General features: G+C 33.4%; 97 protein-coding genes and 5 pseudogenes. 39 read left to right on the top strand and 63 right to left on the bottom strand.

The window, feature by feature from the left end; genetic code table 11:
• Positions 1-151: 151 nt before the first annotated feature.
• The 4 genes from ACFX4G_RS25860 to ACFX4G_RS25845 form a co-directional block, all read right to left on the bottom strand.
• Positions 152-664, bottom strand: coding sequence for a DUF3231 family protein (locus tag ACFX4G_RS25860; protein ID WP_034651738.1), 513 nt, complete (start codon positions 662-664; stop codon positions 152-154).
• A gap of 298 nt (positions 665-962) precedes the next feature.
• Entirely contained in the window at positions 963-1,232 is a 270-nt protein-coding gene (locus ACFX4G_RS25855; protein ID WP_045291470.1) for a WGxxGxxG family protein, read from the bottom strand.
• A gap of 292 nt (positions 1,233-1,524) precedes the next feature.
• Positions 1,525-2,148, bottom strand: coding sequence for a histidine phosphatase family protein (locus ACFX4G_RS25850; protein WP_377577870.1), 624 nt, complete (start codon positions 2,146-2,148; stop codon positions 1,525-1,527).
• A 26-nt stretch (positions 2,149-2,174) separates the two neighbouring features.
• Entirely contained in the window at positions 2,175-2,594 is a 420-nt protein-coding gene (locus tag ACFX4G_RS25845) for an NUDIX hydrolase (RefSeq protein ID WP_377577867.1), read from the bottom strand.
• 937 nt (positions 2,595-3,531) lie between these two features.
• Here ACFX4G_RS25845 and ACFX4G_RS25840 point away from each other — a divergent pair.
• A complete protein-coding gene (locus ACFX4G_RS25840; RefSeq protein ID WP_098548504.1) occupies positions 3,532-4,059 on the top strand; it encodes an RNA polymerase sigma factor in 528 nt (175 codons plus the stop codon).
• Entirely contained in the window at positions 4,049-5,380 is a 1,332-nt protein-coding gene (locus tag ACFX4G_RS25835; RefSeq protein WP_377577864.1) for a DUF4179 domain-containing protein, read from the top strand. Before ACFX4G_RS25840 ends, ACFX4G_RS25835 begins: the two co-directional genes overlap by 11 nt.
• Before the next feature lie 494 nt (positions 5,381-5,874).
• On the opposite strand, the gene ACFX4G_RS25830 is transcribed toward ACFX4G_RS25835, so the two are convergent.
• Both ACFX4G_RS25830 and ACFX4G_RS25825 read right to left on the bottom strand, forming a co-directional pair.
• On the bottom strand, positions 5,875-6,339 hold the full coding sequence (locus ACFX4G_RS25830) for an Lrp/AsnC family transcriptional regulator (protein ID WP_377577861.1): 465 nt from the start codon (positions 6,337-6,339) through the stop codon (positions 5,875-5,877).
• A gap of 280 nt (positions 6,340-6,619) precedes the next feature.
• Positions 6,620-6,931: a DUF1450 domain-containing protein gene (locus tag ACFX4G_RS25825; RefSeq protein ID WP_230185525.1), complete on the bottom strand. Its 312-nt coding sequence runs from the start codon at positions 6,929-6,931 to the stop codon at positions 6,620-6,622.
• Positions 6,932-7,190: 259 nt separating this feature from the next.
• On the opposite strand from ACFX4G_RS25825, the gene hppD reads away from it, so the two are divergent.
• The 6 genes from hppD (at position 7,191) to bcaP (ending at position 14,863) form a co-directional block, all read left to right on the top strand.
• Complete coding sequence (hppD, locus tag ACFX4G_RS25820) at positions 7,191-8,312, top strand: 4-hydroxyphenylpyruvate dioxygenase (protein WP_230185526.1); 1,122 nt, start codon at positions 7,191-7,193, stop codon at positions 8,310-8,312.
• Positions 8,313-8,378: 66 nt separating this feature from the next.
• Positions 8,379-9,395 (top strand): hypothetical protein, encoded by a 1,017-nt coding sequence (locus tag ACFX4G_RS25815; RefSeq protein WP_230185527.1) that lies wholly within the window; start codon positions 8,379-8,381, stop codon positions 9,393-9,395.
• Positions 9,395-10,678, top strand: coding sequence for a fumarylacetoacetase (gene fahA / locus ACFX4G_RS25810; RefSeq protein ID WP_377577856.1), 1,284 nt, complete (start codon positions 9,395-9,397; stop codon positions 10,676-10,678). Before ACFX4G_RS25815 ends, fahA begins: the two co-directional genes overlap by 1 nt.
• 171 nt (positions 10,679-10,849) lie before the next feature.
• Positions 10,850-11,953 (top strand): histidinol-phosphate transaminase, encoded by a 1,104-nt coding sequence (gene hisC, locus ACFX4G_RS25805; protein WP_230185529.1) that lies wholly within the window; start codon positions 10,850-10,852, stop codon positions 11,951-11,953.
• Between the two features lie 16 nt (positions 11,954-11,969).
• Positions 11,970-13,124 carry a homogentisate 1,2-dioxygenase gene (locus ACFX4G_RS25800; protein WP_055991965.1) on the top strand — a complete coding sequence of 385 codons (1,155 nt, stop codon included), beginning with the start codon at positions 11,970-11,972 and terminating at the stop codon, positions 13,122-13,124.
• A 299-nt stretch (positions 13,125-13,423) separates the two neighbouring features.
• A complete protein-coding gene (bcaP, locus tag ACFX4G_RS25795; RefSeq protein WP_230185530.1) occupies positions 13,424-14,863 on the top strand; it encodes a branched-chain amino acid transporter BcaP in 1,440 nt (479 codons plus the stop codon).
• A gap of 377 nt (positions 14,864-15,240) precedes the next feature.
• Here the strand turns inward: bcaP and ACFX4G_RS25790 are convergent, their stop codons facing one another.
• The 3 genes from ACFX4G_RS25790 to ACFX4G_RS25780 form a co-directional block, all read right to left on the bottom strand.
• Positions 15,241-15,396 carry a hypothetical protein gene (locus tag ACFX4G_RS25790; RefSeq protein WP_377577851.1) on the bottom strand — a complete coding sequence of 52 codons (156 nt, stop codon included), beginning with the start codon at positions 15,394-15,396 and terminating at the stop codon, positions 15,241-15,243.
• Between the two features lie 239 nt (positions 15,397-15,635).
• Positions 15,636-15,779: an RNA polymerase sigma factor gene (locus ACFX4G_RS25785; RefSeq protein ID WP_377577888.1), complete on the bottom strand. Its 144-nt coding sequence runs from the start codon at positions 15,777-15,779 to the stop codon at positions 15,636-15,638.
• Between the two features lie 32 nt (positions 15,780-15,811).
• Positions 15,812-15,967, bottom strand: a complete 156-nt coding sequence (locus tag ACFX4G_RS25780; RefSeq protein WP_230185532.1) for an RNA polymerase sigma factor — start codon at positions 15,965-15,967, stop codon at positions 15,812-15,814.
• A 349-nt stretch (positions 15,968-16,316) separates the two neighbouring features.
• On the opposite strand from ACFX4G_RS25780, the gene ACFX4G_RS25775 reads away from it, so the two are divergent.
• Both ACFX4G_RS25775 and ACFX4G_RS25770 read left to right on the top strand, forming a co-directional pair.
• Positions 16,317-16,529: a hypothetical protein gene (locus ACFX4G_RS25775; RefSeq protein WP_230185533.1), complete on the top strand. Its 213-nt coding sequence runs from the start codon at positions 16,317-16,319 to the stop codon at positions 16,527-16,529.
• 105 nt (positions 16,530-16,634) lie between these two features.
• Positions 16,635-16,919, top strand: coding sequence for an AbrB/MazE/SpoVT family DNA-binding domain-containing protein (locus ACFX4G_RS25770; protein WP_230185534.1), 285 nt, complete (start codon positions 16,635-16,637; stop codon positions 16,917-16,919).
• Positions 16,920-16,942: 23 nt separating this feature from the next.
• Here ACFX4G_RS25770 and ACFX4G_RS25765 read toward each other — a convergent pair whose 3' ends face one another.
• The 4 genes from ACFX4G_RS25765 to ACFX4G_RS25750 all read right to left on the bottom strand — a co-directional run bounded on the left by ACFX4G_RS25765 (position 16,943) and on the right by ACFX4G_RS25750 (position 20,840).
• Positions 16,943-17,587 (bottom strand): hypothetical protein, encoded by a 645-nt coding sequence (locus tag ACFX4G_RS25765; RefSeq protein WP_230185535.1) that lies wholly within the window; start codon positions 17,585-17,587, stop codon positions 16,943-16,945.
• Positions 17,588-18,055: 468 nt separating this feature from the next.
• On the bottom strand, positions 18,056-18,958 hold the full coding sequence (locus ACFX4G_RS25760) for an Rpn family recombination-promoting nuclease/putative transposase (RefSeq protein WP_025751495.1): 903 nt from the start codon (positions 18,956-18,958) through the stop codon (positions 18,056-18,058).
• A gap of 308 nt (positions 18,959-19,266) precedes the next feature.
• A complete protein-coding gene (locus tag ACFX4G_RS25755; RefSeq protein WP_230185536.1) occupies positions 19,267-19,641 on the bottom strand; it encodes a hypothetical protein in 375 nt (124 codons plus the stop codon).
• Between the two features lie 17 nt (positions 19,642-19,658).
• Entirely contained in the window at positions 19,659-20,840 is a 1,182-nt protein-coding gene (locus ACFX4G_RS25750; protein ID WP_377577845.1) for an Alp7A family actin-like protein, read from the bottom strand.
• A gap of 406 nt (positions 20,841-21,246) precedes the next feature.
• On the opposite strand from ACFX4G_RS25750, the gene ACFX4G_RS25745 reads away from it, so the two are divergent.
• From ACFX4G_RS25745 to desA, 3 genes are all read left to right on the top strand, one after another.
• A complete protein-coding gene (locus ACFX4G_RS25745) occupies positions 21,247-21,381 on the top strand; it encodes a HepT-like ribonuclease domain-containing protein (RefSeq protein WP_230185538.1) in 135 nt (44 codons plus the stop codon).
• Positions 21,382-21,740: 359 nt separating this feature from the next.
• Positions 21,741-21,923, top strand: a complete 183-nt coding sequence (locus ACFX4G_RS25740; protein ID WP_230185539.1) for an aspartyl-phosphate phosphatase Spo0E family protein — start codon at positions 21,741-21,743, stop codon at positions 21,921-21,923.
• 1,499 nt (positions 21,924-23,422) lie between these two features.
• Positions 23,423-24,475, top strand: coding sequence for a Delta(5) desaturase DesA (desA, locus tag ACFX4G_RS25735; protein ID WP_377577840.1), 1,053 nt, complete (start codon positions 23,423-23,425; stop codon positions 24,473-24,475).
• A gap of 1,198 nt (positions 24,476-25,673) precedes the next feature.
• On the opposite strand, the gene ACFX4G_RS25730 is transcribed toward desA, so the two are convergent.
• The 3 genes and pseudogenes from ACFX4G_RS25730 to ACFX4G_RS25720 form a co-directional block, all read right to left on the bottom strand.
• Positions 25,674-25,823 carry a phosphoesterase gene (locus tag ACFX4G_RS25730; RefSeq protein WP_097825524.1) on the bottom strand — a complete coding sequence of 50 codons (150 nt, stop codon included), beginning with the start codon at positions 25,821-25,823 and terminating at the stop codon, positions 25,674-25,676.
• Between the two features lie 129 nt (positions 25,824-25,952).
• Positions 25,953-26,132, bottom strand: coding sequence for a hypothetical protein (locus ACFX4G_RS25725; protein WP_043978786.1), 180 nt, complete (start codon positions 26,130-26,132; stop codon positions 25,953-25,955).
• 315 nt (positions 26,133-26,447) lie between these two features.
• Positions 26,448-26,648: pseudogene (locus tag ACFX4G_RS25720) on the bottom strand (hypothetical protein).
• 598 nt (positions 26,649-27,246) lie between these two features.
• Between ACFX4G_RS25720 and ACFX4G_RS25715 the strand changes: the two are divergent.
• On the top strand, positions 27,247-28,140 hold the full coding sequence (locus ACFX4G_RS25715) for a hypothetical protein (RefSeq protein ID WP_097825523.1): 894 nt from the start codon (positions 27,247-27,249) through the stop codon (positions 28,138-28,140).
• An 851-nt stretch (positions 28,141-28,991) separates the two neighbouring features.
• Positions 28,992-29,126 carry a DNA-binding anti-repressor SinI gene (gene sinI / locus ACFX4G_RS25710; protein ID WP_377577836.1) on the top strand — a complete coding sequence of 45 codons (135 nt, stop codon included), beginning with the start codon at positions 28,992-28,994 and terminating at the stop codon, positions 29,124-29,126.
• Positions 29,127-29,181: 55 nt separating this feature from the next.
• On the opposite strand, the gene ACFX4G_RS25705 is transcribed toward sinI, so the two are convergent.
• Positions 29,182-29,421: a hypothetical protein gene (locus tag ACFX4G_RS25705; protein WP_043978780.1), complete on the bottom strand. Its 240-nt coding sequence runs from the start codon at positions 29,419-29,421 to the stop codon at positions 29,182-29,184.
• A 364-nt stretch (positions 29,422-29,785) separates the two neighbouring features.
• On the opposite strand from ACFX4G_RS25705, the gene ACFX4G_RS25700 reads away from it, so the two are divergent.
• Positions 29,786-30,622, top strand: coding sequence for an STAS domain-containing protein (locus ACFX4G_RS25700; protein WP_377577832.1), 837 nt, complete (start codon positions 29,786-29,788; stop codon positions 30,620-30,622).
• A 498-nt stretch (positions 30,623-31,120) separates the two neighbouring features.
• Here the strand turns inward: ACFX4G_RS25700 and ACFX4G_RS25695 are convergent, their stop codons facing one another.
• A complete protein-coding gene (locus ACFX4G_RS25695) occupies positions 31,121-32,092 on the bottom strand; it encodes a helix-turn-helix domain-containing protein (RefSeq protein WP_377577829.1) in 972 nt (323 codons plus the stop codon).
• 479 nt (positions 32,093-32,571) lie between these two features.
• Between ACFX4G_RS25695 and ACFX4G_RS25690 the strand changes: the two genes are divergently transcribed.
• Positions 32,572-33,720: a tyrosine-type recombinase/integrase gene (locus ACFX4G_RS25690; protein WP_377577826.1), complete on the top strand. Its 1,149-nt coding sequence runs from the start codon at positions 32,572-32,574 to the stop codon at positions 33,718-33,720.
• A 342-nt stretch (positions 33,721-34,062) separates the two neighbouring features.
• On the opposite strand, the gene ACFX4G_RS25685 is transcribed toward ACFX4G_RS25690, so the two are convergent.
• From ACFX4G_RS25685 to ACFX4G_RS25660, 6 genes are all read right to left on the bottom strand, one after another.
• Entirely contained in the window at positions 34,063-34,347 is a 285-nt protein-coding gene (locus ACFX4G_RS25685; protein WP_377577885.1) for an FtsW/RodA/SpoVE family cell cycle protein, read from the bottom strand.
• Positions 34,348-34,475: 128 nt separating this feature from the next.
• On the bottom strand, positions 34,476-38,027 hold the full coding sequence (locus tag ACFX4G_RS25680; protein WP_377577823.1) for an SIR2 family protein: 3,552 nt from the start codon (positions 38,025-38,027) through the stop codon (positions 34,476-34,478).
• A gap of 274 nt (positions 38,028-38,301) precedes the next feature.
• Positions 38,302-39,402 (bottom strand): hypothetical protein, encoded by a 1,101-nt coding sequence (locus ACFX4G_RS25675; protein WP_377577820.1) that lies wholly within the window; start codon positions 39,400-39,402, stop codon positions 38,302-38,304.
• Between the two features lie 11 nt (positions 39,403-39,413).
• On the bottom strand, positions 39,414-40,184 hold the full coding sequence (locus ACFX4G_RS25670; RefSeq protein WP_377577817.1) for an SIR2 family NAD-dependent protein deacylase: 771 nt from the start codon (positions 40,182-40,184) through the stop codon (positions 39,414-39,416).
• An 859-nt stretch (positions 40,185-41,043) separates the two neighbouring features.
• Positions 41,044-41,214, bottom strand: a complete 171-nt coding sequence (locus ACFX4G_RS25665) for a hypothetical protein (RefSeq protein WP_165574757.1) — start codon at positions 41,212-41,214, stop codon at positions 41,044-41,046.
• A gap of 331 nt (positions 41,215-41,545) precedes the next feature.
• Positions 41,546-42,637: a YsnF/AvaK domain-containing protein gene (locus ACFX4G_RS25660; RefSeq protein ID WP_377577814.1), complete on the bottom strand. Its 1,092-nt coding sequence runs from the start codon at positions 42,635-42,637 to the stop codon at positions 41,546-41,548.
• A 326-nt stretch (positions 42,638-42,963) separates the two neighbouring features.
• On the opposite strand from ACFX4G_RS25660, the gene ACFX4G_RS25655 reads away from it, so the two are divergent.
• Positions 42,964-43,275, top strand: coding sequence for a hypothetical protein (locus ACFX4G_RS25655; RefSeq protein WP_028408938.1), 312 nt, complete (start codon positions 42,964-42,966; stop codon positions 43,273-43,275).
• 695 nt (positions 43,276-43,970) lie between these two features.
• On the opposite strand, the gene ACFX4G_RS25650 is transcribed toward ACFX4G_RS25655, so the two are convergent.
• From ACFX4G_RS25650 to hutP, 6 genes are all read right to left on the bottom strand, one after another.
• Complete coding sequence (locus ACFX4G_RS25650; RefSeq protein WP_377577811.1) at positions 43,971-45,305, bottom strand: MFS transporter; 1,335 nt, start codon at positions 45,303-45,305, stop codon at positions 43,971-43,973.
• A 106-nt stretch (positions 45,306-45,411) separates the two neighbouring features.
• A complete protein-coding gene (locus tag ACFX4G_RS25645; RefSeq protein WP_377577808.1) occupies positions 45,412-46,395 on the bottom strand; it encodes an agmatinase family protein in 984 nt (327 codons plus the stop codon).
• Positions 46,370-47,665, bottom strand: a complete 1,296-nt coding sequence (gene hutI, locus ACFX4G_RS25640) for an imidazolonepropionase (RefSeq protein ID WP_377577805.1) — start codon at positions 47,663-47,665, stop codon at positions 46,370-46,372. Before hutI ends, ACFX4G_RS25645 begins: the two co-directional genes overlap by 26 nt.
• 19 nt (positions 47,666-47,684) lie before the next feature.
• On the bottom strand, positions 47,685-49,343 hold the full coding sequence (gene hutU, locus ACFX4G_RS25635; RefSeq protein ID WP_013082675.1) for a urocanate hydratase: 1,659 nt from the start codon (positions 49,341-49,343) through the stop codon (positions 47,685-47,687).
• A 217-nt stretch (positions 49,344-49,560) separates the two neighbouring features.
• Positions 49,561-51,072: a histidine ammonia-lyase gene (hutH, locus tag ACFX4G_RS25630; RefSeq protein WP_377577801.1), complete on the bottom strand. Its 1,512-nt coding sequence runs from the start codon at positions 51,070-51,072 to the stop codon at positions 49,561-49,563.
• 309 nt (positions 51,073-51,381) lie between these two features.
• Positions 51,382-51,846: a histidine utilization transcription antiterminator HutP gene (gene hutP / locus ACFX4G_RS25625; RefSeq protein WP_028408945.1), complete on the bottom strand. Its 465-nt coding sequence runs from the start codon at positions 51,844-51,846 to the stop codon at positions 51,382-51,384.
• 636 nt (positions 51,847-52,482) lie between these two features.
• Here hutP and ACFX4G_RS25620 point away from each other — a divergent pair.
• The 3 genes from ACFX4G_RS25620 to ACFX4G_RS25610 all read left to right on the top strand — a co-directional run bounded on the left by ACFX4G_RS25620 (position 52,483) and on the right by ACFX4G_RS25610 (position 55,201).
• Positions 52,483-53,916 (top strand): amino acid permease, encoded by a 1,434-nt coding sequence (locus tag ACFX4G_RS25620; RefSeq protein ID WP_377577798.1) that lies wholly within the window; start codon positions 52,483-52,485, stop codon positions 53,914-53,916.
• A gap of 519 nt (positions 53,917-54,435) precedes the next feature.
• Positions 54,436-54,888 carry a hypothetical protein gene (locus tag ACFX4G_RS25615; RefSeq protein ID WP_377577795.1) on the top strand — a complete coding sequence of 151 codons (453 nt, stop codon included), beginning with the start codon at positions 54,436-54,438 and terminating at the stop codon, positions 54,886-54,888.
• 13 nt (positions 54,889-54,901) lie between these two features.
• Positions 54,902-55,201 (top strand): DUF2653 family protein, encoded by a 300-nt coding sequence (locus ACFX4G_RS25610; RefSeq protein WP_028409937.1) that lies wholly within the window; start codon positions 54,902-54,904, stop codon positions 55,199-55,201.
• Positions 55,202-55,391: 190 nt separating this feature from the next.
• Here ACFX4G_RS25610 and ACFX4G_RS25605 read toward each other — a convergent pair whose 3' ends face one another.
• Positions 55,392-55,580 (bottom strand): IDEAL domain-containing protein, encoded by a 189-nt coding sequence (locus tag ACFX4G_RS25605; protein WP_098250210.1) that lies wholly within the window; start codon positions 55,578-55,580, stop codon positions 55,392-55,394.
• 746 nt (positions 55,581-56,326) lie between these two features.
• Here ACFX4G_RS25605 and ACFX4G_RS25600 point away from each other — a divergent pair.
• Positions 56,327-56,467, top strand: coding sequence for a hypothetical protein (locus ACFX4G_RS25600; protein ID WP_179866295.1), 141 nt, complete (start codon positions 56,327-56,329; stop codon positions 56,465-56,467).
• 267 nt (positions 56,468-56,734) lie between these two features.
• Here the strand turns inward: ACFX4G_RS25600 and ACFX4G_RS25595 are convergent, their stop codons facing one another.
• A complete protein-coding gene (locus tag ACFX4G_RS25595) occupies positions 56,735-57,175 on the bottom strand; it encodes a YaiI/YqxD family protein (protein ID WP_377577792.1) in 441 nt (146 codons plus the stop codon).
• Positions 57,176-58,053: 878 nt separating this feature from the next.
• On the opposite strand from ACFX4G_RS25595, the gene ACFX4G_RS25590 reads away from it, so the two are divergent.
• A complete protein-coding gene (locus tag ACFX4G_RS25590) occupies positions 58,054-58,548 on the top strand; it encodes a DUF2716 domain-containing protein (protein WP_377577789.1) in 495 nt (164 codons plus the stop codon).
• Between the two features lie 333 nt (positions 58,549-58,881).
• On the opposite strand, the gene psiE is transcribed toward ACFX4G_RS25590, so the two are convergent.
• The 3 genes from psiE to ACFX4G_RS25575 all read right to left on the bottom strand — a co-directional run bounded on the left by psiE (position 58,882) and on the right by ACFX4G_RS25575 (position 62,275).
• Positions 58,882-59,310: a phosphate-starvation-inducible protein PsiE gene (psiE, locus tag ACFX4G_RS25585; protein ID WP_307598504.1), complete on the bottom strand. Its 429-nt coding sequence runs from the start codon at positions 59,308-59,310 to the stop codon at positions 58,882-58,884.
• A gap of 506 nt (positions 59,311-59,816) precedes the next feature.
• Positions 59,817-60,302, bottom strand: coding sequence for a DedA family protein (locus ACFX4G_RS25580; protein ID WP_377577785.1), 486 nt, complete (start codon positions 60,300-60,302; stop codon positions 59,817-59,819).
• A 1,157-nt stretch (positions 60,303-61,459) separates the two neighbouring features.
• Positions 61,460-62,275 (bottom strand): MerR family transcriptional regulator, encoded by an 816-nt coding sequence (locus ACFX4G_RS25575; RefSeq protein ID WP_377577782.1) that lies wholly within the window; start codon positions 62,273-62,275, stop codon positions 61,460-61,462.
• A gap of 192 nt (positions 62,276-62,467) precedes the next feature.
• Here ACFX4G_RS25575 and ACFX4G_RS25570 point away from each other — a divergent pair, with 192 nt between their 5' ends.
• Together ACFX4G_RS25570 and ACFX4G_RS25565 are read left to right on the top strand one after the other, a co-directional pair.
• A complete protein-coding gene (locus ACFX4G_RS25570; protein ID WP_377577780.1) occupies positions 62,468-63,349 on the top strand; it encodes an ABC transporter six-transmembrane domain-containing protein in 882 nt (293 codons plus the stop codon).
• A 105-nt stretch (positions 63,350-63,454) separates the two neighbouring features.
• Positions 63,455-64,006: a GNAT family N-acetyltransferase gene (locus tag ACFX4G_RS25565; RefSeq protein ID WP_377577777.1), complete on the top strand. Its 552-nt coding sequence runs from the start codon at positions 63,455-63,457 to the stop codon at positions 64,004-64,006.
• 258 nt (positions 64,007-64,264) lie between these two features.
• Here the strand turns inward: ACFX4G_RS25565 and ACFX4G_RS25560 are convergent, their stop codons facing one another.
• Both ACFX4G_RS25560 and ACFX4G_RS25555 read right to left on the bottom strand, forming a co-directional pair.
• Positions 64,265-64,471 carry a DUF6007 family protein gene (locus ACFX4G_RS25560; protein WP_371400302.1) on the bottom strand — a complete coding sequence of 69 codons (207 nt, stop codon included), beginning with the start codon at positions 64,469-64,471 and terminating at the stop codon, positions 64,265-64,267.
• A 48-nt stretch (positions 64,472-64,519) separates the two neighbouring features.
• Positions 64,520-64,738: a hypothetical protein gene (locus tag ACFX4G_RS25555; RefSeq protein WP_098366527.1), complete on the bottom strand. Its 219-nt coding sequence runs from the start codon at positions 64,736-64,738 to the stop codon at positions 64,520-64,522.
• 149 nt (positions 64,739-64,887) lie between these two features.
• On the opposite strand from ACFX4G_RS25555, the gene ACFX4G_RS25550 reads away from it, so the two are divergent.
• Entirely contained in the window at positions 64,888-65,157 is a 270-nt protein-coding gene (locus tag ACFX4G_RS25550; protein WP_098366591.1) for a hypothetical protein, read from the top strand.
• A gap of 37 nt (positions 65,158-65,194) precedes the next feature.
• Here ACFX4G_RS25550 and ACFX4G_RS25545 read toward each other — a convergent pair whose 3' ends face one another.
• Complete coding sequence (locus ACFX4G_RS25545; protein WP_377577774.1) at positions 65,195-65,698, bottom strand: hypothetical protein; 504 nt, start codon at positions 65,696-65,698, stop codon at positions 65,195-65,197.
• A 151-nt stretch (positions 65,699-65,849) separates the two neighbouring features.
• Between ACFX4G_RS25545 and ACFX4G_RS25540 the strand changes: the two genes are divergently transcribed.
• Complete coding sequence (locus ACFX4G_RS25540; RefSeq protein WP_377577771.1) at positions 65,850-66,302, top strand: YoqH family protein; 453 nt, start codon at positions 65,850-65,852, stop codon at positions 66,300-66,302.
• 707 nt (positions 66,303-67,009) lie between these two features.
• Here ACFX4G_RS25540 and ACFX4G_RS25535 read toward each other — a convergent pair.
• The 4 genes from ACFX4G_RS25535 to ACFX4G_RS25520 form a co-directional block, all read right to left on the bottom strand.
• Positions 67,010-68,110 carry a GerAB/ArcD/ProY family transporter gene (locus ACFX4G_RS25535; protein ID WP_230185126.1) on the bottom strand — a complete coding sequence of 367 codons (1,101 nt, stop codon included), beginning with the start codon at positions 68,108-68,110 and terminating at the stop codon, positions 67,010-67,012.
• Between the two features lie 212 nt (positions 68,111-68,322).
• The gene (locus tag ACFX4G_RS25530) at positions 68,323-69,435 is read right to left on the bottom strand and encodes a GerAB/ArcD/ProY family transporter (RefSeq protein WP_340448754.1); all 1,113 of its coding nucleotides are present in this window, start codon (positions 69,433-69,435) and stop codon (positions 68,323-68,325) included.
• Positions 69,436-69,454: 19 nt separating this feature from the next.
• On the bottom strand, positions 69,455-70,681 hold the full coding sequence (locus ACFX4G_RS25525) for a Ger(x)C family spore germination protein (RefSeq protein ID WP_377577767.1): 1,227 nt from the start codon (positions 70,679-70,681) through the stop codon (positions 69,455-69,457).
• A complete protein-coding gene (locus ACFX4G_RS25520) occupies positions 70,671-72,293 on the bottom strand; it encodes a spore germination protein (protein WP_377570806.1) in 1,623 nt (540 codons plus the stop codon). Before ACFX4G_RS25520 ends, ACFX4G_RS25525 begins: the two co-directional genes overlap by 11 nt.
• A gap of 132 nt (positions 72,294-72,425) precedes the next feature.
• Here ACFX4G_RS25520 and ACFX4G_RS25515 point away from each other — a divergent pair, with 132 nt between their 5' ends.
• Positions 72,426-72,650 carry a YczF family membrane protein gene (locus tag ACFX4G_RS25515; RefSeq protein WP_029325680.1) on the top strand — a complete coding sequence of 75 codons (225 nt, stop codon included), beginning with the start codon at positions 72,426-72,428 and terminating at the stop codon, positions 72,648-72,650.
• An 87-nt stretch (positions 72,651-72,737) separates the two neighbouring features.
• On the opposite strand, the gene ACFX4G_RS25510 is transcribed toward ACFX4G_RS25515, so the two are convergent.
• The gene (locus tag ACFX4G_RS25510; RefSeq protein WP_377577764.1) at positions 72,738-73,514 is read right to left on the bottom strand and encodes a DUF4046 domain-containing protein; all 777 of its coding nucleotides are present in this window, start codon (positions 73,512-73,514) and stop codon (positions 72,738-72,740) included.
• Positions 73,515-74,127: 613 nt separating this feature from the next.
• Positions 74,128-74,543 (bottom strand): annotated as a pseudogene (locus ACFX4G_RS25505) (IS6 family transposase); the annotation flags it as partial.
• A gap of 148 nt (positions 74,544-74,691) precedes the next feature.
• Between ACFX4G_RS25505 and ACFX4G_RS25500 the strand changes: the two are divergent.
• From ACFX4G_RS25500 to ACFX4G_RS25485, 4 genes and pseudogenes are all read left to right on the top strand, one after another.
• Positions 74,692-76,158, top strand: a complete 1,467-nt coding sequence (locus tag ACFX4G_RS25500; protein ID WP_377577761.1) for a spore germination protein — start codon at positions 74,692-74,694, stop codon at positions 76,156-76,158.
• A 4-nt stretch (positions 76,159-76,162) separates the two neighbouring features.
• Positions 76,163-77,263 carry a GerAB/ArcD/ProY family transporter gene (locus tag ACFX4G_RS25495; RefSeq protein ID WP_377577758.1) on the top strand — a complete coding sequence of 367 codons (1,101 nt, stop codon included), beginning with the start codon at positions 76,163-76,165 and terminating at the stop codon, positions 77,261-77,263.
• Positions 77,260-78,387 (top strand): Ger(x)C family spore germination protein, encoded by a 1,128-nt coding sequence (locus ACFX4G_RS25490; RefSeq protein ID WP_377577881.1) that lies wholly within the window; start codon positions 77,260-77,262, stop codon positions 78,385-78,387. Before ACFX4G_RS25495 ends, ACFX4G_RS25490 begins: the two co-directional genes overlap by 4 nt.
• A 233-nt stretch (positions 78,388-78,620) precedes the next feature.
• Positions 78,621-78,746, top strand: a pseudogene (locus tag ACFX4G_RS25485) (IS256 family transposase); the annotation flags it as partial.
• A gap of 252 nt (positions 78,747-78,998) precedes the next feature.
• Here ACFX4G_RS25485 and ACFX4G_RS25480 read toward each other — a convergent pair.
• From ACFX4G_RS25480 to ACFX4G_RS25430, 11 genes are all read right to left on the bottom strand, one after another.
• Positions 78,999-79,832: a hypothetical protein gene (locus tag ACFX4G_RS25480; protein WP_144633052.1), complete on the bottom strand. Its 834-nt coding sequence runs from the start codon at positions 79,830-79,832 to the stop codon at positions 78,999-79,001.
• Positions 79,833-80,299: 467 nt separating this feature from the next.
• Positions 80,300-80,629, bottom strand: coding sequence for a nucleoside triphosphate pyrophosphohydrolase (locus tag ACFX4G_RS25475; RefSeq protein WP_144633050.1), 330 nt, complete (start codon positions 80,627-80,629; stop codon positions 80,300-80,302).
• 154 nt (positions 80,630-80,783) lie between these two features.
• Entirely contained in the window at positions 80,784-81,254 is a 471-nt protein-coding gene (locus ACFX4G_RS25470; RefSeq protein WP_377570521.1) for a DinB family protein, read from the bottom strand.
• A gap of 44 nt (positions 81,255-81,298) precedes the next feature.
• Complete coding sequence (locus ACFX4G_RS25465; protein ID WP_322552702.1) at positions 81,299-82,468, bottom strand: cysteine desulfurase family protein; 1,170 nt, start codon at positions 82,466-82,468, stop codon at positions 81,299-81,301.
• A gap of 2 nt (positions 82,469-82,470) precedes the next feature.
• Positions 82,471-82,875, bottom strand: coding sequence for an iron-sulfur cluster assembly scaffold protein (locus tag ACFX4G_RS25460; protein WP_322552703.1), 405 nt, complete (start codon positions 82,873-82,875; stop codon positions 82,471-82,473).
• A gap of 1 nt (position 82,876) precedes the next feature.
• Positions 82,877-84,046 (bottom strand): LuxE/PaaK family acyltransferase, encoded by a 1,170-nt coding sequence (locus ACFX4G_RS25455; protein WP_322552704.1) that lies wholly within the window; start codon positions 84,044-84,046, stop codon positions 82,877-82,879.
• A complete protein-coding gene (locus ACFX4G_RS25450) occupies positions 84,043-84,309 on the bottom strand; it encodes an acyl carrier protein (RefSeq protein ID WP_274862770.1) in 267 nt (88 codons plus the stop codon). Before ACFX4G_RS25450 ends, ACFX4G_RS25455 begins: the two co-directional genes overlap by 4 nt.
• Positions 84,310-84,342: 33 nt before the next feature.
• Complete coding sequence (locus tag ACFX4G_RS25445; RefSeq protein WP_377577755.1) at positions 84,343-85,380, bottom strand: flavin-containing monooxygenase; 1,038 nt, start codon at positions 85,378-85,380, stop codon at positions 84,343-84,345.
• Positions 85,381-85,461: 81 nt separating this feature from the next.
• Positions 85,462-87,231, bottom strand: a complete 1,770-nt coding sequence (locus ACFX4G_RS25440; protein ID WP_377570515.1) for a fatty acyl-AMP ligase — start codon at positions 87,229-87,231, stop codon at positions 85,462-85,464.
• A 48-nt stretch (positions 87,232-87,279) separates the two neighbouring features.
• The gene (locus ACFX4G_RS25435) at positions 87,280-87,612 is read right to left on the bottom strand and encodes a carboxymuconolactone decarboxylase family protein (RefSeq protein ID WP_043980830.1); all 333 of its coding nucleotides are present in this window, start codon (positions 87,610-87,612) and stop codon (positions 87,280-87,282) included.
• A 783-nt stretch (positions 87,613-88,395) separates the two neighbouring features.
• Positions 88,396-89,004: a TetR/AcrR family transcriptional regulator gene (locus ACFX4G_RS25430; RefSeq protein WP_043980832.1), complete on the bottom strand. Its 609-nt coding sequence runs from the start codon at positions 89,002-89,004 to the stop codon at positions 88,396-88,398.
• A 189-nt stretch (positions 89,005-89,193) separates the two neighbouring features.
• Here ACFX4G_RS25430 and ACFX4G_RS25425 point away from each other — a divergent pair, with 189 nt between their 5' ends.
• Complete coding sequence (locus ACFX4G_RS25425) at positions 89,194-90,375, top strand: YhgE/Pip domain-containing protein (protein ID WP_043980834.1); 1,182 nt, start codon at positions 89,194-89,196, stop codon at positions 90,373-90,375.
• A 308-nt stretch (positions 90,376-90,683) separates the two neighbouring features.
• Here the strand turns inward: ACFX4G_RS25425 and ACFX4G_RS25420 are convergent, their stop codons facing one another.
• Positions 90,684-90,968 carry an AbrB/MazE/SpoVT family DNA-binding domain-containing protein gene (locus ACFX4G_RS25420; RefSeq protein ID WP_043980836.1) on the bottom strand — a complete coding sequence of 95 codons (285 nt, stop codon included), beginning with the start codon at positions 90,966-90,968 and terminating at the stop codon, positions 90,684-90,686.
• Between the two features lie 743 nt (positions 90,969-91,711).
• Between ACFX4G_RS25420 and ACFX4G_RS25415 the strand changes: the two genes are divergently transcribed.
• From ACFX4G_RS25415 to ACFX4G_RS25400, 4 genes are all read left to right on the top strand, one after another.
• Complete coding sequence (locus ACFX4G_RS25415; protein WP_043980838.1) at positions 91,712-93,346, top strand: glutamate/serine transporter AimA; 1,635 nt, start codon at positions 91,712-91,714, stop codon at positions 93,344-93,346.
• A gap of 49 nt (positions 93,347-93,395) precedes the next feature.
• Positions 93,396-93,623, top strand: coding sequence for a hypothetical protein (locus ACFX4G_RS25410; RefSeq protein ID WP_043980840.1), 228 nt, complete (start codon positions 93,396-93,398; stop codon positions 93,621-93,623).
• A gap of 282 nt (positions 93,624-93,905) precedes the next feature.
• A complete protein-coding gene (gene brnQ, locus ACFX4G_RS25405; RefSeq protein WP_043980842.1) occupies positions 93,906-95,252 on the top strand; it encodes a branched-chain amino acid transport system II carrier protein in 1,347 nt (448 codons plus the stop codon).
• A 272-nt stretch (positions 95,253-95,524) separates the two neighbouring features.
• Complete coding sequence (locus ACFX4G_RS25400) at positions 95,525-95,797, top strand: HU family DNA-binding protein (protein ID WP_377577878.1); 273 nt, start codon at positions 95,525-95,527, stop codon at positions 95,795-95,797.
• 95 nt (positions 95,798-95,892) lie between these two features.
• On the opposite strand, the gene ACFX4G_RS25395 is transcribed toward ACFX4G_RS25400, so the two are convergent.
• From ACFX4G_RS25395 to ACFX4G_RS25380, 4 genes are read right to left on the bottom strand one after another with little or no spacing between them, the layout of a single operon-like run.
• Entirely contained in the window at positions 95,893-97,104 is a 1,212-nt protein-coding gene (locus ACFX4G_RS25395; RefSeq protein ID WP_377577751.1) for a Ger(x)C family spore germination protein, read from the bottom strand.
• A complete protein-coding gene (locus ACFX4G_RS25390; RefSeq protein WP_377577875.1) occupies positions 97,104-98,192 on the bottom strand; it encodes a spore germination protein in 1,089 nt (362 codons plus the stop codon). The genes ACFX4G_RS25395 and ACFX4G_RS25390 overlap by 1 nt, the downstream gene beginning before the upstream one ends.
• A gap of 24 nt (positions 98,193-98,216) precedes the next feature.
• Positions 98,217-99,782 carry a spore germination protein gene (locus tag ACFX4G_RS25385; RefSeq protein ID WP_377577748.1) on the bottom strand — a complete coding sequence of 522 codons (1,566 nt, stop codon included), beginning with the start codon at positions 99,780-99,782 and terminating at the stop codon, positions 98,217-98,219.
• On the bottom strand, positions 99,779-99,907 hold the full coding sequence (locus tag ACFX4G_RS25380; protein WP_277813726.1) for a hypothetical protein: 129 nt from the start codon (positions 99,905-99,907) through the stop codon (positions 99,779-99,781). The genes ACFX4G_RS25385 and ACFX4G_RS25380 overlap by 4 nt, the downstream gene beginning before the upstream one ends.
• A 318-nt stretch (positions 99,908-100,225) precedes the next feature.
• Here ACFX4G_RS25380 and ACFX4G_RS28210 point away from each other — a divergent pair, with 318 nt between their 5' ends.
• Positions 100,226-100,363 carry a hypothetical protein gene (locus ACFX4G_RS28210; RefSeq protein ID WP_479692218.1) on the top strand — a complete coding sequence of 46 codons (138 nt, stop codon included), beginning with the start codon at positions 100,226-100,228 and terminating at the stop codon, positions 100,361-100,363.
• A 727-nt stretch (positions 100,364-101,090) separates the two neighbouring features.
• Here the strand turns inward: ACFX4G_RS28210 and nhaC are convergent.
• Positions 101,091-102,496 (bottom strand): annotated as a pseudogene (gene nhaC / locus ACFX4G_RS25375) (Na+/H+ antiporter NhaC).
• A gap of 1,002 nt (positions 102,497-103,498) precedes the next feature.
• Positions 103,499-104,407, bottom strand: coding sequence for a DMT family transporter (locus tag ACFX4G_RS25370; protein WP_043980854.1), 909 nt, complete (start codon positions 104,405-104,407; stop codon positions 103,499-103,501).
• 493 nt (positions 104,408-104,900) lie between these two features.
• Here ACFX4G_RS25370 and hemA point away from each other — a divergent pair.
• Positions 104,901-106,133, top strand: a pseudogene (gene hemA, locus ACFX4G_RS25365) (5-aminolevulinate synthase).
• A gap of 26 nt (positions 106,134-106,159) precedes the next feature.
• Here the strand turns inward: hemA and ACFX4G_RS25360 are convergent.
• Positions 106,160-106,376: hypothetical protein (locus ACFX4G_RS25360; protein WP_377577745.1), on the bottom strand; the 217-nt coding region annotated here is incomplete at its 5' end.

Raw genomic sequence — 106,376 nt, 5'->3', positions numbered from 1 at the left:
GATGGAGATCATCTTGGCGTCTAGATGAGTAGCGTTAGCTACACTGTAAGAAAGCGACTTCTTGTCGCACCATAATCCAGATTATCGGAAATAAAAAAGGTATCCCTATTTACTAAGAGACACCTTGTTCTATTCTATAGAAAGCTAATCATCAACAATCAGTTTTTTTAGACTTATGAAGAGGAGGTGGAATTAACCAACCTTTTTCTTTATTAAGTCTTAAGAACTTTCCACCAAGAGCTACTTTTTGCATATGAATTTGTGCAAACATGGCTGCAATATCTTCCCGAATAGATTGTCCAATCAATTGACTACACGTAACTAGACCAGCAGCTATATTCATTGAAATTGCTGCAGCTACTTCTGGATCTTGAACACGTGCACCCACTGGAATATCATCTAAACAAGCTTCAGGTCGTTCAGGTGGGGTTGGCGGTAAACCTACTCCATTTTCTTTTAATAATGTTTCAATGCTTTTTATTTCTTGCTGGCACTGTTCGATTGTCTCTTGTACCAATTTATGTAGATCCTTGTCTCCTACATGATTTAGAAATGTTTGATAGCCAGATACTAACCCTTTTGAGGTAGAAACATACGACCATGTTCCAAATACCTCACCATAATGCATCGGTTCATCTGTAGGATTTCCACTTAAAATACCCATTGTTATCCTCCTTACAAAATTCATGATAGTGTGCCACCTTTCTTGCTATGCACATGTTTAACGTCTCCAAATTTTGTTTTATTATTCTTCTACTTCTATCAAAAAATTAATTCATCAAAGAATATAATTCCATATTTCAAGCAAACTAACCAAGATGTTTAAAAGAGCATCGTCCACTATACCCTTGTTATTAAACCCAAAAAAACTACCCTATAGGTAGTTTTTTTGGAATTGTTGGAGAGATTATAAATTGTGGCTCTCATCACAGCTATTTATCTCTACTCATACAAAATAGATATTAACGAACTTTTTCTTCACGATCATCTCTTCTTTTAAGACCAAAAAGACCAACTAGTCCTAATAATCCAAGCAATTCCCAAGGTGAATCATTGTTATCATCTGTATCAGTTGCTGTAGTGACATTTCGAGTGTTTACGTCATTATTATAATTTAAGTCATCATTATAATTTGCTCTATCTACGTTATTATTTTCAGCATTAACAGGTAAGCCGAAAGTCATCATAGTTAAAGCTAACGTACATAATAAAACAGAACATTTCTTTTTCATTGTATTCCCTCCTTTCTTTATTAAATAAAGTCCCCCCATCACGAAATCCTATTCTGTAATGACATAAAGCTTACAGACTGTATCTAAAAATTTCATGCTACAAGAGTACAGTAATGAGTAAAATTTCATATTTTAAGCAAACTACTCAAGATGCAATGAGGCATCACTCATGAAACCCAATTACGTAACAGAAAAAACTACTGATTGCACACCAGTAGTTTTTTTCTGTTTTTACGCTGTATATGGCATACAACGTTAGTTAACATAATGGATTTTCTAGGTAGTAGTAACACTAAGTAGACTTTATAGCATTTAGATGTGTCACGTCCCCTTCAACTACTACCCTGTACGTATTATCCTTTAGCTCTAATATCGTAAGACTAGTATCATGCACATAAGGTGGTGTCCATAAATCTTTAACTTCTTTGCCTTTGACACACATCATTAAAGACTTTAAAAATACTGAATGACTTACAATTAAGACAGTTCCTTTCTTATGATTAGAAACAATATTTTGTAATACAAGACTGACCCTGTTATTGAATTCCTCAAAGGTTTCGCCGTTAAATGGCTTATAATTTGCTGGGTGTTCCCAAAAATTATTATACTGCTCAGGATATAAAGCCTTTAGCTCTTCATGTGTTTTTCCTTCCCACTCGCCAAGAAATATTTCTCTTAAATTTTCATCTGATTCAATAAGTAAATTCTGATTCCCCATGATAAGTTCTGCTGTTTCAATGGCTCTTTCACTTGTACTAGTATAAACAGCATCAAATGTTACAGATTTTAATTTTTCTCCCAAAGCTATCGCATTTCTTTTGCCTAGTTCGGTTAAATTAGAATTCTTCCATCCCTGCATCCTTTTTTGAATGTTCCATTCTGTTTGACCATGTCTAACTAAATATAAATTTAACAACTTTTATTCCCCCCCTAAAAATCATATTATATTTGTAGTCCTTTTCTATTCTGTATGTAATCTATCAGTATTTGACGTTCATCCTCAAATAACATTTTTAAATTACTAATCTCTGATAAAGGCTTCCAGCAAATATCTAATATCAGCTCATCTGGATCTTGAAATTTCTTTTCTCCACCTAACAATTTCACTTCGAAATACTCAATATAGACATTTACATCATATGTGACCGTATCACGTTCACATATTTTATCAATAACTGAAATCTTGTATCCCGTTTCTTCCCAAACCTCTCTTATACAGCATTCTTCATATGTCTCAGATCCTTCTATACCACCTGAAGGTACTGACCATAGTTCTGGCTGATTGGGCTTCTCCTGAGCTACCATTAATAGTTCGTTTTTATCGTTTATACAAATTGCAGCAGCGCCTCTCCACTTAGTCATTTGATTCCACCTCATTTTACAAAAATATACAATTTTTATTTTAACACAAGAAGATAGGCATGCCTTCACTATTTAAACACCACATAGATGTCTAGTTACCATAATGTACTTTATAGGAGCTTTTCCAATTTAATGGAAATGTGATATTGTTAAATTATAGATAAAGATTGCTTGTCTTTTTAAAATTTAACGAAATGATTTGAGGTGTAATTTTGGGCCAGCTTATTATTTTAATTATTTGCGCTATCTGCCTAGTACTAGGGATATTTATAAAAAAGAAGAACGCTTAAAACTACAAATCTTTATGTATACCATATACATCGCTAGTTTACATAAACACTCTTTCCGGAACACACCACAAAAAGGAACCCTTATGGGAGTAAGGGTTCGAAAGAGGTCTCATTTATGAGTTATGCAGCTTTTTATACATCGTTGATTTGTTAGGCTTTTAATTAGGAGGACCAACATATTCGATGAATAAAAAGCGCACCTTTTATTCATATGCTCGTACGGTAAAATGTAGTCTATAGGGTAGAGATATGATATTGTTTACTTGCGGTTATATTTTGGTACTTTATAATAGCATTTCTATTAGAAAGCTATCTCGCTTGCCAATGGCGGGGTAGCTTTTTATATTTTCTACAACCTTTATTGTGACTCCTAGTCGGAAAAACCTTTGGTTAGAAGGTAATTAGAAACTTCTTATATTGTTAGTCCGTAAAGAGAGACACTTAAAGCAATCACCCTCTATTGTGAGTATACGATAATTACTTCCTAGTAATTTACTTTTGAGCAGTGTTGTAAGTTGAATAAAGTCAGTAAAAACAAGGAATATATATTTCTTGTTTTTTATCTTCTTATTTTTTTCATAAAATTTTAAGCCAAATGCCAAGTAAGATTGTCTAATAGGTATAAAAGGAAAAAGTAGAGAGGATGAATTTCAATTATTAGGATCGTTAAAAAAGCTCAAAAAGGTAATGATAAAGCTTTTTTGAAACTTTTTCAGACATATGAACAAGATATTTATCGGATGGCTTATGTATATGTCAAAAATAAAGACGATGCCTTGGACGTGGTTCAAGAAGTAGCATACCGTTCTTTTAAAAACATAGATACTTTAAAAAAGCCAGAATACTTTAAGACATGGTTAATCAAAATTACTATTAGGTGTGCAATCGATCATCTAAGAAAGAATAGCAAGGTCGTTCAATTACATCCAGAACATGAGGAAATTATCGGTTCAGATATTGAAGATATTCCCCTTACATTATCCCTTCATCAATTAGTGGAAGAATTAAATGAAGATGAAAAAAGTGTTGTTATTTTACGATTTTATGAAGGCTATTCTTTTAGGGAAATAGCTGAGACGTTGACTATTCCTTTAGGCACGGCCAAATCTATTTTATATCGTGCTTTAGCTAAACTTCGTAAACAAGTGAAAGGCGTTGGTATTTATGAAGAATAAACTAAAACAAGAACTTGAACAAATTGAAATTCCAAAAGAATTACATATGAGAGCCAAACTTGGTGTAGAAAAGGCTAAATCAGAGCAACCAAGAAGAACGTTTAAAAAAGCAATTGTATTTCCGGCTGCCGCAGCTTTATTCCTTATAGGTTCCGCAGGTGTAGGAGCAGCGACATTTCCAAGCTTCAACCACTTACTATCTCTTGTTAGTCCCGACATTGCCTTGTTTCTTCAACCTATTGAAACCACTAGTGAAGATAAAGGAATAAAAATGAAGGTTGTAGGTGCCATGAACGATGACGAAATGGCTGTTATTTACGTTACGATGCAAGATTTAACAGGTAATCGCCTTGATAAAACGTTGGATCTTTATGATTACACATTAACTGACGGGCATATGTTTAATAGCCAAATTGTTAACTATGATAAAGATACAAATACAGCCACATTACGAATTCAAGCAAATGGAGGCACAAACTTTAATAATAAAAAAATCAAATTGCGAATAAGCTCTTTCCTTAGCCAAAAGCATAAGCATGAAGGAATCAAGATAGATACTGATCTGTCGGAGCTAAAGAATAAAAATGTAGATACAATCTCTCTTAGCACAGATAGTACATCCGGAGGAGGTGGGGAAATTACTGACCAACTCGACACGGGAGAAAGTATAGAAATCTTAAAGCCTAACGAAACCATTCTTTCTCTGCCCAAAATAAAATTTATGCATGTATCAAATATTGGATTTGTGAATGGTCAACTTCACGTTCAAACAAAGTGGTCCGATGAAGATATAGATAGCCATGGAGATTTGTATTTAGTTGATCCTTCCGGAAAAAAGATAAATGCTGCTTCTAACATCTATTATGGCGTAGATAAATCAGGAAAAACCGTTTACGGAAATAACTATGTGGAGTATATTTTTAATGCAAATAATGAAGATTTTAGTAAGTTAAAATTAATGGGAGACCTTGTATCTAACGGTAATTTTACAAAAGGTGATTGGAGCACTACATTTAAGCTGCATTCTGTAGAAAATGAAAAGAGTCTGAGCTTTAATGAGGACTTTGGCAGTTGGAAAGCAACTAAAATGACTCTTTCATCACTAGGTGTAACGCTATACGGAAAAGGGCATTTTAAAGACACTGATAACATAAAAGTGAGTGTTAAAATGAATAATGGCAGCAGTCAATCACTCGATTCGTTACAAAACTTTAGTGATAATAAAAGCGTTAAAGCTAAATTTCTATCTTCTTCTCCTTTAGATTTATCAAAAATCAAAGCAATCAATGTAAATGGTACAGTTATTAAAGTACCTAAATAAAAGATAAAGCAAAGTTTCTTAATCCTATGAATAAGAAACTTTGCTTTTTTATTGTTCACTGTTTTAACGGCTACCTTAATATTAGTCCATTAAGATCACAACACACAAAGTCCGTAAAAGTATACCTTTACGGACTTTTATATTATATAAGAAATCCATCATTTTTATCGTTCGTTTAAATTTGAAAATGAATTACGAACGTCTTATGAAATGCATAAAATTTTACGAACGTTTTTAATGTAATAAGAGGAAGAGAACCACAAAAGGAGTATAAAATAGAAAACAGAAGATTTGGATACATACATGGGAGCAGTCGAGAGTAAAATGAAGGTCGTCAACTTCAATCAATGCAAGAAGTTGGTATTTATCTCTGTGATATTTTTTAGAAAGAAACTCGTTAATAAAAAAAGGCTTCCTAAATAGAGAAGTAGTTCACAGGTGTAACTACTTCCTTATGGTTTTATACTAGTCTTTTATAATGATACTACTGTATGTTATTCATTCTTTATTGGCTGAAGATACTCAGTTTTGGGTAGTGAAATTTGATGAGATACGGGAGAAGCAATAATCAAAGATGTATCGACTTTACCATAAAGGCTTAAACGGTTTGTAAAGTCTTCTAACTGTTTTATGGATGAGAATGCAGTTTTCATAAAATAACTGTTTATTCCGGTTATCCGGTGACATTCTAAAATATCTTTTTCTCCTTTGATAATTTCTTCAAATTGTTGAGTTTTTATTTTTAAATTTGCTATTTGAATAATTGCTTTTATACTTTTTCCAATTGCGTTAGGCGAGAGAATTACAGTAAAACCTTGTATTGTACCATTTTTTTCTAAACGTTGTAGTCTTTTTTTTATACTTAATGGACTTAGAAGTAATTTTTTAGACAATTCATGGACAGTAATTCTACTATCTTCTTGTATAAATTGCAGTAAGCTACGATCAATCAAATCCATTTTTCATTACCCCATCTTCAAATAAAATTATTCTTATATTCCTTTATCAAGACACTATTAGCATGAATCTAAAAAGGATAATCGACTATAGATAGTTATTATATTAATAAATCAATCATTAATTCCATTTTTAATCTTGATGCTTAGAAATAAACCGAATTTAAGATAATAAGTTAAAAGATTAAATAGATGACTTGTAATATCTAAACAGAACATCCTTCAACGCAAGACGATACTATACTATAAGTCCAACATCATATACCTAACATGTATCAAAGATTCAACGAAGCACTTGTTTCTTATTGTAATCACAACTCCCACAATCTCCACACTTCACCTGTAGATTTGTTTTATTGCAATTTATCTTTGTGCTTTCGAGATGCTGTAAAATATCTGCAAGAAGATCATTGACACTATCACTAACAATGTTTTTACCGTTGACTAATGCAAATGGCTGTACTAAACATTGGCCACAATAAAGCAAACATTTTTCTTCTATAATTTCTACATCTGAAATTTGTTGTAATTTCTCTTTTACGTCATAGAGCTCTTCTTCAAAATTACAAGGGCAAAACTTAACAATATATTCCATTCGGCTCTCTCCTTTAGACTAATAATTTGTTGATAAGATTTAGAATGATTTTACAAATATTTTTAAAAAAGATGCAAGAATATACAGCGACGCATTCTTGCTTTAGCACGTTAAGGAGGAAACCTTTCACAGAATAAACGCTTCAATGTAAGCGCTTGCTTAACAAGAAAACTAGTTATAATATTTAGATTGTTGGAAATATTATCCCCTTATTTGGGAATAAAACTATTCATCTATTAAAAAATAGGAGGTTGTTTCAATGTCTGAAAAAGTATTAGAAACGAAAAAAACAAAAAAAGAAGAAATCTTTCCGGTGCAAAGCATCCACCACTTAGAACTATATGTAGGGAATGCGAAGCAAGCTGCTTATTATTATTCAAATGCCTTTGGTTTCAAAATTAAGGCTTACCGTGGATTAGAGACAGGTTGTCGGGATCGTGTTTCTTATGTACTTGAACAAGGTGCAATTCGTCTAGTGGTTACAGGAAGTCTTGAGGAGACTACAGATATTGCTGCATTTGTAAAACTACATGGTGAGGGAACAAAGGACATTGCATTAAAAGTTTCTGATATTGAAAAGACATATAAGGGAGCAATTGAGCGAGGAGCAATTGCCATTCGAGAGCCATGGTCTGAAGAAGATGAGAATGGAATTGTTAAGAAAGCGATTATTGGTACGTATGGGGACACTGTTCATACATTAGTCGAGACAGTAAATTACAAAGGCAGTTTTTTACCAGGGTATCAATCTTATGAATTAGAGACTGGTACATCTTCTACGGGAATTGTTGGCATTGACCATATCGTAGGAAACGTAGAGGTTATGGATGAGTGGACAACTTATTACGAAAAAGTATTTGGTTTCAATGTACTTAAACACTTTGATGATGAAAACATCTCAACAGAGTATTCAGCTCTTATGTCTAAAGTCATGATGAATGGAACAGGGCGTATTAAGTTTCCGATTAATGAGCCGGCAGAAGGAAAAAGAAAATCACAAATTCAAGAATACCTAGACTTTTACAAAGGCCCAGGTGTTCAGCATCTAGCGCTACTTACAAACGATATTATTAAGACAGTTAAAGCGTTGAAAGACAATGGTGTAGAGTTTCTTGACACACCAGCTACTTATTATGAAGAACTAAGTGAACGGGTAGGGGAAATTGATGAAGATCTACAAAAGCTTCAAGAACTTAGTATTTTAGTTGATCGTGATGATGAAGGATATTTACTTCAAATTTTCACAAAACCTATTGTAGATCGTCCGACTTTGTTTATTGAAATTATTCAACGTAAAGGTGCTCTAGGATTTGGAGATGGAAATTTTAAAGCATTATTTGAATCCATTGAACGTGAGCAAGAACGTCGAGGGAATATTTAAGCTGCAGTTAAAGCTAAACTAATATTTGTTGTTTGGTAAATATGAAAAAGAAAGGAGGAATGCGACATGAATATAAAGAGTATAGCTGGAAGTGGTGTTGAGATGAGCGAGAGCTCAAAATTACAAACTAGTATCCATGCTTTTTTATCAGATCTAATTGATTATGCTGGGTTGTTTCCACCAGCTAATTTATCTCTGGAAACCTCAATAAAAAATTACAAGGAATTTCAAACTTGTAAAGATTCATGGATGCTCGGACGGTTTATTATTCCTATCTCACAACTAAATCAACTTATTCCGTATGTATCGATGTTTTCAAAAGAACGTCCATTAATCATCTCAGCTTTAGGGTCTAGGAGTAATAATAAGATTGAATTCCTAAATAGCTTACATGCGGATCTTGAAATAGTTAGGTCTTTTCGTAATGAGTATAAGAGGAATATCAAAATTAACATATGCGAGATTCCTCTCCCGCCTCATATACCGGATCGTGCTTTATTACAAACTATTACAAAAGCGACAGATAAGAGTAGGCTACAAACCTTTTGTGAAGCGACAATACCTTTAGATAGGGACTGGGAATCTAAGATACTTAAAACTCTGGATATTATTGCTGCGCATAATAATGAAAGCGATCTCTTACTAGGGTTTAAATTGCGGACTGGTGGAGTTACAGCAAAAGCATTTCCAACTTCTCAGCAAATAGCAACCGTACTTGTCGGATGTCGTGATCGAGATATTCCTGTGAAGTTCACAGCCGGACTACATCATCCAATTCGTATGTATCGTGAAGAAGTGAATACACGAATGCATGGTTTCCTCAATGTTTTTACAGCTGGGATGCTAGCTCATATCAAAAAACTAGATATAGTATCAACAGTAAAAATTCTTGATGATGAGAAATCAAAGAATTTCAAGTTCACTGATAAAGGATTACAATGGCACGATTTAACCGTCCCAACTTCTGAAATTATAAGATTACGAGAAAAATTACTTTGTTCATATGGCAGCTGTAGTTTCGATGAGCCCCGTGAAGACTTACGTGCATTAGGAATTTATAGTATAGAAGAGGAGTGGAGATGATGAAATCATTTATAGAGGTAGATCCTAAATCTCATTTTCCCATTCAAAACCTTCCTTACGGTGTATTTCGCCCCCTTACGATGGGGGTTCCCCGTATTGGAGTTGCGATTGGTGATTATGTATTGGATCTTTCTGTGCTAGACGCTGAGGGATATTTTGATGGTACGGATGTAGAGGGAAAAGGAGTTTTTGAACAAGCTTCTCTTAATAAATTTATGGCTCTTGGAACTAAAGCATGGCGGGATGTAAGAGGACGTATCCAACAATTACTACATGAAGATGAGTCAATTTTAAGGGATAACTATGCCCTTCGTGATATTGCATTAATCCCTCAAAAAAATGTCAAAATGCTTTTGCCTGCACAAATTGGGGATTATACAGACTTTTATGCTTCAAAAGAGCATGCAACTAATGTAGGGATTATGTTTAGGGGAAAGGAAAATGCCCTAATGCCGAATTGGACTCACTTGCCAGTTGGTTATCATGGGCGAGCTAGTTCAGTAGTTCTTAGTGGGACTGATGTAAGACGTCCACAAGGACAAATGAAACCAGCGAATTCAAATGTACCTTTATTTGGTCCGAGTTGTCAACTTGATTTGGAATTAGAGATGGGATGGTTTATTGGACCAGGTAATGAAAGAGGGAAAAACATTGCCTTAGAAAATGCAGAGGAACAAATCTTCGGTCTTGTACTAGTCAATGACTGGAGCGCTCGAGATATCCAATCATGGGAATATCAACCACTTGGCCCGTTCTTAGCTAAAAGCTTTGCTACTTCAATTTCTCCTTGGGTGGTGCCACTTGAAGCTCTCGAGCCTTTTAGAGTAGCTGGACCAGAGCAGGAGCCAGAGCCATTACCTTATTTACGTACAAATAAACCTGGTTCATTTGATATTCATTTAGAGGTGAATCTTAAGGGGGAAGGAATGAAAAATTCCAAAACCATCTCCACAAGTAACTTTCGTTATCTTTACTGGTCCATGGCTCAACAGATTGCTCATCATACAGTAGGAGGATGTAATTTGCGTCCTGGTGATTTGCTTGCTTCAGGAACAATTAGTGGGCCTGAAAAAGAGATGCGAGGAAGTTTATTGGAGCTAACATGGCGTGGAACTGAGCCCATAGAAATGGAAAATGGAGAACAGAGGGTTTGGTTAGAAGACGGAGATCAGCTAACGATTACAGGTTGGTGTCAAGGAGAGGGATATAGAATTGGATTTGGGGAAGTGACAGGCCGAGTTCTGCCAGCTCTTAAACAATCTTATACTTTATCTCACATTTAACTAGTAAAGCTCGTTCAGTATGCTCCAAGACAGATGTGTGTGGGAATGGTATTAGAGTCAACTGATGGGCTTTACAACTGTAGAACTTATGGATGAAAGTGGAGAAAAAAGGTTGGAGAAATCACTGTATCAGTCTGTAGCAAAATTACATAGAACAGGATAGGTGAAAGCATGGAAGTACTTGAACATAAAATCATCTCACGGAAAGAATTAGAAGGTCTTGATGTTTATAAACCAGGTAAGCCTATCGAAGAAGTGAAGCGAGAGTTAGGTCTTAATCGCATTATTAAACTTGCTTCGAATGAAAATCCATTAGGTTATTCATCAATGGCAAAAGAGGCCATGATAAAAGAAATGGAAAAGTTAATGTTTTACCCGGAAGGAATGGCTCCTGTTCTGGTAAAAGAAATAGCGAAACATTTAAAAGTTGAGGAAGAGCAAGTTATAACAGGGAATGGGTCGGATGAAATTCTTCGCTTGCTCACACGTAGCTATATCCGTTCTGGAGACGAGGCTATCATGGCAGACGTCACATTCCCTCGTTATGAAACGAACGTCATCATCGAAGGGGGGAGGGCGATTAAAGTACCACTTGTAAACGGGGTGCACGATCTTGGAGGTATGCTCGCTGCTATTACGGACAAAACGCGCATGATTTTTGTGTGTAACCCAAACAATCCTACTGGAACAATTGTTGGAAAGAGAGAATTAACATCATTTATTGATCAAGTTCCTAATCATATACTGCTTGTTGTGGATGAAGCTTATTTTGAATATGTGACAGCAGAAGACCACTTGGATACGGTGCCCCTTATTCATGCCCATGCAAACTTGATTGTCTTACGTACTTTTTCAAAAATTTACGGATTGGCTGCTCTACGTATTGGTTATGGAGTAATGCATTCAAATTTTGTCAAGGAACTTACTAAGGTAAAGGAACCCTTTAACACTAATCGTATGGCACAAGTTGCAGCCACTACCTCTTTGGCAGATTTAGAGTTTGTTAGCAAGTGTAAAAAAGAGAATGAGAAAGGAAGGTTATATATTTCAGTAGAGGTCGAAAAAATGGGTCTCAGCTATTTTCCATCCCAAGGTAATTTTATAATGATAAGGCTAAATTCATCTGGTGATAATGTGTTTCAATCATTACTGCATAAAGGAATTATCGTTCGTTCTGGGGAGGTATTGGGACTCCCAAACACAATTCGTGTATCAATCGGAACAAAAGAAGAAAATGAAGCGTTTATCCAAGCACTTCGTGAAGTAATAGAATAAGAGAGGAGCAGTATTTATGCCACATTATGTAAAGATGGGGAAGGTTCCTGCAAAACGCCATACACAATTCCGGAAAGAAGACGGGAGCTTACACTATGAGCAAGTTATGGGAACGAAAGGTTTTTCGGGTATTCAATCACTCATTTATCATATCAATCCCCCAACACAAGTAAGAGAGGCTAAAAAAATCACAGAAATCCATTATGAGATTGAAGAAAAAGAGGCACTTAAACATCGCCACTTTCACACTTGGGAAACCGAAGCAGGAGGAGATTTCCTTGAAGCAAGAAAAATCTTTATGGTTAATGATGATGTAGCCATTGGAGTTGCCCGACCAACACAACAAATGTCATATTTTTATCGTAATGGGGAAGGCGATGAAATGCTGTACGTGCATGAAGGAAAAGGAAAAATAGAGAGTATCTTTGGTGAATTGTCTTTTCTTCCAGGTGATTACCTAGTTATTCCTATTGGTACTACATATAGAGTAGTTCTAGAAACAGAACAGGCACGATTTCTCATTGTGGAATCAAACTCAGCAATCATGCCTCCAAAACGCTATCGTAATGAGCATGGTCAACTTCTAGAGCACTCTCCCTATTGTGAGCGTGATTTAAGAACACCAGAAAAACTAGAGCCAAAAGATGAACGAGGAGAATTCGAGGTTCGTGTGCGAGCTCAAGGTATGTTGACTTCTTATTTATTTGATTTTCATCCATTAGACGCTGTAGGTTGGGATGGGTATTTGTTTCCTTATGCTTTTAGTATTCATGATTTCGAACCAATTACAGGTAGAATTCATCAGCCACCTCCAGTTCACCAAACATTTGAAGCTCATAACTATGTAATTTGTTCATTTGTGCCACGATTATATGATTATCATCCAGAGGCCGTTCCGGCTCCTTATGTGCACAGCAATGTAGAAAGTGATGAAGTACTATACTATGTGGATGGAGAGTTTATGAGTAGGCGTGGAATTGAAGAGGGATCTATTACTCTTCATCCAAGTGGGCTGCCACATGGTCCACACCCAGGGAAAATGGAAGAAAGCATCGGGAAAAAAGAAACACGAGAACTAGCTGTTATGATTGATACATTTCGACCGCTTCATGTCGTTAAGCAAGCACATCGTTACGAAGACTCTTCTTACATGCAGAGCTGGTATAAATAGAAAAATATATTTGGTTAAGTTTTATGGCGGATATTATAGCTTTTATGCTTTTTGTACCGGGCGTTATTTAAACGCCCAGCTCCCTTTTATTTAATCATTATTGAAGATAAATTGAAACATGCTATTAAAATTTTTAAAGATGAGTATTTATGAAAAAAGAAAAGTGGTATGGGAATAATTTGTTGATAGATAGAATAATAAAGTTTTTCTTTTTTACACTATTAAGGTCATTAATACGCTTATTCTAGAAGAAGTACAAATCATAAAACAAATATTCCATTTTTGAGGGGAGAACCTACATGGATTTATTTCGAAAAAAGTCAATTTCTCATATGTTGGCCAGTGTTCAAGCAACGGATAAATCTTTGAACAAAGTACTTGGAGCTAAAGATCTAACAATGATGGGGATTGGCTGCATTATTGGAACAGGAATTTTTGTTTTGACAGGAGTAGCCGCCGCAGAACACGCAGGCCCCGCTCTTGTGCTTTCGTTTATCTTTTCAGGACTTGCCTGTATATTTGCTGCGCTATGTTATTCAGAATTCGCTTCTTCTATCCCTATTTCTGGTAGCGCTTACACTTACAGTTATGTTACTTTTGGTGAAATGATGGCTTGGATTCTTGGTTGGGCATTACTGTTGGAATACGGACTTGCAGCTTCAGCAGTTGCTAGTGGCTGGTCAGGTTATTTTCAAGGCTTATTAAGTGGGTTCGGGTTGAAATTACCACTTGCTATAACAAGTGCTTACGATCCTGGAAAAGGAACCTTTATTGACGTTCCAGCTATTACTGCTGTTTTAGTTATTACCTTTCTGCTCTCTCGTGGTTTACGTGAATCTACACGTGCAAATAATATCATGGTTGTGATTAAGATTGCTGTTGTTCTTTTATTCATCGTCATCGGAATATGGTATGTAAAACCAGGAAACTGGACACCATTTATGCCATTTGGTTTCTCTGGGGTAACAGCAGGTGCTGCATCTGTCTTTTTTGCTTACCTTGGCTTTGATTCTATAGCTTCTGCAGCCGAAGAAGTAAAAAATCCTCAGCGCAATATGCCTATCGGGATTATTTCTTCCCTTACTATATGTACGATTTTATATATTATTGTTTCCTTCATTCTAACAGGCATTGTTCCCTTTACTGAATTAAATGTGAAAAACCCTGTAGCGTTTGCTTTAAGCTATATTCACCAAGACTGGGTAGCAGGCTTTATTTCGGTAGGAGCTTTGACAGGAATGACTACAGTGTTACTTGTACTTTTATACGCACAAACACGTTTGTTTTTTGCCATGAGTCGGGATGGCTTGTTACCTAAAACAATGTCCAAAGTCGATTCAGTTAAGAAAGCCCCTATTATAAATACGTGGATTACAGGAATTTTAGTTGCAATTTTTGTTGGATTCATTCCTTTACATAGATTAGCTGAACTAGTTAATATCGGAACACTCTTTGCGTACTTGGTTGTTTCGGTAGGTGTATTGGTTTTGCGTAAAACACAACCTGAACTACCACGCGCTTTCAAAGTCCCATTTGTTCCGTTTATCCCTATTATCTCTATGTTATTTTGTGGCTACCTTATGTTTAATTTACCGATGACCACTTGGATTGGATTCGGAATCTGGTTGGTTATTGGTCTTATTGTTTACTTTACATTTGGTTACAGTAACAGTGAATTAGGAAAGAGGGAGAAAAATTTAAAAGCTGATAAAGAAATAGATAAGAGAGAGATTCTATAAGCCTTCTGCATGCACTTATCTAATGAATATATTCAAGCTAATTAAAAAAGTCTATCTTAATACATGTAATCTTCTATTCATTAAATATCTTAGGACAAACAATTTTGTATAATAGAATCTGTTTAATCAAACATTTTATTATAACTAAGGCTAAAAAGGGTGCCTATTGGCATCCTTTTTTAGATAAAAATTTTTCATTTACCAATTCTGTAATCTATTTTTTCCTTTTATTACCTTATCTTAATGTAAAGATCCTCATTTGATACATTTTATTACTTCTCCTTAAATAATAAATAGGATTTTTAAATTCAATTCCTCAATTAACCAATAATACCATCAAAGCTTCCTATTGCAACCGAAATGGGAATAGAAGCTATTCACCCATAAGCAACCGCAAACCCTAATCCGTCTGCAACTGATGGATCATCAGTTATGTGATTTACTTGTATAGCAACCCAAATTAGTAAGCCACCAACCATTACAACAAAAGAAATAATAGTAGTCAGTAAAAATGCGGTAAAAGCTTTAACCATAGATTCCCCTTCATTCTCATACATCTAGAGTATTCGTTCTGCTCATTATAGTAACAATAGTGGGGAAAAAATGAATTTTCGACATAGATAAGCCAAGTTCTTTACATCCAAGAGTGAATAATTCTACTGTACATAATATATAAAAACGTAAAGAGAATTTGTAGGGTAACCGTATCTTTTAAACAAGAGGGTTATATGTGGTTAAATAAAGAATTAAAAAATGAGGATATTTAACTGTCTCACAAATTCGTATACATTCTTTGTTTATGGATCTTTCGCATTAATGTTTTCGCTTGATGGATTCTAGATTTAACTGTGGATAGAGGAATATGTAATCGAGTAGCTATTTCATTGTATGATAAATCATCAAAATAAAAATACATGATTACTTTACTATATTTAGGAGGTAAAGAGTCTACCCATTGATATATGTCTTCTTTATCCATACTTGCTGAACAATATCTTCTGCTGCGTAAATATCTTTTACATAGAGTAAGGCAATTTTAATAAGTTGCCCATCATATTTTAGTATTACATTATTCAGTAATTCTTCATGTTCAAAATCTTTCATTTCCAATCATCCAACCTTATTAAAGTAACCATTTGTTGTTCATTGTTTATTTAATCTTTCAGCTAAATAAAGCCACTATATGTAGCATGTAAATTTTAGATATTCGTAGTAAAAAAACCTATTACTATTATAGTTTGAAAATGGTAATTCGTCTTCTTATCAGCTTATGTATAAAAGCTAGTACGTCAGATATAACGCATATGTAACTAGATCTGTATGTCTATGGATAATTGGCATAAAAATGCTGTTTTTTTCCTTAATAGGTATCTATCTATACATTTTCTTTTACAATTTACACTACTAACCCTTATTATGGAATTAAACTCAAAATAAGGTGGGAGATGCTTGTATGAGAGCTAAGATTGAGAAAGCGAACCATGTAGTGATGTTTGAAACAGCCGGTGAGTTTTATGCACACGAAGTGACTCAAGGTCCTAAAGTGGGTTTCTTTGCTTGCCCCTCTTGCGGAGTGAAAGTTTATCATAAACAAGATCATTTCTTTTCACGTGAACATGAGCGTACGTGTACTTATGTACAAGAACAATCTAAGAGAAAGCTCTAATCCTTGTCTTCAAAAGCTTAGTTTATAAGATTTTAATTGGTTATTTTATACATTTATAGTATAATATCGAAGTTGCATTTGTGAACATATAAAAGGAGAGTTAGGATGAAGGGACTAAGTACATTAAGAAAGATAGATGCCTTGGGACGTATAGTGCTTCCCATTGAACTAAGAAAAGGAATGGATATAGGTAAAGACGATTCAGTAGAAATCTTATTGGAAGATGATCATATAGAAATAAAAAAATACGAAGAATATAACAAATGTATGATTACAGGTGAAATAACGCCTCAAAACCGTAGATATGCAAATAACATAGTTTTAAGTCTGGTAGGCGCAAAAATTTTATTTAATGAAATAAAAGATAAGCAAAAAACCTTTGAATCGTAAATTCAAAGGTTTTTTAGTTCCAACTATTTTTTATGCTGTATACTTTCTAACCAGTTTTGCACAGAAGACCCTAAGCTAGTTGCTCCTACCTTTAATTCATCCATAATGTAAGAAATTAAATTGTGTAAACTATACTCTTCCTTATAAGGGTTATTTTTATTAATGAATTTTAGCACCTCTTTTAGCTCCTTTATTCTTCCCTGATCCAATTCTTCTTCTAAATGCCGAGTCATGTAGTCATCAACAAAATCAGAATTCCTTATGCTCGCTTCAATTAAAAAGGACGCAGCTAATGCAGGAGAGCAATCTAAAGCATAAGCTAAGCGTTTCAGGATATCATACGTTTCTCCATGTCCATCTTTTAAGCGTGTAGAGACACGCTCTTTCTCAATATTTTTGTATAGGTGTCTAATTGGCTCATTGGACATATCCCCCATATACACAGTGCTGCCAAAGCTAAATCCTCTTCTAAAATAATTTGATAGGTAGTCCATTACTTTTGAAGAAGCAAGGCCTGATATACAAATTGACTCAACTACACTTTTCACGGGTGTATTTGTAATGTAAGACAATCGATAAACACATTCTTTAAGATCAACTGGAAGTGATGGTTTTACATCTCGTTTTTTGTCACTTCGAATTTTTCTTTTCTTCTCTTCTACTCTCACATAATCACTCCTAAAATCTAAAATTACCTCTAGGACAATGACTTTTTGTACATACCTAAAACATGTATATGGCAGGGGAGGGAGGAGCATGTATATTTTTTTGTGATAGTGGAAAAAACTTATAATAGTAGAACATGAGAGGAGTCTTTTGTATGAAAATGACGAAAGAAGAAGCACAAGAAATCGCAAAAAAAATAAAAGAAAACTCTAATAAGTACGGATTGCCTGTAAAAAAAAAGAAAAATGCTAGTGCAACCTAAAAGGGAATATATCAGAAAAGGTCTTCAATTTAACAAAAAATATAAGACTTATATTTTCCTACTATAGTACGCTGTGTAATAAAGATAAAATAAATATAAGCTAACTTACTTACAATAAACTTCAAATTAGATGAGTTAATAATGAAGAAGTTAAAAAGAGACTGCCTAATAAAATTAATTTATTAGGCAGTCTCTTTTTAAAATATGATTATTGGTGACGTAGTTTATCAATTTCTTCTGGTGTAAGGTTTGTAAATTCAGCGATTGTTTGGTTATCTAAACCCTTTTGGATCATACTTAAAGCCACCTTTATGATACCTTTCTTTTCGCCTATTTCTTCACCAATTTGTTTTCCTTTTTCTTCTCCAAGTTTTTCAGCTCTTCTTAAAGCTGACTTTTCATCTAATAATGCTTTTCTTCGTGCTTCATATGCTAATAGCACTTCCGGATCTTGGCTAACCCGTTCCCACTCGTCCATCGCTTTCTTTAATACTTGATCTTCTTGCATCGCAATCTCCTCCAATACCTGAGTGATTTCTTCATCTTCGGATGCTTCAAGTAATAATAACCATCGCACAAGTTGATCTTCCCGTGGATCTACCTCTCTGTTACGCCATTTTATTAATAACTTAGGTAGCTCCATAAAGTGAATTTCCAGCATATCCGTTAAGAGTAATTTCTGCTCTCGCTCATATAACTGAAAGGTAGAGTGATAATCATGAATATGAGATAAATAACGGAAGTTCACAATGTTAATGGTAATCGTTTTACAAAGCTCTCCGTAGTCCATGCCTTCTTTCATTTGACTACTGTACATTTTAGACCAGTAATAGAGTGTTCGTTTTTCCATGTCATGTTTGTTATTAAGCTGAATTTCAATATTAACGCGGCTTCCATCCTCTAACTGTGCATGTACGTCTAAAATAGAGCGTTTATCTTCTTGGTTTTCTTTATTGAAATGCGGATCTAATAACTGCACCGTCTGAATTTTTTTATCATCTGGAAAACGGAGTGCTGCGTTCAAAAAAGCAGCTAAAATAGATTCATTTCCATGTGTGCCAAATAGTGATTTAAATGCAAAGTCGACACGCAAATCTAATCGTTTTGTCATAATATCCTCCATCATTTCCATGTTTGTTATTAGTATACCATGACTATACCGATTCCTTCTATCTAACCCTTTAGGAACAAATTGAGTATCAATATGGTACTTGTCACACCAATTATTAATGTTCTTGATACAAAGAAGTATGAAGGGGGGCTTAAAACAAATAGAAGTACTGAGTCTGATTGCTATTACCAATAAATAAACTCCTTTAGTCTGAACACGTTCTCTGTAAATATGAAAATGGAAATACCTTAAAAATTAATAAACCACCGAAAGCAAAAAACCACTAGGATACCTAGTGGCTTAGTGTTTTAAAAATCACTATATTCTTCGAGATCATCGTCGTCTAAAGAACCAGATACTTGCTCTAAATCTGCAATCTTACCTTCTTTTAAGGTTTGATTTTCTGAAGGCTTGTCTTCTAACTCTTCTTGCTTACCTACAAAACCATTAGCTTTAGCTAATTGCTTTAATTCCTGCAGTTCTAAGTTGATATGTTCGAGAAGCTCTTCTGTTCTATGTGCTGATTCTACTTGGTTGGTAGATGCACGATGAAGGTCACGAACAATTAAAGATGAAATGTAGTCCCCTAATTTTCGAGACTTTGCATATTTTGCGAGTATGTCATAGACTTCATCACTTAACTGATTGGTTTTAATCGTAAAGGCGTTTTGACGCTCTGTCATGGTTATCACCTACGCTGTTAGGATTTAACGGCTTTCTTCTCAGCTTGTTTCTTTTGAAGGTAACCGATGCTTCGAATTTCTAAGCCGAATAAGTTCAAGTGACGGCTATCTTCTGGTACTTTATGATATTTCTCTGTACGTTCTTCGCCGATCTTTTCACTCATACTTGTCATGATGGCTACTTCTAGTGTCGGAGCAACACCACCACTATATACGTATTTACGAATTTTATTTGCTGGTGGTGGCGCTACGTCGTTTAACTTCGCTAGTAAAATCTCTACATATTCTTTTAGGGAAGATGTAATTTGAGCTGTTAAATCAATAGATTCACCCGTATTTTCATTCTTTAACTCAAATTTTTGTTTGCTGTAGTTATCTAAAATAAACTGATCAAATGCACGTAAATCGGTAAACAGCTCTGGGAATTTCTCTTTTCGTAACTTATCAATGTGCGCTAAGTATGGAATACCTTCAATACTTTGGAATGATTCGCGACTGTTTGCAGCTTTTAATCCTTCTGGTAGAATAACAACATCAATGGATCCTCCACCAATATCGACCATCACGGTTTCACATTCTACATACTCATTGGCATCTTCACGGTCTTGAAGCGTTAGGTCTTTCTTTAATGCAAAGCGTGCAATTTCACCTTCTTTTAAGCATGCACTTTCTTCTACAGAAATTTTTATTTCTTTTTCGAACCCTGGTGTATGAATACGGAAAGCATGGTCACCTAAGAAGCGAGTGGCCATTGCTTTTTGCGCTTCACCAAATGTGCTTTCTTTTTTTAGCAACCAGATTGGTAACATCGTAGAGAAATAGTCAATCTCGATGCTATTATCCTTTTGATCTTTCGCATGCAACGCATGGTAGTATGCAATAGCAGCTAGAAATGTCACATAAGGAATATGACTTGTAATTTTGTTATGTAAACGATTGATATGGTTATTCGCAAGTTGTTGGCTTGCAGCGATGTCACCGACTAAGAAATAACGTTCTTTTTCTTCATCACCGATTGTTGTAGATAGTAAGATACGCTTCTTAAACTCTTCTGGTGCTGTTACTGCATCTGTAAAAAATGAATCAGCAACATCTTTTTGTAGTTCTACAACGTTGGTTGGGAAATCAAATAGGTATCCATCAATGATATTCATATCAACGGAGTTTCCACAGTCTTTATTAAAACGTGAAATTTTCATGTTTATACACCTCGTTTTTAAGTTGAACTTCTGTTGAACTCATTATACAAGAAGAAGGGCAGAATTTCAATCCTTTAGTTCAACTTATTTATCTTCAAAAACTTACATATATCAACAAATATTTTTATCTAGTTGAACTTATTAAGGGGTGAAAAATAGTATTATGAAAGTTCTGGTTAGAGAATGTGAAGGTCACAAGTAGATTATAATAAGAAAGTATGTGTGAGAAACATAACACTCTTCTCAATATAAAATAAATATATAGTTTCCATAAGTTTGAAAAGAAAATAAAAGAACGAACAGAACCTATCCTTATAGCTGAAGAACGATTAGGCCTTCCTCAAACCAACAGAGAAGCTTTTGGTATGTTAGATTTACAATCATTACAAGTGAGATTGCGTATAGAATGAAAGCCATGGTAGGGTTTCAGAACATTGCTGTTCACGATTATCAAGCGATTAATCAGGGTATTTTGCAGCAAATCTTAGATAAGCATTTAAGTGATTTTACTACGTATACTAAGCAAATTCTTGATTATTAATTGAGAGGGTTATTCTATATAAAAAGGACAAACAAGTCATCATGTTTGTCCTTTTTGTCATTTTACAGGTAGTTACTCAATTTTTAATTTAAAAATTGAATAACTCTATGTCAAATACAAGAAAAGTCCTCGAGTTACGAGGACTTTTCTTGACTATGAAATTAGAAATGGAATTTTTATTTGCATCTACAAGACGTATTGTAACACGCATTAGGTATAAAAAATAAGCTATTCAAACCCTAAAAAAGGGATTCCGAGCTTTTAATTGGATTTTACAGGAAAAAATATTGTTAGAAAGCCAAAATATAGTTAGTGTTAAAGAAAAATGTAACAATTTAGAGAAATAGGTGGTTAGATAATTGCAAATATATAGGAATAACAATGGTTTAGTAAAAGCTTTACTTGTAGATATAGAGGCAGGAAGAGAACTTATGATTCGAGTTGGTTTAGAAGAAGGATTCACCAGTAAGAGTACCATTGTAATCAGTCAATTCATTGATCAATTGCTAAACCAGTTAGAAGAGGTTTCTGCGACTGATTAGCTTTTATTTTTTTGAGGAGAGTAAAAAGCAACCTCGATATTGGCAAGCGAGGTTGCTTTCTTGTAAGGGTTTGTTCATACGTATCCGAAGTATGAAACATATATAGATTACTACGTTCTGTAAGTAGAGACTGTTTTTAATGTGCTGTCGCATATGTATAGAAAGATGCAGAATACAAATGGACATGCTATCTAATATCCTGTGTTCACTGATAGAGTCTTTTGGGTATGTGTACTGCAAGGAGTTATTATATTAACTAGGAACATCGGGAATCTATAGTTTAAAAACAGAAAACTTCTAAACAAGAAGCAGGAGTTTTTCTACATGAATGGTGCTACTATGTTCAGGTGATTCTTGGAACATCTCAAATAGTTTGCGTATTTATTGTAAACTTTATTCATCTTAAGGTCATTCATTTGTTTGATAAATCCTATCAAATCAAGGATGTATAAAAAGTTGCACAAAGTAAGTAATCATCCGTTCTTAAACCCCTTGTGCCGCAGTTTAGCCATAAGGGGTTCTTTTTTGATGTATACCAGAAAAAATATTATGGTAATAAGACTGGATGTAAGATTCATCTTAAAAAGCAAAAAACCTACCTCTTCCCAGTTAGAAAAGATAGGTTTTTTCTGCTCTATTGCTAAAGGATTTTCGTAGATGCCTCACGGCGTCTTGAGTAGTTAGTTTGTTCCGGATGTGAAAATTTATTCGTTGTTGGCTAATTTACATTTTAATTTTATAAATAGACATACTAATTGCATCCAATTTATTTAGTAATCGAAGGTGGAAGTCTAATAATGATGTATGTCTTTGTGTGCTTTTTAGTTTTTAATTTACTAGCATTTTTCACACCTAAAAGATTAGTCCCTATTGAAATATATGCTACATGTATTTTTGTCTACGCTTATGGGGTAACTTTCCCTCTATCAGTTTTTAGTTTTTAAATTTTTACCCATTTAACAAAGCTTTAGGAAGAAAAGTACTTTATATTTTAAGTTGGACACTTTTTCTGTTGTATTCGAATGGTTCGTAGTTAACACGGACTTTTTTTATTATAATGGCTGGAAATTACTATATTCGGCTCTAGTATACCCAATTATTTTTCTTATTCTTGTAAGTAACTTGAAATTGGTGAGAAAAGTAATTTCTAGTAAACGATAATTATCCTTCTGAAAACTCGACAAAAATTCAAAAAAAATTACCTGTTAAGTTATTTTATTAGGTTCTTTTTGTTGGGTTCCCTATAGTAACTAAAAATATATATGATATACATTAAAAAATCAGAAGCAGCTACCTCTTCATGAGATAGTTACTTCTGATTCTGAATAGCAGTTAATTCATCTTATTCCTTGCATTAAGAAAATACATCCATACATGTATGACAGTTGTCATACTAGTTACTTGACGTTTGTATGTTTTATTACCAGCTACTATGCGCTACTATAAATTAATAAAGAAAAGCTGAATATTAAACACGGTAAAGATTTAAGGAGGTCAACATGAGCAAACAAAAAACGACTGAACTAAGAAAAAATGTAGCACCTTTTGAAAAACCCAATACGAAATCGAGTATAAAGCAATTGATAAACACATTCCTTCCGTTTTTCCTACTTTGGTTTCTAGCTTATCAAAGTTTGTCCGTTTCTTATTGGCTAACATTTCCATTAGCTATTGTTACAGCCGGGTTCGTCGTCCGAATCTTTATTATTTTCCATGATTGTTGTCATCAATCATTTTTCAAAAGTCGAAAAGTAAATAATATCCTTGGTACAATTAGTGGGGTTATCACCATGTTTCCATATGAACAGTGGAAACGAAGCCACTCGATTCATCATGCCACGAGTAGCAACTTAGATAAACGGGGAACTGGTGATGTGTGGGTCATGACAGTTGATGAGTATATTGCAGCTTCCTACTGGGGCCGGTTAGCTTACCGAGTGTACCGCAATCCACTTGTTATGTTTGGATTAGGCCCCATCTATCTTTTCTTAGTTTCTAACCGATTGAATCGAAAAGATGCGAAACGAAAGGAACGTTTGAACACATATTTAACAAATTTCTCAATTGTTGCAGTGTATGCACTTTTATGTTGGGGTATTGGTTGGCAAGCTTTTCTGCTCGTTCAAGCTCCCATCCTTTTTGTAGCAGGATCACTTGGAGTTTGGCTATTTTACGTACAGCATCAATTTGAGGATTCCTACTTTGAAAACGAAAAGGAGTGGGATTATGTGAAGGCTGCGGTTGATGGTAGCTCCTATTACAAGCTTCCTAAAGTTTTACAATGGGTAACAGGTAATATTGGTTTCCATCATGTACATCACTTGGCTCCAAGAGTTCCAAACTATAATTTAGAAAAGGCGCATGAGTCTACGCCACCATTACAGAAAGCAACAACAATTACACTAAGCACAAGCTTGAAGTCCCTTCGTTTTCGACTTTTAGATCAACAAAATAAAAGTTTTGTAAGCTTCAAAGAAATTAAGCATCTAATAGACAATAAAAAATCTCGTATGAATTTGAATAACAAAAGGCCAAATCTAGATAAAAATTGAATATTCACACGATAAAACTATTCATTTCCTAATAAAAAATACCTGGAAGAGTTGAATTATAATCCGAATAAGGGTCACTACATAAAAAGTGTCCCTTATTCGCTATTTGTCTACATTGTGTATAAATCTTAAAACCTTTTATTTAATATACTTTCACTTAAACTATCCTCTTGACGACAGTTAACAACCCATTCGTGAAAATGTATCTTTTCTAACCCTTAAAACTAAATTTATAAGTACTTAAAAAACATGGGATTAGAAAAAAACGATGTTTTTAGCACTTTAAACTCAGAAACTGATACTAATTTAACTTTTCCTAATGAATCTTGTTCCTTAATTTCACAAGTACCATTGTTATATAACCACAAAGCAGTATAATTTTTGCTTTAAATATGACATTACAATCAACCTTCACTAATTATCCTTAACCCTCCTTAATACTTGCTAATTTTCGACATAAAAAGAGGGATCCCTTTAGAATAACTCCCAGAGAGTATTGCACATGAATATCTCCTATCGATCGTTTGATCACTAATTATCTCTTTACATTGAAGAATATTTTTATTTACCCAGGATATTTTACGCTCTTAAAATCTACGTATATTTCAAAAAGTCCATAAAAATAATATAATCACTTTTTATAATTACAGATATAACTATTTATAATGTAAACGTTTTCTGTTATGGTGAAATCAGGTGGATAGCATGCGTGGCTATCGTTGTATTTGGCGCAGGTGGAGCCCATACAAAAAGAAAGAATGAACTTTTTTTAACTTTGTGTTGTGTTACATACAACTTCTTACATACAAGTTAATACAATCAATAAGTACATTATTAATTTGGATGTATAAGAGATTACTAGATAGGTAATGATAGAAGTAAGAAACATAAATAAAGGAGGAAAAGATGTTGAAAGAATATAAACAGGTGTTTTCTAATTTTATTGATGAAGACCGATTCGAACTACATTCATACCTTACTTATTTATTCAATCAATCTCAGGATAACGATGTAATTCAGTTAGAAGATGAACATATAACATGATAAATGTACACATATTGTAAAGTGGAAGGGTAAATATATGAATGAAAAATAGGATAAGCGACCTTACTGTTCGAATTAGGATAGATAAGTCGCTTTTTATTGTTCTCATGTAAAGTCTTCCTGTTAGTGGGTTAATTCTGTTACAGAGGGTATTCTATGAGATACTTCGAAGCTGTTTAGTTAATCGTAAGAGGGTTTCTTTATCTTTATTTTTTGAAGCTTGTTCCATTTGCACTAAAATTTCTGTTTTTTTAACGTCACGTAGATTTTTCATTGATAAAAGTTGATTAAATGTAGCATTCATGTCTTTTATCTCTCCTATCTTTGTGCAACCGTTTTTCTTTGTATTCCACACCCATCATTCTTTTTCCTTTAAAAGCTTTCTATATATAATAAGCAGAAACTCAGTCAAAAAAGACTGAGTTTCTGCTTATTATATGCCATTTACACCACTTTCTACCATAGCATGTTCCCAGCTAGGGAAAAAATAAAGTGCATTTTTCATTAGTTTTGGATGTGTTTGCTTTACTTTTTTCTTTTTTAGAGATTGTCCATTTGTTCCTAAGTACTGGATTTGGGCTTTGACTTCTTCGACCGTCATATCGGCTTGCATAAGATCACTCCCTTTATCAAGTTGACCCTATTATTCCCTTCTTTTAGATAAGTAAAACATATACTTCTAGAATTAGCTTATATTTATTTATATTTAATACAAATTATGAAGAATAACTACAACAAAGACTGCCGATTATGTATAAGCCTTCTACCAAGGATTCTTTCTCCGGAGTATGCAGCTTTTTATACATATGCTTGTCTCAGAAAATAGTCTTTATGAAGAAAAAATATATGTTATTATTTAACTCCATTTATAGACTCCTTTAAAAAGTTACCATTTCAAATGCTTTTAGAATAAGGGTGTTTTTTTTATTTAACTACTAAAGAAACTTCCACTCTTTCTTTTTCTCTTATAATGATGATGTCCATAACTTCCATGATGATCACGGCCTTTTCTATAATCGTCACTACTGCTATAACTCTTAAAAGGTTTTGATTTTCCTCTCTTGTAATCACTACTACTGTAATGCTTATGTTAATTATTCATTAGTGAATCAAACAGTTTCTTGAACATGATTTAACCACTCCTCATAATTAGTTTAAATCTATAAAAAACAAAAAGCGCTTTTATCTTTTTAGTAGATAAAAGCGCTTGATGTATAAACACAGACTTCACCTAACTAAAAATGTAGGCAAAGGTCTTGCTAACAATTAAGATTGCCAACAAAGCCGGAAACAAAATGTTTCGTAGTGACGACTTTTGTTGTACAGCTACTCCCCTTTGGAGTATTAAGTTTGTTCAATGTTAGCGTAAATCGATTCTACCAGTCAATTAATAACTAATAGCGTCCAAAAAGGAACATCCTTTTAGACAAATGTACGTCGAAGTATAGGCTAAATTATAATGGACTTTCTGTAGTTTAGAAAAGTAATACCTAAGTACTTTATAGCTTTATAAAGAGAAATTTATATTTATTTCTCCATGTGAAAATATGATATATTATATACATACCGATAATACGCCATACTATAACTAATTTAGGTAATCATAAATAAAAGCACTACTAATCCATAAATATAAATATCATCAAAGGCGTTAGTACAGACTACTAACGTCCTTTTTACTGTCTTCTTCACTTTAAGATTTCTACACGCACTGGAGGGAGATAACATTGAGTAAAAATCAAAAGCTATGGACAACGGAGGAAGATTTATTCCTTAAAAAACAATATGGACAGATGACGTTCCAAAGAATGGGTGAACACTTAAATCGTAGCAAAGAATCTGTTAATAAACGGATTGTACGATTAAACCTTCGAAATGAAGAGAATTGCTTACATAAAAAATGGACAACGGAACAAGATACTTTCTTAAAAGAAAACATTAATATCATGAATAACCGGGAAATAGGAAATCATTTAGGTAAGACACCTTCTTCTATTGCTACTCGTATTAAAATATTAAAACTAACACGACGAGAAACACTGCGGAGATGGACGAACCAAGAGGATGAATACCTATTAAAGTATTATGGATCCAAATCTCTTAAACACATATCTAAACGACTGCAGCGAAGTATACCAGCATTAGAGTCTAGATTAAATCGCTTAGGCGTATATGGAGTAAGAGCTTATACAGGAAGTATTACAGTATATGAACTAGCAAGTTTTCTTCAAATTGATGTTCATACTATCTATAAATGGATTCAAAAAAAGAAATTGCCTCATAAAATCACGAGGGCAAAAACACGAAAATTTGTAGGAATTGAAGTATCAGCCTTTTGGAAATGGGCTGAGCAAAATAAAAAGCTCCTTAATTTTTCTAAAATACCTACAAATACTCTTTTGCCAGAGCCGGATTGGGTAAGGAAACAACGGAAATATGATTATTATAATCGTCCAAAATATGAAAAGAAACAGTGGACTGAAGAAGAAGATGCCCGTCTATGGTATATGTTCTACGAGGAAGGTCGTACTCAACAAGAAATCGGTCAACTTATAGGACGATCAAGGTATGGGGTTCAACGAAGGTTAAACCGATTGCGAAAAAAGAAATTGACCACTTAATGGCTGTATCCTGTACTTATTTTAAGCAATAGATCTATTCACTCGATATTAAAATAAATCTTTTAAAAAAAAAGCACAGACCACTATATATGGTTTGTACTTTGGGCTAAGGAATAACACTAAAAGAAAGATTGTCTAATAACAGATTAACAATTTAACGCTTTAAAGTAAAACGTTAAATTGTTCCATATTATATCCCTCGTTATTTAAGTAAATAGTAAATTATTTCATAAAAAATATAAGTGTTAATACCTGCTCTTACTGATGAATACAGAGCATGAGATCGTATACCTTGCTTTAAACAGATTAATGAGTGAGTTAATCTCCAGACATTAAATATCTTTATTTGAAAACGTATTCAAAAAACAAAAAAACCTATCTCTTCCCAGTCAAAAGAGGTAGGTTTTTTCTGTTGCAGAATTTAGTTGTATACGTCAATGTTTGGCGACATCTTGTGTAGTTTGCTCAATTTACTGTTTATTATTTATTCTATAATTACCAAAAAAAAAGAAACAAACTTAAAAAAGAATGTTTCTTGAAAATTCAATCCAGCTTAATACTTTACCCTTATCATAGAAATCAAAACATATTTTATAAAAAATGTTTTGGTGCTTATAATGAACAGGATCACAACTAAAGATTTATATGAAATAAATCTTTAAAATAGAAAGAATTCATGTGAGGAAAAAATTTGCTTTTTTCTACATTAAATCTTAATTAATTATATAAAAAGACTTATGTTGCAGGACATTAAAAGAAATATGTTGAATAAATAGTATCGATTTCTAATATATTGTTGTTGAATGTTAGAATTTAATTAATTCCGATTAGGAAGGTTGGAGGAATTGTGGGTGTTAAAAGAAGAAGATGGTGAGCTTGATCAGGAGTGGATAAGTCTTATGAAGGAAGCTTATCAATTAGGTCTCTCTTTTGTGGAAGTAAAAGAATTTATATATTCAAACCAAAAGGAAGTTCTTTCTAAATAATTCAGGCTCTTTTTGCTTCTTATAATCTGATTATGTAAACTTTAAAAATGATTTATTACTCAGTGACTTCTTTTTCCACAGTACTTATTATTCTATACAAAGCTAAAGAGGTAGCCTCCACATCTGGAAAATATTCAATATGACCCGTTTCAATATTCTTTACTTGAAAATTCTTTAGTTCCTTAGAATAACTGAGAGAAAAGGTATTATTTTTACTACAAATGGTATGAGTAATTTCACTGTCTTCATACTGTAATAAAGTTTCTAACATTTCTTTAATTTTAATTATTGTCATTTATCATCAACCCATTTCTCGCAATTTAAAGTTTAATCTATTTTACCATAGGGTATATATATAAGTTATTAGCTCCAAATAATTGAAATAAATATTTTAAAAATGAAATAAATTTGTAAAAAAGTGTAATTTCACCTTAAGGTTAGAAACTATATAACAAATGTATCATGGTTGGGAACCACGGATATATATGATATAAAAGATGTACTTTAAATATATATTTAAATGTGGGAAATAAAGGATATTATTTAAAAACATATTTAGTATGGGTAGTATAGGGCATAAAAATAAATAATAATTCATTTGGCGATATTTATTAATTAAGGATAATAATAATCAATAAACAATAATGGGTGTATTCAAAATGGAGATTATTTATAATCCGAGGGAGAAAATGACGGATTTTATTAAAGATAACAAACAAAATTTCCAAGACAAACTCTTATCAGAGGCGGTTAACGTAGCCTCTAATATTAATGATATTTTAGAAACAGGAAATATTGATCTTTTAAAAAATGCTCAAAAGTTATCTCTATATGTCGTAGAACAAAAAGAAGACCAACTCATTGCTTTTGCTCAGCAAGAAGGCGTAGCATGGGCGGAGCACGCCTTAACTCTTGCCTTCAAACTAGAATGGGTACAGGCCATTAGGCGAACATTATGGCATTTTCTCTATCAATATGATCGAATAAATAACCATTTTAATGACCTTGAAGAATTCTATGCCTTAGAAAAGCGAATTAATGATAGAATTGATCAATTTCTTAACACTTTTGTTATTAGTTACTCAAAGTATAAAGATGAATTAATTGCCTCCCAAAGGGACTTGGTTGAAAATTTATCGGTACCCATTATACCACTTAGCCAATCTGTAGCTGTACTACCGTTGATCGGAATGATTGACATTAATCGTATCCAAACGATTGAGGAGAAAGTACTGATGGGTATCTCAGATTTAAAGATTCAAACATTAATTATAGACCTGTCTGGAATTGCTAACATGGAGATGTATGTCATTGATCATTTCCAAAAAATATTAACTGGAATTTCAATGATGGGATGTAAGGCTGTTCTTATAGGTTTACGTGCGGACCTGGTGCGGACAATGATTCACTCAGGAATCTCCTTTGAAGAAAAAGCAGAAACAAAAGGGACGTTACAGCAAACATTAAAAGAATATTTAGAACTCCACCAAATGTAGGAGGAATAAGGAAGTTTACTCTACACACAGAAATGAATTTATGAAATTAGAATCATTTTGATGCTTAGAAAATCCATTATTATATAATCTTCTCATGGTTCCTTTAATTCGTTTTATGTTAACTAAGGATGTATACCATATACATCTAAAAAAGAAAAACCCACCTGATTTGTCAGAGGTGGGCTTTTCTTTTAGCTAAATATTAAGGGTGTAATTGCTTGTTACTTACATATCATTTAATATTTTTGTAGATATTTATTATAACCTATCAAATCATTTTGAGAAAGCAGAAAATGAAAACGGTTACTTAATATTAAAACTAAAAGGTATCTTTTCTATTTCATACCGATAAAATCCATTACGTTAAGTAAATAGTAAAGTATTTCGTAAAAATAATTAGTTTCACTATTTACTGTAACTGATGACAAATAGATCATTCATTATAATAGATAAAGACAACAAACTGGTGAGTTTGTTGTCTTTAGATTTCAGTCTATCCTATAATTTTTGTACAGCGTACAATAGCAATTCTTCTACATTCCTTTTGCCTAATTCCTTGGCTTTTTGCTGCAATTCTTGCTTTAAATCACTTGATATCTTTACGCGTACAACTTCCAGATCGCTATCAATATAAATCCCACGGCTGCGTTTATTAATCTTCCCTGAGACAAGAACCGACTCTAATAACTCAACGATTTCTTGTGCTGATTCCGTCAATAATACAGGTTTGATTTCAACGATAAATTGCTCTTTCTCTTCTTGTGGAGTAATTCTCATGTTGGTTGGGCTTAGGTACTGATAAAATAAATCTATGAGCTTGTAAAGTTGTGATTTTGCATAGGCTGTTTGCTTAAAGGCAAATGTAGCATAGCCTTCTTTGGTAACAGTTTTTTTTGATTCAATCTCGTAGGCTGCTTCAAAGCCTCGGTGAAGTAACTCCTCTAATGTTATCTCTTCATGTTGTTCTGTAACAGCCATAATTGGATCTTCTACAGAGATGATACGGGCAAACTGCTCTTTTTCTTCATTTTTCTTCACAAAAAGCTGAAATAGCGCAATATTTTGTTCGGCATGATAAAAATGACGCTTACTCGGTTTGCGCCCTACTTCATGCGTGAGCTTAAACGCTTCTAGATCTTCTTCATTCACAAAATAACAATTAATGCCCCGGTATTCTTCTTGGAACGCAGGTAACAGTTCTTGCTTAATATACTTATTCACCGTTGTGACCGAGATATCCAGTTGATGCGCGACTTCTTTTGTCGTAAGTCCTGGCTTTTTTAACTCTTCTTGTAAACGAACAACATCCTCGATATCAAATTCATAACGTCCTTCGATATGCCAGTCATCTTTATTAATAGGGTTTAATTTCCCTTGTTGAATATATGTATAAATGGTTTTCTTTGATGAAATAGTTAACATCTCCATTACATCTTCAATCTTAATAATTTTAACAGGATTATCAATCATGACATACACTCCTATTCTTTTTCTTATATTCAATAATTAATTATATCATATTTATGTATAGTTATAAGTTGAAAGTTTTTTTAACTTATATGTAAATAGTGAAACTAACTTATATAATATTATGTTTTATCATTTACTTCAACCGATGACAAATAGGGGATTTTTCTACAAACAATACAAATGATAAATTATTTTTACAAAAAATAAGTTTTCACTTTTACTTTTAAATACATTACAATTAATAAGTAATAAATATAATAAGTAATTTTAAATAAGTATCTAATTATAAAAGTATTAGATATTTATTTAAGGTAATTAGTAATTTAAATTTTGTTAGTAACACTATTGTTATATTTTAAAAGTACTTAATTAGATACATACATATAAATACAAACTTAATCCTTAGATAGAGAGGAGAATAATTCAATATAAGGAAGACTTATAAATAAGAAGAGATGTTTTACGGAAGGAGAGGCTTTATGCAAGATTTCTCGTTAGTACACATAGGGACAGAACTAAGGGTAAAAAAAGAGGAGTTCAATAAAATCTTTTCATTGATGCTAGATAGTACGTATTATGATGCCTTAGTAGAAAGAAATGAGCATCATCAGCGAAAAAACGAAGATATGTTCAGTGATTTTACGGATGAAGAAATGATTTACTACTATGTCCACCAACGAAAGCATATTCGAAAGGACCGAGAACGAAAGGAAAATACAAAAACTGAATACCTACGGATTTTATTGCAGTTTTATCAGTATGCGGCCGAGAGTGAGTCGTTTCTGCGCCAAGATGTTGACTATTATATAGAAGAAACTATTTTTAAAAACCTACGACCTTGGCATATACGGAACTACCAGGATTATTTAAGCACCGCATTGTTAGGAAAGGGAGGGAAACCTTATTCACCTGCAACTTTAGACGCTAAAATGACGATTTTAAAAAGTTTTATGAAATGGCTACATGAAACGAAGTATATTCAGCATCCATTACACAAAGAAATCTTGAGCACGTCACTATCTGAGCTAGAAATTCCAAATCGAGATTTGTATTATCATGAAGTCAAACAGCTTCTAGACTACTACAAAGACCATCCTATTAATCATGGATTGTTAACGATGTTGGCGATGACAGGATTGCGTGTACAGGAGATAGCTAAAGCTTCGTGGGGAGATGTATATTTAGACAGTTTAAGTGGCCATTATCGGTTAAGAGGAGTAGGTAAGGGTGGAAAGAAATTTGATAAGTTACTTCATCCATCGCTATATGAGCGCATTCTTGCCTTTCGAGAACGACGTCATGTCAGTACAGCATTAAATTCAAGTGATCAAGGTCCATTATTTCCAACTAAAGATGGAGTATATTATCAATATAAAAACTTAAGTAATTATATTGTGCGTATCATTGAACGAACTGAGTTACCATTTGTAAAAGAACGGACTGATAGAATTACGCCTCATTACTTTCGTCATTTTTATGCCATCTATAGTAGACAGCAGGGAGCCGATATTTTCTTAATTCAAAAGGAGCTTGGCCATAGTGACCGCAAAACAACCGAGCGCTATCTGGAGAAAGTTTTGCAGCGTGAACGAGAAATTGGATTGTTGTGGAAGGAACAAGATTTTTAATGGTAGGTGTTAAAATAGAATGCTAACAGAAATGTTTCCTTTCATTTATGGTTCACGGATTTTAGATATTATTATATTAATTCTTGTGTTTAATTGTATAGTCTTAAAAAAGAAATATAAATTAGAAAAGGTATTTATGTTAGTATTATCGATCTTTTATTTAATAGGTTTAATATCTGTAACATTATTTCCTATGCCTGTAGATGACCTACTATTAAACACCATTGGTTCTGGAATAGGTTTTCTATTCTACAAATACATATATGTAAAAGTTCTAAGAGATGAAATATTTGTCTCTCAAGCTTTTAGTCTTGAATGTTATATTTATTTCGTAAGACTAATTTACTGAGTATAAAAGGTGATGTTAGTATTTAATATCTTGTCGAAAATATACATATTTGATCTAAAACTAATATTTAAAACGAGCCCCATCAAACACATGCTACTCATAAGAGAACTGCCCTCATAGCTTATAAAAGGTAAAGGGATGCCTGTAATAGGTAGAAGACCTATATACACTCCTACGTTCTCAAGAACATGGAAGAAAATAACGGATATAATTCTTGTACAAACGTTCGTAGAATATTTATCTTTTGTATGAAGGGCTACAGTTATAATTTGATAAATTACAGATATAGTACATCACTGATAAGTAAATTTTATCTTTAAAAAACAAAAAGACAGTAGAATAAGAATGATTAATCCACTGTCTTTAACAATAAAATCCACGTTTATTAAGAAACTATGAATTACATTTACATGTATTTTTTTATATATTTTTCATGGCTCGTTAACGTTTTGTTTGCAAGTTTCTCAACTTTTTCAATAAACAGGTCAGGAATTTCAAAAGGTATAGGGTAATCTTCCTCATTATAGAGTGCTGACGAATTATTCTCCAAACATTTGAATTGATGTATTAAAAACCTATACCAATGGTGTTCAGCAAGCTTAATTCCTCTTTCATACCAGTAATAATAGTTTTTTGATTCTATTTCTTTTAAATATTTGCAATAAAGATAAATAGCTTCTATATAATAATATTTAATATGAGATAAATATTCTATAGCAGATTCATACAATTGAATAGCATCTCGTTGTTCAACTGTAACGAAAGCAACCATCAAATTTTTCAATCCTAAAGTATAGGGGTTGGTTACTACAAGGTCTCGTAATTCTTTTAGAGAATAAGGTTCTATTTTTGCTCTAATATAGGTACTTTGCATTATTTCTAGTCGGAGTTTTTTATATAATTTTTCAATATATTTCTCAATTTCTTCTACACCTAACTCTTTTTTATTGGCCTTTGCCTCTAATAAGAAAAATTGGTCTTGCTTCATTATAAAGGGTGATGTGAATTTGTTTAAAGCATTATAATAACCTAGTTTGAATAAGATGTTAGGGACATCGTCAAAATTACTACTACTCAATTTAGAATCTAAAAACTTTTGTAAAACCTCAAAATCTTTTCCTTGAATAGTATAAAGTGTTATAGCATAAGATTGAATACCTCCCAAAAATCTATCACCTTCAAAAGTATGTAAATCTTCAAAGGGAACTAATTCACACAATCGATTATAGGCATCGCTAAAGTTGCCTTTAAAATATTTGATTTTGCATAATACTACTTTAAAATAGGTACTCCAACTTTCATTTTCATCAAAATGACCCTCTAAGGCTTCACAAGAGGTTAAGAAATCATCTGGTATATCTAAACCTAAAGTTATGGCTGTCAATGTAGAAATATATTCAAGTTTCTCTACCTTATCTACCTCAACTTTGGAGAGGTAGTTAATGGCTTTTATGATATTTTCTTTGTTTTTATCGTATATTTTTTGAGATAAATTCTCGTCGAAAGTTTGCATATAATAAATCATGTCTGCTAAGTAACTATTATATTTGTAAGCTCTTTTATAATAGAAAGCTTTCTCCTGTTCATTTCTTTTTTCGAAATGAACTTCTGCAAATCTGCCAATTATAGATTGTAATTTAACAAATTCTCCTGATGATTCAACTAAAGATTTATTTTCTAAAGACTTAAGTTCTCTATAACTAATTTTATGCGAATTAACGTTAAGCTCTTTGAAATTAAAAAAAGCTTTAAAGTTTCCCAAAGATATTCCATTCGGAAACAAGCTCAGCATTTCAAGAGCAAGTTGCTCGTTGCGCTTTAATCTTTTATATGAATAGTTAATTGAATGAAATAAAGATTCTGAGCGTTCTATATTCTTATCTACAGCTTCATTATAAATGTCCTCATAATCTAAAGAAGTTACGCTAAAGAAATCATCTTTTAATTCATTTTTAAGACTAACCATAGACATGTTATTTAAGCTAGTTTGAGTAATTAATTTTATAGCCAAAGGATTATTATTTAATAATTTTTCTAGTATTTCTTCTTTTAGTATTTTAATTTCTACTTCAGTTCTTTTAACTCGATATAACTTACAAAATAGTTCAGAAGCTTCTTCCGTACTGAGTGTCCTTAGTTCATGACGATTCTCAAAATTAAATCCTACCCATTCTCTAGAAGTTATTACAATTTGAGAATAGTCACATATAAAATTAATTAAACTTTTAATTTGACTAATTTCCTTAACATATAACAAAGATTCAAGATTATCTAAAATTATAAGCTTATCTGTTTTGAAATAATTTTGCTTTAAATGTTCTTTAAAGTTTAACGTCTTGTCTAAATTGAAACATGTGGCTAATTTCTGTTCAAATACTGTATAGGTGGTGATATGTTCACAATCTATAAAATAAAAACCTTCTGAGAAATAATTTCTTTTAGCTAACTCTAATGCTACTTTACTAATGATTGTAGTTTTGCCAATTCCTCCAGACCCTTTAATAGTCAATATTTGCTGTTTTTGATCTAAAATTTTTCTTATAATGTCTTCTATATCAGTTTGTCTTCCTACAAAGTTTACTAAGTTTTTCGGATGAATTTCCTCAGCAATAAACGGTGTACTTTTCATATTCTGAACGCTGTTATTTGTTTTATTGCCTACCGGTATTAAATCAATGTTTTCCTCATTAAAAATTATAGAATTAGGTATTTTGTCAATAGAATTTTTTCTGAAAATCCTAAAAAGAATATTACTTAATTCGCTTTCTTTCCCCAACTTACTAATTAGCATTGGTAAACTTGTAGTACCTATCTCACTTGCATTAAAATCATCCATAGTAAAAAGGAAAATACCTTCTATTGAAGAGTGATCTGTCATATCTTCTAATTTGAATAAAGGTACAGGAGTGGCTTTTAAATAAGAATCTTCTATAATAATTTGACCTTCTATTATAGAGGAAAATATAAACACATACTTAGAACCTGTTAAACTGTTTAAACTATCTTCTGTTAAGTAATAAAAGTTTACATGTAAATCGAACTTATTAAAGTGTTTAAGAATTTTCTCTACATCATAATCAATATTTGTATCTAGAGGATTAGAAATTAAAATTGAAATTTCCATCAACTGTTTAATTGCAGATTTCTCAGAATTCACATCAGTTTTTGCAGCATCTAGGGAGTTATTTTCTCTCTCTTTTATTTCTGTATGGATTGTTTCGACTAATTCTTCTCCAGTCATTGGAATATACTCAACTTTTTTTTGTAATAATTTACTAACTTTATGTTTTGGTAAGTCTGGAGTAACTAGAAATGACTCATTTATATTATTTCCAAGATTAGCAACAACATTATCCAATAAGTAATCAATATTTTGGTCAGATAGGCTATACCCCACGAATAATATAGTTTTTTCTGATAAAAGTGATTTAATCTTATTCCAGATAGGTTCATCGGATTTTCTGAAGAAATTAGTATAGTCATCTTTTGTAATTACAATGGTATCTAATTGCTTTATGTCTCCATGAATTTTATATAATTTTATTTTTTTATCACCAGTATATGGTATATTTGAATTTTGAATGATAGGACTTAAATCTCTTCCATAAGCCTCTTCAAACAACGTGTCGTAATTAGTGGTCACAATTGTATCAATTTGAGGTATTTCAGTCAGTAATTTATGGATTTTTATAGAATTTGGGTCTATATCTATGAGTTTAGTTAAAATGCGATTAAGGTCGTTTCTTGAATTATTTCTCATTTCAACAAAATTCCCACTTATATCTGATAGGTCACTTATGCCTTGAAGGTATTCTTTTTCTTCCTCGTTACATAAATTTAATATTTCCTCCTTTATTTCTTTCACACTAGGCATTCCTGCGTACGAGGAAAAGCCAGATCCTGCCCAAAGTATTACTTCATTGTTTTTTATTCTATTTATGAGCCTTTCTAATGACATGATTATGCCTCGCTCTCTTAAAATTTATAAAATATGAATTAGTGAGATAATAGTTTTATTGATTTCTGAAAAATTTCAAGTTAGTAACTTTTTTTGGAATATATTCCTTTATTAACACATGCACATAGTACTTTAATAAGTTTTACTAATTTAAAAATGGATTGAGATTAGATAAGTTAATCTGTGTTAAATTTATCTAATTTTAAAGGGGGATTGAACAAATTGAAATAGAGCAACCTAATTACTTAGATTGCTTTCTTAATTTATTCATTAATTAGTTGAAGTAGCGTACTAACTGTCTAGTTTTGCTTACTAAACGTAAAGTTAAAGATTCTTTAGTACTTTTCTTTAACTCTCTAGATACTTCAGTTTTATTTGTCAAAACAACATCAGGCCCAGATATTATAAGTTTTTTATCTGTAATATGAATTTCCTCACCAAATAATGGAACAACGAATCCTCGATTATAAACAAAAGATATTGGATTGATGTCACTATTTAAAACGTTATCTTTAAAATCCTTTATATTTGATTGTAATTCTGATATTTTAACACTGAAATTTATGGCTTCTATTCTTTCCTTTTCATTATTCATATGTAGAAGCAATAATTGGATTGCATCATATTCATCGGCATTTATATTGAAGTAAAAGTTTTTAAACGTTACACGATAAAATTTTTCTATAGAATTTAGGCTTTTTACTAAATTAAAGATGTAGTCAATATCTTTTTTCAGATCCGTCTCATTATTTTCATCAATGCCAAAAGAGAAAGGAAATTCTTCTTCTATCACGTTACTGTTCATTTTATCAGTAGGAGCTATAATTAATTCACTCCCTTGTACAACCAAACTATGAAGAAGACCCAAAATTTGAAATGCCTGCTTTAATGATTTAACTTCTTTGAGATTAAATTTAAAAGTGTTTTTAATAAAATCAAATTCAAATGTGAATTTTTGGTGTGTGAATTTAAGTAATTGAACTGCACCTTTTCCATAACCTTCACATAATACATCATTTAAGTAAAAATCTTCGTAAGGTATACTTAAATCAGCTTTAAATCTTGTATTAGGTACAGGGATTAATTTTATTAATACATCACTTAAGTCTTGAGTAAAAGGAATTTCAATATTTTTATAGCTAGTTTTAATTGATCTAATATCCTGACTAGTTACTTCAATAATTTGAAACGGGTTTTGCATTAATTGTTCCTTAATATTAAAGTTTTTAAAGGAAAAATTAATGTTTATTTCTGCATTATCTAAGGGTTTAAAAGATCTATAGCTAATTTTCCCATTAGATATAGAAAAATCAGCACCAAGTCCCCATTTATTTAATAATACCGTCCCCTTTTTGCTATCAACTTTACTACACAATATATCCTTAACTATTTTTTTTTTATTTCTGTGTGAATCGTTTTGACTAATTCCTCTCCAGTCATTGGTATATACTCAACTTTTTTTTGTGATAATGCATTAACTTTATGTCTTGGCAAATTCGGGGTAACTAGGAATGACTCTTTCATATTATCACCAAGATTAGCAATAACGTTATCCAATAAGTAATCGATATTCTGATCAGATAGACTGTAACCTACAAATAATATAGTTTTTTCTGCTATAAGTGATTTGATTTTATTCCAAATAGGCTCATTTTCTCTTCTGAAAAAATTAGTATAGTCATTTTTTGTAATTATAATAGTATCTGGTTGTTTTATGTCTCCATGTATTTTATATAATTTTACCTGTCTATCATCAACATACGGTATATTTGAATTTTGTATAATTGTGCTTAAACTTCTCCCATAAGCTTCTTCAAATAATGTGTCATAATTGGTTGTTACAATTGTATTGATTTGAGGTATTTCAGTTAGCAAATTATGAGTGCTTAAGGAAATAGGATCTATATTTATAATCTTATTTAAAACACGATTTAGATCGTTTCTTGAGCCATTTCTCATTTCAACAAAATTTCCAGTCATGTCTGATAAATCGTTTATTTTTTGAAGATATTCTCTTTCTTCCTCAGTACATAAATTTAGAATTTCTTCTTGTATCTTATTCACGTTAGGCATTCCTGCATATAAAGAAAAACCTGCTCCTGTCCATAGTATTACTTCGTTGTTTCTTATCTTATCTATTAACCTCTGTAATGGCATAATCGTTCCCCGCCCTCTTAAAATTTATAAAACATGACTTGATAAAATTATAATATTATTTACTATTTAATAAAATAATAGCATATATTTCTAATTAATATACTTTTTTTGAGAAAAATACATTACTTTAGTAACTTCGTAATTTGCAACTAAAGACGTATTAAATTCCCTTATGAGCTGAAGGTAAAACCTATTCTATTTGAGTCATTTCATTTGTTATCTCCTACAATTGCACAATGTACTCAAGAAATAGAAAATTTATTATCTAAGTGAAAAAATTGGAAGATACAAAGGGAGGAAAAACAGATTATGCTTACTCAAAATACAAAAAAATAATAAGTGAGATTACAAGTGAGCTAGATCAATTCAGGAAGAGACATGAAATTAAATGAGATTATTATAAAAAATATTCACACCCCTAATATAGAAGAAAGGCTCTGTTATATAGTGCACTTTTATCTAAAGATTTTCTGATAACCTTCTAGGAATATTGCTTGAATATCTACCAAACAAAAGCAATCTTAAGGGGCTCAAAATGTTCTTTTTTCCGTTAATGTAATGCTATGTGGGAATAGTTCGTTAACCCCTTCCTTAATCATTGCTACTAAAATGCTTATAACGACGTCTTTATAGCTCTTCGTCTGACTTGCTAGGATTTAAATTGCGTTAGTGCTTTAATTTCATAAATATATAATAAATACGGTCAAGATTTTTAATGTACGCTCTTTTTGAATATGAAATAAGTAAAATCATAAGTATTAAGTCTTAGAGTAATGGTTCCTAGAATATATCTTATGTAAACTAGAAAAAGAAATAAGGCAAACCCTACTCATTTCTGAGTTAGGTTTGTAATTTTTATTTATACATGTAACTGCTGATTAACCAATCTCTTTACTCTCTCATAAGCTTTGACCTCACCTTGGTAAAAACAAGCACTGTTCCAGTCTTCTCTTTTCTCCGCATCCTTTCTCCACGCATCAGATTGTTCTAGTAACTTATCAATGTATTCAATAAATTTCTTTCGCTCCATTCAATCACCTTCTTTTATCAAATTTGGAAATATTTTTAAGTTGTTTTGATAAGTAATATTTCTAGAATTTAGTGAGAATACCTGTTGAAATTTGATATAATCTCCAGGACTTTTAGGAATAAAAGAAATGACCTCCAGTAATGAAAGTCATTTCTTTTATTCTATTACCTGTTTATGCTCATTTTGATGGGTTATTTTAATTCTTTTTGATTTTAAAAACATTACTTATGTTAATTTAAAAAAAATAAAAAAAGCTGCCAATACAGCTAGGCAGCCCTTCCTTAAATATCCCTAATTATTCTCTTTGCTATAAACCATAAAGGAGATATACTTATTTCTTTTGCTTGTTTGTTGATTTCTCATTATTCTTCCCTTTTTCAAAAGTAGTAATATCCGTATCTTCAACATGACTTTCTGGTTTCTGATTGTTTACTGAGGCTGTGACCTCTTCAATCTCTTTGATAACAGGAGAAGTTGTCACTTTAAGTTGAGCTTCTTGTTTCTTATCGGCTGAAAGTTTAACTTTTTCCTCTTTTGAAGCATCAGAAGCAATTGCAGCTGCAACTTCTTGGTAACTTTGATCTACGTGATTATCCATGTTTTGATAGATTTCAGAGTCAGCAAGTTCAGGAATCGCGGGGAGTTCTGACTGTTCAATTTTTGCTTCTTCCTTTAGAACAGTATCCTTCATCTCTTTAATCTCTTGAATTTTACGCTTACCAATGATGACTTCTTCCACAACTACAGGCCTCTTGGTTACTTCAACTCGCTCCTCCATAATAGGAATACGAATGATCTCGTTCTCTGTCAATGGGCTACCATCATACTGACCGTCTATGACCGGGCGCCGTTCTACGTAGACTTCCTCACGCATAACTGGAACCTGGATAGTTCGTAGTTCTTCTACAATTTCCTTACGAAGTTGTATTTCCCCAGTCTGAACTCGCTCTTTCCTTACATTAAGTTGCTCTTCACGAAGTAGCACTGACCTATGCCCCTCTGTCTCGTATGGAGACTCCCTAACCGTAGTATATGAAGGAATTGTTTGAGTTTCATCCACATCAATTAGGACAAGGATTTTCCCTTCCTTTACATCCATTTCACACTGTTTTGCAGTAAAGTTTTGAATCCCCATTCTAACAAGTTTTGAAGTTAGGCCACCAGCTTGGGTAGTAGAAATCATTCCACCTGTCATCATGGTAAGAAAGCTGTCCATCATCACACCTGCCAACGAACTTACAGCTGATGTTCCAGCTTCTATCATTACATTCGTCTCAGTCCCCAACTGTAAAGTATTATTGCTATCCTTTGCTACTACTAATATGTCTGTTTCACGATACCCCTGATGTTTTAACCCCTTAATTGCATGTATCGCTTCTTGCTCCGAATGAAAAGTCCCTGCAACTCGTTTTCTCGTTCCCATTTTCCCATCCCCTTAAATTTTAATTAAACGAAAACTTCTTTTCACATTTAATTCCATCCTTATTGTGTATATCATGTACCCAGTGGGTTCCTATTTAAAACTTAATACGGATGACTATGTAAATGACCCCTAAATTATAAAATGTAGAAAGATGAAGTAGAGGCAATATCCATATTCGGGAAAACTTTAGAGTTTTTATTGAAAAAGAACATTTGTTCGTATATAATATGAAAAAGGAAAAACCTCATATTTTTCCTTAATTGAAACATATAGGATATTTAATACAGAGATAATTTACAATTAGTTTTCATGGGGGAGAAAAAGCGATGAATTCTACATACCATCATTTAAAAGATACAAAAAAAGAAGAAGGGCAAAAAGAATTACTTGAGAGAAACCTAGAAGCTCATAGAAGTAGAAGATGGGTAACCAACTCTATTTACGCTATGTCACTACTTGGAGTCGTACTTTGTTTCTATTTTCATGTACCAAAGGCTGCAATTATTACTCTAATCTTATTTTTAATATGTGCAACTAGCGAAATACTGTATAGAGCGTTAGATAAAAAGATAGAATTACGGCTAAAACGGATTAAACAGGAGAAAAGAAAGATCATATTTAAAGGAAATAAATCCTAACAGCTTTTCTATAAATTCCTTTCTGCTATACAGATTTGAAATTATTTTTCACATGAGAACGAAGAAGAAAGAGGTAGCTTGCTCTATCCAAGAAAAAATTACATACGTTAATTGGGTTAAAACAATTCAAGTATTTTAACATGATAAAAATATAAATAAAACGCTTTCATCTTTGTTCTATTCACTTATTTTCTTTGTTACAATGAAATTATAGGGATTAGGGTAGATGGGAGAGATATGAGTACAAATCTATTGATAACTTTAGGGGTTATATTCCTTACAACAGTAGCCATCACTATTTTAATTAAAATTCCGGAAGAAGATTAAACGACACTATAAAATAAAAAGCACCTCATTCTATTGGCATTGGAGAGTGAGGTGACTTTTTTTGATTTTGAGTTATACTTTGCGAAAGTATAAGAAAGGTTAGGTCTACTAGTAATTATAACATATCAATTGAAAGGTTGTCATACAAATTTTATTATAGAAGAGCACCCTTGTATTTTAATAACAGGGGTTCTCTTTAGCATGATCATAAGTATTTTTATCATTTTGTAACTTAACAAAATATCTCTTTTAAGAAAGCATATAAACTGTTAACACCTATAAATTTTTTTAGTTTTATCTTTTTGAATTCTTAGATTAACCATCTTTTTTCTTTAGAAGCTTTTTATCCTATAGAAGAATAATAGTTCTTACAATATAATGTTTTCCTCATTATGCATATCCGATATATGACTTCGTTGTCCTGGTTTCACAAATATCATAGATACCATTCCAATTATTACAGCAATGGCAGCAGCAGTAAACATAGCATCATACCCATGTGTCGCAACAAGACTTCCTGTTAGCGTAGGTGCAATAATAGTAGCCAGGTTTGCAATAAAATGAGTTGCTCCCCCAAAAGTTCCTGCTTTATTGGGCTCTGTATCAAGAACAACTGTCCAATAGATCGAATTGGGCAGGTAATTAAAGGCATTACCTATACACATTAATAAAAGCACTGAGGTCGCGCTTCCAACCGTTGGGATTAGCATAAAACAAATAGCTGTAAAAAATAAGCAGACTACTGTGAACCAAGATCTAGCTATACGCAAATTTCCTGTTTTCTCACGTAATTTATCCGAAATTTTCCCTCCTACTAATCCTGTAACAATAGCACCTACCCATGGAATCATACCTATATACGAAAGAGATGCTAAAGAATAATTAAATTCATCTTGCAGATATTTTGGAGTCCAAGTTAGTAATAGGATATTGACATACAAAAATGAAAAGTAACCAATAGCGTTCATTACTAATGTAGGGTTTTTAAAAAAATAATACCAAGGAACATTTTGAGGGTTTGTATTATCTAATTGTAATTCACCTTTTATTAAATTATCTGTGCTTCGAATTTTTTGAAGTTCAATTTTTGAAACTCTCGGATGATCTTCAGGTAAATTTGTAAATATTTTTCTCCATATTAATACCCAAATAAAACCTAATAGGCCAAGAATAATAAATGTTATCTTCCAATTAGTGACTGTGAGAAGACCCACTACGATAGGTGCCGTGACCAATGCTCCAATTGGAGTTCCAACTAAGCCAAGTGCTACAGAAAAACCTTTTTCTTTTGGAGACACCCAATTTGCCATTGTTCGGTTCATTGTAGATAAAGTAGGCCCTTCAGCCAGACCAAATAAAACACGAAATACCGCAAAACCTGCTAATGCAGAACCCCCAAAAAACGCTGCACCTATGTGACCAGCAAATATAGTGCCAATTTCAAATATTGACCATGTAGTTCCAGCAAGAATCCACATAAACTTAGGACCTTTCTTATCTGCTAATGCTCCTCCAAATAGTGCTCCGAAAATATAACCATAGCCAAAATAACCCAAAATTGCTCCCCAGCTTACTGGATTTAAGTTGAATTCTTGAATAATTTCAGCCTGAGCGTATGAAAGTGCTCCTCTATCTATGTAATTTATGATGGTTATAATAACAATCATAAAAATAATAAAGTAGCGATAATTATTTTTCACCAATTATTTCTCTCCTCTCTCATTTGGTCACTCTTCTTACTGAGATAGAAAGCTTCATAATAAATGTCTAGAAATTTGGCACTTTCAAAAGAATAAGGAGGTCAATATTTTATTTCCTACTTGCAAAGCCTGTTAAAAAATTCAAGAATACATGAACTCCTGCTTTAACAGTAATTCCTGATTTATCCCGTAAGGGATCTAAACATACAATATCCATTGCTTGGACTAATGGATATGAACCCGCAATGTATATCGCTTCGAACAATTCATCCGTTCTCATTCCTCCTGTTGTTCCTGCTGGTACACCAGGGGCATAAGCGATATCAAGAACATCCATATCTACTGTAAGATAAATGGCATCCACTTTCTTAGCTAAATCGTCTAAGGCTTTTTCAACTGTATTAGAGATTCCTGTTTTTCTAGCTTGAAGTAAGGTCACGTAATTAACCTTGTGGGTATCTGCATACTCTTTGAGAGATTTAGAGTTATAAAACCCATGCAGGCCAATATTCCAAACGTTTTTGCCTTCAACGTTACCACTCTCAATTAGGTTTCGAATGGGCGTTCCATTTGATGGTCCGTTATCTTCTAAACTGCGTAAATCGAAATGTGTATCGAATTGAAGAATGCCTATACGTTGTTCTGGATGCGACTCTTTCCAGCCTTTTACTAACATAGCCGTAATCGAATGATCTCCCCCTAACATGATAGGCAGTGTATGGGGGTGATATTTCCGCATTGAAATCATTGCTTCTTTAATATACTGATGAGAAAGTGAAATATCTGTTACATGCTGTTTGACATCGCCTAAATCTAAAACCGATAAGGAGGTCAAATCCGTATCATATTCAATGTGATACGGATTAAACGATTTCCATAGTTGCCTCATGGCAAGGGGTGTTTCACTTGCCCCTGAGGCACTAATAGAAGATCTCGAAAGAGGGACTCCCAAAACGGTTACATCTACAGCTTGAAAATCTATTTCATCTTGCACTTCAAAAGTCTCGATCCAATCACTTACCTTAGGTTCAGTTGAACGCTGTCTTTCCCAATGAAAAGAGGGACGATTAAGTTGTGGGTACGGGTACGTCACGTAAAACCCCACCTTCCACAATCACTTGTCCTTTTTTAATCACAGTATCTACAAGGTTCACTGCATAGTTATATTGCAACGTTTGATAATTTGGTGCATCAAATAAAACAAGGTCCCCTTTCTTTCCTACTTCGATACTCCCAACTTCATCGGCTCTTCCAATGGCATGAGCTGCATTAATTGTACATGCTGTTAGGACTTCGGCTGGCGTCATCTTCATCGTAAGACATGCTAGATTCATAATAAAAGGTAATGATTCAGTAGGTGATGACCCTGGGTTACGATCAGTTGAAAGGGCAACCGGAACTCCAGCTTCAATCATCTTTCTTGCATTCGCAGGCTTCTCCATTAAAAAGAACGCTGTACCTGGCAACAAGACTGCAATAACCCCACTTTTAGCCATTTGTTTAATACCTTCATCGGATGCCTGTAATAAATGGTCGGCTGAAACAGCCCCTACTTTTGCTGCAAGTTCTGCACCGCCAAATTGAACAATTTCATCTGCATGTATTTTTGGCTTTAATCCGTAGACTTTTCCTGCCTCAAGAATTTGCTCCGACTGTTCAACTGTAAAGACTCCTTCTTCACAAAAAACATCGCAAAACTCAGCTAAATTTTCTTCTGCAACTCTTGGAATCATTTCCTCTATCACTAAACGAACAAATTCGTCTGGGTTTTCTTTATATTCAACTGGAACAGCATGAGCTCCCATGAAGGTAGAAATTAAATCAACAGGGTGTTTTTCGTGTAGCTTTTTTGCTGCTCGTAGCTGTTTCAATTCATCTTCCAGTGTCAAACCATATCCACTTTTCGCTTCAACCGTCGTAACTCCATATTGTAGAAAACGATTCAGGCGTTTAGAGGTTTCTTGGATCAGTTGTTCTTCTGTAGCTTCTCTTGTACTTGTTGTTGTTTGAAGAATTCCTCCGCCTGCTTTTAGGATATCAATATATTTAGCTCCGTTTAATCGCATCTCTAGTTCCTTTTCACGACTGCCCCCAAACACAATGTGAGTATGAGCATCAATTAGACCTGGAGTAACAATCTTTCCTGAAGCATCAATCGTATTTATATGTCCATTCAACGTATGAATATAGCGTTCTGCTTCAACATCTGATCCAACAAATGTAATCAACCCATTTTCCACTACAACACTACCATGTTCGATAATACCGATATCGGACATATCTTGAGCGCGTTTTGGTTCTTTAGTTCCGCCCCTAACTGTAATCAGTTGTGAAGCACATTTAATATACGTAATACATGACATAATGCTCACTCCTTTTCTTTTAGTCTAATGTTGGAATGTTCATGCCCTTTTCTTTGGCAGTTTGAATGGCTAATTCATAGCCTGCATCTAAATGACGAACTACGCCCATACCAGGATCTGTTGTTAATACGCGTTCAAGACGTTTAGCCGCATCTTCCGTACCATCTGCTACTACGACCATACCTGCGTGAAGAGAATATCCCATGCCTACGCCACCACCATGGTGAACAGATACCCAACTTGCCCCTGCGGCTGTGTTAACTAGTGCATTTAAAATAGGCCAATCTGCTACAGCATCACTGCCGTCTCTCATCGCTTCTGTTTCGCGGTTTGGTGAAGCAACAGATCCCGCGTCTAAATGATCTCTACCAATAACAATAGGTGCTGAAAGTTCTCCAGATGCAACCATTTCATTAATGATTTTTCCAAATCGTGCACGTTCTCCATATCCTAACCAACAGATACGTGCCGGTAATCCTTGAAATTCAATTTTTTCTCTCGCCATTTTAATCCAGTTACAAAGATGGGTATTATATGAGAATTCACGTAAAATAACTTCGTCTGTTTTATAAATATCTTCTGGATCACCTGATAAAGCTACCCAACGGAAAGGTCCTTTTCCTTCACAGAATTGAGGACGGATATAAGCAGGTACAAAACCTGGAAAGTTGAACGCGTCTTTTACGCCTTCATCTAACGCTACTTGACGAATATTATTTCCGTAGTCGAAAGCAATGGCTCCTTCTTTCTGCATATCTAACATAGCCTGAACATGAACAGCCATACTCGCCTTAGACTTCCTTACATATTCTTCAGGGTTTTCAGTACGTAATACTTCCCCTTGCTCTAAGGTAAAGCCTACTGGAAGATATCCATTTAATGGATCATGTGCGGATGTCTGATCCGTTACAATATCTGGAATAAATCCGCGTTTAATCATTTGAGGAAGTACTTCAGCTGCGTTTCCAACCAAACCAATTGAGAGCGCTTTTCCTGAGTCCTTTGCTTCTTGTGCTAGAGCAATGGCATCATCTAGGCTTTCTAACACAACGTCACAATAGCGTGTTTCAATTCGTTTTTCAATACGTGTTCGGTCAACATCAATTCCAATGACTACGCCCCCTGCCATTGTAACGGCTAATGGCTGAGCGCCTCCCATGCCTCCTAATCCAGCTGTTACGGTAATGGTACCTTCGAGACTACCATTAAAATGTTGTTTCGCACATTCAGCAAATGTTTCATACGTACCTTGTACAATTCCTTGACTTCCAATATAAATCCAGCTACCGGCTGTCATTTGCCCATACATCATTAATCCTTTTTTATCGAGTTCATGGAATTTTTCCCAATTTGCAAAGGCCGGAACAATATTGGAGTTAGCTAAGAGTACACGTGGTGCATCTTTATGAGTTTTAAAAACAGCTACTGGTTTTCCAGACTGTACTAATAATGTTTCATCCTCTTCTAGATCTTTCAAAGTGGCTACGATACGATCGAATGCATCCCAATTTCGAGCTGCCTTCCCTATTCCCCCATATACAACTAGTTTCTCCGGATGTTCTGCTACTTCTGGATCTAAATTGTTCATTAACATACGAAGAACTGCCTCTTGTACCCAACCTTTTGTATTTAATTCCTTTCCATGAGGCGCCTTAATTACTTTTTGTTCAGTAGTCATATTTCTTCCCCCTATAAATAAATTCAAATAATTTTAAACTGTTTTTTAAAATTTATTCTCATAGATAATTACTTGTAATCTGGCCATATTTCATACGGGTTTACTTTACACAGGAAATCTCGTAAATCTTTATAATTGAGAAAAAGAAAGATTGATACCCTAATATTTTAATAAGTTTATGCTAGAGTTTTATAATAAAAACGACTTTACATGTTCATTAACGTACCATTTCGTAATTAACTTCTTTTACACCCCCTTTTAAATCAGCAGCCAATTTTTCAATATCACGTGAGAAGATTCGATCTTTTGTAATTGTTGGAACAGATTTTCTAATTCTTGAATAAAGTTTCGTTGTTTCTGGAGCTAACTTACTTACACCTCTAATATCAGCAGCCTGAGCAGCACAGATAGCTTCGATGGCAAGTACCCTTCTACTATTTTGAATAATTTGATAAGCATGGCGAGCAGCAGTTGTTCCCATACTCACATGATCTTCTTGATTAGCAGAAGATGGAATAGAGTCTACACTAGAAGGATGAGCTAATGTTTTATTTTCCGAAACTAATGAAGCAGCAGCATATTGAGTAATCATTAAGCCTGATTGAAGACCAGGGTCAGGACTTAAAAATGCCGGTAAATCACTTAGTTGGGGATTCACCAATCGTTCGATACGTCTTTCAGAAATATTTCCTACTTCAGACATTGCAATTCCAAGAAAGTCCATCGCAAAAGCGATAGGTTGTCCATGAAAGTTTCCACCGGAAATAACATTTCCACTGTCCGAGAAGATTAGTGGATTATCTGTTGCTGAGTTTATCTCAATCGATAGTTTCTCTTTTACATAATTTAAAACTTGTTGAATAGCACCATGGACTTGTGGGATGCATCGTAATGAATACGCATCTTGAACTCGAATTTGTCCTTGAGTAGTGGTTAGTTGACTACCGTCAAGGTAAGAAAGAATTCGTTCAGCCACTTGTTTCTGTTCAGGGTAAGGCCTTACAGAATGAGATTCTGGCGTGAAAGCGTCAACAATTCCTTGTAAACCTTCTAACGTTAGGGAAGCAATTCCATCTGAAAGGTCAGCTAACTTTTGAGCCTCCATATAAGCAACCACACCTACAGCAGTCATGGCTTGGGTTCCATTGATTAAAGCAAGCCCTTCCTTAGCTTGCAATTTGATTGGTTGAAGACCTGCTAATTTCAATGCTTCTGCACCTGACATTTTTTCACCATTAAAGACGGCTTCTCCTTCTCCAACTAATAATAGGGCTAAGTGCGATAGAGGAGCTAGGTCACCACTTGCTCCTAGCGATCCTTGACTAGGAATAACTGGAACGATATTTTGATTTAAACAATCTATTAATAACTGCAGTGTTTCTAGACGAATTCCTGAATAGCCTTTCGCTAATGCATTAGCTCTTAGAAGTAACATAACCTGGCTTACTTCTATAGGAAATGGCTCTCCAAGCCCACAAGCATGACTTCGAATTAAATTGATTTGTAAGTCAGCTAAATCGTCCTTCGAAATTACTGTGTCACTGAATTTTCCAAATCCTGTGTTCACACCGTAAATTACCTTGTTATTGGTAATGCTATCCTCCACTAAAGCTCTACTTCTTTTGATATTTTCTAGAGCGTGGTCACTAATTTTAACAGAATAACCTTCATAAATAACTTGATGAATTTGTTCATACGTTAATGAGTTACCGTCTATTTGAACGAACATTCTAATCACTCCTCTTTAAATTAAAAAATCTTATTTTTTTGAACATAAAAAGGGGCTATACCAAAAAAGAAACAAATCTTTTTTGATATAGCCCCCTATAAACTAAACTGAATAAACTATGGGCTTTAAATACAATTTTAAATATCTAAAACAAACATAACTAACAATTCTAAATGAATCTATACTTTAAGGTCTAAAACTTAAAGCAACTAATGTATCTGAAACTAGTATCTCTTTATCTGAATAATTTGTCAATTATTTTTTGAAAAATTTAAAATTATTTATTTAAATTACCTTGAATAGAGTTTTTTAGATATGGTTGAACCCAAAACCTAATGCATCATGTTCAAACCCTTTTTTGGGAGCCCCTATAGTTCCATAGACACATACACTAATCCATTCTCCACCATAACCAGAGGAATCAATATTTCCTCTAACAATTGAAAAAGTTAAACCAACTGTACGTAAAATATCTCCTAACTGTAAAGTCCCTCTACTTACTCCCTGAATTGCTTCCAATATGGCATGATAAAGAGCATGGACTTCCCTATACGAATTAGCATTTATAATATGGTTATTTTTAGCACTTGTTTCAACAGCAGCAACTACTTTTGATAGCTCCATAGCCCCAACTTTTCCAACTGTATAGTTATAACCCCTTGAGTCCAGTTCTTGTTCAACTTCTTTCACCAGTTCAGTATTATGCAAGAGAACCAATAAAGAAGTTAACTTACCCATTGAAAAATTATTCTTTTGTTTAACCTGATTGCTCATAAGATGTTCCCCCTTTGTGCTTCCCTTACTACTAGATTAGTATATACTGAAGAGTATATTAGGTGTCAACCCAGCCTTTGGTAGCGCATACATTCTTGCGTTGACAACTATTTATTCGGTAGATATACTAAATATAATTCTGAAAATTCTAGATAATATAGCCTTTAGTGGATGAATTAAATTTTAGTTAATGGAGGATCTTAACAAAAAGATGGAAATATAAAAATTAGGTATGATGTTATTTTTTAGAATAGGGTTTTCTCCAAGAGAGTAGATCAGATACTTATCAAACTTAAAAAAATTACTTATATAAGTTTATTTAGGCGTAGTTAAGTAAATAAGACAAGACTCCAATTTAGTTATTAGTTTATAGAATGGAACTTGGCAAAAAGGAAATTAGTATTTTTGCGAAGTTTTTTTGTGTTGGAAAGACTTATAGTAACTTGGAAAGGAAAGCTAAATTATATTTTGTGAGGTTTTAATAGCTATTTTAAAAATCATAAAGAAACTATCTTCATTCAAAACATATTTTAAATTATCTCCAACCAATCTGCTCATTTAAATTTTTAGTTTAAAGGAGAACCCTGCTTATAACATAAAAATAATTAAATCATACTATTAGGAAGAGGGTTATACATGCATAGTAAAAAAATAGAAATACCCAATGAGCTTCAAAGAAATATGAAAAGCAGACATTTATTTATGATTTCAATTGGTGGAGTAATTGGAACAGGCCTTTTTCTAAATTCGGGTCATATTATCAATGAAGCAGGTCCTGGTGGGGCTATATTAGCTTACCTTGTTGTGGGTTTCTTAATGTACTTAGTTATGCTTTGTCTTGGTGAATTGACCGTATCTATGCCGGTGACAGGATCATTTCAAGCCTACGCAACAAAATATATAGGACCTGGAACAGGTTTTACTGTGGGATGGATGTACTGGTTGAATTGGGCAGTTACAGTAAGTGTCGAATTCACAGCATCTGGATTATTAATGCAGCGCTGGTTTCCTGATATTCCTGTTTGGGTTTGGTGTGCTATTTTTGGAACTTCTTTGTTTATCATTAACTCTCTGTCTACTCGCAGTTTTGCAGAAACAGAATTTTGGTTTTCAAGTATTAAAATCGTAACCATTTTATTATTTATAATAATTGGGGCAGGTATAATTTTTGGATTTCTTGATACTCATGGGGCAAAAAATCCAGTTCAAAGTGTTTCTACCATAATGAATAATGGAGGACTTTTTCCAAATGGATTTAGTAGTGTTTTCTTTGCCATGATTGGAGTTGTTTTTTCTTTTCAGGGAACCGAATTGATTGGTATTGCAGCTGGAGAATCTGAAAATCCACATAGGGAAATCCCTAGAGCTATTAAAAATACGGTTTGGCGAACAGTATTTTTTTATGTCATTTCCATGCTTATCCTCGTTAGTTTAGTCTCCTGGAAAAAAGCAGGATCAGTAGATAGCCCATTTGTCTATGTTTTCGACAATGTCGGGATACCGTATGCAGCAGATGTAATGAATTTTGTTATTCTTACTGCGGTTTTATCGGTTGCAAATTCAGGATTATATGCTTCTACACGAATGCTATGGGCTATGAGCTGCGAAGGATTTGCTGGGAAATCTTTTTCAAAATTAAGCCAAAAAGGGGTACCATTACGGGCATTAAGTGTAACTTTTTTAGTAGCATGTCTATCCCTCTTAACAAGCTTCATTGCTGCTAATACTGTTTTTCTAATTTTAGTATCGATTGCTGGTCTAGCTGGTATCACTGTTTGGATGTTAACTGCCTTATCTCAATTAAATTTCCGGAAAGCTTATATTGCGGAGGGAAATGATATTAATCAATTAAACTTCCGTACACCCCTGTATCCTATTGTTCCAATTACCTGCTTTGTACTCTGTTTAGTAGTCATTGTTAGTATGGCTTTTGTTGATTCTCTCAGGGCTGCTTTATATTGCGGTATCCCATTTGCAATTGGGTGCTATGCCTACTATTACTTACGTATTCATAAGAAGATAGATAAGGAAAAAGATACAGTAATATTGAAGAGAAGTTCTGGGGAATAGACCAAGTGGGAATTACATTCTTCCTTTAATTAATGAATCATTGAGTAAATCACGATATTTTCATTACCTTTTTTGATTTTTTAGCAGATTTTATCCCTGGATAAGATCTGCTTTTTAATTACACTAACAAACATTATACACGAATTAATCCTTCAACCCTTTTTATAAAACATGTGATTAGACTCTGCCATCTGAATATGGGTTACCTCTATATTTTTGAAAAAGACCTTTATTATACTCTACATTTATTTTTCGTCTTTTTCTTTCTTTTATAATTCTTATAAATTATATCACCTTCTTTTATGTTAATTTCACATATCAATTAGATATTGAAACCTCTTACACTTTTTCTAATCATGATAATCACTCTAAAATTCATCTTAAAATCACATTAAAAATAGATGAAAATAGTAGAAAATTATAAATTTAGTGGTATAGTAACAGCTACATAAGCTCTCTAAGAAAGAAACTTTATTATAAATTAGCTATATTAGATTAATAAAGACAGGAGTAATTGTAATGAAAAAATTGACCTTAATATTTGTATTAATATTTGCAATAGCTTTACCAAATGTTGCTCAGGCAAAAGGATTTAGTGGTCATAGTTCTTTCAGTCACAGTTCTTCGTTCAGTTCTCATTCAGGTAGGGAGACATATTCAAGTGGCACTTATCATTCTGGATATAAGTCTCCGTCAAGCAACGTTACAAGAACACCATCATATACTAGGTCTCACACGACATATAACCAGACCCCGCCTTCACGAGCAAAAAGTATACTGACTCATGTTGCAGCTTTTGGAACAGGTGCGTTTTTAGGGCATATGCTTCATCCATTTGGTGGGAATTATAACGGTGCATATGGAAATAATCCTTCACATGGATTTTCTTTTTTAGGAATTCTTGTAGATATACTTGTGATTTTAGTCATCATTTGGGTAGTTAAAAACATCTTTACAAGAAGAAGATATTAAGGAGAAATTTAGAATGGAAGTACTATTTAACGAACAAGATATTGTGGATAGCGTTTGTATTTATATTGCTCTAAAAGAAAGAATTGAACCTGAACAGGTAGAAGTAGATTTGGAGCTTCATCCTTCCCTTGGGATTACTGCTTCCACCTTAGCATTAGGACGTACAGCGCGATTGCATGAACAAGACATCATTGATGCTGTTGCAGTATATTTACAGGACTATCACCAGTTAGTCGCGAATCATCTACAAGTTAATTTATCTTTTTCGGAAAAGAATAGATTTACTGCATCTATTCAAGTATTAAGTAATTAGTAATTAGTAATTACTAATTACTTTTGACATGAGACTTCCGAGCATTTTCGTACTGGAACCAATAAGTTCTCTCATTATAAGTTTAGTTTATTATAAAAAGATATATATAAATGTGAAATAAAAAGAAGCCTCAGTCTTTAAAAAAGAAGGCTTCTTTTTAATGAATTTCTTCTATATTACATCGTTTTTATTAAGATACAGATTTAAGTTCCTCTGTTAAACGTAAAAAAGCTTGTTTATCTTTATTCTTTAAAGACTGATCTATTTCCTTAAGGATCTTACTTCTTTTGAAATCGTTCATCGTTTGATCCAAAAACAATTCAGTCAGCATTTCATCACATAAACTTGGATAATTTTCGTTAAGTACATTATTTTCCATTAAAAATCAGCCCCTTTATCTTTTCTCCTCTTTAAACATTATTCTCCTTTTTAACGTTGTTTATACGAGATTGATAGATAAAATAAAATAATGAATATATTTACTCCATGTATTGATAATCCTCTTGTTATTCTAATTGTTATTTCATACTTATAAACTCTAAAGCGAGCATAAAAACTGTTTTATTTATTTGTTGAAGGAGATCTACAAACTAACTTTTAAGAATATAGGTTCTAACAGTCATGTTTAACAACAGCAAACCATTAGCTTAATCTATTTTCCTATCAGAAACGTTCGTAAAAGTGCATAGTTTTTAAAAGACTTTCGTCATTTATTTTTTAAACTTAATTAAACGATGAAAATGGCAGGTTCTCCATATACGAGAAAAGTTCGTAAACATATACTTTTGCGGACTGTTCTTTGATTTTAGTCCAACATTTTAACATATACAGTCTCTTTCTAATTATTTAATTTTTTAGCTACCTATAAGAATTTTCCATGATGTCCCTAATATTGCTTAAAAAGCAGAATATTCAATTATTTTAATTTATTTCGTAAGCGATTACATATATAATGAAATAAGGTTGGATAGCAAGCTTGGCTATCATTGTATATGGCGTAGGCGGGGCCAAAGTACAAGATGAAAATAGCTTATCATATAAAATATTTTGTTAATTTGTATGTATAAGAGATTGCTAGTTAGACAATAATAAAAAATAGGAACTTGCATAAAGGAGGTCAAACTATTGAGCGAATATAAACAGGTTTTCTCTACATTTATTAATGAAGAACGATTTGATTTACATTCATACCTTACTTATTTATTTATCAATGAATGTCAGGAAGATGTAGTAAATCAGTTAGAACAGAAACATGTAAACCAATAAATTTATAAATAGGAAAAAGGAAGGGGTAAATAATAATGAATGGAAAAATCGTGTAGGTGACTTTATCTTTCTGAGCAGAAGGAATAGGTCGCCTATTGGTACTTCTACTTAAGTATTTAATACACTAAATTCAATGTTAAATCTTTTGGAAGATTAAAGGGCTTATAACGGAAGTACTTTATTATTTACTTAAGCTAACGAGGCAGGTTAGTTTAATATTTGGCAATTTATTTTTCTAGGGTTTTCTTGAAAATGGATGGTTCTTTTTTAACGTGAAATTGCTCTTTTAAAAAGCCCCTTAAATCTCTCTCTATCTTCGGGTGTAAATGGTTTTGGCCCCTTTGTACGCTTTCCGCTTTTTCGCGCCATTGCACTCAGATAACGTGTTTGTAATAAGTGGTCAATGTTTTCATTTGTATAGCTAGACCCATTATGGTGAAGTACCGCACACCCTTTTGCTAAACCTAGCGAAGCAAGGCCATAATCTTGCGTAACGATTATATCCCCTTTTTCTACTAACCCCATAATCCGATAATCCGCAGCATCTGCTCCAGAATCAACATAAATGGTTTCCACTCCTGATGGTTGTTCCACATTAGAAAAATGAGAAAAGCTAGTAACAAGGAAAACAGGAATTTCAGCATTCGTACCTTCAGAGATAATAATATCTTTTACTGGACAAGCATCTGCATCAACATAAATTTTCATCTTTAACTCTCCCCGTAAATAAGTTTGAGTTGATGATAATGGAAGACTTATCCTTTGTCAAACGATAAAGATATTTTACCTAAAATTATTAAAAAACAATTGTTGTATTAAAGCGCGCGTTTGATGCTCTCTCTTTTAAAAGGAGAAGCTAATTTGATCTCACGTAACCTTCTAAAGTATGAAAAAGATGTTATTATCACATATGAAACCCATAATAATAATGATGTGTTTTCTATTTATTGGGAGTGTGGTGATATTTGTTTTTAATTCATTTATGTGAACCTTGTAATGTTGAGGAAATAACAACTCAAATAGATCCGAAATATAAATGCCCTAAGTGTGGACTATTGACTGAAGATAGATGGATTGATGAAGAAAAGGAGTATGAATCGTGAGTTTTAAGAGGGAGAATTAAATACCTTATACATATAAAATATACGTAACTAAGCGTCCTGAAAGGTAAGCAAAATAAAAAGCAACCTCGCTATTGGCAAGCGAGGTTGTTTTCATATAAGGGGTCGTTCAAACGTATCCGAGAATGAACAACCTGACTGTAACATATTTTTAATATTCATACTATTTTTGATGTGCTCTACATATGTATAAAAGGTGGTTCTTTTATACATCAACATCTCTTTGGTTGTGCTCCTAAACGTTAGTGTGTCAAGGATGTATAAAAAAACTGCATAAAGCAAAAAGAGAACCCTTGGCTACCAAGGGTTCTCTTTTTGCTTGTGTACCGGAAGAGGTATTATGTAAACTGATTTTGTATATGATATACAGGTTTAGCTAGTACTTTTATATTTCTCAGATTATCTATTTTCAAATTATAATGTAATTAGCTGCTTAGGTGATCAAATAGGAAAGGTGGCTAGTTAATGAAAAATTGGGTGTCGTTTACCGACAAAGAGTATAAACAAATTTGGAAGCAGGTATATAAAGATTTTAAATTTAATCCAAGTATTTCTAAATTCCCATCATTTAAGGTGCCTTACCCTTTTATAACTTATGATATTTCCGATTATTTCGGTGAATCGGTACCAGGTGTAGATACTTATGATGACCTTGAAGAAAAAGCATTACTTGCGTTTAAAGAGAACACATTAGCTGAAGAATGCATCCTAGCACTGAATTGGCAACACGACTGTTATTGGGTAAATCCACGTTTGAAATTCGAAAGAGATGAATTTGGAGAATGGACAATACCAATTTTTCCAGATGGTGATTATTATTTTTTTATCCAGAAAGATTTTAAGTGGGGCTTTTTGGGACACCCTTGGGAACGAAGTATAACGATATTTGGAAAAGATTTAATAAGTACTTTTGATAAACACAAACCTATAATGTTTCGTGAAATTTTAAGAGAGGGCTAACTCATTAGAGTTAACCTTTTTTCTGCTACCGAGAATGTGTTTTATGTTAACCGGCTTTATATATTTTACACAATCAAAAAAGAAAAGCTCCCTATTTCCGTAGGGAGCTTTCTGCTACATGAATTATCACATAGGTTAATGCGTTGGGGCATATTTAATAGTTTACTTTCTATTATAAATATTATTCAACGTAGGGGACGTAAACGTGATACGATAAGAGGCATTTTCACAATATTTACATCAAAACTCATAACAAACCATTTAAGAGTAATCCCTTTTTGTTTTATAAAGCTTACTTAGATGAGCTAATGGTCTTTACTCTTACATAAGTAATCAATACTCTCTTTTTAAAAACTTTAAATTTGTTAATAGCAATGAAGTAATTAATATAAAGATAGCCATAGCCCACCAGAATGCATTAACTGGGTTGTCATGATCAACAATAATCAGCCTTATAATGGCTGTAATGCCAATATAAATTAAATAGCGTAATGGAAAGTGAAAATGAGACTTAAAGTATTTGATAATTAAAGCTATAAACTCAAAATATAAAAAGAAAGTTAATAACTCTTCAGTAAATGAATAATAATCTTTATTTTCAGCTGTCACGAATGCTACATAAGAAAAAATGTATCCTGTTTCTTTTATAAGTAGAAAACTTAAAGTAAGTCCTATAAAAAACAAGCAGGTATTTAACAGTATTTGTAACATGTCAGGTAATTGAACAATAATCTTTTTTAAATCAAGTGCTCTCTTTTGCATTTTAAATAAATAACTCCTTATTTTATTACAGTGATTTCCCCTGAAGTCAGGGTTATTTTAAAGGTTCGATATGTTTTTTATGTGTAGTGTACTGTGGTTGGCTATTTATCTTACAAATAATCAAAATTGAATTATCTATTGATTGATGCCATTAAATATGTGTTTTTTACATTTCTTATATATGGATACTAATAGCTTGCCTTGTTTGTAAAGAACAGTGTGTTTTATAGATACAAAAGGAAATCACATGATAAAAAATTTACAAAATAATTAATTCAATAACATGAATTGTAAGGCTTTTAGATAGGAAACGGTAGTCCGTATACAAGGATTTTTAAATTTTAATAAGCTAACGTGAATTGCTGCTAGAGAATGTAACGAGAGGTGGACCAGAAGTTAATTTGAACAAATACATAACTTTATTAAAGTGTAAACTTAAAATCTTGCTTTCAATTTTTAAACACAATTAGTCTTCTATCTAAACCTGTAATCAAAGATTTTCCCTGCTACGAAATGACTCCAATAACTTTTCCAATCGTAATGAAGGTGATGCACCATAAAAGAGCACCAATTGCAACAAATAAAAGATATGTTTTAAATTTCATCTGTGAAATTCCTGAAAAATAGCATGTTAGATGGCGTAAGCCAGGGATGAAATATCCAAAGATAAGCGAATAGGCACCATATTTGTCCATCCATTTTTCTACTCTTAACATTCTCTGCTCTTTTAGCCCCACCCATTTCCCATATTTCTTCACTAAGGGACGGCCAAATTTACGCCCGATTAAATAACTAATTAACATGCCTACCAGGGCACCTGTAAAACTAATGACGATGGCAAATTCATAGTTTAATACTCCAACATGCGTAAAATAACCAACTAACGTCATTAACGCCTCATCAGGTATTGGTAAACCTACAATTCCAAGTGTAAGCATTAAGAAAATAGCAATATAACCATAATTAGTGATTAAATGCTCAATTGTCTCCATATTTATGTCCCCATTTCTTTTGGGTATTCAGATTTTAAATGAAAGGAAATTTTTACGTATTACAAAAATATTGCTCAAAACAGGATGTGTAAGGAATAAGAAAGGTGGCAGCAAATGAACAGTTATACACTTGAATAATCTCAAATAGTTTAATTGCTAATCTTTTCTTTTTAATTACATACATTTAGATAATTAAATGATTTAGGATTGCTAAACCTACTCATGTAAATGTTTAGAACTTTTATAAAGCCTATCTAATATAAAAATAAATCAACTATTGTGTTTATACCACTCCCTATTAAAGCAAGTTGCCAGGTTAACTTAATTTTGTTTTTTGTTGTTATGCGTTGGTTTTTAAACATGTCTATTACAAATAAACAAATCCAAATTATAATAAATGCTTCAAAAAAATTTCCGAAAAAATTAAATATAATCTCCACAATTATCACTTCCATTAAATTATTCTTTTACATTTACAAGTAAGCTTTAATCCGTTTTCAACGTCTTAATTGCTCAATTTATTCCTCTCCCATGCAGAGATGAAAAAGAAAATGTATTTTAGATTTCAATGAACTCATGCTTTTTCCATACACATTAGCAATTACCAAACTATCTAGAAAGATATGTTTTAAATACGATCTAAAGTAATATCTATCAGTAAAGTAGTGAATTCCACATTCTACATACGTTTCTCTTGTGAAGATTTGCGCTTTTTTGGCTCTTCTTTTTCTTTAATTAAACAGACCTTAGTTCGATTGATTAATTTACCGTCGACTTAGTTAGCTGGTTTGTTTACCTTCTTTAAACGTATAAAGACCTATTGTTGTTGTTTATATGCCTAGCACAATGAATATCATAAAGTATATGGTTACCATATAGTCAAGCGCGGTTTTATAAGTAAAATCCGTTTTATTACTGTGAGCTAGGGCTGATTTGCTTTGACTTGAAATAAAAAGAGAAGAACTTTTGGTACTATCTGTATTACTAATAGAAAAACAATTGAATCTCTTTACATTCTTAAATTACTATAGCTAAAATTAAATCTTTACATGCAAAAAGCACTAATGGCCTACATACCAACTGCCAATTAATGCTTCATACAATTCTTTATTATATTTTTCTTTTTAGAGGATTTATTAATAAATGATTTAGTTTCTTTATCGAACTTGAAGTTGGATTCGGGTAACTGAATTTTCTATCCCATCTGCCATTACTTCATCGATCATATACTCCTCATACGCATACTTCCCTATTTTCAGCCCCTGTTCTTCCACAAATCGAATAATTCGATTATAGGTATGATCGGATTCGTCACCTCTTTGATATCCAACAACATATAGTCCTTGGGGACGTATGTGACAATGTACTTTGCCTCTCGCTTCTGGAATTTTGACATATAAGTGTTTGTAATTATTAAACTCATGTTTTTGGATTTGTTCTCTCGCGAGCATTGCTCCGATAGGATAACCCCTATCCAATTTATGAAGTTGAGTATAATGAATGAGTTCCGGAATAACCGTAGTATATTTTTGGTCGGCTTCTTCTAGAATATTTTCACTAATCATAAAGGTTTCTTCCTCTAAATGTTGCACTGAAATAGACGAAAAATCGGTTCTCAAGGCATGTTCTGTTAACTGTAAACGCGTCTGAATAATTGCCTGCAAGTGATTAAGATGTTTAATTTTTTCTTCAATTTCAAACGCTTTTTCCTTTAAAAGTGTAATCATATTTCTTGGGTTTTTATCTGTTAAGAGAGTTTTTATCTCTTTTAGTGGGACACCAAATTCTTTAAATAAGGCAATCACTTGAAAGACTTCAAATTGTTCATACAAATAGTACCTATATCCATTTTCTTTTTTTATTTGAGGTGAAAGTAACCCTATCTCGTCATAATGAAACAGAGTTTGTTTTTTTACACGACAGAGATTTGCGAATTCACCAGTAGTAAAATACCTTTCTAACTCTTCACTCATAAAATCCTCCTTGACTATACGGTAACCATATACTTTATGATGTTCATTGTACTGGAAAGGAGATATAAATAGCAATGTTAAGTCCTTTACTCTTTTTATGTAGGTGGAAAGAGTAATTAATAATGAATTTAAAGATAAAGTGATAAATAAAATTAAAATTTGTTTAATTAAAGAAAAGGAAGAGTTGAAAAGATGCAAGAGATAAAAAAGAAAAAATCCTCCGTAGGTGAACTTCTTCAAGGTATATGGTCCAAAAACCGTAAGGGTATTAGTTTTACCTATATGCTCACTATTGTTGAGAATATATGTGATCTCCTGTACGCTGCAACCACTGGTTTTGCAATCGATGGCTTGCTTAAAGGGAATCCTTCTAGTCTTATACCACTTGCTTTACTATGGGTCCTTCATCTAGGAGTCGGGTTGTTCAGACACGTTTACGATACAAAAGTATTTGTTGGAATTTATTCTAATGTTGCTGGAGATATGGTGGAGCGTCAGCGTGCGGATGGAGTAAAAGGAACTCGAATTGTAGGACGCGTCTCACTGTCTCGGGAGGTAGTAGATTTCTTTCAAATGGAGCTACCGGCAGTTGCAACAACGGTTATTAGGTTTTTAGGAGCTATTATCATGCTATTTTTTTATGATTCGTTCATTGGACTTTTAAGTCTATTGGCAATGATTCCAATACTGGTCATAAATCATTGGTTTGGTAGACGCTCTTATCGTCTGAATCATGCACTTAACAATCAGATTGAAGAAGAAGCAGATATTGTTGTTCATGGTCCACTTACCATTGTTCAAAAACATTTTGCACGATTACGCTTATGGCGTATTGCCATTTCTAATGCTGAGGCTAAAACGTGGGGGATGATGGAAGTCGTTGTTATTCTCTTAACCCTAACTGCACTCCTCAGACTTACAGGGGTTGAGGGTATTACGGCTGGTGCTATTTATGCAGTCCTGGCTTATATTTGGATGTTCCAAGAGGCCGTAATCGCTCTTCCTGAAATTGTACAAAATATCTCGCGTGTATTTGATATTGGTGAACGCGTTGCTGAAGACGTTAACAGCTAAAACCACAAAATCTTAGCCAACCATTATTGTTATGTTATTTCCTAAATTATTGTTGTTGTCTTTTCAGAGAAATAAGTCCGTAAATATAGGTTAGGAGGATTTTTAATGAAAAAAATTGAAACTAATCGACTAATAATAAGAAATTTTTATAAAGCAGACTCTCGAGGTCTCTTAGAATACTTGGCTAATCCAAGGGTAAGTTGCTTTCTTGAAGATAAAGTTCAGACAATAGAAGAAGCTGCCTTGAAAATTCAAAAAAGAGGAGAAGACGATTCTATTATTGCGGTCTGCTTAAAAGAGAGTGATTATCTAATAGGAGAAATATTCTATTTAAAAGAAGAGCAAGACACTTATTCCATTGGTTGGCATTTTAATGCTCAATATGAAGGAAAAGGATATGCAAGTGAGAGCGTAAAGGCCTTCCTTAAGTATTTATTTACTCAAAAGGATGCAAGAAGAGTTTATGCATACGTTGAGGAGGATAACTACAAATCACAAAAACTATGTAAGAAATTAGGAATGCGTAAAGAAGGATGTTTTGTTGAGTTTATTTCATTTACTACCTACGAAGATGGAACACCTAAGTATGAAAACACTCTTCAATATGCATTATTAAAAAATGAATGGATAAAAAATAGCTCTATTAATGAACTCTAAGGAAAAAATAACTTCGTAATTTAGATGAATAACGAAATAAGTATTAAATTCGTGGATACCCGTTTATCTAAGGGCGGACAATTTGTAAAATAAGAGTCTGTTTGTTGTTAATAAAGAAAACGATACATGACTTGGTAAAATTACCTCTAACAATTTGGGCCCTGTTCGGCCTTAAGGAGTTCCTTTTGTGATGTCTTCCGGAAATCCGTTTTATGGTAACTGAATTTAAAAAAGAGCACCCGTTCAAAGGTGCTCTTTTTACTTGTCGATACAATTTGTTCTTTGATCTTTTATGTACGTACGTATAGCAAATATTCCTATTACACTTAAAATAAGGATAATAACGTTAATAAACATGTCTAGTAAATTATTTAAAGGTAAGTATGACATGAGTAAAAGTGAAGGTATAAATAATACACATTCCCAAATCATCATGTCTTTAAATAGTTTTTTTGTATGTAACATATCGTTCAACTTTCTTTATTCCTCCGTTTCATAGCTTACAAAGTTCTTTTATTTAATAACTTCATTTAGGTTATCTTCTGCTTGCTTCATAGGTTTATATACGAATACGTGTAAGGATAGCCCTACAACTGCAGTAGCATTAAAAATAATACTTATTATTGGTAAAGTCCATTCAAGAAACATAGGCAAATGCTCATTAGTACTCATTGTAGAAGTACTAACTCCAATTATTAAAATGAAAATTAGCAAAGGTAAATTTTTAATCAATATGAATCCCCCTATACATTATCATTTTTATTTTACCATAAAAAGAAATAAATGTATTTTTAGTAAACGTGCTTATAATACATTTTATGTTAACTGATAGATAAATAAATGTTATTATTAACCATATGTTTAGTTCATGGAGGATCCAATTGAAGAAACGTTTTAGTCAATACTCTTTGTGGTTATCGTTGCTTGGAATTGTTATTGGAGTCGGTCAATATTTCACGTCAGTGTACAACTCAAATATTCTTTATATAGGAGTCGTTGTTTATCTTGCCGGCTTTACATGTGGAGTAATAGCTTTTGGAAAACATGAAAGAGGGCTAATGAAATACTTTAGTTTGACCTCATTTGTAGTAATCCCATTACTTATCATGTTAGGTATGCTATTTTTCGCAATGAATTTTGGTGAAAGTTAAAAGAAGCGAGCACAGAACGCTTGCTTCTTTGGTCTACTTAATCAGCACATTTGTCCCAATTAAAAGGCTTCTGCTCAAGTTTTTCTGCTTTTTTTTCATCGACTGTCATAACAACCCAAATGTTCCCCATTTTATTTAATACTTTCAATACGTTATTTCCATCAACTCTCTTATAAAGGAAATATCCTCTTGTTCCTTCTAATCCATTTTCCAAAAACAATCTCATTGACCCAATGCTACCTCCCACAAACAAGTGTTGCAATGAGATCTGATCAGAGTGGTCATTCATGCTATCTCCTACTTTTAAATCTAATTCTCTGTTTGTGAATTCCTGAAACCCAGATAAATCTAAGCTATAACTTTTAACAATATCTTTTAGCACCCTATCATCAAGTTTTTTACGATACTTTTCAAATTTCTCGCTACAAGCTTTCTCAGGTCGATTTCTTTCTTCTATTGAATTGGCAAATGCAGTTCCGTAATTTATTCCATAAGCGAAGATACCAAGTATCAGCAGTGAAAGCGCTACCCTTTTATTCATATATCTCATCCTATATTCATATTTTGTTGTATTTTTGCCCAGTTACGTTGATACTATCCTTCTGTTTTCCTAAAATGACTGCTGCTTTGATTTCATCATAATAAATGTGTATTCAATAGGGGATAGTAACTAAAAAATGTGAGGAAATAACATGAAAAAACTTACTTTAGTTATAGTCTTGTCGTTTGTAGTACTTGCTTATCCAAATCAAACCAATGCCAGTAAAATGCCTTGTAGTTTGATATTAGAACCTGTAGACAAACATTTAAAAAATGCAAAAGGAACAGCTCTAATTTACAAAGTACAATTGAACCAACCCAGTTTTGCTCGAACAAACATTAGTATTATGGCTGTCCACCTCCCTCACCCTTCTACTTATGGTAGGTATGATCAATATGAAGGATTTGCAACCATTCCAGGTTACATTAGTTGGCGTTTTAAACTATATTCTACACCTGAAGAAGATGGCGTTACGTGGGCTGGAAAGTTCGATTGGATTACGGAAGAGATGAAAAACGTCAAGATACAGGTGCGCCCTTCAAATTCTAAAACAGAAAAATTAGGATCACCACTCTTACAAGGTACCCTTTCATCTTGTAATTGAGCTAAATAGCTTACTACTTGAAACGGTTCGTTTAGTTTAATACATGCTCATTCAATATTTCTAAACTTTATGTAGGTGATTAAAAAAGAAACCTTTGTCCATATAGACAAAGGTTTTTCAAATTTATTGGAATAGGGGAAATATGTTATTAGTCTGGCCAGATTTATAGATTCATATACATATAACTTTAAAACTAAATGTTGTAATAGACTCTGTTTTAAAAAAATAACCTGATTTAAGTTCTGTTGTCAGTTAAGTAAATACTAAATTATTTTATTTATTATTAAGGTTTTACTATTTACAGTTAGTGGCGACAAATATATTGTTTGTCTACATGGAGTAAAATCAGTAACACTACTTTTAATAAAATACGTTTAGTTTTACTTAATAATATGACGAAAAGTAAACTAAACATAATCAGCTTTTTTAAAGGGGGAAGAAAGTCGATATTAAAAATCAACAATTCCTAGAGACTATTGATTATTTTCTTTCCTCAATTTTAAGTACGCATACGCACTCAACATGATAGCTACCATCCCTATACAAGTAAGAGGAAATAGAATTGTGTTGATGAAATGATCATAAAACCAAGTATACAAAAAAACACCTCCCATAGTTTAAAATCACATTAATAAACATTAGCTTAGAAGGATTCAACGGATTGTAAGAGTTATTTCATCATAAGAAAAATCAGGAAAATGAACCTTTTATCCTCTCTGTTTCTTTCTATTTTTCAAAAAAGCAACAAGAAGTAGCAGAAGAGGAATAATCGCAGAGAGGGGAATATACAAAACAAACATCTCTATCCCCAATCCTTCATGGAGGTGTTCTTGAAAATTGCTAGAAATCGTCATTGACATAAATAGAATCATAAGCCCTATAGGATATGAAAGTCGTGAAGGTGATTTAATCTTAAATAAGTTGGCCATTCCTATGACAGCCGCATAAAGCAACACACTTATCTTAAAGAAGCCACCGGTAACTAAAGCAATCATAAAAAACACATCAAGACGTTCTAAAAAGTCAGCTACTTGGATGCTTTGTATGGTGCTAAGAAGAGGAAATTGGGAACGTTCAGTCAAATCAACCCCAAGTACACTAATGTTAATCAGCATGGCAATAGTCAAGTTGATGCCAGCTAATCCTGATGCACATAACATGGTCACTTTGGCTTTCTTTGGGTTTTTTAAATACGGTAAAATCATTGTAAACACAATTGCTTCACTAAAAGGAAAATACAAGATTTGAGTAAAAACAACTTTCAAGGGTGGGAATATCCCTTCTTCAAGTACTGGTTGTAAGTTCGTAATATCGATTAACCCCGAACATACAATCAGAATAAAGCCAGTAATGGCTAGGATATACATGATTATAAAAAAGATTTCTCCTGATCGGGCTATTACTTCGATACCTTTGCGAACTGTATAAATAATAACAAGAATCAATAAAGCATTCGCAATGAACAAAGGGGTATCAGGATAGGCAAAGGTTAACAGCATCTCGCCGATATCACGTAGAACCCTTGCTACATTATAAATAAAATAAAAGATATAAAGAAAGGCCAGTACGCTTCCTATGGATTTACCTAAAATTTTTTGCATGTACTCTGTAGGTAAAATATCTGGATAGTACGAGTAAAGTTTATTATAGACTAGAAACAGAACAAAACTAAATACTGTTCCGAGCAGAATTGCAAACCAAGCATCCTGTTTTGCGTCCATGGCAATAGGTAACAATAGAGTAGTACCCAGCTCAAACAAAACCATTAAGATAAAAAGCTGACTGGCACTAATTTTAGCTTTCTCCATTCAATCCGCCTTCCTTTTCAACTGTATTTAAGGAAATATTTTAATTTTTTGGATTAGCCTTTACTGTTTTCACCACTTCCGATTTTTCGAACGTTATGTAATAGATACTAGATTTACTTTAAGGTTAACTCTAGGGTAAAAGTATTCTTTCCACGGGTAAGAACTTTACTGGGGAATTTAACAGAGATGACAATATTCCATATGAAAATTAGCTAGTTAAAGGTATTTTTCCCATGCTTCTTCCTATTTTTAAAGAAAGCTACAAGAAGAAGTAAAGGAGGAACAATTCCAATTAGAGGAATGTGGATAGTAAGCATTGCCACCTTCAGTCCTTCATGGTTATGTTCTTGAACATTACTCGCAATGGTAATGGACAAAAAGAGAATGATGAGCCCTAAAGGATACGATAACCGTGAAGGTGATTTAACCTTGAACAGACTAGCAGTTCCTACGACAGCTGCATAAAATAGTACACAGATTTTAAAGAAGATAGTGATGATTAAGGCAAGCATAAAAAATACATCAAGCCGTTCTAAAAAATTAGCTACTTGGATGCTCTCCACTGTGCTAAGAAGTGGATACTGTGAACGTGCAGTTAAATCAACTCCCAATACACAAACATTAATGAGCATTGTAATAATTAAATTGATTCCACTTAATCCACTTGCACATAGCATGGTCACCTTTGCTTTCTTAGGATTATTTAAATACGGTAAAATCATGGTAAATACAATGACTTCTGTAAATGGAAAATACAAAGTTTGAGTAAATACCACTTTTAGGACAGGAAATAAACCTTCTTCCAAAATAGGTTGTAAATTTTTAATCTCGATTAATCCAGAAGATACAATTAAAATAAAACCAGCAACCGCAAGGACATACATAAAAATAAAAAGCAGTTCTCCGGATCGAGCTATGACCTCAATTCCTTTTCTAATGGTATAAATAATGACAAGCATTAACAATGCATTCGCGATGAATAAAGGGGTATCAGCATAGGCAAAAGTTAACAACATCTCACCAAAATCCCGTAGAACCCTTGAGGCATCGTACATAAAGTAAAGAATGTAAACAAAGGCTAGTACGGTTCCAAGTACTTTTCCTAGAATCCTTTGCATATATTCTGTAGGCAAAAGGTTGGGATAATAGGTATAAAGCTTATGATAGACTAATAAGAGAATGAAACTGCATACCATTCCAAGCAGAATCGCAAGCCACGCATCTTGTTTGGCATCTATTGCAAGTGGTACCAGCAAAGCACTCCCCAGTTCAAACAGGACCATTAAAATAAAGAGCTGACTAGCACTAATTTTAGCTTTCTCCATTCACTGGCACCCCCTTTTTTTACTTTTGATTCTCTTTTACCCCTGAAAGAAACGATTTATTTCGTAAGCCAGCTCGACGTATATAGGCTTCCACTGTAATATCTACATCTAACTTCGGAAAGTACACATCATTCCATTCCATTTTCATTTTCTTAAATTGATTTGGTCTAGTACGGTGAACTACTTCTCCAAATCCCAAAATATCCGTTTTGTTTTTTTGGGCACGTTCAATAGCTGTCTTTAGCTCTTTTTTAATTTCTTTCCTCACGGATTGTTCGATTTTTGTAATGACCTTTGGATTGGTGATATCAACAGGTACCTCCATGTCACCGATATCTCCTTCAACACGTGTATGAACAGAAATATGAGGTTTGCCATTCTTCACTTGAGCAGACACACTTGTTTTTTGTCGTACAGTTTGATAAGCAATAGCTTCTTTCTTTCCTGCCCAATCAATATTAATATCCGTTCCTTGGATTTTATCAAGAATCCATACCGTTCCTCTTGCTGGTTTTCCATACAACCAATCTACTAGCTTTCCCTGTTTTAAGACAGCAATTCCAGAAGCACGAAGCGTTGCTTCGGGTGCACTTTCCTGAAGGTTATCCAGCTTTTGTGCTTGCTGGGGATTTCCATCTAGACGAAATCCTGATACGACAGTTCCACTTCCGGGAGATTCAAGGCTCTTCATCACCTCTTGAAGCGATGTTTTTACATTCTCTCCCCATTTTCTTTCCGTAAATTCTAAGGTTTTCAGCACTTTATTCGCTGGAATCTTATCAACCGGCGTTAACGTTTTCACTAGATCAGCTGCAGACGAATGGTTGGCAATCACGAGGGTGGAAGTATTTCGAAATTCTGGATCTCGATCAAACGCATCAATTAATGTATCAAGCCCTTCTTCTTTAGCCAATTTTTCACCAACCACGACCAAGTTTGTATGAGCATAATACAATCGTCGAGAAATTCTGCCCGAAGCCCGTCTACTTGCTTCGACTACATTGTCTCCTGAAGCTGAATAAATGGTAATAGGAGGGCTTTGAGTACCGCCTCCCCCTCCTTGTATACCAGCCACATTCCCTGGATTAATAATTTGGAGCGTTATGTGATATCTTCCATCTTTTGTTTTATCGACGCCCAGAGCTGCCACGATAGCAAGGTCAGTTAACTCTTTTTTACTCCAACAACTGGTGAGCAAGATGGTTACCGTCATCATCAATAAAAGAAAAACTCCTTTACGCTTCATTGTTGTCACCTTCTTCAAAATCACGATTCACCATACCACGAGATGCAGGGGGGTGCGGGTTTTGATTTGATCCTTCTCGAATCGTGTTAGCAGTAATTAATCGCGGTCTTTGTCTCAGTGTCCACCACGGTAATCTTATAACGGTATCTCCATTGTTTACAGGGATGAAGGGAGCAAATGGAGCCATATAAGGTACCCCAAACGAACGTAAACTGCATAAATGTACAACCATCATTAAAAGGCATAAAATGATGCCATAGAAACCAAATGTTGCTGCGCCAATCATAAACAAAAACCGAATTAAGCGAGCTGAAATCGCCATATCAAAAGAAGGTGTGGCAAAACTGGCAATGGCTGTGATCGATACAATGATAACCATTGCTGGTGACACAATACTTGCTTGAACGGCTGCTTGACCAATTACAAGGGCCCCGACAATGGATACGGCTGAACCAATAGCTTTAGGTAAACGTATCCCTGCTTCTCGTAAGATTTCAAAGGTTAGCTCCATAAGAAGGGCTTCCACAAATGCTGGAAAAGGAACAGCTTCCCTCTGTGCCGCAATTGCTACAATGAGCGTGGTTGGTACCATTTCCTGATGGAAGGTTGTTACCGCGACATAGGTAGCAGGCGCGATAAGCGAAATCATAAACATAAAAATACGTAAAAGACGAATTGAGGTTGCAATGTCAAAACGCGCATAATAATCTTCAGCCGATTGGAAGAATTGCATGAACAAAGCAGGTGCAATCAGTACAAAGGGGGTTCCATCCACAAATATAGCAATCCGCCCTTCTAGTAGGTTTCCTGCTACAACGTCAGGTCTCTCCGTGTTGTACATAGTTGGAAAAGGGGTGAATGTTTGATCCTCTATTAGTTGTTCAATATAACCTGATTCCAAAATGCTATCGATATCAATTCGCTTCAATCGCTGACGAATTTCTTTAACGACTTTATCATTGGCAATGCCATGTATGTACATAAATGTCACATCTGTCTTTGTTACGCGTCCTACTTTTAAAGACTCCATCCATAAATCAGGGGTTTTAATGATGCGGCGTACCATAGCTGTATTGGTCCCAAGAGACTCGGTAAAGGCCCCTTTTGGTCCTCGCACCACCATTTGAGTAGTAGATTCCGCGATGGAACGTTTTTCTCCACCTTTGGTGCTAGCACTCAGTGCTTGTTTTACTCCATCCACTAGGATAAGAGTATCTCCTGCCATTAAAGATGCAAATAAATCATCCAAGCTAGTGATGAAGGATATGTTTCCAATTGTCATTATATCTTTAGAAAGGAGGTCTATCGCATTGTGCTGATTTAATTCTTCTTTATGATCATCCTTCATCATAGATTGCAGTAGATAATCTTGAATCGACTGATTGTCTACAATTCCTTCTACATAGACAATCGCTGTTTTTATGTCGGAAGCCCCTCCCATTTTTATCTCACGAATAACGACATCTGAACTATTTCCGGTTTTCTGCTTAATCATGTTAAGGTTGTCTGATAATGAAAATTGTATCCATTCTATTTGATGATCAGGAGTTTGATTTTCTTCACTCTGTGATCGTTTCTTTTTTGGTTTGCGATCTTTAAAAAACGAAGGCATAGATTTAAGCACCCTTCTTTAAATTTTTATTAATTTAACCATATAGAAACTTTTTATGTAAAAATTAACAATAAATATTTATGTATCATCATAGAAGAAAAAGAAAAACCTATTAAATGGAGCGTGATTGATATGAAAATCATAGGTATTAGCCTTTTAATGATGGGATGCTTAATGGGGTTTTCTTTAGGCATTGATATTCTTCAAGGATTTGATGTTTCTCAGGCGTTGTACAACGCCTTGAGTCCTTTTCGAGTAATGGAAGTTGCCGAATTATTTGTGCTCTTTTTTCTTCTTTTTCTTTTTTTTGCTGAATCTGCATATCTTTTTATAAAGAAGAGGAATCAAAGCAAGTAACTGCATACTTATAAATCGCTTTTTGAAAAAAGGAAATGGAAATAATAGAGATGTAGTTCAGGCTATTCGTTTCAATTGGTTCTTTTATTAATGAAGATTCACATAAGATAATTCATTGTCTATATTCATTAACTGGTTTTTTATCCACTCCTTCACATTGTTCATTCTGGAATCAAACGCCATTTGAAAGAGACCAGTTAACTGAAAATCGGTGAAATGACTTCCTTTTAATTTGAGAAAAGCCTCCTCATAAGAAGAGAAATGAAGCTGTCTGAATAAAAAATCGACCATTGCCTCCCGAACGTATTCTTCATTTTTCCAACAATTCATGGGAACATGAGCAAATTGCCAAGGTTTAAAGACTCCAGGATAAACAGCCTCTACTACTTGAAAAGGGGATTGGCCGAACAGGGAAAAGACACCTCTCAGGCTATGTTGACTAAAAAAGTGAATATTAACCTGAATAGGAATCTCTTTAAGAGGGATTTTTAGTTTTTCCTCTATTACGTACTTTACTGCTTCAATAGCTCGTTTTTTTCCTTCGTCTCCATCCCAATATTTATCAGGAACTTGTTGAAACTGCCAAGCTTTAAATCTTCCTGGATAAGCGTTATCAATGACTTCGTAATAATTCCATTCATAAAGCATAGCAGGTGGTTTAAGACGGTTAGACCATAAAGTGCCTGCCGTTACCTGTAGAGGAATCTCGTGAATAGGAATCGATAATCGTTGCTCAAGTAGATAGCATGTCATATAGCGCATATATTTTTTTCCTTCATTACCTACAAAGAAATAGTTAGGAAAACGTTTTCTTTTCTTTTCTAGAACATCTTGATAAATATCGATGACTTGTTCTCTATTCACTATCCAAAGCCCCTTTTGAGAAAGTATATTTGTTTATTATTATGTATAATAATGGGATTTATATACGGATGGAGCTGAATCTGATAAGATACATAATGAAAAGAAAAGCTACTGATCCTTTATCAGTAGCTTTTCTTTTCATTATGTAAATAGGGATATGGGAATTGATAAAGGAAAAATAATATACGTGTGCATATTGATTCTTGAAACCAAACTCCAACAAGTCCGCCATCCTTTCTAAGCTACGATTTTTTTGTGTTTAAAACAAAAATGTAATCGCTTTCCACTTTGAATTGTTGTAAAATAAAAAAGGCATGTTAATTGGAGATTTTTCGAAATGTCATCTTAACTCATTGAGCCTATTCCCACATAACAGCACAAGGGAATAGGTTTTTTTATGCAATTATAGATATAATATTTAAACCCAAATTTGAAATAGGATTATTTGTATAAATTTAACAATAACACAAAATATACCGTTCATAAAAGTTATACTTTTACGAACTCCAATATTTTTCATTAGTTCATCTTTTATAGGTAATTCAATATTCCCTTTGATCTTATCAAAAATAAATATGTAAATTGCTGTGGCTTTTAAAAAAATTCACAATAGCTTTTCTTTTATTAACTCTTGAAAGGGAATGGGATAATCTAGGTTCTTATCTACTGTTATCATACGAGGCATAGAAACGTGCGAAAAAGCCAAGGCTTTCTTAAAAAAGCGCTTGGCGGATCGTTTATCTCTTGATTCACTTAAATAAAAATCAATCGTATTTCCTTCTGGATCAACGGCACGATACAGATACATCGATTCACCTTTTACTTTCACATATTTTTCATCAACTCTCCAGGAATTATTAGTTGTCTTAAGATGACATCGTACTCGTTCATCTAGTCCAGGTTCATATTGATGTACTAAACGCATATTAGTTGTGTGAGCAATAGTGATCCGTGTTCTGCCATCATTTCCACTAAATCACGAAAACCGAGGTTTTACTGTAGGTAACATCTTACCGTTAATAAAATGATGTCAGGCTGGTAATATTTCTATTTGAATAAAAAAGTGATTTTCCGTACTCATCACGCTCCTTTTTTTGTTAAATTATAATTTAAAAGTATAAGTATAAAAAAAATACACAAAATATGGCATAAGTTACTTATTAATAAGGAGTATATTATGACGAAAGAAGAAACATCTCTAAAAGAAGATCTAGCTTCTAATATTGCCTATTTAAAAAATGGTATTGGGCAAAGTAGTGACATTTTATTTCAAGATTTCTCTATTGGCCAAGGTAAAACTCCTGCTATGTTAATTCTTACAGAAGGGTTAACAGAAACTTTGCTAATTTCAGACCAAGTTGTTCGTCCTCTTCAGCATCAAGAATTTTGCCTGAAACAAAATTTAATAAAATGTATCTCCTCTTCTATTTTAGGAATTAAGACTGATCAACTAAGAACTTTTTCAGAGATTGGAAAGGCAGTACTTCAAGGTAATGGTGTGCTATTAGTAGAAGGTTATTCAACTGGACTATCTATTGAAATGAAAAAGGTACAACAACGCTCCCTAGAAGATCCTGAAAACGAATCGATGCTTCGTGGACCAAAAGTAGGTTTTATTGAAGAGCTTCGTACAAATACAGCACTTATTCGCCAAAGAGCCAATGATCCTAATTTGACTATTAAAGAAATGCTTGTTGGAGAACGAAATGAAAAGAAAATTGCATTGTTATTTATTAAAGGATTAACAGACCGAGAGTTAGTTGAAGATATGATAAAGCGTATTAATAATATTAAAATTGATGATCCTATGGAATCAGGATATATTGAACAGCTTATTGAAGATTATCCTTACTCCATTTTTCCACAAGTCCAAACAACAGAACGACCTGATCGAGTTGTTGCTGCTTTATTAGAAGGTAAAATAGGAATTTTATTAGACGGAACACCTTTTGCAACGATAGCCCCAATTACATTTGATGGAATTTTACAAACCCCAGATGACTATTATCAACGCTGGATTCCAAGTACATTATTAAGGATTCTTCGTTATTTATCTATATTTATTACTATTTTTTTACCTGGTCTTTATATTGCGTTTGTTGCTTTTCATCCTGGGTTATTACCAACTACTATGGCCCTTGCTATAGCTGGAAGTCGCCAAAATGTACCTTTTCCACCTTTAGTCGAAGCTTTACTTATGGAAATTACAATTGAATTATTAAGAGAAGCTGGTTTAAGACTTCCTAAACCCATTGGTCAAACTTTGGGATTGGTAGGCGGAGTAGTAATTGGACAAGCTGCTGTCCAGGCCAATATTGTGAGTGCTCTAATGGTTGTTATTGTTGCAGTGACAGCTACAGCATCATTTACGATACCACAGTATGAATTTAGCTTATCCTTACGAGTTCTAAGGTTTATTAATATGATTAGTGCTAGTATTTTTGGCTTGTTTGGCGTCATTATGGGTTTTCTACTTTTAATAGGTCACTTATGCCAACTAGAAAGTTTTAAATATGAATTTTATGAGCCTATTCTAGCAAAAGACCGAAAAGACCTAAAAGATGCACTTCTTCGTTTACCTTTAAAACTCCTACCAACTCATACTCAAAAACCAAAGCGACTTTCATCCAAAAAGCAAAGGTGAAATTATGATTAAAACGACTAAAAAACTTACCATGCTTCAAACGGCTATCTTTATAACATGTACAACTATTGGTAATGGAACTCTTGTCTTACCAAGAACAATTACAACAAAATTGCATTCTCCTGATGGCTGGATCATCGTACTTATTCTTGGTATTGCCTTTATCATTGTTAGCTTACTAATGTTACATGTAGCATGTAAAACTCCTACTAAAACAATTTTTGAATTAAATCAGATGATTTTTGGAGAAATTTTTGGAAGGTTCTTAAATATATTATTAGTTATTTATTTCTTAACATTAGTTATATATCAAGTAAGAGGATTAGCAGAGATTATTCAGTTTTTCTTATTATCTAACACTCCTATCTTTGTTACTATAGGTGTTTTTCTGTTGGTTGCTATTTATCATGTAAGGGGAGGTATGTATTCCATAAGTAAAGTTTTTTCCTTCTTATTTCCAATTACTTTTTTTGTATACTTCTTTTTAATGGGATCTAGCTTAAAGATTTTTGAGAGTTCTAACCTTCACCCTATCTTAGAAAAAAATATATTTTCTTCATGGACCCCATATATAGATGGCTTTGTATACTTTTCTGGTTTTGAAGTGATTTTTATCTTAATTCCTTTTATGCAAAAAATAGAAAGTGCCAAAAAAGCACTTATTATTGGCTTAACTCTACCCACATTATTCTACATAACTTCCCTTATATGTGTTATAGGGGCAATGGGGGTTTCAGAGACAATTACTCTTACTTGGCCTACCATTTCATTAATTCAATCATTCGAAATTCAAGGTGTTTTTTTTCAAAGATTTGATATGTTTTTACTTACCATTTGGATATTTCAATTTTTTTCAACAGCCACTAGCGTGCTTAGTACTACAAATATTGGTATTAAAACCATCATTCGTTCATCTAGAAAGAATTACATTTTGTTGACTCTATTCCTTGTACCTTTTATAAGTTGCCTTATTCCTAATAGTATCATTGCTTTTTTTAAATTTGGCCATGTGCTGAATTATGGTTTTTTATTTTCCTTTATAAGTATGGCTTTTACCTATACTGTTCAATTTTTTTTGAGTAGAAAAAGGAGGGTTTCCCTATAAAAAAATTTAATGTAAAAAAAAGACTCTTCATCTTTATTATATGTATATTTCTTACTGGATGTTGGGATGTAAAAGATTTGAAACGACTTTCATTTGTTAGTGGACTAGCACTTGATGAACGCGAGGATAAAAAGATTGAATTAATTTACCAGATTCTATTACCCCAAAGTTCTATGGATTCTAACGGTACAGGTGTACCTCAAACAATTATCGTACAATCTGTAGGGAAAAATTTATTAGAAGCTGTAAGTAATGTGGCTTTAAAAGAAGATCGAATTTACAGCGAACATTTAAAAGTATTCTTAATTGGTGAAAACTTAGCAAAGCATCGAAATATTAAAGGTTTAATTAATCATTTTATACGCGATGATGAAGTAAGAAGAAGTTCATACGTTATACTTACTAAAGGTAAAGCCAGTATGGCTATTAAAATGCCTGTAAAAAAGAAAATATCCTCTGAAAAAATCTTTGATATTTCCCGAAATGAAATTTATAATGGGAAAATTTTGACTCCTATGCGCTTAGGAAAAGCCTCCGAATATCTGCAAGCAAAGACAAGCTTCCTTATCCAAGCTCTTCGTACTAATAAAGGAGAAATCATATACGATGGTGCAGGCATTATCGATGCGAAAAAACAAAGATTAAAGGGGTTTATCTCTCCTAAGGATGTTCAAAGTATACAATGGTTAAAAGGTGAAACTAAAGGCGGGGTCATACCCTCCAAAATAGATAAAAAACCCTTAACATATGAAATTCTATCACTAAATAGTAAAGTTAATCCTGAGATAAAAGATGGACGACTATCCTTTAATATATTCGTTAAAGCTAAAGGAAAGATATCGGAAGATTGGGATCCACATGAGAATTCCTTTGGGAAACCGTACTCACATCAAGTACAAGAAGTTATCGAGAAGAAAATGGAGAAGGATATGAGACATGCCATGAATACTCTTCAAAAAAAATATAAAATAGATCCGATACAACTAGGCTCTTATGTTCATAATAAATATCCTAATTATTGGAGAAATCATAAAAAAAATTGGGATGAGATTTTCTCGCAAACTTCTATAAATTATTTTGTACAAGTGAAAGTAACCAATTTTGGTACAAAAGGGTATCAATAATATACATTAAAAAGTTCTGATGCAAATATTTTTGTAACATATAAAGAAACGAATAATCTTTTTCTGTTTACCAGGTGGTCCACTTCTATACTCCTTAGTATAGAAGTGGATGTATATAATGATTTTAATGGTTCTGGTGCAAAAAGGAGAGCGTGAAATATTTTGTGTAAATGAATAAATGCAAAAAGGAAGACATTTTCTTGTAGAATTAAGTCACCACAACCAATTCAAAGAAAGAGTCACTTGAACGCTTCCTCGTTTCCCAATTTGACCAGTATAATCAGCGCTTTGCGACAAGATTTCACATTGGTTTTGACCAAGCTCGCGCAGAGCTACAAATGATGTTTAAAACAAACTAGTGAATAACGTCTATAAGAAAAGGGAATTCGTATTTACACAAAATTATTAACGGTCCCTCTGATACCTATAACATCCATTATGTGAACTGAACAAGTATAGGTTATACAGTCTAAAAACAGAAGGAACTACTGTCCCCCAACAGTAGTTCCTTCTTGTAATATAAGTGCATTTTGGATGATCTAATTTACCTGAAGTAGTTTATACAGAAAGAATGATTGACGAATGACTCACAGAGACAGATTCTTTTTTAGTTATTTACTAACTTCCACTACGAATGGAACTATAAAGACTTTGTTACTACGCTGAAACTCTCCCCAAATTTTATAGATGCCAGGTGAAGGAAATGTGGTATGGAACATAGCTTTAGATCCTTTTATCCTTTCATCCATTGGGTGTACGTGCAGATATTTTGTTGCGTCTTGATTTAGAATGACAACGTGTCCTACAGCTCCAAGGTATGGTTGTAAATCCTGAATAGGCTGTTTGGTTTTAGCGTCTTCAAAATGAAAATTTAGCATAGTTTCCTGATTCGCTTTTAGCTGGCTATCTATTTTAAGAGACACTTGATTTCCATTAACAGTTTTTAATAATTTCTTATCAGGTATAAGGCTAACAGGGGCTGATGTATTTCCCTTAACAGAAACCGTATGCATTTGAACTGTATCCGATTGTCCTTTCGGTACAAAGTCAGCAATTAATTTAAATGATCCTCCCTGAGTAAACGTAACAGGTACTGTAAACACACCTTTTCCCTTATAAGTAGGATGGATGTGTTGATATTTTGACAAGTCTTTGGTTGCAACAATCAGATGCATTTTCTTTTCGTGATTTACCTCAAATTCGGAAATAGGCTTCCCTTTATTATCTTTGATTGTGATTGTTAACTGATTGGTTGTATTAGCCTGAGGATAATGTTCAAACTTCCAATCGGTTTGTACGGCAACTTGTTGTTTTTCTTTTGAAGAATCGTTATGGTCCATGTTTGCCATGTCGTGTTTCATCTGCTTATATTCAGAATCCTTATTACATGCTACCAAAGAAATCATAGTTAAGAGAGATACCGCGACAAATAGTAACTTTTTCATATATACACCCTTTCATTGTAATAAGTACTGCTGCCCACCATTTATATCAAATAGATGTGGAGAAACTGTGCAGACCTATCTATACAAGGATAGCCTCTATACCCAAACACAGAATTAAGTAAAAATCGATAAGTAATTACGTAAACTTACTTATAATAAATTGTGTTTAATAAAAATAAGAAATCTTAAAAGGCATGCGTATTAATACGCATGCCTTTTAAGTGACCTTTCATAAAAAATCCCAAAATATAAATACCAGATAATGCTTATAGGGTTTGTCAAAAATTATTTTATCCAATAAATGTCGACTGTTAAATATGGAAATATAATCAATTAAATAGGTTTTTTGGATAATATTAGTGAAATAGATACAATTACATAACTAGAAAGGTATGTAAAATGATTATAAACTATACTTCTACCGACGGTATATTTGATATTGTTTCACAACGTTAATGAGATTAAATTTACTCCTTCTTGCGAACTTCCACTAGAAATAATTTTTTATCAAAGACTCCTCTTTTATCAGCTTTATGTCGTCTAACTCTCTCCAAATCTTCGATGGAAAATCCATGACACTTTGTTAATCCATAGATTACTTCTAATAAATCTGCAAGTTCTTCTATAGCCTCATTTGAGTTAGAAGCTGCTAAATACTCATTTAATTCTTCCTGACTTTTCCTTTGAAGTTCTATTAAATAATCCTGTTCTGTTAAAACTTCAACCACACACTCGCCTTCGAATTCTTGAATAATTTCGGGTATGCGGTCTCTAATTAGTTTATTATAAATGGTCATATATCTTATCTCCTTTATAATTAGAGTGTTTACTATACAGACGTAGCAGAACTATCTAAACAAAAAAACAAGCCTTTGAAAACAAATGCTTGTTTTTGTTTAGAACTTATTAATATAAACTGTTAGAAGGTATTTTTATTTGTATCTACATTGATTAGTTTTTTACATTTTCATATTCAACAACACGTTTCATTGCTTGAATGTGTCCTAAATGATTGGATTCATGTAATACGGCCAAACCTGCTAATTCTTCAAAAGTTTCAAATCCCATAAATGGTTTTTGAAGTGTTTCCTTTAATTGTTCATTTGGAATTTGCTGAAGACGAATGGCCTGATCCTTGAGCTGAATAATCAATTCGTCTAAGCTAGGCACCTCATCCTTCCAATCAGCTGGTTTTGTACCATTACCAAACAATTCGATATAGTTTGCTGGAAGGTAAGTCGTTTTTTTTGGAAAGCCAAACATTAATTGCTCAGTGAATGTTAATACATGACCAACATGCCAATGAATTGTATTGTTAAAACCATCTGGCTGAACACTTGCTACTTCTTTAGAAATAGATTCTACATTTCTTATAAAGTAATCCTTTGCCACTTTAAACTGCTTAAATACTAATTCATTCATATAGTCTCACTACCTTATAATCATTATTTTTCACTTTAATATTCCTATACAGGTATTTGATATTTAGGTGAGAAAGAACGTAATCTCACAACAGAATGCTTTAAATATCTAACTAGCTGATTTATTTCATCTTCAGTGGTTAGTGCTCCTATACTTATACGAATTGAGCTTCTAATCTCGTCATCTGTCTTTCCAATTGCTTTTAATACATGTGAAAGTTTTGATGAAGTAGAGCTACATGCGGAAGCAATAGATACACAAATTCCTAATTCATTTAACATACTGGCTAAGGATTCCCCTCTAATCCCAGAAAATTGAATGTTTATCGTGGAGGGAACATTAGCATGTATGTCTCCGTTTATTAAACAATCCTCAATTTCTGCTTGGAGATTAGTTAAGAATAAGTCACGTAGGTACTCTATCTTTGTAAAATTTAAGTATAGATCTTCTTGAACTATTTTTGCAGCAATCCCAAAACCGACAATACCTGCTACATTTTCTGTTCCAGAACGCATACCAAATTCTTGAGATCCTCCAAGGATAAGAGGAGGAATATTCACATCTTCACGTAAATATAAACACCCTACTCCCTTAGGTCCATAAATTTTATGTGCTGACATGGATAAACTATCAATTGGAAGTTCCTTTAAATTAACAGGTATTCTCCCAACTGCCTGTACTGCGTCGCAATGGAAATGAATATTGTGCTTTTTACACAGATTACCTATTTCTTTTATAGGCTGTATAGATCCAATTTCATTATTTACCATCATGACTGTAACAAGAACTGTTTGGCTAGTTATAGCTCTTTCGATATCATTAAGATTCACAATACCAGCCGAATTGACAGGTATTGTGGTAATTTGAAATCCATGATGCTTTCTTAAGTAATCACAAGTTTTTAAGATAGCTGGATGTTCAATTGCACTTGTAATAATATGCTTCCTCTTTGAATTTTCAGCTGCTATGCCCTTTAATATAGTGGAATTTGCCTCAGATCCACCACTTGTAAAAAATATATTACTATCCTCAACACCAATAAGATTAGCTATATCTTTACGTGCTATTTCAATGGCCTCTTTAGCGCGATACCCTATAGAATAAGTACTCGACGGATTTCCAAAATGATTTTGAAGATACGGTAACATACCTTCTAGTACTCTTGGATCAATAGGAGTAGTGGCATTATAGTCAAAATAAATAGGTGTATGCATTGTTAAAATGCACCTTCCCCTTCAACCAGAAATTCTTTCTGTTCAAATTTCTTTTTTGTTGGATTTGCGCACTGATTTAGAATATTTAAAGCGATATCAACACAATGAAGCTGTGAAGGTTCTAACTCACCTAACCATTCAACAACATCATCGCGTATAATAGACGAAATTTCAGCTTTAGACATACTAACTATTTTTTCTGAAACAATACTTGCTGTAGCAATAGACGTAGAGCATCCATAAGCTCTATAAGCTACATCGGAGATAACCCCTTGGTTTAACCTTAAATACATGTGTACTGTATCACCACAAATAGGATTACTGATTTCGATCACATAGTCCGCATCTGTAAGTTCACCAATATTCCTAGGATTCATAAAATGGTCACAGATTATATCATTGAACATTTTAAATTCCTCCTTTGATAGCCATGCCTTTTTCTTTTTCTTCGATAAACTTTTCAAGGTTAATTGCACAACAACCTACTTCTACACCTGGCATCCTTGAAATATATACTAACGTCTGTCCATTACGACCACATTCACAAGATGTATCTTTTCTTAAATAGCCAACATCTTCTGTCAGAATGAAGCCTGGATACGAAATAGAAGTTGGATCATAAATAGCCATAATGCCCCTTTCTCCATATTCAACTTCTTCTAAGACATTGTGTGGGTTACGCATAGAAACGTGGACCCATGGTGGAATATGTTTTTCTTGTTTATGGCATTCTACTGCAAGCATATTAGCTTCTACTAATCCATACATATCCCTTACATTGTTTGATTGAACGCCTAAGTATTCATGACAAAGCTCATTAAATTCTGCTCGTGGAATTTCTTCACCAGTGAACCTTTTCCATCCTCCAAGCGTAATAATAAAGCTATTCTTTTCTAAATTAAGTTTAATATTGCGATCCATACAATATTTAATTAATCTATATACTAAAAATGGAGGGCCTACTATATGTCTAGTATGTTTTCCATCCCAACTTTGTAAGGCTTCTACAGCTTTTTCGGGGTTGAATGTTATTTTCTTTACTAAATTAACGCTACCATCTAATAAACCAGCAAAAACATTCAGTGCTTTTACCATTCCCATTTCAGGCATTTCTTCAGTTGGTGGGAAAAGGAATAATCCCATCCCTCTGGAGAACTTAAAGAACTCTCTATAGGTAGTTACAACACTATCAAATGCACTGTCCATCGTTAAACGATCACGACGAGATACACTAGGAATCCCACTTGTCCCTGTACTTCTCATTTCGAATTCAACTTCGTTTAATTTCGATGTCATAAGAAGGTGAGAATCGCATTGTTTAAATGTTTGAACTGGAATTAAAGGGATTTTCGCTAAATCATTAAAACCCTTTATATCCTGATGGCTAATGTTTTTCTTCTTACATAAATCACGATAAAATTCGTTGTTTTCATAATGATAGTTAAAGTTATCTGCGATAACGCTACCTTTATATTCATTTACTGTATCAAAAGGCATTTTATAAAGGTTATGAGCACTACCGACTAATGTATTTAATGGGGATAATCCTAGTTCTTTTAACTGAGTAGATAAGTTCATTTAATAGCCTCCTTAGTGTTCTGAGCTTGTATTTGTTTTACTAACAACACAACGTCCTCAATCGTTTTGCACCAGCCATAGTCCTCAGTTGGAATGCTAATATCTAACTTTTGCTCTAAATCTAAAACAAGTTCTAGGCGATCAGTTGAATCCAGTGATAAATCTCCGGACAAATTGCTATCTATTTTAATATCCGTTTCTTTTAAAGGTGAAAAAACTAAAATAGACTCTCTTATCATCGTAAAAATCTTATCGTTTTCCATAGTTAGGACCCCCACTAAAACTTTTCATATCAATTAAGTTATATGATTTGCCAAGAACTTGGCGTCTTCTCCAACCCCTAATAATAAGGCGGAACCTCTTCGGTATTGCCATGATAACCCTAGAAAGTAAAGACCCTTTTCTTTTGTTATGCCTCGGTCATGAATCACATTATTGTTTTTATCAATTATATTAAGGACTTCAATCCATTCGTAATCATTGTGGTAACCAGTGGCCCAGATGATATTCTCTGGTTGGACCTTCTCGCCATTTTGACAAATTAAACTCTTACCGTCTGCCTTTGAAACTTTTGAAACCTTGTTAACAGCTCCTCTACTTAGCAGTGGTTTTAACTCTTTTCCTATAATTGGATCATTTTTTTTCATAAACTGCCCCAATTTTGAATGGATAGTTGCTTTTGATACTCCAAGCACTTGGAACCACCAAAAAATACTCCTATTCAGTAAGGTATAGGGTAGGAATTTCATTTGTTTACCTACAGATAGATAAACTTCTCTGCTTTCGGCTAACTCCGTTGCAATCTGTACCCCTGAATTACCGGCACCCACTACTAAAGTCGTTCCTTCCTTTAATTGAGTTGGATTTTTATAATGAGCTGCATGAATCTGGAAAATGTCTTTTGAGACATCTTTCTCAATATTTGGTACAAAGGGTTTTTGAAAGGGACCAGTTGCAACTACTATATTTTTTGCTACATAATTTCCTTTACTGGTAACGAGGTGAAACTTCTTATTTTCTTTAAATAGATTAATAACTGATGTATTCAGTTGGACTGGAAGATCATAATAACGACTGTAGTTTTCTAAATAATCCGCAATCTCATCTTTGTTAGGGTAACCATGTGGTGGCCCTTCTACATTCATTCCCGGTAGAGCGCTATGAGATCTAGGTGTAAACAAGGTTAAAGAATCGTAACGATGACGCCAAGAGTCCCCAACTCTACTATTAGAGTCTATAATTAAAAATGAAAGAGATTTTTGTTTTAAATAATAGCCAATAGCTAGTCCTGCTTGCCCGGCACCGATTACAATTGTGTTATATGAATTTCCCATTTAACATCCCTCCTTCAACAATAGTAAGTACATTATGCATAGTAGGATGAGTTTATTAGGAAAAGAGGGAAAAGAACGAATTTAATTATGCCACACCTCTAAACCATTATTTAAATACGCGTTTTTACAAGCACTTCTTTGGATTTTCCCACTAGATGTTTTTGGTATACTGCTAGTCTTTAAAAGGTAAATAGTGTATGGCTGAACTTCATGTTCCTCCATTACTTGTTGACGGATGTTCCTTAAAACACTGTCTAAATAACCTTTTAATTCTCTTTCTTTGTGTGGTCTAGGCCTATATTTACGTTCAATTTCGGCAACTATAATCAACTTTTCTTCCCCATTAATATCAACAGAGAACGCAGCACTGGCTCCTGAAATAATAGCTTGATCTGCTTTTTCCACAGTTAATTCAATATCTTGTGGGTAATGGTTTTTCCCTCTTAATACAATGACATCTTTTAGTCTACCTGTTACAAAAAGCTGGCCTTCATGAAAAAATCCTAAATCCCCAGTTCTTAAAAAGCCATTTTCATTTGTGTCTTTTACTATATTATTAAACGCATAATTTGTTTCTTGTTTCCGTCCAAAATATCCTTTTGCTATACTGTCTCCTTTAACCCAAATTTCACCTATTTCATTTGATGCACACTTGGATAAGGAATCAGTATTAACAATTTCTACTTTTTGATTAAGCCAAGTCATACCACAACCAATTAATTTTACTGAATATTCAGAACTTACAGGTCGCTCTATAGCTTTATTTTCTAAAAGACTTTCTTTGCAAAAGCCTTTGGAGACAGGCTTTGTTAATTTTTCATTACCTGTTATAAATAAAGTTGCCTCAGCCATACCGTAGCACGGAAAAAATTGATTTAGTTTAAAACCACAATCTTTAAAAGCCTGGGCAAACTTTTGAATAGTTTCATACCGCACGGGTTCAGCCCCATTAAAAGCAACTTCCCAACTACTCAAATCAAGCTGCACCTTTTGTTCATCTGTAATCTTTTTTAGACATAAGTCATAAGCAAAATTGGGTCCACCACTAATAGTTGCTTTGTACTTTGAAATAGCACTTAGCCATCGAAAAGGTTTTTGTAAAAAATCCATTGGAGACATAAATACACATTTAGCCCCAAGATATAGTGGTTGTAGAATGTTACCTATTAACCCCATATCATGATACATTGGTAGCCATCCGAGCATGACTGTATCCTCGTTATGCTGACAAGCTGCTTTGATCATGGCTTCATTGTGCAAAATATTACCATGAGTGACCATCACTCCTTTAGGAGAAGATGTAGATCCTGAAGTATATTGTAAAAAAGCTAAAGATTCTTTATCTACCTTTGGTTGTGACCACTGATCCCGATAATCATAAGATATATCGTCAATCGGAATCCACTTTAGATTCATATTTGATAGTTCATCTGAGAAATGAAAACTTATTTTTGAATGCAGTTGAGTAGTTGTCAAGATGATATTAGTAGCTGAATCATCCATAATTGCTTTTAAACGTTCCATATTTCGACTTAACCCGGGAGGGTACACAGGTACGGGTATTACATTCGCATAGATACATCCTAGAAAGGCTTTAACATAGTCTATCCCCGATGGATACATTAAAAGAGCTCGTTGTCCTTCTAAACCTAAATGTTGTAGGTAAGCAGCGATTTGCTTAGCATACATATGAAGTTCTTGATAGGTAATATTAGTTTCATCTTGGTTATCATTAGATAAAAATGTGTAGACTACTTTTTCAGGATGTATCATCACTTTATGTGATAACAAGTCTATCATTGAAGAATAATTACTTTTTGGAATAGTAGGATTGTCTATCAACTTTTCCATGCGGTCTACACCTCTTTTTAGTGTTCTAAAATCACAAAATCAAAAATTCTACTCTCTTTCAAAGGCATTGATGGCGTTTACGCTATGACTAATTGCAGCACCAGCTTTAAGTGCAGCTGCTACAGTCACTGCTTCTAAAATCTCATCCATAGTTCCACCTAGTTTTTTATACTTAGCTACATGAGCTTCAATGCAATATGGACATCCTGTTGTATGAGCCACGGCAATAGCAATCAACTCTTTTGTTTTAGGAGGAATCGTACCCGTATTAAAGACTTCATGTTCAAACTGCATAAATTTTGCTGCAACCTTTGGCGATCTTTCCTTTAATTCACCTAATCTATTTAAATATGATTTTTTATATAAAGTATCGTCTGACATCCTTTATTTCTCCCCTCATTGTTCAAATATAAGTAACTATCATGAAGAATAAAACAAACTACTTTAAAATAATAAAAACTTATTTAATCGTCGGACGATTTTCCCACCCCTTTTTCACAATGGTAAAATTTAACTAAGTCGAAATAGAAGAAAATTAACCTATAATTACCTCTATTTGTAAAAAAATCAGCTACAAATGGATTCTACAAACAATATTTTGGGTTGTCAATTACTTTATTTGAAATTTAAGAATAATTTAATAACTATTTTACAAGACTTTTAGGAGGTAAACTAAAGGCTATTCATTCACTAAGATAAGTACATTATTATGCTTAAAATTATATTAATAAAATCAAAGCAAGACTTATTTCAGGAGGTATTTTTGGGAAGTTTTAAAAAAATAAGTGGACTATAAGATATAAGAAAGTTTAGATGTTTTTTTAGGGCAGATGAATCTTTATTTAAAAGTGAGAAATTCACTATGTATAATATGTCTCTATAACACTCAAATGCTTTTTTGAATGTTAAAACATATGACAACGCTACCATTTTCACCAAAAAAGAATGTTACAAAAAAAAATTCAAAAAATGAAATTTACATTTGGAAATGAAGTTAAAAGATGAGAATGATAGTGTGAGGGATTATATCTATCTGCATTCAAGATCTCTTCTAGAAGTTATCCTAGATATAATCCCATTTTTTATAAAAGCCTAGGTGATGCTAATGTTTTTAAAATTGCTTATTGAAGTAAGTTTGGAACTCTTTACAAGTTAAATTTTATCTTATGCTTCAATTTCAAAACCTGAAGACTGTAATGGACCAATTGTAATTAAGCTAACTAACTGCACTGCCATATGTTTAGGAGAGTAGACTAAATCATTATTAACCCACCATTCTACAGTACCAATCAATGCTGAAGAAATGAAATGTATTAATAATTCTGGAGGAGTTGAAAATTTTTGTTCTTGTAAATTTATTGTGGCGAATTCTTTTCTGAATTTCTCTAGAATAACCCCTTGCATTTTGCCATTAAATCCATGTACCCCTTTTTCACTTAACATAATTTGATAAAAAGTAGCATGGTGGAAAATATTTGTGAATATAGCTTCAATCATTGATTGAAACTCTGATATTTTCACCCTTTTCTTTTGAATGTATATACAAGGGTTAATAATATCTGTTAGTTCCTCAAAAACTTCGTCAATTAATTTATCCACCAAATCTTGCTTATCTACATAGTGAAGATAAAAGGTAGCCCTGTTAATTAATGCATTGTCTGCAATATCCCTAATGGTAATAGATTCATAGCCTTTCTCTTGAATTAAATCAATAAACGATTCTTTAATCATTTTTCGTGTTCGAATAACACGCAAATCTGTTTTCTTTAACATTTTTTCATCACCTGTCTATGATTTCATTTTTAATTAACACTTAGGACTCATGTGTTGTATATATAACAAATAGCGCAATATTGATTATTGAGTATGTGAGAATAAGGAATATAATTACATTGTATATAACAGGGCGTTTCTTATGCAACGCTCTGTCGATGAAAACAAGATGTTCAGGAGGGAGATTACGTGTGCGTATTTAAGAGTTTTTTTTCACAAAAAAGATTTTGGGGGAGCTTACTAGGAATTATCATTGTCGTTATGATTTTCAGTATTGCTTTCATAGGATCAATTGTTAATCCCACTCCGAAGGACTTGCCTGTTGCATTGGTGGTAAATGATAAAGGTGCTGAACTGCCTAATAAGACAAAACTAAATGCTGGTGAGGAATATAGAGAAGCGTTACTAGATAATAAAGATATTCCCTTTAAGTGGTCAGTGATTGACACAAGAGAAGACGCTATCAGTGCAATGAATGAAAAGAAATACTATGCGACTATTGTCATTCCAGAGAGCATGTCTCAACAAATTATGTCACTTCAATCCCCTTCACCACAAAAGCCAGAGATAGAGGTAATTATTAATCAAGGAATGCATTACACGGCTGCTAATACAACAAAACAGGTTATCGATCAATCGCTTTCTAAAATAAATGGTCAAATTCAGGATACAGTTTTTACCCAGTTAGAAGCTAAAAAAGCTACTATTACTCCTTCGCAAGCAAAACTTTTGAGCAGCCCTTTACTTGTGAAGAATGAAACCATTAACGAAGTTGGAGATCACACAGCCAATGGGAATGCTCCTGTTTTATTTACACAGATAATATGGATCGCGGTCATTATTAGTTCTGTTATTCATTTTGTTATTATGAAGAAGGTTACAAATGGCCGTATAAGTACCCGATCTGTTTTAGCTCAATTAGTTGCAGGACTACTATTTGCAACAGCCATTGCTTCTACAGTCCTTTTATTTACTGATAATGTATTAAACGTTAATATATCTGACTTCCAGGCAACATTCTTATTTTTACTTTTTACTGCATTTATGTTTTATTTACTTCAAAACGCTATTTTAAATTGGTTAGGATTAGTAGGGGTTCCACTATTTATCTTACTTTTTCTCTTCTCAATTCCGGTATTAAATTTACCTCCAGAGTTTCTACCTACAGTAACTCAAGATTGGTTTTATTCATGGGTTCCCTTTAAATATAGCGTAGAAGGTCTACGTAACATCTTCTACTTTGCAGGGCATGCTATCGAAAGCTATTTATTTGTTCTAGGAATGATAGGTGTGGCTTCATTTATAATCATGTCACTTTCTATACTCAAAACAACAAGTAAAGAAAAACCAAGGGTGGCTGTAGAAAAGTAATTTTTATTTATTAATAAAAAAAGACCTTGAGAAGAGCAAGATATATAACTTACTCCTCTCAAGGTCCTATTTGTTTTAATTAATCTTTTGATATCTTTAATTACATGTGAGCTATAAGCCTATACTTGATCTTAAACTTCAGGAGTTGGTGTTGGTTTTTTATAACCACTTTTATATAAGTCTACATATGAAACCTTAGCATATTAATGTGTGAATATAATACAGTAGTAAGTCGCATTGCAACGTAAGAGCCGACCCAAATATTTTGAAAGGAATGTAGCTCCTAGAAGGTGAAAATGAAAGAATGGTCATTCAATCTGTTTTTTCATATCAATTAATTGTTGTAATAAAATCTTTTCTCCTTCTGAGCTTAGCACGATATTACCTAGATACACTTTATTTTTATCACTTACCTTACCAGTGATAGCACAGGGTTTACTTTCACCACATTTTTCGATAATTATTGTTTCATTTTCTATAAACATTTCCACATAACTCTCACTGCCTTTTATCCCTAAGGTTCGTCGTAGTTCACTAGGGAATGTGACACGTCCAAATTTGCCTAGACCCTTAATCAGCCCTATTTTCTTCATTTTCTCACTCCTAATTTAAATTATCTTTCAATTTAATAATGGTTATTAATTAATTGTATTTTGGTGAAAAATTATCTCCATAAGAGAATTTTTTGCTGGAGTAATTCCCATCTCGAAAATGTATTATATTACCTTATTATCTTTTTCTTTTAATAAAAGTAATATATGAATTTAAACTAATAACAAAGATTTATTAAGCCTCATTTTATGATACAAACTACAGAATTAAACAAAAATCTACATAAAAAACCAATAATATCCATTAAATTATTTATATGTAAAAAATATTTAAATCCATATATGATAACATTAAATGTTTCTATATCTAAATAATGGAGAATAAGCACTTCTTTCTTATCGAATCATTCACAAAAAATAATTTAGAAAATTTTTAATTTTTGTCGTTTTCTGTATGATTATATAGTTCCTAGTATAAATTAAAGATACGATGTCGCTGGAGAAAAATGAAAGCGTTTAATACTAGTTTATCTTTTCTTAGTTCCACTTCAATGGAGTGAAGATATTTATAAACTAACTACAGAAAAAAAGTTGCTCTCATTGTATCCTTATTAATGACTTAAAGGAGTATCACTATCTCTTCGAATTACGCTGATGTATCCACTCCTTTTGAAGCTAAGCAGACTACAATATCTACTATAATCCTTCCCTTATAAAGAAAGGGATTTTGGAGGATGTAATAGTCTTTCTATAATTACTACAACTTATATGAGAGAGGTTAAAAAATGAATCATTTACATCGCAGGATGGGAACTTTTTCTTTAACAATGGTTGGACTAGGTTCAATCATTGGTTCAGGTTGGTTATTCGGGGCATGGAGAGCAGCTCAAATTGCTGGACCTGCTGCTATTATTTCCTGGATTATCGGTATGATTGTTATTTTATTTATTGGACTTTCTTACAGTGAGCTTGGATCTATGTTTCCAGAAGCAGGAGGTATGGTTAAATATACACAATATTCTCATGGATCATTTCTTGGATTTATTGCTGCTTGGGCAAACTGGATTGCTATTGTATCTGTTATCCCAGTTGAAGCTGTTGCATCTGTACAATACATGAGTTCTTGGCCCTGGGAATGGGCAAAGTGGACAAGTAGTTTAGTGAAAAATGGCACGCTTACTTTACCTGGATTAGGCATTGCTTCTGCTTTATTACTTATTTATTTCTTACTAAATTATTGGACAGTAAGTCTCTTTTCCAAAGCAAATTCACTCATCACAATCTTTAAGATAGTGATTCCTGGCTTAACAATTGGATCACTTCTATTTGCCGGTTTTCATAGTGGAAATTTTACGTCTGGAGAAGGCATCGCGCCAAATGGTTGGGCAAGCGTACTGACGGCGGTAGCAACGTCCGGTATTGTATTTGCATTTAATGGTTTTCAAAGCCCTATTAATATGGCTGGAGAAGCAAAGAATCCTGGGCGTTCTATTCCATTAGCTGTAGTAGGATCGATTCTAATTGCTACCGTTATTTATATCTTATTACAGGTGGCATTTATTGGGGCAGTTTCTCCTTCTATGGTTGTTCATGGATGGAGTCACCTTAATTTCAACTCTCCATTTGCTGATTTGGCTATTGCTTTAGGTATTAACTGGCTTGTGATTGTATTGTACGCTGATGCATTTGTTTCTCCTTCTGGAACGGGAATCACCTATACGGCTACTACATCTCGTATGATATACGGTATGGAAAAGAATAAATATTTACCTGGTGTTTTAGGGAAATTGCATCCTATTTATGGTGTGCCACGTCAAGCAATGTTTTTCAATTTAGCAGTATCATTCATTTTTTTATTTCTCTTTAGAGGTTGGGGTGTATTAGCTGAAATTATTTCAGTTGCGACATTAATCTCTTATATTACAGGGCCTGTTACAGCTATGACGTTAAGAAGAACGGGGAAAGAATTCTATAGACCATTACGTCTAAAAGGATTAAGTATTATTGCACCACTGGGTTTTATATTTGCGTCATTAACTCTGTACTGGGCGAGATGGCCACTTACAGGACAGGTGTTATTCATTATTATAATGGGTCTTCCTATATACTTTTATTATCAAGCAAAGTTGAAATGGAAGGGATTTCAAAAGAACTTCCTAGCAGGACTTTGGATGGTTACTTACTTATTATGTATGATAGTTATTTCATATTTAGGAAGTGAAAAATTTGGTGGAATAAATGTTATTCCATACGGTTGGGACATGCTGATCATTACATGTTTGTCTCTTGTTTTTTATGTTTGGGCTGTAAAGAGTGGATTTAAGACAGAATACCTCAAGGAAGCCACCAAAGTAAATGAAGAAATGAGATTAAGGGAGAGAACAATAGAATCTCAATTAGATAAAGAAAAAGTTGTATAAAAATTGATTTCTAGTACCAGTATTTTATAAGTATGTGGAGATAGTTGTTATGGTAAAAAATAAGGTAGGAAAGTTAAAGATCTTTACGGTAGACTATTCTATATTAAAAAACAATAAAATAATCAATAATTCTATAGTCATCCAATCCATCAATAATCCAGATGAAATTGTAAGGTTAGCTAAACTAGATATATCTACAAAAGAAAGAGTGTTCATTCAAAATGTAAAGATTTTAAGATTTAAGTCCATCCTATCTCATGGGCATAATTTAGAATAGGAAAACTCGTAAAAAAAGGAATTTACTTATAATAGCAAGAGCTTATTTTAACGATGTTATTGAGATATTTTACTTGTTTTATTAGATGCCTAGGGCATCTTTTTCTCTTTTCTCATATGTTCGAGAGCTATAGGGAAAGTCGAATTCCTATTTATCGTAATGCCACGAGAAGCCAAAACAGAAAAAGGCCGAAAAGTTCTCTAAAAAACCCTGTACATTCTTTCGGCCTCTTGTTTCATTTATATAAAAATAGTGAAAGTTGTTATTTTATGGAGGTTTTATATGTCGGATAAAGTGCCATTTTCATTTATAGTAGTTATTGGTTTAATGTTATTTGCTCTATTCTTCGGGGCAGGAAATTTAATTTTCCCACCAATGCTTGGTCAATCAGCAGGAATAAATATTTGGTCAGCTAATGCCGGATTTTTAGTAACCGGAGTTGGGTTACCGTTACTTGGTGTGTTAGCATTTGGTTTTTCAGGGAAAGATGATGTACAGTCACTAGCAAGTCGCGTACACCCTGTGTTTGCTCTTATATTTACAACCGTACTTTATTTAGCGATTGGTCCTTTATTTTCCATACCAAGAGCAGGAACCGTTTCTTTTGAGATAGGCGTCAAACCTTTTTTGGCGGAAGATCTAGACCATATACCTTTATTTATTTTCACCATCATCTTTTTTAGCATCACATGCTTTTTCTCACTAAACCCTGTTAAAACTATCAATATTATCGGAAAATTCCTAACACCTATTAAGTTAACATTTATTGGAATTCTTGTAGCGGTGGCTTTTATTAATCCGATTGGGGATTTTCAGGCACCTACGAAGAACTATAAAATTCACTCATTTTTCAAGGGATTTCAGGAAGGTTATTTAACGATGGATGCTCTTGCAGCTTTTGTTTTTGGAATTATTATTATTAATGCTATTAAAGAAAAAGGCGCAAAAACAAAAAAACACATTATGACTATTTGTGCAAAGGCAACAGGAATTGCTGCGATTATCCTAATAACCATTTATACGGCTCTTTCTTACATGGGTGCTTCAAGTGTAGAAAAACTTGGACACTTAGATAACGGAGGTACTGTTTTGGTAAAAGTCTCGAATTATTATTTTGGAGCTTACGGTGGAATACTATTAGGATTAATGATTACGGTAGCTTGTTTAACAACTAGTGTAGGACTTGTTGCTTCTTGTTCTTCATTCTTTCATAAACTATTTCCAAAGGTACCTTATAAAATACTTGCTATTAGTCTATGTGGTTTTAGTGCAATCGTTGCTAACATCGGGTTAACACAGTTAATTGCTATTTCTATACCTCTATTAACAGCTATTTATCCATTAGCTATTGTATTGATATTCTTAACTTTTTTTCATCCTTTATTTAAAGGAAAAACTGAAGTTTATCAAGGGAGCTTACTTTTGACATTTATTATTAGTCTATTTGATGGATTAAATACGGGTGGTATTCACATTTCATCTATTAATAGTTTCTTTATTAGAGTTCTCCCTATGTACAAAGTAGGATTAGGTTGGATTGTTCCAGCTATTATTGGAGGATTAATAGGTTTTAGCATAGTACAAGGAAAAACCCTTCTTAATTACAGGTCATCTAGACTGAATAAATAATAAATATTCTGATGCAAAGGTTACATCTATTTGAAAATAGGAGAAACTCATCAAAAAGGAAGCTTTGTTCTTATTGAGAAAAGCTCCCTTTTTGACGATTTTCTTCTGTCTTGAATAGGGTTCATTTTGTCTTAAAGCAAATCTCAGCATCTAGTTTATTAGATAACTTTTTAAATCCTCAAATGAGTGCTTATATTTGAACATTTTATAAAGACTGTGATATGTTCTACATATACATACTATATATGCAATAAGAAATGAGGTATTTACATATAAAAAAAGCTGAATTAATCGATGCAGTTGCAACAAAATCAGAACTAACGAAACAGGATTCCAAAAAGGCTGTAGATGCGTTGTTTGAAACGATTTCTAATACGCTTGCCAAAGAAGAAAAAATTCAATTAGTTGGATTTGGTACATTTGAAGTACGTGAACGAGCAGAGCGTACAGGCCGTAATCCTCAAACAGGTGAAGAAATGACAATTCCGACCTCAAAGGCTCCGGCTTTTAAACCGGGAAAAGAATTAAAAGAAGCCGTTAAATAAGTATATGATAAATATTTTTTAGAAAGCCTAAAGGTTATTCCTTTGAGCTTTCTTTCATTTTTGAGATTAAAACAAGCAAAATTAAACTTGGAGGTTTACTTTTTTGATCCTGATGTTCCATAATCTTTAATCGTTAATTTTACATCATAGTTAATGGGAACTTCACTAATTGTTTGATCCCAATTGTCTTTGACTCTTATCCATACCCTAGGATGCTTAATTCTCAATTGATTTCCGAAACCCGCAACATCAACCTCATATTCTTTTTGCATTTTTTTTTTTACGTTCCTTATCAAATGCTTTACTTCTTTTTCTGAAGTTTTTTGTGCCTTCTGTAAAAATTGATTTTTTAAAGGATTTCCTGAGACCACCCAATTCTCAGATAGCCTTCCCTCTGATTTAATGTGTACATCGAAGGAGATGTTATTTCCTTTCACATGGGGTTTTATATGACTTTTCATAGACTCTATTTCATACACGATCAGCTGACCGGTCTTTTTATCAAAGCTTTTCACTAGACCTCCTTTCCCTTTTCCTGTGATCCAAGTCAGACCATCTAGTTCTTCCTCATTCAAAAAACCAATCATTTTGTTTGTTTTTCCTTTAATTATACCTGCACCTTCAAATTTGATTTCTCCATTTGCTGACAATACATTTTGCAATAAAAAACTAGACCCTGATTGGATTTTACTCTCTAATTTAATAAGAGACATAGGAGGTAAAATTCTCGTTGTTCGATAGGTATTGTCTATCATTCCAGCCAGACGTAAAGCTGGGATTTCTCCTCCTGTTTTCGATTCGAGTGTGTCGCTGGCTTTCCCTTTACTAATAAGTACAAGACAACTTGGTCTAAAATCATTGTCACGAAGATTTTGATCCACTAATTGTTCCAAACTATATGATCGCGCAAGGGCCTCACCAATAACCATCACTTTCATATGGGGACTGGTTAAAGGAGCATCACTTCTTAAGGATAATTCACGAACTATTTGAAAAGCAGAATCTCCTGTTTCAGACACATTCATGTAAGATTTTTGCTGAGGTCCTCCTTGTTTAGTTGTTGAACTTGCTACTTGTGGGGTGATCAGTTGGTAGGTTGACGTAATCAGATTCTTTTTTGGATATCCCTCTGCTTGTTCATCAAATTCTTTTTCAACCATAGACTCCTTATCTTTATCATATGCCACCCCTACCCCAAAACTTTGCTCTTCAATTTCATGACTACTCCAGCAGCCTGTCAGAGGAAAGAGCAAAAGGACAAGGAGCGAAACTGAGAGAAAGCGTATATTGTTTCGACTTAAATTCATTATTTTCCTCCCCTCCATTTTGCGACAATAAGAAGAGGCAATGGAAGTAAGCCAAATAAAAATAATGCAAGAGTACCCACCATATCCCCCAGCTTAAATACGTCATTAATATTTTTGGGAGTCATAGAAATTAAATAAATAATTGGAATTACACCATATATAAATGGATGGATGCTCTTTTTGAAAAGTTGAGCCAGCCCCAGAGCAGCAGCATAATGAGCCATAGTAAAGATAGTAAACATTTGCATCATCCATACCACCAGTAACAAGGAATCAAACCGTTCAAAGATTAAACCGGTTAATTCAAAACTTCGTATCAAATCAAGTGTTGGCCATGTTCTCGTAACTACTCCATCAACTGATAACGCCCCCAAGACCATTACAACGGTTATCATATAAAAAATTAAGGCCATAAAAATTCCACTTAAAGTAGCTTTTACTGCTTTACTCGGCTCTTTCATAAACGCCACAAGTAGTAGCATAATTTCTGGTCCAGTATATGCCAGACTCGTTGTCTTTATCCCTTTGAGAATAGGGATAATTCCCTCCCCAAGAACCGGGCGTAAATTATCCAGTTCAAATATTTTAAAGCTCATAAAGGTAACCATCAAAAAAATGACAACCGTAATAGGTAATATAATTTCAAATAGACGAGTAATCGGATTGATTCCTCCCACGATTAAATAGAGTCCCACCCACATAAATGGCATGACAATAGCCCAGGTAGGAGTCCCTTCTAACAATAAATACTTTGTTACTTCTGTTAATGAACGAATTTGAAATCCAGAAGTTGTTAGAAAATAGCCGACAATAAGTAAACTAAGTAAACTGCCGACCCATTTTCCTACAATTTCTTGACTGTATTGATAAACGGTTTTTTCAGGAAACTGTAGACTTAGCTTTACCATGATTATCCCTGCCATCATCGCGATTAGCCCACCTAAAATAACCGTTAGCCATACATCTGGTGTGTGTACCTTCTCAACAGATGTTCTGGGTAGGGTGAGAATTCCCGTGCCAAGGGTAAAATTGATGACAATAACAGCTGTTTGAGGAGTTGTTATTGTGTCTTTTGGACTAAGAATCATTTTTCCTCTTCCTTTCATGAGAGGTTATCCTTTACGTAAAGGATCTTTGGTATGCATCATCTTTGGACGTCGTTTCATCATCATAAGAGGCATACGGACCATCAAGTCTTTCCATTCACTTAAACGATAAGGAACAGCTGGACTCATATAAGGTACACCAAAACTTTTTAGTTTTACTAAATGGCTCATCATGAAAAGGAAAAATAAAACCACGCCATATAATCCAAGGATGGCGGCACAAAGCATGGCTGCGAAGCGAAGAATACGTAATGTAATCCCTACACTATATTGCGGAATAGAAAACGATGAAATGGCAGTTAACGCCACTACGATTACCAAAATGGGGCTAACGATCCCTGCCTGCACTGCAGCTTCTCCAATGATTAACCCTCCGACAATTCCCATTGCTGGACCAATTGGCTTTGGTAATCGGAGTCCGGCTTCCCTCAAGATTTCAATAGCTACTTCCATGAATAAGGCTTCTATAAGGGCTGGAAATGGCACTCCAGACTTTGTTCCTATAATGGAAATAGCTAACTTAGTGGGAATCATTCCTGGGTGAAACGAAATAAACGCAATATACACAGCCGGTGTAAAAAGAGCAAGAACCACTGCGATATAACGAAGAAAACGAATGAATGTACCAGGAATCCACCTTTCATAATAATCTTCCGGGGACTGTAACATCATGCTAAATGTAACCGGAGCAATCAAAGCAAAAGGCGTCCCATCTAATAAAATGGCAACCCGACCTTCCATCAAGGCAGCCATTACGCGATCAGGACGCTCGGTATTCTGTACCTGTGGAAAGGGGCTAAGGTAATTGTCTTCAATGAGTTGTTCGACATAACCTGACTCGGGCACATTATCAAGATCAATTTTCTTAATTCGCTTTTCTACTTCTTCAACTAATTCTGGATCAACGATCTCGTTTATATAAGCAACAACTAGGTCTTTTTTGGAACGCTTTCCTACCTGAAATTTTACGAGCGACAAATTCTCAATGTCCCCGTTTCCTCTTAAAAGAGATGTATTATCACTTAAAGATTCAGTGAAGCCTACCCGTGGACCTCTCACTAATGCTTCTGATACGGGCTCTTCAATCGTTCTTGTTTTTAATTTAGTTGTACCAAGAATGAATGCATGTGATAATCCGTCAATTAAAAGTGCAGTAGAGCCTGTTAAAACTTTTGATGTTACTTCTTTAATAGAATGGACCTCTTCTACATTACTGATTGATAACACTTGGTTTTTGATAAATTGATTTGAAAGACAAGGCTGTTCCTGTTGGTATTCTGCTGAAAAATCGACCATCAATGATGTCATAATATGTTTATCAATGAGATCTTTATCTGATAGTCCCTCCACAAAAATAATACATGCCTGGATACCGGTACGTCCTATAATAAAATCCCGAAAATGAACGTCCCAGTTATGACTAATTTCTTTTCTAATTACTTCTAGATTTATAGTGAGATCGTCAGTAAACTGATTAATTGAATCTCGAGACGCAGATTTCTGTTTGCTTTCATTTTCGTCAGTGGATTCCCCTGTTTTTCTCATTTTCGATTTCCATCTTTTCATTTTCATCGCTCTTCCTCTGAGTTACGAATCTCACTAAATAATTTGTAGATTAAATACGGGATGACAAACACCATAAACGCTTGTACAAAAACTGGCCATTCTGGAAGGTAGGAAACAATTGATTTCCACATACTAATCACCCTACTTGTGTCAATATCAAAGCAATTCTAGTAATAAATAGCCGTAAAATATCGTTATTCATTCTATAGAAAATTCTTTTATTTACCAAGTAGTATTATTCGCTTTTTTATTTCTTATACAACGGAAATTTAATCTGATCTGCATATTGATTTACAAATAACATGGAGCTACATGGATGCAATTACTATGGAATAATTGAAAATGCCTATCCAGGTAAATTCAGGCCATGGGAATTTCAACACTTTCCAAATGGATACTGGAAAGGAGAAGAAGGAATCATTAGAGCAATTTAAGCAGTTCAATATGTCATTGAAGTTGATGCTGGAATCACCCTTCATAAAATCCCTTCTACTATTAATCATCATTTCTTTAAGAACTATCGTTTAGGAGGTATTTTTGCTCAATCCCCATTCAATGTTATCAATAATGTTTACCCCGGCATATAAAATTACTGGAAATTCAATCATGTAGTTATAAATTTTGGGAAAGATCCCGTATACATGGAAGAGGTAATAGAATGGTTTCTCTTTCAATAACTTGGTTTTTCCTCCTATGCTGAGCATTTATAAAAATTAAAGTAAAGCATTTCTTTGAATATCAATTAACCGGTTTATATTAAAGAGCATTTAACTCCCGGTTAGAGAAAATTAAACAGTGGCTCTCAATAGGGGGCGAGAAAGAGGAAAGAACTAGACAGCAATTAGAAACAGCATATGATCACTCTAACTAAAGATGTTACTTTAACAAGTCGAATACACTATAAGTGGCCTCTAATGTAAAAAGATTGAAGTAGTCAAATAATCCATTTACCATTATGAAGAAAAAATTCTAAAAAACAGATGCTCAAAAGGTCGTCTGTTCTTCAAAAATGACAGGTGCGTTAAAACTAAAAGGTAAACCTATTGCGCTATTTTATAAAATCACTATAAATTAATTTTTTACATACCGGCAAAAAAGACACTCTCTATGAGTGTCTTCTAAATATAAATTTATTGGTTCAGAGGCGAAATCCTATATAAATGAAAAATTATATATTTAATTTTAGATAAATCTTCATGGAATCCTCCGAACAGCTTACGTATTAATTCCACCTACAATTCAAAAAATCTTTGATAGAATATTGACGCTATCTCATGAAGCTAGCATTTCAAATGGAACAAAATTTCTAGATTTCTAAGAAATTTTTTTAGTATCAGAACTATTACCTTTAATATACCAAATAAATTTCCCTGTATAGCCATAAATAATAGCAAGTGCGATGGAAACAAAGCTTAACCACATGAATGGAACGTAGGAGAAGGTAGAGATACCTAAAATTCCCGCCATGAAAATTCCATTATCTGACCAGGGAATCATACCAGATGTTAATGTCCCACCAACTTCAGAGTTGCGAGCCAGTACTCTTCGGTCAATGTGTAATTTATCATAGCTTTCTGCCATAATTTTAGGGGTTAAAATTAATGAAACGTACATAGCACAACCAAATACATTTGCTAAAAAACAACGATTAAAGTAGATAAGGTCACGTTCCCTGCTGATGTTAGGCGGTGTTGAAACTTAGAAACAATTACTTTTAATACTCCTAAATGCTCCAACAATCCTCCAAATCCTAACCCAAAAATAATTACGACCACTGACCCCAGCATTCCTTCGATTCCTCCCCGGTTTAGGAGAGTATCTATGAAGTCGATCCCAGTATTAATTGAGAAACCTTCATAAGCAGTACCAAGAGCATCGGCAATATTCATGCCTTGGAACACAAAAGCCCAAATCACTCCAAGAAAGGCCCCCATAACAATCGTAGGCATAGAGGGTTTTTTTAATGCAAGCATAAGAATTACAAATACGGCAGGTATCAGCATCCAAACATGAATATCAAAGGTTTTAAGTAATGAAGTCTTAAGAAATTCTACTTTTTCTAAGTCTGTATTTTTACCTCCATACATAAAACCTGTGACAGTAAAAAGAATAGCCGTGATAACGTATGCAGGAATATCTAAATATAACATGGCACGTACGTGTGCAATTACATCCACTTTCGACATTGATGCTGCAAGCACCGTACTGTCAGATAGTGGAGATAACTTATCTCCAAAATATGCACCAGAAAGAACAGCACCAGCTACAAGTGGAAGAGGAATACCAAGTCCCTCTCCGATTGCTATCATAGCAATTCCAGCAGTTCCAACAGTTCCCCATGATGTGCCTGTAGCTAAAGAGGTAAGTGAGCAAATAACGAGTGTGGCTAATAAAAAAATACTTGGATGGATAAACTCTAACCCATAGTAAATAAGTGTTGGTACAACTCCTCCTGCAATCCAAGTCCCAATAAGAGCACCGACCGAAACGAGAATCAATATAGCTTCAAGACCATTCGAGATGCCACTGGTAATAGCTCCTTGTAATTCTTGGTATCGGTGTCCCAAACGTAATCCAAGTAAAATGACAAGGAACCATGAAATAAACAACGCTAGCTGTATAGGTAAGTCAAAAATTACAGTAAAAGAAAAGACAATGCCTAAAAATAATCCCAATGTGCAAATGATCTCTAACATAGATGGTAATCGTACGTTTTTCATAGTAGTTCCCCCTCAAATAAAGCGTTTTCATAATTTTGCTATAAAAAATATACTTATTTTTTTGGCTTTCTTGGCATCCAGTTTTTTGTCTAACATGCATACTAATTTAGAAACGCTCACTTCTCTTGTTCATGCTTCTCGAATGTGTAATGATAACCTGATGTATTTTTTCTTCCTTCCTCCCTCCCTGCATATAGAGACATGCCTTATCCTTTGTTCAAACATGAAGTAGCAATGGCTGTAGACATTTGTGTATTTTTGAAAATACTTAATTGTTTCCCATGTTTATTCTTTAAAATAAAATGATACCGTTTTCAAAAGATGTTATTTAAAATCTCTCTACATATATTTCCTAGACATTTAAAGAATACAGTCTCTATTTCAAGATGTAACTTCATTATAGTGAATCTCCTTTTTTTGTATAGAGGAAATATATTGAATAAAATCAAAGAAAAATAGAAAATTATATTTCTAGGTTTTTTGTGTTCCTTTCGCGTACTTAAGTTACATTATATTTATAACACGAGGATAAATCAAGTAATTTATTATTCATTTCGCGTACAATCTATTTGATTTTGATGTAGAGTTAATTTATACAAATGGGAGATCTGCCGGGAAAATTGTTCAACAAATAATTGATAATATTGATTAGGATATGTGGAGTTAGTATAGTTTCATGGACACGGTTTAATTAAGTCTTTGCAATGACTTTTGAGAGAATGTGTCCCAAATGAAACATTTTTGCTACTGAGGCTTTAAATTCAACTTAACTATATTTGTCTTTCATGATACATTAGTCAACGGATTAAATTTTCATGCGAAATAAATTTAAATTTGATACTTGCAAAACCTCACCATTTCCAATTACGATATATCTCGTATAATACAAAATTCAAAATATTCACCGAGAAAACAAAAGCGCTTGGACTAAGAGTCCCAAGCGCTTTTGTTTATATAACATCCAAAAAAGAAAAATGGATGGAACATATGTTACTATACTCATTATTTATTTATTGAATTTGTTTTAACTTTTATTTTAGATATGTAAGATCCTATACCTAAAGCTATACCAGCCCCTAAACAACTAAAGATACATCCCACTAACAGATAAACAGATGGAGCTGATTCACCAATTGCTACTGATGCAATTCCTGCTATAGCAGGGAAAAGCGCTACCATATAACCACTTTTAGCACCACCAATTTGTTCGACCAGTTTCAAGTAAAATAACCATGCACCAAACGAAGCAATAAGAGTTAGATAAAGTAACCCAGACCAATAGGAAATAGAATGAGGAAAGCTAATTACTTGTCCTTTAGAGAGTGCAAATGTACCTAATAATATTCCTCCAACTGTAAAACCTATAGCATTTGCATATAAAGGATTTACTTTATTCTTAGCGTTTCTAGCTGATGTAGCGTCTCCAATAGCCGTTATTATAGTACCTAATAAAGCAATTAATATTCCTTTTAAATCTGAGAAACTATGAATATCTCCCATACTTGGGTACAGTAAAATACAAACTCCTAGAACACCTAGTATCCCTCCCAATAAAATGCGAGGATGAAAAGATTCTTTTAAAAATACTCGTAGTGCAATTGGGGTTAAAATGACTTTTAAAGAAAAGATTAATGTTACCATGGCAGCTGAGCTTAAGATTGTTGCATAATAAAGGCAAAGATAACTTAACATAAAGTTACAGATACCAAATATAACAATAAAGGGTATATCGTTTCTTTTTGGTTTGTCTTTAGGTCGTAGACATGCGCTTAAAATTATGAATAAGACAGCTGTAATTAAAAGCCTGTACGTTAAAGAAAGCTCCAGACTAATAGGGGTACCTTGAATTTTTACAGCAATAAAATTTAGCCCCCAAGCGAATAAGCAAAAGATGTACATAAAGTTAGTCATATGCTGAACTCCTTTTCAATAAAAAAAGATTATAGAATAAACTTCTTAAATAGTAACACAAATAAAAAGAAATAATATCTATAAAAGGCAATATATATAAATTTGGTTTTTTCCTGTATTTTATGATTAAGTCGTTCAAAATAAGAATATATAATTATTTAATTCACCAACACTAAAAAACAGACATTATAAATCTCTTAATTATTTTCTATTTTTTAAAGCCTTTCTACCTATATCTCATCAGAAAATAAATAACGTTATATTATATATAATATTTAAGTGATATTTATCTGTTAAAACAGATAATAAAAAGCTTTAAAAAGGTTCTCTTTTATAATTTATTAGAATTTTCAATATTATATTAATATTTAAATCAAAGTTGACAATAATGCCCAATTGTTATTATAGTGAATATATTCAAAAAATAACCAAGGGATTTATTGTATTTTTTGATAAAGAAATTTTTCACAGTTCTGCAGGGGGATTATATGATATGTACGAAATGATTGTAAAAAACAAGTTAGAGGATCTAAAAAAAAGTGGTCAATATCGTGAGTTTGTAACGATTAATAGAATAAGTGGTCAATATCCTTTAGCAAATTTAGACGGTACCCAAGACGGAAAACCTGTCGTTGTTTGGTGTAGTAATGATTATTTAGGAATGTCACAACATCCAAAAGTAACAGAAGCAATGCACAATGCTATTGAAATGTATGGTGCTGGATCTGGAGGATCAAGAAATATTGGAGGAACTCATTATCAATACACTCAGTTAGAAGAATCTTTAGCTGAATGGCATGGTAAAGAAGCAGCTCTAGTTTTCCCTACTGGATAAGGTTCAAATGATGCAACAATCCAATGTTTATTAAGAATACTTCCAAATTGTATAATCTTTTCAGATGAAAAAAACCATGCATCAATCATTAATGGTATTCGTAGTACTTCAGCTGATAAGGATATTTTTAGACATAATGATGTTGTTCATTTAGAAGAATTACTTGCTGCACAACCTATTGATAGACCTAAAATTATTGTTTTTGAATCTGTATATTCTATGGATGGAGATATTTCACCAATTAAGGAGATTGTAGCACTTGCCAAGAAGTATAATGCGCTTACTTTCTTGGATGAAGTTCATGCTATTGGAATGTACGGACCTCGAGGCTCAGGTATTGCTGCACAGTTAGGAATCGCTGATCAAGTTGATTTTATACAAGGAACAATGGCTAAAGCAATTGGTATCATTGGCGGCTATATAACTGCTTCAGCCTCACTAATAGATGCTGTAAGATCTTTTGCATCTGGTTTTATCTTTACAACTTCATTACCTCCAGCAGTCGTAGCTGCTTGTCATACAAGCATAGAACATTTAAAAAACTCTGAAGTAGAGAGAACAGCTTTACAAAATAAAACTAATATTTTAAGAGAACGCTTAAACAAGGCGGGTATTCCTATCATGGATTCCAGTGAAACACATATTCTACCTGTTCTAATAGGTGATGCATCAAAGTGTAAAGAAGCAGCTCAAAGATTATTAAAAATTCATGGTGTATATTTACAACCCATCAATTCACCAACAGTAGCAGTAGGGACGGAACGCTTTAGAGTGAATGTTACTCCTAATCATTCTGAAGAACAACTACAGCATCTTACGGAAGCTTTAGTAGAAGTTTTTAATCACTTTGATATTCCTTTTGCTAGCACTAAAGAGTTAGCATACGTTTAATAATTAGAAAAGCATAAAAAAACCTTTCAAAACATGGATGAGGTGGCATAGAGATGGAGAATCCTATCGCCTGGCACAGCCCGTTGGGCAAACATATACCCCTCGAAAAGGGGCTCATTCTCAAGATACTCCATCAAAGTTAGAAGCTGAAAATCGATATTTAAAACAACAGATTGAAGTCTTAAAAAAGTACAAAGAGTTGAAAAGGGAGTGGTACCAGAAGTTGTATTGAACTTAGTAGAA

This window comes from Priestia sp. YIM B13486 (assembly GCF_042787865.1).
GTDB classification, from domain to species: domain Bacteria; phylum Bacillota; class Bacilli; order Bacillales; family Bacillaceae_H; genus Priestia; species Priestia megaterium.
The sequence above is the reverse complement of the archived record's forward strand: the minus strand, read 5'-3'. Positions and strand labels throughout refer to the sequence as shown.

What these genes read in the sequence shown, in the direction of transcription:
- ACFX4G_RS25745 (WP_230185538.1), top strand. Translation starts at nt 21,247, where the DNA reads ATGAAAGCCATGGTAGGGTTTCAGAACATTGCTGTTCACGATTATCAA.
- ACFX4G_RS25445 (WP_377577755.1), bottom strand. Translation starts at nt 85,380, where the DNA reads ATGGGAAATTCATATAACACAATTGTAATCGGTGCCGGGCAAGCAGGA.
- ACFX4G_RS25615 (WP_377577795.1), top strand. Translation starts at nt 54,436, where the DNA reads ATGAAAAAATTGACCTTAATATTTGTATTAATATTTGCAATAGCTTTA.
- hppD (WP_230185526.1), top strand. Translation starts at nt 7,191, where the DNA reads ATGTCTGAAAAAGTATTAGAAACGAAAAAAACAAAAAAAGAAGAAATC.
- fahA (WP_377577856.1), top strand. Translation starts at nt 9,395, where the DNA reads ATGAAATCATTTATAGAGGTAGATCCTAAATCTCATTTTCCCATTCAA.
- ACFX4G_RS25465 (WP_322552702.1), bottom strand. Translation starts at nt 82,468, where the DNA reads ATGCATACACCTATTTATTTTGACTATAATGCCACTACTCCTATTGAT.
- hutU (WP_013082675.1), bottom strand. Translation starts at nt 49,343, where the DNA reads ATGACTACTGAACAAAAAGTAATTAAGGCGCCTCATGGAAAGGAATTA.
- ACFX4G_RS25540 (WP_377577771.1), top strand. Translation starts at nt 65,850, where the DNA reads ATGAAAAAACTTACTTTAGTTATAGTCTTGTCGTTTGTAGTACTTGCT.
- ACFX4G_RS25525 (WP_377577767.1), bottom strand. Translation starts at nt 70,681, where the DNA reads ATGAAGCGTAAAGGAGTTTTTCTTTTATTGATGATGACGGTAACCATC.
- ACFX4G_RS25690 (WP_377577826.1), top strand. Translation starts at nt 32,572, where the DNA reads ATGCAAGATTTCTCGTTAGTACACATAGGGACAGAACTAAGGGTAAAA.
- ACFX4G_RS25825 (WP_230185525.1), bottom strand. Translation starts at nt 6,931, where the DNA reads ATGGAATATATTGTTAAGTTTTGCCCTTGTAATTTTGAAGAAGAGCTC.
- ACFX4G_RS25705 (WP_043978780.1), bottom strand. Translation starts at nt 29,421, where the DNA reads ATGACAATAATTAAAATTAAAGAAATGTTAGAAACTTTATTACAGTAT.
- ACFX4G_RS25430 (WP_043980832.1), bottom strand. Translation starts at nt 89,004, where the DNA reads ATGTTAAAGAAAACAGATTTGCGTGTTATTCGAACACGAAAAATGATT.
- ACFX4G_RS25750 (WP_377577845.1), bottom strand. Translation starts at nt 20,840, where the DNA reads ATGAAAATTTCACGTTTTAATAAAGACTGTGGAAACTCCGTTGATATG.
- ACFX4G_RS25665 (WP_165574757.1), bottom strand. Translation starts at nt 41,214, where the DNA reads ATGGAGCGAAAGAAATTTATTGAATACATTGATAAGTTACTAGAACAA.
- ACFX4G_RS25695 (WP_377577829.1), bottom strand. Translation starts at nt 32,092, where the DNA reads ATGATTGATAATCCTGTTAAAATTATTAAGATTGAAGATGTAATGGAG.
- ACFX4G_RS25580 (WP_377577785.1), bottom strand. Translation starts at nt 60,302, where the DNA reads ATGGAGACAATTGAGCATTTAATCACTAATTATGGTTATATTGCTATT.
- ACFX4G_RS25700 (WP_377577832.1), top strand. Translation starts at nt 29,786, where the DNA reads ATGGAGATTATTTATAATCCGAGGGAGAAAATGACGGATTTTATTAAA.
- ACFX4G_RS25680 (WP_377577823.1), bottom strand. Translation starts at nt 38,027, where the DNA reads ATGTCATTAGAAAGGCTCATAAATAGAATAAAAAACAATGAAGTAATA.
- ACFX4G_RS25440 (WP_377570515.1), bottom strand. Translation starts at nt 87,231, where the DNA reads ATGGAAAAGTTGATAGACAATCCTACTATTCCAAAAAGTAATTATTCT.
- ACFX4G_RS25565 (WP_377577777.1), top strand. Translation starts at nt 63,455, where the DNA reads ATGAAAAAAATTGAAACTAATCGACTAATAATAAGAAATTTTTATAAA.
- ACFX4G_RS25495 (WP_377577758.1), top strand. Translation starts at nt 76,163, where the DNA reads ATGATTAAAACGACTAAAAAACTTACCATGCTTCAAACGGCTATCTTT.
- ACFX4G_RS25595 (WP_377577792.1), bottom strand. Translation starts at nt 57,175, where the DNA reads ATGAAAATTTATGTTGATGCAGATGCTTGTCCAGTAAAAGATATTATT.
- ACFX4G_RS25725 (WP_043978786.1), bottom strand. Translation starts at nt 26,132, where the DNA reads ATGCAAGCCGATATGACGGTCGAAGAAGTCAAAGCCCAAATCCAGTAC.
- ACFX4G_RS25500 (WP_377577761.1), top strand. Translation starts at nt 74,692, where the DNA reads ATGACGAAAGAAGAAACATCTCTAAAAGAAGATCTAGCTTCTAATATT.
- ACFX4G_RS25780 (WP_230185532.1), bottom strand. Translation starts at nt 15,967, where the DNA reads ATGAAAGATTTTGAACATGAAGAATTACTGAATAATGTAATACTAAAA.
- ACFX4G_RS25770 (WP_230185534.1), top strand. Translation starts at nt 16,635, where the DNA reads ATGAAGGGACTAAGTACATTAAGAAAGATAGATGCCTTGGGACGTATA.
- bcaP (WP_230185530.1), top strand. Translation starts at nt 13,424, where the DNA reads ATGGATTTATTTCGAAAAAAGTCAATTTCTCATATGTTGGCCAGTGTT.
- psiE (WP_307598504.1), bottom strand. Translation starts at nt 59,310, where the DNA reads ATGCAAAAGAGAGCACTTGATTTAAAAAAGATTATTGTTCAATTACCT.
- ACFX4G_RS25515 (WP_029325680.1), top strand. Translation starts at nt 72,426, where the DNA reads ATGAAAATCATAGGTATTAGCCTTTTAATGATGGGATGCTTAATGGGG.
- ACFX4G_RS25470 (WP_377570521.1), bottom strand. Translation starts at nt 81,254, where the DNA reads ATGAATGAATTAGTATTTAAGCAGTTTAAAGTGGCAAAGGATTACTTT.
- ACFX4G_RS25800 (WP_055991965.1), top strand. Translation starts at nt 11,970, where the DNA reads ATGCCACATTATGTAAAGATGGGGAAGGTTCCTGCAAAACGCCATACA.
- ACFX4G_RS25395 (WP_377577751.1), bottom strand. Translation starts at nt 97,104, where the DNA reads ATGAATTTAAGTCGAAACAATATACGCTTTCTCTCAGTTTCGCTCCTT.
- ACFX4G_RS25760 (WP_025751495.1), bottom strand. Translation starts at nt 18,958, where the DNA reads ATGACAAAACGATTAGATTTGCGTGTCGACTTTGCATTTAAATCACTA.
- brnQ (WP_043980842.1), top strand. Translation starts at nt 93,906, where the DNA reads ATGTCGGATAAAGTGCCATTTTCATTTATAGTAGTTATTGGTTTAATG.
- ACFX4G_RS25610 (WP_028409937.1), top strand. Translation starts at nt 54,902, where the DNA reads ATGGAAGTACTATTTAACGAACAAGATATTGTGGATAGCGTTTGTATT.
- ACFX4G_RS25605 (WP_098250210.1), bottom strand. Translation starts at nt 55,580, where the DNA reads ATGGAAAATAATGTACTTAACGAAAATTATCCAAGTTTATGTGATGAA.
- ACFX4G_RS25670 (WP_377577817.1), bottom strand. Translation starts at nt 40,184, where the DNA reads ATGCCATTACAGAGGTTAATAGATAAGATAAGAAACAACGAAGTAATA.
- desA (WP_377577840.1), top strand. Translation starts at nt 23,423, where the DNA reads ATGAGCAAACAAAAAACGACTGAACTAAGAAAAAATGTAGCACCTTTT.
- ACFX4G_RS25815 (WP_230185527.1), top strand. Translation starts at nt 8,379, where the DNA reads ATGAATATAAAGAGTATAGCTGGAAGTGGTGTTGAGATGAGCGAGAGC.
- ACFX4G_RS25480 (WP_144633052.1), bottom strand. Translation starts at nt 79,832, where the DNA reads ATGAAAAAGTTACTATTTGTCGCGGTATCTCTCTTAACTATGATTTCT.
- ACFX4G_RS25460 (WP_322552703.1), bottom strand. Translation starts at nt 82,875, where the DNA reads ATGTTCAATGATATAATCTGTGACCATTTTATGAATCCTAGGAATATT.
- ACFX4G_RS25385 (WP_377577748.1), bottom strand. Translation starts at nt 99,782, where the DNA reads ATGAAAATGAAAAGATGGAAATCGAAAATGAGAAAAACAGGGGAATCC.
- ACFX4G_RS25830 (WP_377577861.1), bottom strand. Translation starts at nt 6,339, where the DNA reads ATGGATTTGATTGATCGTAGCTTACTGCAATTTATACAAGAAGATAGT.
- ACFX4G_RS25590 (WP_377577789.1), top strand. Translation starts at nt 58,054, where the DNA reads ATGAAAAATTGGGTGTCGTTTACCGACAAAGAGTATAAACAAATTTGG.
- ACFX4G_RS25535 (WP_230185126.1), bottom strand. Translation starts at nt 68,110, where the DNA reads ATGGAGAAAGCTAAAATTAGTGCCAGTCAGCTTTTTATCTTAATGGTT.
- ACFX4G_RS25455 (WP_322552704.1), bottom strand. Translation starts at nt 84,046, where the DNA reads ATGAACTTATCTACTCAGTTAAAAGAACTAGGATTATCCCCATTAAAT.
- ACFX4G_RS25785 (WP_377577888.1), bottom strand. Translation starts at nt 15,779, where the DNA reads ATGTATTTTTATTTTGATGATTTATCATACAATGAAATAGCTACTCGA.
- ACFX4G_RS25775 (WP_230185533.1), top strand. Translation starts at nt 16,317, where the DNA reads ATGAGAGCTAAGATTGAGAAAGCGAACCATGTAGTGATGTTTGAAACA.
- ACFX4G_RS25410 (WP_043980840.1), top strand. Translation starts at nt 93,396, where the DNA reads ATGGTAAAAAATAAGGTAGGAAAGTTAAAGATCTTTACGGTAGACTAT.
- ACFX4G_RS25435 (WP_043980830.1), bottom strand. Translation starts at nt 87,612, where the DNA reads ATGTCAGACGATACTTTATATAAAAAATCATATTTAAATAGATTAGGT.
- ACFX4G_RS25855 (WP_045291470.1), bottom strand. Translation starts at nt 1,232, where the DNA reads ATGAAAAAGAAATGTTCTGTTTTATTATGTACGTTAGCTTTAACTATG.
- ACFX4G_RS25370 (WP_043980854.1), bottom strand. Translation starts at nt 104,407, where the DNA reads ATGACTAACTTTATGTACATCTTTTGCTTATTCGCTTGGGGGCTAAAT.
- ACFX4G_RS25560 (WP_371400302.1), bottom strand. Translation starts at nt 64,471, where the DNA reads ATGTTACATACAAAAAAACTATTTAAAGACATGATGATTTGGGAATGT.
- hisC (WP_230185529.1), top strand. Translation starts at nt 10,850, where the DNA reads ATGGAAGTACTTGAACATAAAATCATCTCACGGAAAGAATTAGAAGGT.
- ACFX4G_RS25545 (WP_377577774.1), bottom strand. Translation starts at nt 65,698, where the DNA reads ATGAATAAAAGGGTAGCGCTTTCACTGCTGATACTTGGTATCTTCGCT.
- ACFX4G_RS25520 (WP_377570806.1), bottom strand. Translation starts at nt 72,293, where the DNA reads ATGCCTTCGTTTTTTAAAGATCGCAAACCAAAAAAGAAACGATCACAG.
- hutH (WP_377577801.1), bottom strand. Translation starts at nt 51,072, where the DNA reads ATGTTCGTTCAAATAGACGGTAACTCATTAACGTATGAACAAATTCAT.
- ACFX4G_RS25420 (WP_043980836.1), bottom strand. Translation starts at nt 90,968, where the DNA reads ATGAAGAAAATAGGGCTGATTAAGGGTCTAGGCAAATTTGGACGTGTC.
- ACFX4G_RS25755 (WP_230185536.1), bottom strand. Translation starts at nt 19,641, where the DNA reads ATGACAGAGCGTCAAAACGCCTTTACGATTAAAACCAATCAGTTAAGT.
- ACFX4G_RS25570 (WP_377577780.1), top strand. Translation starts at nt 62,468, where the DNA reads ATGCAAGAGATAAAAAAGAAAAAATCCTCCGTAGGTGAACTTCTTCAA.
- ACFX4G_RS25475 (WP_144633050.1), bottom strand. Translation starts at nt 80,629, where the DNA reads ATGACCATTTATAATAAACTAATTAGAGACCGCATACCCGAAATTATT.
- ACFX4G_RS25380 (WP_277813726.1), bottom strand. Translation starts at nt 99,907, where the DNA reads ATGTGGAAATCAATTGTTTCCTACCTTCCAGAATGGCCAGTTTTTGTA.
- ACFX4G_RS25835 (WP_377577864.1), top strand. Translation starts at nt 4,049, where the DNA reads ATGAAGAATAAACTAAAACAAGAACTTGAACAAATTGAAATTCCAAAA.
- hutI (WP_377577805.1), bottom strand. Translation starts at nt 47,665, where the DNA reads ATGTCATGTATTACGTATATTAAATGTGCTTCACAACTGATTACAGTT.
- ACFX4G_RS25845 (WP_377577867.1), bottom strand. Translation starts at nt 2,594, where the DNA reads ATGACTAAGTGGAGAGGCGCTGCTGCAATTTGTATAAACGATAAAAAC.
- ACFX4G_RS25620 (WP_377577798.1), top strand. Translation starts at nt 52,483, where the DNA reads ATGCATAGTAAAAAAATAGAAATACCCAATGAGCTTCAAAGAAATATG.
- ACFX4G_RS25575 (WP_377577782.1), bottom strand. Translation starts at nt 62,275, where the DNA reads ATGAGTGAAGAGTTAGAAAGGTATTTTACTACTGGTGAATTCGCAAAT.
- ACFX4G_RS25450 (WP_274862770.1), bottom strand. Translation starts at nt 84,309, where the DNA reads ATGGAAAACGATAAGATTTTTACGATGATAAGAGAGTCTATTTTAGTT.
- ACFX4G_RS25860 (WP_034651738.1), bottom strand. Translation starts at nt 664, where the DNA reads ATGGGTATTTTAAGTGGAAATCCTACAGATGAACCGATGCATTATGGT.
- ACFX4G_RS25655 (WP_028408938.1), top strand. Translation starts at nt 42,964, where the DNA reads ATGAATTCTACATACCATCATTTAAAAGATACAAAAAAAGAAGAAGGG.
- ACFX4G_RS25790 (WP_377577851.1), bottom strand. Translation starts at nt 15,396, where the DNA reads ATGGTTAAAGCTTTTACCGCATTTTTACTGACTACTATTATTTCTTTT.
- ACFX4G_RS25530 (WP_340448754.1), bottom strand. Translation starts at nt 69,435, where the DNA reads ATGGAGAAAGCTAAAATTAGTGCTAGTCAGCTCTTTATTTTAATGGTC.
- hutP (WP_028408945.1), bottom strand. Translation starts at nt 51,846, where the DNA reads ATGAGCAATCAGGTTAAACAAAAGAATAATTTTTCAATGGGTAAGTTA.
- ACFX4G_RS25730 (WP_097825524.1), bottom strand. Translation starts at nt 25,823, where the DNA reads ATGAATGCTACATTTAATCAACTTTTATCAATGAAAAATCTACGTGAC.
- ACFX4G_RS25415 (WP_043980838.1), top strand. Translation starts at nt 91,712, where the DNA reads ATGAATCATTTACATCGCAGGATGGGAACTTTTTCTTTAACAATGGTT.
- ACFX4G_RS25390 (WP_377577875.1), bottom strand. Translation starts at nt 98,192, where the DNA reads ATGATTCTTAGTCCAAAAGACACAATAACAACTCCTCAAACAGCTGTT.
- ACFX4G_RS25660 (WP_377577814.1), bottom strand. Translation starts at nt 42,637, where the DNA reads ATGGGAACGAGAAAACGAGTTGCAGGGACTTTTCATTCGGAGCAAGAA.